The sequence below is a fragment of the Sporosarcina gallistercoris genome, from assembly GCF_014836415.1.
GTDB lineage: Bacteria > Bacillota > Bacilli > Bacillales_A > Planococcaceae > Sporosarcina > Sporosarcina gallistercoris.
This window is the reverse complement of record NZ_JACSQY010000001.1, coordinates 1-115,343: the sequence shown is the minus strand read 5'-3', so window position 1 is coordinate 115,343 and position 115,343 is coordinate 1. Positions and strand designations below refer to the sequence as shown.

Genomic DNA, 115,343 nt, shown 5'->3' with positions numbered 1-115,343 from the left:
AGCTTGGTATCCTGGAAGAAACCGATTTGAACGGGGAACGTCAATATCGGATGCACTGTGATCCAGGCGTTCATCATCATCACTTTATATGTACAGTTTGCGGGAAAACCAAACACATCCCTTCTTGCCCGATGGATCATATCGCAGTTAACCTTCCGGGTGTGGAAATACAGGGACACAAGTTCGAAGTATACGGAAAATGTCCTCAATGCCAATGAAAAAAGGAAAGGCTCCTACTATATCAGGAGCCTTTCCTTTTTCTATTTCACTGAAGTTGTAAAGAAGTTGTGTTGGATCCACTCATTGGCCTCGTTCCAGTTATTGACCCGGATAACCCCTTTAGGAATGGGATCCCGATTATATGGAGTATCAAAAAGAATAACAGGAATGTCGAGCTCTTCATGGAGATCGACTGCGTTATCGTGTTTGTCTTCAAAAAACACGTCTGTACCGAATTTACGTGCAGTTTCAATTTTTCGATGACTGCCGATCAGCTCGACATGGTCATAAGGGAGTTGCTCACGTTCAAACCATTCCATTGTGGCATCCATCACTTCAGATCCACGGGCAGAGATGTAGTAAAGCTCTGCTTGCTGTTTCTGCCAGTCCATCAAAAATTGTTTGGCTTGCTCTTGTGTAGCGGATGTCAGACAAATCTCTGCTTCGGCCTCTTTGTACCACTTGTAAAACTCTGCAGGATCCACATCGAATGCGGTTGTCAAATCATACTCTTTAATATCCTCTAAAACGAGCTCGCATCCGAACTTCTTATTAATATGCGGAAGAAGAGAAGAAGGGGTCGTTACCGTTCCGTCGATATCGATGCCGAAACGATATTTTTTCACTTGGAGGCGCCACTTTCTTCAAGCAGTTCTTCTTGTCTCTTCTTCTCGAAATACTCTTCCGCAAGTTTATCGATTTCCATCTTCAATTCCTCGACCATTGTTTCTTCAGGTACTTTCCGCACCGTTTTTCCGTGCATGAAGAGAAGACCTTCTCCACGAGCTCCTGCGATCCCTATATCCGCTTCTCGTGCTTCACCTGGACCGTTAACCGCACAGCCGAGTACCGCGACTTTAAGCGGTGCTTTGATGTGTGAAATGTATTCTTCCACTTCATTTGCAATCGATATCAAGTCAATTTCGATACGACCACACGTCGGGCATGAAATGAGGGTAGCAGCGTTCGATGAAAGGCCGAATACTTTCAATAACTCACGCGCCACTTTCACTTCTTGTACAGGGTCCGCACTCAACGAGACACGCATCGTGTTCCCGATCCCTGCTGATAGTAACGCACCGAGACCTGCAGAACTCTTGATTGAACCTGTAAAGAGGGTACCGGACTCAGTAATACCGAGGTGAAGAGGGTAATCGAATGCAGCTGCCGCTTTTTTGTAGGCTTCGATTGCCAAGTTCACATCGGATGCTTTCAATGACACGATGATATCATGGAAATCAAGATCTTCAAGGATCTTAATGTGATGCAGTGCACTTTCGACCATACCATCTGCTGTAGGATATCCATACTTCTCAAGGATTTTCTTCTCAAGAGATCCAGCGTTAACGCCGATCCGGATAGGAATCCCTTTTGCTTTGGCAGCATTGACAACAGCTTCCACTTTTGATTGTTTCCCGATGTTGCCTGGGTTAATACGGATCTTGTCTGCACCTTGTTCGATTGCGATGAGTGCCAATTTATAGTTAAAGTGAATATCGACAACGAGTGGTATGTTAATCTGTGCTTTAATCGCGCCGATCGAATAGGCTGCGCGCTCATCCGGACAAGCGACACGGACAATCTGTACCCCGGCTTCTTCCAAACGCTTAATCTCCGCAACAGTCGCTTCCACGTCATGCGTTTTAGTGGTCGTCATACTTTGGATGAATAATTCGTTGCTTCCTCCAATTGTAAGATTCCCGACTTTAACAGGACGAGTGTTGGATCGATGTATCATTTCAGTCATTATTTTCTCTCCTTACTTCGAATTACTACTGTTTACTATTGTACATTTTATCAATCATTGTGCTAAAAAGACAAGGAACTGCCCTCCGCACCTTATTGTTTTGAGCAAAATGTGACGGTTTCACTGCTAAGTGGAATTTCAATCTGCTCACCACCTACGATGTCCTGAAGTTGCAAATGAGGGTTTAGTTCATAAAAGACAGTCAAGCGGTCAATGAAAGGGATACTGGGATCCGGATAGAGTGCGAAAAGTGATTCGATTGTATCGCCTTGTACCGTTGTGACGACAATCGACACAGGCTTGTCCACGTTTTGGCACGCGGGCGCATCTGAAGCGAAGGCTGCAAGTTGGATCGTGCCTTCTGTCAAATCACTTTTCAGCATATGAATAAGTGCGAATACGGCGAGTGCGGTGATTAGTAGTCTCATGAGAAAGCCTCCCTTCGCTCACAATATGCGGGAAGAGAGACAATTATGCACGACTGATTTTAGCTTGTGGTTGTTTCGGATAGTAGTTTGCAGCTAAGAGTAAATAGACAATGTGGAGAGCGGCAGTTATCGGGAAGTTGAAAGAATTTCCGACATGGACGATATCAAGAATTAAAGAAACTAAAATAGGCACAGTAATCGAGATTGCTGATGTACGCCACATATGTCTGTATTCTCCGCGGCGCTTGAAAAGTTTAAGTATCCCAAGCCCGATTAGTCCGAAGAAACTGACCCGGATGAATAAATAGAACGTACTGATGACAAGCTGAAGGATAAAGGCCATTGGGTAAAGCAAGCCGCCGACAGTCTCCGCGTATTCGATCAGTTCCTGTGAGGATCCGAACAAATCGATGTCTCCCACCAGGAAACGAATAAAGGATACCAGTGTCGAAAAAATTACAAATAGAAATACGTATTGAAACACTTTCCCTATTGGGAGCAATCGGAAAGCTGCGAGTTTTTTGGGCTCGTGAATGGATGCAAGGAACAATTGAGAGTATTTCAAGCTGACGACTCCTTTCTAGTTATACCGCTAGTTTATCATCGGTAGCATGCAATTGGGTAGGAATTGTCACAACTGCATGCAGTTTAGCGTATCAAATGTTAAGGGATTGTAAAGATTGACCGTTGTCTATTTACATATGGGATCTCGGCGACAATAATAGGAGGGTATACATATCGTTATTGGAGGTTGCGCATTACATGGAGATTAATTGGCAGGAAGTGGCGTTTCAATTTCTTGGCGGGCTCGGTATTTTTCTTTTCGCCATTAAATACATGGGGGACGGTCTTCAGAAAGTAGCTGGAGATAGACTGCGTTCCATTCTGGATCGTTTTACAACGAACCCGTTCATGGGTGTGCTAGTCGGTATTATAGTAACGGTTCTCATACAGTCCAGTTCAGGTACGACAGTTATTACGGTTGGACTCGTGAGTGCAGGCTTCATGAAACTGAGGCAAGCGATCGGTGTTATTATGGGTGCCAATATCGGTACAACCGTTACCGCATTCATCATAGGTCTGGATGTTGGGGCTTATGCGTTACCGATCATGGCAGTTGGTGCATTCATGATTTTCTTCATTCAGAAAATGACTGTGAAACATATCGGTGAGGTCGTTTTCGGGTTTGGTGGGTTGTTCCTAGGGCTCGAGCTCATGAGTGACGGGATGAAACCTTTACGGTCACTTGAGTCGTTTACCGATTTGACCGTTTCCATGGCGGACCACCCGATGCTCGGAGTGGTTGCGGGTACAGTGTTCACCTTAATCGTTCAGAGCTCCAGTGCAACTGTAGGGATTCTGCAAGGATTGTATGCAGAAAATCTGATCGATTTGAAGGCTGCATTGCCTGTTTTGTTTGGTGATAATATCGGAACTACGATTACAGCCATTTTAGCGGCAATCGGTGCATCTGTTGCTGCCCGCAGAGCGGCTGCCACTCATGTTTTGTTCAATATTGTCGGAGCTGTAATATTCATGATTCTACTCGTTCCTTTTACCGCCTATGTGGAATGGATTACGAATGCACTTTCACTAGATAAGAAAATGCAGATTGCGTTCGCGCATGGTTCATTTAATGTTGTCAACACGATTATTCAATTTCCGCTGATTGGTGCATGGGCGTATTTTGTGACGAAACTGATTCCTGGAGAAGATGTGACGATTGAATATAAACCGAAACATCTGGACCCACATTTCATCACTCAGTCTCCAGCGGTTGCAATCGGACAAGCAAAAGAAGAAATCATTCGTATGGGTTCGTTTGCTGTCCAAGGATTGGAACAAACATTCGAATACTTGAAGAGCAGCAAGAAAAACCATGCAGAGACTGCGTACCAAATAGAAGATGCCATCAACAATCTGGACCGTAAAATCACGGATTACCTAGTTGAGATTTCTGCTGTTAATATTTCGCCAGTTGAATCCGTACGTCACGTCATGTTGATGGATACAGTCCGGGACATCGAGCGAATCGGCGATCACTTCGAAAACATCATTGAACTTATTGACTTCAGAGAAGTGAACAAAGTCAAGCTTTCCGAAGATGCGATGGAAGAATTATCGGAAATGTTTGCATTGACTATTGGAACCGTACAAAAAGCAGTGGATTCTCTGGATACGAATGATTGGGAACTGGCACGCACAGTCGCTAAACAAGAAGAATTGATCGACAAAATGGAGCGCAAATGCAGGAAAAGCCATATAATCCGGTTGAATGAAGGCAGCTGTACTGCTCAAGCGGGGATTGTTTTTGTCGATATCGTATCTAACTTGGAGCGTATCGGAGACCATGCTGTAAATATTGCAGAAGCTGTGTTAGGAAAACGGGCATAAGAGAGGAGGGGACCGGATGGAATGGGTTGCATGGATTGTAGCGATTATGTTTTTTGTTGTTGCTTTTATAGGGCTGATCTATCCGGTAATCCCTTCAGTCCTTTTTATAAACGGAGGCTTTTTGCTTTATGGTCTAATCGATACATTCAGTTCGATGGGATGGCTGTTTTGGATCATCCAGCTTCTTTTCACCATTTTACTGTTCGGAGCCGATACCCTGGCGAATCTTTTCGGCATTAAACGGTTCGGAGGCTCGAATGCAGGAGGGTGGGGAAGTACTATCGGTCTGATTTTCGGCCCTTTTGTCATTCCTGTCGCAGGTATTTTGATCGGGCCTTTCCTCGGCGCTGTCATAGCTGAGCTGCTCGTTACGCGCGCCGGGTTTAAACAAGCCCTGCGTTCTGGTGTAGGTTCGTTGATAGGCTTTCTCACCTCAGTGGTTGTCAAAGCTGTCGTAATGATCATCATGATTGGCATTTTCATCTTCTTTGTCACCTAAAAGACAAGATAATTGAATGCTTATAGGAAGTTTGATACCCTTTAAGAGTAGGAAAGAATTCAATCATTCAAGGAGGAATTGGAAATGGCTTATAAATTACCTGAATTGCCTTATGCATATGATGCACTAGAACCGCACATCGACAAAGAAACGATGGAGATCCACCATACAAAGCATCATAATACGTACGTGACTAATGTGAATAATGCGTTGGAAGGACATGCTGATCTCGCTGCGAAATCTGTAGAAGAACTGATTTCGGATTTAAATGCAGTTCCTGAAAATATCCGTACTGCAGTTCGCAATAATGGTGGAGGCCATGCGAACCATTCCCTATTCTGGACACTTCTTTCGCCTAATGGTGGCGGAGCTCCAACTGGTACTCTAGCTGAAGCGATTGACAAGAAGTTCGGAAGCTTGGACAATTTCAAAGAAGAGTTTGCGAATGCTGCAAAAACTCGCTTTGGTTCTGGATGGGCTTGGCTCGTTCTTGATAACGGCGAACTTTCAGTCATGTCTACACCGAACCAGGACAGCCCATTGATGGAAGGCAAGACTCCACTTCTTGGACTAGACGTTTGGGAGCATGCGTATTACTTGAATTACCAGAACCGTCGTCCTGATTACATTTCCGCATTCTGGAATGTAGTGAACTGGGATGAAGTACAAAAGCATTACACAGAAAATAAGTAAGTGATTGATGCAACCAAGCACACATCTTGTTCGTCAAGATGTGTGCTTTTTATTTTTTTAATGCTATAATTCATTTGATATGCACCTAATGAAAGAGGGGGAAGACGTGAGGAAAAACCAGCGTAAAGTCGATCAAGCAAAAGTACGCCAACGCAAATTGACTTCCTTCAGAATGAACTTTTTATTCTTTTCTATATTCGTATTGTTTTCGATGCTAATTTTCCGATTAGGTTATTTGCAAATTGTTAAAGGGGAAGAATATAAACGTGAGTTAGAACGTACTGAAGAAATCGCAGTGAACACAAGTGTACCAAGAGGTAGGATTTTTGACCGCAGTGGGCATCTTCTTGTAGATAACGAACCGCGAAATGCCATTACATACACGAAAACGACTTCTACAACTTCCGAAGAAATGCTGAAAACAGCTAAAAAGCTTGCGAAGTTAATAGAGAAACCGACGACACGTATCACGCTAGGCGACAAAAAAGATTTTTGGATTCTACTGCATCCTGAAGAGGCACTGGAGAAAGTGACGAAGAAGGAATTGCTGGCGCTTCAGAACGACGAATCCCTGACAAAAAAAGAAGTGCAACAGCGAATCACAAAATTGACGCGTGACCGGATAACAGACGAAGAGCTGGACTCATTTACAGAGAGTGAGCTCGAAGTTCTCGCAATCTATCGGGAAATGATGTCTGGATATGCATACACACCTCAAATTGTTAAAAGTGAAGATGTAACCGATAGTGAATTTGCTACGGTGTCAGAACAGTTGTCGTCACTCCCTGGTGTCAATACGACAACGGACTGGGAACGCGTCAAGATGTCAGACAGCGCGATACTGGGAACGACAACTAGTCCGCTTGAAGGAATACCTAAATCGGATCTCGATTACTTCTTAGCACGTGGTTATTCACGCAATGACCGTGTAGGAAAGAGTTATATTGAGCAATATTATGAGGATTTACTAAAGGGCCAGAAGACGGTCGTGAAAAATATTAAGGATAGAACGGGCAAAGTCGTAGAAACCAAAACGGTACGGGAGGGTGAACCTGGAAAAGATCTGATGTTGACATTGGATACGGAACTGCAATCACACTTGGAGAAAATCGTGGAAGACAATTTGTTGAAAGCGAAGCGTATGGATGGATCCCAGTTTTTGGATCGTGCATTTCTAGTAATGATGGACCCTAATACAGGCGAAGTCCTTTCCATGGTCGGCAAGCGGATTGTCAAAGACAAAGACACAGGCAAACTAACGGTCCAAGACTATACATTCGGCGCATTCAGCACGTCATACGAAGTTGGATCGACGGTTAAATTAGCAACGATGCTGACGGGTTATAAGTATAATGCAATTCGATTAGGTGAAACAAAAATAGACGAACCTATCTTTGTTGGTAAGCAACGCAAAGCTTCACTCTTCAACCAAAATTCACGAGTTGCCATTAATGACGTGGAAGCATTAGGTCGTTCGTCTAACGTATATATGTTCAAGATTGCGATGAGCATTGCCAACTACAATTATGTCAAGGGAGGAAACCTGAAAATCGACTTTGACGCGTTTACGAAAATGAGGGATGGATATGCTTCATTCGGACTTGGTACTAAAACAGGCATTGACTTGCCGGGAGAAGTGTCAGGATCTTCACCGGAGCCGAACCGTAAAGAACCGGGTAAATTACTCGATTTAGCAATTGGACAGTACGACACGTATACGCCGTTGCAACTTGCTCAATATGTATCTGCTGTGGCAAATGGCGGGTATAGAATCGCACCTCATGTCTTGAAGGCTGTGTATGAACCATCCCCGGATGGAAAGGAATTTGGAGCTCTTCTGGAACAAAAAGATCCATTGGTGCTTAATCGTATCGACAATACGGAAGAGGAAATCGAGAGGGTCAAAAAAGGAATGTATTATACGTACTATCAACCGAAGGGAACAGCTTATAACTTGTTCAAAGGTGAAGAGTTCGATGCGGCCGGTAAAACTGGTACGGCTCAAGCTGGTTATTACGAAGGGGACGATCGATCTCTTTGGGGAACTCAAACAGTTTCCGTCACCCATGTAGGCTTTGCGCCTTATGAGAATCCGGAGATTGCCTATTCAGTCATTGTGCCGCACGTGTCAACATATAATAATCCACCCCACCCGAACAACGACATTGCCCAAGCGGCAGTGAAAGAATACTTTGCGCTGAAGAAAAAACGGGCTGAGGCTGAAATCTTCTCTACTGAAACACCGACTATTCAGCCGCCTGTAGATGAAAAAGCTGGCGCTAAAAAAGAGAATTGAGAACAAAAAAAGACAAGCTCAAGGTATCCGAGCTTGTCTTTTTTGTTATTGCTTTACGGTTGTCAGCTCTTTGGCGAGAGCTGCGAAATCCATGGAAGAGTCTACTTCATGCTTCCCGATCTGTATTTTACCGGAAAGATTGTTCTTTGTTAGATAACCTTCAAATTCTTTGGCGCTTTGAATGATTCCTGATTTTTCTAGGGAATCGGATGCATCTTTAGAAGTGTCGCCAGAAGAGAGGATAAGGATCATTTTAATAACCTTTTCTGATTTATCCGGGTCTTTAGGAGTTTCTTCAGCAACTTGAGAGGGTTGCTGTGCATCCGCTAACACTTCTTTTACCTCCGCTAATTGCTGCTTAAGCTCTGAGATTTGAGCGTCTTTAGAAGCATTGCCTGCGTTCTCATTTGATGAGGGTTCATTAGCGAAATGTAACACAGCGCCTGCTGTTAAGAATGCAACACCGATTAGTTGGAGCAGTTGACGAATCATATGTGTACACCTTTCGAGCGCAGCACAGAACGTACCTGATCTGTCGGAAGGGAAGAGCGAGTGGAAATTTCCTCAACTGAATATCCTTGTCCGTGAAGCGCAGTAATCTGACTTACAATAATCGAATGTACCGGTTTGGCTGTCTCTGTTGCTCGAATGGACTGATTCATTGGCGCAGGCTCCAACATCAATTCCTCTTCAAGTGCTTTTAAACGTTGTTTCAAATGACTAGTTTCTTGATGTAAGCTGATTGAAACTTGTTCAATCTCATTAGCATTGGTTTGTTTAGATCCGACAAAGATAGAAACGATCAATGCAGCAATCCCTATAATCATAAGGGTAATAGGCAGTGACACAATTGCCCCCTCCTTGGTTAGTAAGTTTATTTAATCGTACCATATCAAAAACGAATTAGGGAATTTAGATTTCCCGCTAGACAATCATTGGATTTATGATACAATAGAACAGTCGTATAAATCATGCTCATAAATACTCTACTATCGCTGATGAGTGGGAGGGACAACAATGCGCGTAAATATTACACTTGCTTGCACAGATTGTGGTGAGCGTAACTATATCACAAAGAAAAACAAGCGTAACAATCCAGAACGTCTTGAAATGAAAAAATATTGCTCACGTGAAATGAAGCAAACGCTTCACCGTGAAACGAAATAATTGCTCATGCCAAAACCTTTGTGGTTTTGGTTTTTTCTTTCAAAAAGAAGGGAAGAAAGTAAATGAGGAAAGATTTGTTGAGAAAAGATCATTTAATGAAATTAAAAAAAATGTCTACGAATGAATATATAGAGAAGTCGGATCGTATCCATAAGCGGTTACTTGGAACTGCAGAGTTCAAAGAAGCAGAAACCTTGGCGATTACAGTCGCGCGTTCGACAGAAGTTGAAACAAGAAAGATTATTGAAGCTTGCTGGGCGGCAGGAAAAAACGTTGTCGTCCCGAAATGTAATACGAAAGATAAAACCATGGTATTTAGAAAGATCACTTCGTACGAACAATTGGAGACCGTTTACTTGGATCTACAAGAACCGGATCCCTTGACTACAGAGCCTGTTTGGAAAAAAGATATAGATTTAGTCATCGTCCCGGGTGTTGTATTCACTATGGATGGATATCGCATAGGTTATGGAGGCGGCTATTACGATCGTTATCTTGAGGATTTTTCCGGAACGACACTATCTCTTGCTTTTGAACTGCAGCTTGCCGACGAAGTACCGATTGAAAACCATGATTTACCTGTCGGAAAAATAATTACAGAAGAGCGTGAATATCAATGCAACAATCAGGATTAACTGAATTTTGGGATGTCATAAGACTGATGAAGCGTTTTGGAGCATATATCTATACGGGTGACAGAAGAGCGGATTTACTGCTCATGCAGTCCGAACTGAAGGATTTATATGATGATAGGCTTATTATGAAAGAAGATTATATCAGTGCATCATTACTCATACGGAATGAGCTTTCGAAGTGTGTGTAAACTGCTGGAAGTCGGTCGATTATTCCGATGAAATCAGGTAAAAGTGAAACTTATGTAAGTCCTGATACGTTATAATAAGTTAGATGCCTGTTTACGATTTAGAAAGGAAGAGATGATATGACCAGATTTAACTGGCCGAAACACTCGATACTATTGATTGCAGTACTTGCAACCTGGCTAACGACCTACTTCGGCTATTTGACAAGCTTCAATATGAGTATCGACAATATGATTCAACAACTGATCCTCTTCATAAACCCCCTCAGTTTCTTATTATTAGTTTATGGAGTGGCGCTATTTATCAAAACAACGAAGCGCCGTAATGCCTACCTGATTACTGTGAGCGTGTTGACATCTATTGTAATGTTTGCGAATGCGGTTTTCTATCGTTTCTTCAGTGACTTCATCACAATTCCGACTCTCTTCCAAACTAATAACTTTGGAGACTTATCTTCATCTGTGATGGCAAACATTCACGGAACTGATATTTTCTTCTTCACTGATGTAATTATTGTGGTTCTTGCTGTGAAATTCATTCCTCAGTCAACTGAGACGGTACGTCAATTTAAAATGGGTCGTCGAATTTACTTCATCGCAACTGCGGCCTTGTTCATGGTGAACTTAGGTCTTGCTGAAGCGGAACGCCCACAATTATTGACACGAAGCTTTGACCGTGAATTACTTGTGAAAAACATTGGCACTTATAACTATCACATTTATGATTTGATCATTCAGTCGAAGTCCCATGCCCAGCGAGTACTTGCTGATGGAAGTGAGCTTTCGGAAGTAGAGAACTATGTACATGCGAATCATAAAGAACCGAGTATAGATATGTTTGAAGATGCCAAAGGTCGTAACATAATTACGATTTCGCTTGAATCCCTTCAAAGTTTTGTTATTAATCAGGAAATGGATGGTCATGTCATTACACCATTCCTGAACGAGTTGACAAAAGACAAGGATACATTCTACTTCGATAATTTCTATCATCAGACGGGGCTTGGAAAAACGTCCGATGCTGAGTTCATCGTAGAAAACTCGATCTATCCTCGGAATGGCAGTGCTGTGTTCTTTACACATAGTGGAAACACGTTCGATTCGATGTCAGAGAAACTTGCTGATAATGGTTATTTCACTAACGTCATGCATGCGAATAATCGAAGCTTCTGGAACCGGGACATTATGTACAAAGCGCTCGGTATTGAAAAGTTCTATGATGTGGAGAGCTATTCCATTGGAGAAGGTCAGGCTGTAAACTGGGGAATGAAAGATATCCCATATTTTGAACAGTCTGTACAGATGATGAAAGAGATGCCTCAACCATTCTCTTCACGTCTGTTGACATTGACAAACCACCACCCATTCGATTTGGATGATGAGGATATGCTGATTCCTGCATATACTTCAAATTCGAAAACATTGAATAAGTATTTCCAGACATCTCGTTACTTGGATGAATCGATCAAAGTATTTTTCGAAGAATTGAAAAAGAATGGTCTCTATGATAATTCCATTATTGTGATGTATGGGGATCACTATGGTATTTCAGAAAATCACAATAAAGCAATGAGCATGTATTTAAACAAAGAGCTTACTCCTTTTGATAATACTGAGCTTCAAAAAGTTCCGTTCTTCATTCACATTCCTGGTAACGGGAAAGGGAAAGTGATGCATGAACTTGGAGGTCAAATGGATATCCGACCAACGGTATTGAACTTAGCAGGAATCGATACGAAAGAAGATATGCAGTTCGGTTCTGATTTGTTTTCGAAGGAACATGAAGATTTTGTCATCTTTAGAGACGGCAGATTCGTAACTGATAAATATGTCTACGCACATGAAGTCTGTTATGATGCTGAAACTGGAGAACCGACTGATGGAGAGCTTTGTGCGCCTTATATAGAACGGGCTAATAAGGAACTTGAGTACTCCGATACGATTATCAATGGAGACTTATTGCGATTTAAAGATGGACAAAGCGATCATCAAGAAGCGGATACAGAAATCAAAGGTAAACAATAAAGGAAAACCCGATCGTGTCTGAGCACGATCGGGTTTTTCTTACTTTTACCGAAAGAAAAAACGTCTTTTGCACTTAGGCAAAAGACGTTTTTTTGATATTAATGCAGTGAAGGTGGATAGCCTTGGAAAACAATTGTTGCAATTGTAAAGCCACCAAAAATTACGGCTGCCAATAGGTTGAAGACGATACTGAGCAAGTTACGCTCTTTGAATCCTTGCACGGTTCCAACTACAGCTAAAATTGCAATAAGACCAAAAATAACCATTAAAAGATTCATAAATGATGACACTCCTTTCAAAAAAGAACAGATGAATGCCTAGTTAGCAATACTCACCTTCTATTGTACTGTTTCAATGACGGTTTGTCGAGCAGTAAACGTGACGATTGTTTGAAATCTTTTCGAAGATTCCGTACTATAAAGAGGAGGAGGCGATTCCTATGAAAATTAAAACATTGCCGCTAGGACCTATACAAGCAAATTGTTATTTAATAAGCGATAACAACCGTAATTGCCTGATAGTCGATCCAGGAGAACAGCCTGAAAAAATTGAAGAAGTAATCGAATCAGCGGATCTGAAGCCGCTAGCGATCTTGTTGACCCATGCGCACTTTGACCATATTGGTGCGCTTGAGCCGATTCGTAAGCAATATGGCATTCCAGTCTACATACACAAAGACGAGAATCTTTGGTTACGCAACCCGGAGTTGAATGGATCTGCGAAATACCCAATGTTAACGCCAGTCGTATGCGGACTTGCTGATCACGTCATTGAACGTGATGGTGTGATGCGGCTCGGCCCCTTTGAATTTGAAGTCCGTCACACGCCAGGTCATTCTCCAGGAAGCGTAAGCTACGTCTTTCATGAGAATCGCTTCGTTGTTGTCGGAGACACGTTATTCCGTCAAGGCATTGGACGTACAGACCTGCCAGGAGGGAATACGCATCAGCTGCTGACAGTGATTGAACAACAGCTGCTGTCTTTGGACGATGACTACAAAGTCTATCCAGGTCACGGACCAAAAACAACTCCTAAAGATGAGATGGATTCGAATCCGTTTCTAAATGGATTTTAAAAAAACAGCCGAAATTCGGCTGTTTTACTTTTAGTGTCCTGCTCCTGGTACGTGAATGAATGTAGCATAGTACGTGAATCCGACTGTAAATATCATTAAGTACGCGCCGAACATATACAAGTACATTCTTTCAGTAAGTTTCATGTAGCCGAGCAACATGAAGAAAATAGTACTAGCAACAAATAGAAGTGCGACTTGGTCCATGTGACCAACAAAAAACATAACTGCGAAAATCCCTGTCCAGAAACCACACAGCTTGAACATATTATCCATAAGTGCGTCCCTCCTTACAACAATACAATAAACTCCTCTCTATTATATAGGATAGTGATGACAAAAGTAAACTCAAAGTAAAGGACTCGTTGTGACAGATCAGTGATGATTAAGGAATTTACAAAAATCCGAATTCGAATTCACATACGGCTACAGGTATCCAAAATGCTATTTTCCAGCAAAGCATTCCCTTTTGTTGAAGGTGGCATTATACTATGGGCAAGACATAAAGCGGTCTTATGTTTCTAGAGAGAGGGGTGTGCATTGGAAACTCAAGAAAACGTAATTGAACAGAAATGTTTTCAACTATTGCAGAAAGCCATTGACGTGGATGCCACAGACGTTCATCTTGTCCCTGCAGAAGAGGGCTATGCCCTGTTTCACAAAAAAAGTACAAAGCTGGAACGGATCGGTAAACTTCCCCCACAGTTGGCGACCCGAATGATTTCTTTCTTTAAATTCTTATCTTCCCTCGATATCAGTGACCGCCGAAAACCTCAAAGCGGTTCTTTCCACAAAGAATTCAACAATAAGAATTACTCATTTCGAATTTCAACCATTCCATCCATACATCTGCATGAGAGTGCAGTCATCCGTATTCAACAACATGATCGAGTTGTTCCGCTGGATCAGTTATGCCTGGAACCTTCCTGGGCGGACATGCTTAAACACGCTATTACTCAGCGTCAAGGGCTTTTTATGATCACTGGCCCCACTGGCTCCGGAAAAACCACGACGATCTATTCATTAACGGCACACTGCGTCAATGAGTTAGATCGTCATGTAATTACGTTAGAGGACCCAGTTGAAAACCCACACAATCATCTATTGCAAATACAAGTGAATGAACGCGCTGGAATGTCGTATGCGGCAGGACTCAAAGCGATTCTGCGGCATTCCCCTGATGTTATCATGATCGGTGAAATCCGGGATGCGGAAACAGCGAAAATCGCTGTACAGGCATCATTGACTGGACATTTAGTGTTAACTACCGTCCATGCAAAAGACCCTCTAGGATGCTTATATAGAATGATGGATTTCGGTATATCTACAGAGGAACTCCGTCAAACGGCTGTTTGTATTTCCGCCCAGCGGCTCATTCGTAAATCGGATGGGGAACTGGCTGCTGTTTTTGAAATCTATCAGGATGAAGAATTGGAACGTCTTAAAACTTCGCTTAGCAATAATGAACCTATCTCCCTAAGTGAAGAAGGGAGAGTGGAGACACTTGCGAGAAAATACAGCAGCTCCAGTTACTCTCCGTAAACGTTTGTATTCAACTAAGAAGGATCGGTTATTCGTCTTGACTGACAAACCGATGTTTTTAATGCGAGCATCTGAATTACTGAAGGAAGGTTATACGATCCATGAATGTTTTTCGTTATTACTCCCACATCACAGTGCAAATAGTTTGAGTTTAATAACGAAAGTGGAAGATATTTTCAGGGAGGGAGCAAACGTTTCTGAAGTATTGAGAGCTTTAGGTTTTCCGGATCGGATTTTACTGTCCATCGAGTTATCTGAGAATGATGGAAGGTTAGCTGAAGCATTGAATGGTGCTTCCATTCGTCTGAAAGCTGCAGAAGAACGAAAGCAGAAATTCATCCAAGCTGCGACTTATCCAGTCGTCCTCATGTTTGCTATGGGTTTGTTGCTCATCGCCTTTAAAATCTATTTTTTACCGAATTTCGAAACGCTGGCTACTTCTCGTTCCACGACGACCCAAGGGGTTGAAAAGTATTTGCCGCGTATCGTAGCAAAAGCCCCGGATTTTCTTTTAGCAGTTTTTGGAGCAGGAGGATTATTATTCGTAATTGGGAAATTCTGTTTGAGGCGATTACACCCAGAAGCGAAAATAAAGAAACTATTGAAGATACCGATTGTTGGCGATATGTATAGCAATGTTTGGACCCGCCTTTTTGCTTCAGAGACTGGGAATTTACTTGGAGCGGGAAATTCAATACAAGAAGCTATGCTCATTTTGATGAAACAAAAAACGGATCCTATTTTAGCTCAAGTCGCGCTTTCGATTCATGAGGAAGCGAGTAAAGGAGAACCTTTTCATATAGCGATCGATTTCACAGACGGACTGACGAGAGATTTGTCCTTCTTTGCTAAACATGGTTCAGACAGTGGTCATTTAGCTAAGGAGCTGCTGCTTTATAGTGAACAGCTAGGAAATGAAATCGATCGAAAAGTGAACAGGATGATGGCCATGTTGCAACCCATTTTATTCGTCATTCTTGCGGTCTGTATAATTGCAGCTTATTTAGCGCTTTTACTGCCGGTCTACGGAATGATAAAAAACATGTAAAAGGAGCAGAAACCATGAAATTTATACGCAATGAGAAAGCGTTCACTTTGATAGAAATGATGATTGTGCTGTTAATCATATCTGTGCTTATTTTAGTGGCGATACCGAATGTGACCAAACACTCGAAGTCCATAGATGCAAAGGGATGCGATGCCTATTTAAAAATGGTTGAGGGACAAGTTCAAGCATACAAGATGGATACGAAAGGGATTCCAACTAGTTTGGCAGACTTAACTGCGAAAGGGTATTTACCTGCGGAAGCGAAGTGTCCTGATGGAACCGAACTGACAATCAATGCAGAAGGAAAGGTGATTAATCCGAAATTAGCTGCAGGAAGTGAATGAACGGTATGAGTGAAAGAGGAATGACTTTCCTGGAACTGCTTTTAGTGCTTACGATAATGGGAGTACTCACCGCTATAGTCGTGCCGGTAAGCAGCGGCTGGACTGCTGTACAAACGGAACGGGACGGATTCGAAGCATTCAAAGCGACGATTCAACAGATGCAAGCCTATTCCATTGCCCACCAAACCACGACGTGGCTAAGTTTCACGAATGATGGAAAGACGTATGCTGTGACGTATTCGGATGTTTTCGAAAAAAGCAAGACCGATTTCCCTCCGACGATAAAATTCGACAATACGAGTACATTGAAAACTATCAGTTTTATGGAAAATGGAAACATGTATAAAACGGGAACTATGAATTTTGAAACTTCAAGCGGACCGAAAAAGATTAGGTTCCAATTCCAGAGGGGGAGAATGCTGATCTATGAATGAATCTGGTTACTCCTGGCCTGAAGCGATTTTAACGTTAACGATCATGATGGTCATATTTAGTACATTATTACCAATATCATTTCGGATGCTATCGGGATTAGAAAATAAGAAACATGAGATGAGAGCAAAAGAAACCATGTATCAAGGAGCGTTGCTATATACGACTTATGGGATAAGTGGAGGAGTGCGAACGGAAGAAGGAACACAGTATTCGTGGTCTGCGGAAAATGGTCAGCTGTGTGTTACGTATCCATCGTCTGGCAAGACAGAAACGATTTGTATTCCATGAACTCAGTGCGTCAAGAGTCGGGCTATACTTTGCTTGAAAGTTTGTTGCAATTAGTCATCGCGGCCGCGTTCCTGCATCTCCTAGTCCTATTTCTGCTCTTTAAAGAGTCAGCACATCATCAATTGGCAGATAGTCAAAGTGCTGAATGGGAATTGTTCATGGTCGATTTGCAAGCTGATCTCTCAGCAGTGACCAGAATCGGCGTCAATGCTGACGGAACGGTTTTGACCGCTTACAAGGTGAATGCATTACAGGACATCGAATTCAGCAGCGTCGGTGGAGTCATACGGAGGAGGATCGGCAGTCAAGGGCATGTTCCATTGCTCACAAACGTGCAAAAAGTGAAATTCATCGATGAAGGTCCATTACTAGTAGTCGCTGTAACGCATCAAGATGGTACTGAACGTCAAAGGAGGGTTGCTGTTGGACTGCGTGAAAGATGAACGTGGAGTAGCTCTTGTAATGGCGCTTGCACTATTATTTTTCGTCTCCCTCTTTCTTTTTACATTCGTTTCGTGGCATAGTAGTTTATATGGAAGTTATGATTCGCTGGGAACGATTTACGAGAAGGCAGCGATAACTATTATGCAGAGCGGATGATTTTTATGAACAAAGTATACCTAGTTGGCTTCATGGGATGTGGGAAAAGTGCAATCGGCAAAAGGCTGAGTTTTTATACCAAACTCCCTTTTTATGACATGGATCATGAAATCGTACAGAAAACGGGTATGACAATCCCGCAAATATTTGAAACCTACGGAGAAGAACGATTCCGTGATATGGAGACTGAATTTCTTCAGACGTTTCGAGACGAAATGTGTATCATTGCAACGGGGGGCGGAGTTGCCATGCGTAAGGAGAATCGCAAGCTTATGCGTGAAAGTGGACTCGTCTTTTTCCTGGATGCCCCTTTTCGTGACATATGGCGCCGGATAGCGACCGATAAGAACCGACCGATTGTTCAGCGGTCGACTCGTTCTGAAGTGGAGAAACTTTATCAAAAACGGTACAATGCGTACAAAGAATCTGCGCATTTTGTTGTTCTGACACGGCAACGGTCGCTCAGTAAAGTCACAGAGTATATTGCGTTTCAAATGGAACGCTTGTCCGGTAAGCCGGATTTCCAGCCTGGCCCTCGATCCATGCCAAGAAGCACTCAAAAGTAATTGCACTTAATTCGACAAACTGGTAAGATAGATTCGATAGATATTAGTTTTCCGAATCTTAAACTATTTTGAAGCGAATTGAATAATGCGGATGAATGCATGAGGAGAGAGCGCACAAAGCGCCGCCGAAGGAGCAAGTGATCACGTCATGAATCTCTCAGGCAAAAAGACTCTTGTTGGACGCATCTCTGAACAGTGTTGGCCAATGCCAACCTCTGAAACTAGCTACCGCAATGCGGAGCGTTCAGTAGAATGGACAGAGGCTCTCTTTTAATAAAAAGGGGGTCTCTTTCTTTTTTTTAGATGAATGGGGGAGATTATGTTGTCAGTATCTTTGAAACGAACACCACTTTTTGAAAGCTACGTGCCTTATAACGGAAAAACCATCGATTTCGGCGGTTGGGAACTACCCGTTCAATTCTCAAGCATTAAAGCGGAACATGAAGCTGTCCGAACAGCTGCAGGACTGTTCGATGTATCCCACATGGGAGAAGTCGTTGTCAGCGGAGAAGGTGCACTTTCTTTCTTGCAAAAACTCGTGACGAATGACGTTTCGAAATTGGTCGACGGGCAAGCTCAGTATACCGCTATGTGCTACGAAGACGGAGGCACAATCGATGATTTGTTAATCTATAAACGGAGCGACACAGACTTTCTCTTAGTCGTGAACGCATCCAATATCGAAAAAGATGTCAGCTGGATGAAACAGCAAGCTGGCGATGATGTTGAAATTGACAATCAGTCCGATAGCTGGGCATTACTAGCGTTACAAGGTCCGAAAGCAGAAATGATTTTACAGCGCTTGACAGATGAACCACTTGCAGAAATCAGATTCTTCCGTTTTAAAGAAAATGTGAAGGTGGCTGGAGAGAACACGCTTCTATCCCGAACAGGCTATACTGGAGAAAATGGATTTGAAATATACTGTACACCGGAAGCGGCTGTGAGACTATGGGATGCGATTTTAAGCGAGGGAAAAGAAGATGGCCTGTTGCCTTCAGGTTTAGGAGCGCGTGACACGCTGCGCTTTGAAGCAGGACTGCCGCTGTATGGGCAGGAATTGTCGAAAGACATCTCCCCGCTTGAAGCAGGACTTGGTTTTGTAGTGAAATTGAAAAAAGAAGAGGACTTCCTTGGCAAATCCGCGTTGGCTGCTCAAAAAAATGACGGAGTTCCCCGTAAATTGGTCGGAATTGAGATGATCGATAAAGGGATTCCACGGACAGGCTACCCGGTTTACCATAACGGCGAGTTGGTTGGTGAAGTAACTACAGGGACCCAATCTCCTACACTGAAAAAGAATATTGGCTTTGCGTTAGTGAAACAGGATATTTCTGAAGTTGGGACTGAACTTCAAGTGGAAGTTCGCAACAAAAGACTGAAAGCCGGAATTATTGAAACGCCATTCTATAAACGCTCATGAAGTGAAGCGGATACAATTTCCGTACAAAGGGAAAGAGGGGAACTAATGATGATGCATCGTTATATGCCAATGACAGAAGCCGATCGTGAAGAAATGTTGAACGTGATCGGGATTTCATCCGTTGATGAGCTTTTCGCAGACATACCTGAAAGTGTTCGTTTCACAAGGGATTTAGCAATTAAGGAAGCGAAGTCCGAATCAGCTTTACTAAAAGAACTTTCACGGGCAGCTGCAAAAAATGCCGATTCCAAACAATATGCATCCTTCCTTGGAGCAGGAGTATACGATCACTACAAACCGGTCATTGTCGATCATGTAATTTCCAGATCTGAATTTTACACAGCATATACACCTTACCAGCCTGAAATTTCCCAAGGTGAACTTCAAGCGATCTTTGAATTCCAGACGATGATTTGTGAACTGACAGGAATGGATCTTGCAAACTCCTCTATGTATGACGGGGGGACTGCGCTTGCAGAAGCAGGAACACTTGCTGCGGGACATACGAAACGTAAGAAGTTACTCGTTTCGGAGACAGTACATCCGGAATCCCGCGATGTCGTACGCTCATACGCGGATGGTCAGCAGATTGAAGTGGTCACGATACCACAGAAAGATGGCGTGACTGACATCAAAGAATTAAAGAATTTGCTGGCTGATGATACGGCTGCTGTTCTTGTGCAATATCCGAACTTCCTTGGTCAAGTTGAAGAGTTGCAAACAATCGGTGAGTTAGCACACGACAACGGAGCATTGTTCGTCGTATCGTCCAATCCATTGGCACTAGGCATTTTAACTCCTCCTGGAGAACTCGGCGCAGATATTACAGTTGGGGATGCACAACCTTTCGGCATTCCTGAACAGTTCGGCGGTCCTCACTGTGGATACTTTGCTGTGACGAAGAAACTTATGCGTAAAGTTCCAGGGCGTCTTGTCGGTGAAACGACAGATGATCAAGGACGACGCGGATATGTACTCACATTGCAAGCACGTGAACAGCATATCCGTCGTGATAAAGCGACATCCAACATTTGTTCAAACCAAGCGTTGAATGCTCTTGCGGCTTCTGTTGCAATGACTGCTCTCGGAAAAACCGGCGCTCGTGAAATTGCCTATCAAAACTATGCAAAAACACATTACGCTAAGCAAGCATTCGAAAACGCCGGATTCAAAGTTCTTGGTGGAAACGCGCACTTTAATGAAATCGTTGTCGATTGTAAGCGTCCAGTTCAAGAGTTGAACAAACAGTTGCTTAAGCAAGGGATTATCGGTGGATATGACCTCGGTAAAACATTCGAAGGAATGGAAAATCACGCATTGTTTGCAGTGACTGAGCAGCGTACAAAAGAAGAGATTGATGCACTCGTGCAGGAAATGGAGGCCGTCCATGCATAACGAAAACCAACCACTCATTTTTGAAGTCTCGAAACCTGGCCGTATCGGATACAGCCTAACAGATTTGGATGTTCCGGAAGTGGATTTGTCAGAACTGCTGCCTGATACGATGATCCGTAAGCAGGACGCTGAACTACCTGAAGTTTCCGAGCTCGACATCATGCGTCATTACACGGCATTGTCAAACCGGAATCACGGTGTGGACACAGGATTTTATCCGCTTGGATCATGTACGATGAAGTACAATCCGAAAATTAACGAAGCGGTTGCGCGGATTCCAGGTTTCGCAAACATTCACCCTTTGCAAGATGAGTCCACTGTTCAAGGTGCGATGGAAGTCGCCTACGACTTGCAGGAACATCTGTGTGAAATAACAGGTATGGATGAGGTCACGCTTCAACCTGCAGCTGGAGCGCATGGGGAATGGACTGCTTTGATGATGATCCGTGCATTCCACGAAGCCAATGGGGATACGGGGCGTACTAAAGTTCTTGTTCCTGACTCCGCGCATGGAACGAATCCTGCATCTGCAACAGTCGCAGGATTCGATACCATTACGGTGAATTCCGATGAAAACGGGCTTGTGGATATCGAAGACTTGAAAGCGAAGGTCGGAGATGATACGGCAGCTCTCATGCTGACGAACCCGAATACTCTCGGCCTCTTTGAAGAGCATATTATGGAAATGGCCAAGATCGTCCATGGAGCTGGCGGGAAGTTATACTACGATGGTGCCAATTTGAATGCAGTCATGTCAAAAGCTCGACCTGGCGACATGGGCTTTGATGCGGTTCACTTGAACTTGCACAAAACATTCACTGGGCCACACGGAGGTGGCGGCCCTGGATCAGGTCCAGTAGGTGTGAAAAAGGAACTTGCTGCCTTCTTGCCGAAACCTGTATTGGAAAAGAACGGTGACGTCTACACGTTCAACTATGACGTTCCACAATCCATTGGTCGTGTGAAGCCGTTCTACGGGAACTTTGGAATTTACCTGCGTGCTTATACGTATATCCGCTCGATGGGCCCAGATGGTTTGAAAGCAGTTACGGAGAATGCAGTTCTCAATGCGAACTACATGATGCGTCGTTTGGAACCGTATTTCGATCTCCCATACCCGCAGCATTGTAAGCATGAGTTTGTGTTATCGGGTCGCCGACAGAAGAAACTCGGTGTTCGCACGCTCGATATGGCGAAACGCCTGCTCGATTTCGGCTTCCATCCGCCTACGGTCTACTTCCCGCTTAATGTCGAAGAAGGCATGATGATCGAGCCGACTGAAACGGAGTCCAAAGAAACACTCGATTCCTTTATCGATGCGATGATCCAAATCGCTAAAGAAGTGGAAGAAAATCCTGAGATCGTTCAGGAAGCACCACATACGACAGTCATTAGCCGTTTGGATGAAACGAAAGCAGCACGTAAGCCGGTGCTTCGTTACACCCCTCAGACTGAAGAAGAATTAGTGAAAGCATAAGAAAAGGACCGAAGCCTAGGCGCTTCGGTCCTTTTCATTCAATTACTTTTTACTTTTCACTTTTCCTGACCACGTACGGAATCCGCCTTGTAAATGGTAAAGGTCCGTATAGTCTTTCTTTTTCAAGAACAGAGCTGTACGCGCGCTTTTACCTCCATTTTGGTCGTACAAGTAAACGGGTTTGTCAGCACGTATTTCTTTATACCGCTGTCGCAGTTGAGTGTAAGGGATGTTACGGGCACCAAGTATATGACCTGCATCAAAATCTTTTGGTTCGCGAACATCGATCAGCTGCGCTTTCCGGTAACCTTCAATGAATTGCTCTTGCGTCAAATTCGTAACCGCTTTGCGGAGACGAAGAGCTGTAATGACGAAATAAGCGATCATTACAACTAACAGTCCTATTAATACATACCAATTAGCATTCAAAACATCTTTCCCCTTTCTATCTCATCCTTCATTATAAAGATTAAGTGGCACATGTTCAATTGCAATGATAAAATTGAGTTCGTTATGAAGGGAAAGGCGGGGTGTAATGGAAAAAATGAAATGGAACTATATTCAGTCAGGGAAGTGTTCACCATCCTTTAACATGGCATTGGACGAAGCGCTCCTCGATTGGCATAGCAAAGGCGAGATCGGCCCGGTTCTTCGTTTTTACGAATGGGATCCTGCAACCCTCTCCATTGGTTATTTCCAAAGTGTAGCTAAGGAAATCGATATGGAGGCTGTGGAGAGGTATGGACTCGGATTCGTGCGGCGACCTACGGGGGGAAGAGGTGTTTTGCATGAACATGAACTTACATATAGTGTAATCGTTTCAGAAGACTATCCGGACATGCCTGAGACAGTGACTGAAGCTTATCGGGTCATTTCGGGTGGATTGCTTGAAGGGTTCCGGAACCTCGGATTGGAAGCCTCTTTTTCGGTTCCATCTGAACAAGTATCGGAACAGCTGAAACGTCCTAAAAGTGGAGTGTGTTTTGACACTTCCAGCTGGTATGAGCTTGTCGTGGAAGGGAAGAAAGTGGCGGGCAGTGCTCAAACGCGTCAAAAAGGCGTGATTTTACAGCATGGAGCGATTTTACTCAGTTTGGATGAAGACAAACTGGTGTCTCTCTTTAAATTCGCTTCAGAAGAAATCAGAGAACAAGTACGAAAAGGACTCCCGGAAAAAGCTGTCGCGATTGACCGGTTGACTGCTCGTGACATCTCAGTAGCAGATTGTTTAGAAGCCTTTTCAAAAGGGTTTGAAAAAGCACTCAATCTCGAACTTGTGCCCTATGTTCTCAGTCCAGAACAACTTAAGGTTGTCAAAGAAATTGAAAATCGGAAATACGCGAATGATGAATGGACATACCGAAAATGAAAAAGGAAGGCTCCCTGAAGAGGAAGCCTTCCTTTTTCATTATAAGTTCACAGTGCTCATTTCACTTTCAGGAGATAGAGGAGATGGATTAGTTAGGACTGCTTCGCCATGTACTTCAATCTCACGCAATTTGTTGAATGAAGCAATCGCAACTTCCACCTGATCGTCATCAGGCTCTTTTGTTGTTAACAACTGGAGCCATAACCCTGGATAACCTAAAAAACGCAGTACTGGAACGTTACGTACAGCATTCGTAAGTTGAAGCACTTCAAACGAGACTCCGAGAACAACAGGGATCAGTAAAATCCGATTCACAATACGCAGCCAGAATGGATCTGTTGGCACTAGGAAATAGATGAACATCCCTACAATGACCGTAAATAATAAGAAACTGCTGCCGCAACGATAATGCAGTCGTGATTGAGCCTGTACATTCTCAACAGTCAAAGGCAGATTATTTTCATAGGCATTGATAACTTTATGCTCCGCTCCATGATATTTGAATACCCGCTTAATGAGTGGGGTCATCGAGATAAGGGACACGTAACTCAATAAGAGGGATAGTTTAAAGAAGGTCTCTAAAAGAATTTGAATAGTCTTTCCTGGGAAGATCGGATGAAAAAGCCCTGCAAGGAAAACTGGGAATAAAGTAAAGACGAACTTGCCGAAGACGAAAGAGAGTACACCAACTGCAGCTACTCCTAAAATCATGGTCAACTTAGAGGATTCTTCCTCTGATTTTTCGACTTCTTCACCAGGCATCACATCATAATGATCACTTGCGAACGTCAGATGTTTTGAGCCGAGCCCTGCAGATTCAATGAGAGCCACAATTCCTCTGACTAAAGGAATCTTTTTCAACTTTTGACGCATCGGACTGCTCTCTTTCAGTACGTGAAAATAATCGATCGTGCCGTCTTTACGACGTATAGCGGTTACTGTATGTTGTTTCCCTCCGAACATGACGCCCTCAATGAGAGCCTGACCGCCATAGGCAGGGGATTGCTGATTCTTTTCCATCTACAGCCCACGCTTTCTGTATGAAATCTCAATTTTGTATCAATGTTGTTATTGTACAGGAAAATAAGTGATTGCTCCACCATCACGTTTAAAAACGTGAGAACGGTCGACACTTGGAGCAGGAGGGACAGATATGCATACACCTACACTTTTATGGACAGCATTAGTTGCTGGGTTACTAACTGCACTGAGTCTGAAATTTCTAAAGGTCTTTCATTTTGTTAAATGGTCACCACTTGGATGGTCTCAGAAATGGAATGTTCTCGCTATGGAATCACCAATTGTGAAATGGCTAGTTTTAATTACCGTTTTAGTCCTATTATTCATCGCACTTTATAGTATTTTACATGTCACTTCAAAAATACCGTCATCGATCACATCGATTGTGCTAGCTGTTATTTTTGTCTGTGCAGTGGAATGGACGATTTCACGACCGGATTCTATCGGGTCTGCTTTTAAGTCGGTTTCGATTCCATTTCTTTGTCTCATTGCCATGATTACTAGGTTCGTGGTAGGGACTTCAGTTTTCATGAAAAATGAACTGCCAAAGAATGCGAAATAGGTTACCTCGTCTAAATGTTATGATAAAATAGAAAGGAAAATAGCTAGGGGTTGATGGACAATGGATTTATTGCTGCTGAATGGTCCGAATTTGAATCGATTAGGAAAACGGGAACCTGATGTTTATGGTCATGAAACGCTTGAGGATATTGAGGATCGTATCCGTAAGTTATGCATGAACCATAATGTCGGGTTATCGTCTTTTCAATCCAACCATGAAGGAGCTTTAATTGATCGTATTCATCAAGCTGCAGATGAAGGCGTCTATGGAATCGTTTTCAATCCGGGTGCCTACACACATACAAGCATTGCTATTCGAGATGCCATTGCATCTGTGCACATTCCAGTTGTGGAAGTGCACATTTCGAATATACATAACCGTGAGTCATTCAGACAGAACTCTATGCTTGCTCCTGTATGTGCCGGACAGATTTCAGGATTAGGAACCGATGGGTATGAGTTGGGCGCACTTGCATTGATTCGTAAAATGGAGAGGGAATGAGAACAGTGAAACTTACAAAACTAAGAGAATTATTGGCAGAAAAAGAATTGGATGCATTATTAGTGACAAGTGGTTATAATCGCCGATATATGACTGGCTTCACTGGGACTGCCGGTGTTGCAATCATATCTAAGGACGATGCGGTGTTCATCACCGACTTTAGATATATGGAGCAGGCAGCGGACCAGATTAAAGAATTCCGAATCGTCCAGCATGAAAAGACAATTATTGAAGAGGTTGCTCAACAAGTCGCTCAGATGAAGGTAGAACGTCTAGGGTTTGAAAAAGAAGATTTAACATTCGGTATGTACGAACTGTATAAAAGTAAAGTGACAGCTGAACTGATTCCGACTTCGGGTCTTGTTGAAAAACTACGGATCATCAAGACGCCTGAAGAGTTGGATGTGCTAAAGCAGGCAGCTAAAATAGCAGATGATGCGTTCGCGCACATTTGTGGATTCATCAAAGCAGGCATGACGGAACTTGAAGTATCGAACGAATTGGAGTTCTTCATGCGTAAACAAGGTGCCACTTCCTCGTCATTCGATACAATTGTCGCTTCTGGAGTTCGCGGGGCACTACCACACGGTGTAGCGACCGATAAAAAAATTCAATCCGGAGAACTCGTGACATTGGATTATGGTGCGTTGTATAATGGATACATCTCTGACATAACGCGAACAGTGGCTGTCGGTGAACCTTCGGAAAAAATGCGGGAAATCTATGAGATTACCCTTGCTGCACAGAAACTAGCAGTAGAAGGCATTAAACCAGGGATGACCGGTATCCAAGCAGATGCGATTGCACGGGATTACATTGCTTCAAAAGGGTATGGAGACGCGTTCGGTCATTCCACAGGTCACGGGATCGGTCTGGAAGTCCATGAAGCTCCTGGGCTGTCTTTCCGTTCGGAAACGGTTCTCGAACCGAACATGACAGTTACGGCTGAACCAGGTATCTACTTGCCAGGCATCGGAGGCGTAAGGATTGAAGACGATCTCGTAATTACGGAAAATGGATGTGAACGGTTGACTCACTCTACAAAAGAACTGCAAATTTTATAAGAGCTATTGGAGGAAACGGAATGATTTCAGTAAACGATTTTAAAACAGGTTTGACAATTGAAGTGGACGGCGACATTTGGCGCGTAATGGAATTCCAACACGTTAAACCGGGTAAAGGTGCGGCATTTGTGCGGTCGAAATTGCGTAACTTGCGTTCAGGTAACGTGAACGAAAAGACTTTCCGTGCTGGAGAGAAAGTAGCGAAAGCTCAAATTGATAACAAACGCATGCAGTATCTATACGCTAATGGAGACGATCATGTCTTCATGGACAATGAAAGTTTCGAACAAATCGAACTGCCTACAAAGCAGATTGAAGAAGAATTGAACTACTTGAAAGAAAATATGGAAGTGCACGTGATTCAATACAAAGAAGAAGTTCTTGGTGTTGAGGTGCCGTCAACGGTTGTTCTGGAAGTAGCAGAAACTGAACCAGGTATTAAAGGTGACACTGCGAGTGGCGGATCAAAACCAGCAAAACTTGAAACAGGTCTTACTGTACAAGTGCCATTTTTCATTAACATCGGTGACAAACTCATCATCAATACTGAAGAAGGGGAATATGTGTCACGCGCATAATCCCTCAAGTGTTGAAATTCAATAACAGTGACCAACTGAACGCTTGCCTATTCGCACAGAATAGGCAAGCGTTTTTCATATTGTCTGAAGCACTTGCGTATAGTGAAACAGGAGGAGGATCGCCGGATGGAATTGAATGACTTACTGCGAATTGCCGGCATTGGACTGGTTATCGGTTGTTTGCATATTTTCTTCGAACAGACAGGTAAGAAAGAATTCTCTTTTTTCTTATTTTTCATTGCGTATTTGTACATCGCAGTCGAAATGATCCGTTTTTTAAAGATTTTTTTCACTGAGATTTCCGAGTTCTTCCAATGGCTTTCTTTGGCGATGTAATGGCGCTCCTTTTTCAATTATTGGCCGTTTTCCTATTGCTGCTCATTATCCGTTATGCTGTCCCGCAGTTACATCCGATCTTGTATAGTGCCTTATTTCTTTTCGTTCTTGCGTACGTCATGATGACCGTTCTGATTCCTTTCATTAAAAAGTTGAGTGATATTTTTCATGGCGTCCCCGAGCCATATGGGCGACTTCTGTTAATTAGCGCGTTCTTGTTTTTTATTTCTGAATCGATTACGCAACATTTGTCTGAATCCGGATATCCGTCGTTTGCAAATTTAGCTCAATTTGTAGTCAAAATTGCCATCCTGTCCTTCTGGCTGCCTGAGCTTGTCAATCTCATACAGACACTCACTGCGCTTATTACGCCGTGAATGGGGGATGATCACCATACTCGATTTTCTGCACTCACTCATAAGTGGCCTGCTATATAGCTTCATAGTCGTAATTATCATTGCGCTAATGGCAACTGTATTGAACTATCTTTTCCCCTCATTCTCGGACTGGACGAAGCAATTGCTTTACATTGTGATTGTTCTTGTCGTGTTACGGCCTGCGTTTGAGCAGCTCTTACTGATCCAAAAACTCATGAAGTCAATCGCTATGTTATTTGTTACGAGCTACCCGATTCTGACTGCGGGAATGGCGATTTCAGGTAATGCACTAAGCTTGCTCAACTTCCAACCTGCTTTACTATTGTTTGCAAATGGCGCTGTGTTTTTTGCGGACAGATTGTTGTTGCCTTTAGTCACCACTGCTTTGCTATTCGATATCGTAACTCGTTTAAATCCTCTTATATCGTATTCAAAGCTTTCGGACATGCTGCGGACAACATTATTAGCGGTTGTGTCTTCCATCGTGGCTGCCTATTCAATCTTCATCACAGCAGGAGGCGCGGTTTCTTGGGGGATTTCAGAGGCAGCGAGTGAACCGCTGAAAGAATTGATTCGACAGAACATACCGTTCGTCGGGTCATTCGTAACGGACAGCATGGGTGCCCTTGGTCGTTATTCTTCTGGTGCCGGACTCATGGTGGGGGGATGGCTGTTAGTAACGTTGTGGGGGATCGCCATCCTTCCTGTTGTGCAAACCTTACTCTTGGCGTTTTTATATCGTTGGTGCGCAGCTCTTATAGAACCGTTCACTTCATCGGAGCTTTCAGATGTATTGGATGATATAGGCCGTTCTCTATTCGTATTATGCGCGATTACATTTCTCATGATTTTTGCTTTTGTTTATACAGTTTTATTTTTTATCGTTTTCGTGAAACTTTCAATGAGATGACTGGAAAAGGGGGATTTGGAATGACAAGTTTCTAATCGGTGTTGTCCTGATTTCGGTTCTCTCCGGGGTTCTGTCTATGATGCTTCCAGAAACCAGAAAAGAAGAATTTGGACAGTTGGCTAAACTTGCTGCTGGTATGTGGCTGTTGCTGAATATCTTTTCCTTTCTTAGGTTATAGGAAGAGAAAAACGTGCATACATTGTTTCATAGATGAACAGGCCCCCGGTCCAAACAGACAGATGGAATGGTGATGTCATGCAAAAACCGACTGGGAAAATGCAAGTGATCCTATTTATGGGAATCACGGTTCTCGTATTCATCTTACTCAATCCACCCTGGAATTCAGATGGAACGACGTCCGGGAAGTCTACCGAAAAGGAGGGGAACGCTGAAGCTGCAGCACTTGAATCAGCATTGAAAAAGATTGACGGAGTAGGGGAGGTTTCCATATACCTCCATCCTCCGAAGGGAGCAAAAGAACAATCACCGCTCACTGATTATTTCACAAAGTCAGCGGACTCCAACACAAACGAAGCGACGGGTGTACTTGTTGTGGCGGAAGGAGCCGGAAAGCCGGGTCTCAAATCTGAACTCACAAGGATATTGTCTGCTGTCCTTCAAGTACCAGAACATCGAATTGTTATCGTGGAAATGACCAAAAGGGGGAACTATGATGAGAACAAATAAACGCACAGTTTGGTTTTTAACACTAATGAGTCTTGTTGCTGTCATCTCGATTTACTATATTAAAGAGAAAGCACCTATGCCATTCGACGGAATCTCCATATTCTCAAGTGATATGACAGAAACGGCTGACGTCCCGAAAAAGGGTTCATCCGATAAGCAGACGCCCGTGTTTGCAACGTCGTATCTATTTGAAGAGATGAGGATGGAAGTCCGTGAAGCGCGTAGCAAACAATCAGAGCAACTGAATGCTAAGATGACATCCCCTGACTACACAGCTGAAGAGAAAAACGAAGCATTCGAAGAAATGTCTGAGCTTAATAAACGAGATTCCGCGGAAGCGTTATTAGAATTACAAATCAAGGCGCTCGGATATCCAGAAGCCTTTGTCCGAACGGAAAACGGAGAAGTGAAAGTAACTGTTCTTTCAACTGAAGGACATTCTGCTAAATTGGCTGATGAAATCACCCAATACGTTCTAGCAAGTTGGGATGATGCTAAAAAAGTACAAGTCGATTTTACAGGGAATCAGTAATCCGTTAAAGGCCCAAAATCCGGGTCTTTTTTTCTATTTACAGTTTTTTTAGAAGTGAAATGGGGGTTAACTATTTCAAAATCCTTTAAAAACGTCTACTATAGAGTGTGAGGGTGTAAAAAAACTTTATGGAGTCAGGAGAATCATTCATGTTAAAGATTCAAGAAATTAGAGAAATCATTAAACTTATCGATCAGTCTTCTATCGACAAATTTTCGTACGAAGCGGATGGAGCAAAAATTAAAATCGTAAAGAGCAATGCAAGCGGAACTACTATGGCACCGGTCCAAGTTCAAATGCCAGTACCGGATGTTCAAGATTCCACTTCAGGAGCACAGGTTGTTCAGCAAGCAGCACCTGAAAAAATGACGCCGCCTAAACAGGAGGCAGCCCCGATTGCAGAACCTGCACCTGTAGACAACGTTGCAGATGCATCATTGAAAAGTATCGTATCTCCAATGGTCGGTACGTTCTATAAATCCTCATCGCCTGAAGCAGCTCCATTTGTTCAAGTTGGACAAAAAGTTGGAACTGAAGATGTTGTTTGCATCGTAGAAGCTATGAAGCTATTCAATGAAATTGAAGCTGAAGTAGCTGGCGAGATTGTTGAAATTCTTGTTAAAGATGGACAGCTCGTTGAATATGGACAGCCTCTTTTCCTTGTAAAAGAAAATTGAAGGGGGAATGGACGATGAAAAAAATTCTAATCGCAAATCGCGGCGAGATTGCCGTACGCATTATCCGTGCGTGTAAAGAGCTCGGTCTTGAGACAGTAGCTGTATATTCCGAAGCCGATCGCGATGCATTGCATGTCAAAATTGCCGATGAAGCATTTTGCATCGGACCCAAACTTTCAAAGGACAGTTACCTGAACTTTTCAAATATCATAAGTGTCGCAAAGATGACGGATTGCGATGGAATCCATCCAGGATATGGGTTCCTTGCAGAAAACGCAAGCTTTGCTGAAATGTGTGAAGAAGTGAACATTGAATTTGTCGGCCCTACTTCTGATGCGATTGCACGCATGGGGACGAAAGACGTCGCGCGTGAAACGATGCGTCTAGCTGGGGTTCCGATTGTACCTGGATCTGATGGTCTCGTTGCGGATGAAGAGGAAGCGCTTACGGTCGCACAGGAAATCGGATATCCGGTCATTATTAAAGCAACTGCTGGCGGCGGAGGTAAAGGGATTCGCGTAGCACGTGATCCGGAGGAACTCAAGAAAGGGATTAAGGTTACTCAAAAAGAGGCTGCGGCTGCATTTGGGAATCCTGGCGTCTATCTAGAAAAGTTCATCGAAGTGTTCCGTCACGTTGAAATCCAAGTATTGGCGGACAAGCATGGCAACACAGTTCACCTTGGTGAACGCGATTGCTCCATTCAGCGCCGTATGCAGAAATTAGTGGAGGAAGCGCCATCTCCGGCACTGACTCCAGAGTTGCGCAAAGAGATGGGACAAGCGGCTGTGAAAGCTGCTGAAGCCGTAAATTACAGAGGTGCAGGCACGGTTGAATTCATCTTCGATCATATTAACAAGAAATTCTATTTCATGGAGATGAATACAAGAATCCAAGTAGAACATCCGGTAACTGAAATGATTACAGGGATTGACCTGATTCAGCAGCAGTTGAAAGTTGCAGCTGGTGAAAAACTGCCTTTTAAACAAAAAGACATCAAAATCAATGGCTGGTCAATCGAATGCCGCATCAACGCAGAAAATCCCGAGAAAAACTTCATGCCATCACCAGGTACGGTTGACATGTATCTTCCGCCAGGCGGTAATGGAGTCCGTGTCGACTCAGCCGTCTATCCCGGATATAAAATCCCGCCGTTTTATGACTCGATGGTGGCTAAACTGATTGTTCATGCGGATACGCGTGAAGAAGCAGTAGCCCGTATGAAACGTGCACTCGATGAATTTGTAGTGGAAGGGGTTAAGACAACAATTCCTTTCCACTACAATCTAATGAAACATGATGTATTTAAATCAGGGGATTTCGACACGAAGTTTCTGGAAAAATACGATGTCATGAATTCAAACTAAGGAAGGAGGCGCGCGGATATGGCTGAAAAAGCGAATTCGTTTATTAAAGCAAACTCCTCTGCGGGAGAGAGTCTTGGCAAGATTGAGCTCGCTCCTGAAGTTTTGGAAGTGATTATTGGAATCGCAACTTCTGAAGTTCAAGGAATTGCGATGACTTCAGGGAACTTTGCAACCGGTGTTGCAGAGCGACTGGGAAAAGTGATGCATGGTAAGGGAGTAAAAACCGAATGGGTAGACAACAAACTCATTATTGACGTCTTTTGTATAGCGGAAGATGGCCAACTTATTCCACAAGTAGCTGCAAATGTTCAAAAAAAGATCAAAGAAGCTGTTTATCATATGACTTCAATTGAAACAGGGGAAGTCAATGTTCACGTAACTGGAATCCGTTCTGAAATGACTTCAGTGACAGAATGACGAAAAGCATCATCTTCGGATGATGCTTTTGCCTGTTGTGACTGTATCTTCATACAGCATTTGTGCTATGATAAAGCCTAAACGAACCAGTGACGAAGGAGACAAATTGTATGAAACGAAGAGAAGCGAGAGAAAAAGCGGTCCAGACCCTTTTCCAGCTTGATGGAACGACCCTGCCTGTAGAAGAGGCAATTAGCTATATTACTGAAGGACCGATCGATTCTTTTTACGAAATGCTTGTAAAAGGGACGCGTGAAAAGCAGGAAGCGATTGACAAAATACTCATTGAAAAACTGGAAAACTGGTCATTGGACAGACTTCCGAAGATTGAGCGGACTGTTCTTCGACTTGCAGTATTTGAGTTACTGTATAACGAAGACGTTCCTCACAAAGTTGCAGTGAACGAAGCCATCGAACTTTGTAAAACATTTGGAGACGAAAAATCAGGACGATTTGTGAATGGTGTACTGTCGAAATTTGAACAACAAAGGATGTGACGGATTTGCCAAGTGTACTCATAGATGGAAAAGCAATCGGTGCAAAGATTCGTGAAGAGATTAAAAGGGACGTGGAACGACTCATCGAGAGAGGATGTCGTCCAGGTCTTGCTGTTGTCCTCGTAGGTGAAGACCAAGCATCTCGTACATATGTGAAAAATAAGGAAAAATCGAGTACAGCAGTTGGCATGAAGTCTGAACTGATCGAGTTGCCGATCAGTGTGAGTCAGAAAGACGTACTGGAAACTGTGGACAGGTTGAACAACGACCCTACCATTCACGGCATTCTTGTCCAATTGCCATTACCGCCTCATATCGATGAAAGCAAAGTGATCCGAGCCATCTCACCTAAAAAAGATGTGGATGGTTTTCATCCGGAAAACGTCGGGAAGATGATTATTGGACAAACATCCTATGTTTCATGCACTCCTGCCGGTATTTTGGAGTTACTTAAGCATACGGGTACTGAAATATCAGGAAAGCATGCAGTTATCGTAGGGCGCAGCAATATCGTAGGCAAACCGATGGGGCAATTGCTTCTTCAAAAAGATGCAACGGTGACCTATTGCCATTCCAAAACAGAAAACTTGGAAGCTTTCACCCGTCAAGCGGATATCCTGATTGTCGCGATTGGGCAAGCTAAATACATTACGGCAGAGCATATTAAAGAAGGTGCAACCGTGATAGACGTAGGCATGAATCGGGATGAAAATGGAAAACTATGTGGGGATGTCGATTTCGCGAGTGTGAAAGAAAAAGCAGGCGCACTCACCCCTGTCCCTGGCGGAGTCGGACCGATGACTGTCACCATGTTGCTGAAAAACACCTTACAAAGTGCTCAATTGATGTGCAGTAAATATATTTAAGAAAACGGCCCAGGCCGTTACATAGAATTCAACAGCGCTGTTTCTTGTTAGAGAGAGACAGCTTTTTATTCGCAGGAGGGGAATCCGTTGTCTGGTAATCCATACTTAACCGTACAAGCTGTCACAAAATACATTAAGCGGAAATTCGATGCCGATCCACACTTGCGGAATGTCTATATCAAAGGTGAATTGTCCAATGTGAAAATTCACCCAAGCGGTCACATTTACTTCACGTTAAAAGACGACAAAAGCAGAATTCAAGCGGCTATGTTCCGGGGGAATGCCTCCAGTTTGAAGTTCAGACCAGAAAGCGGCATGAACGTACTGATAACAGGAGATATTAATGTATATGAAAGCAGTGGACAGTATCAGCTTTATGTGCAATCCATGGAACCGGATGGTATCGGGGCTCTTTTTCTTGCCTTTGAGCAGTTAAAAGAGCAGCTAGGCAAGGAAGGCTTGTTCGACGTACGCTGGAAACAGCCATTGCCCTGGATTCCTAAGAAGGTCGGGGTGATTACCGCAAAATCAGGTGCAGCGTTCCAAGATATCTGTTCAACGATAGCTCGCAGATTTCCAATAGCTGAAATTGTATTATTTCCAGCTGCTGTTCAAGGTAAACAAGCGGTTCCATCCATTGTCGAAGCAATTGGACAAGCGGATCGTCAAGGTGATATTGACGTCCTCATCGTCGGCAGAGGAGGGGGCTCGATAGAGGATTTATGGGCTTTTAACGAAGAAGCGGTAGCTCGTGCCATTTTCTCTTGTCGAATTCCTACAATCAGCGCAGTAGGTCACGAAACAGATACAACAATAGCGGATTTCGTTGCAGATCATCGTGCACCTACTCCGACTGCAGCTGCTGAACTTGCGGTCCCTGCAAAGGAAGAATTGGCAGGTCGCATTTTGGATCGCAAACGAGTGATTTATCGTTTTCTTGCAACGCGTCTATCTCAGGAACAAAAGCGGTTGGACCGTCTTAAGAGTGCGTACCCTTTTCTTTACCCGGAACGATTGTATCGACCGTTTATTGAAAAACAGTCATCTCTTGAAGAACGTCTCGTTCGGGGGAACAGTGAATTGCTCTATCGGAAATCCCAGCAACTCACTCAAAGCACCTCCCGGTTACAGGGCGTTTCACCTGCGATCCAGCTGCAGCAACGCGCTAAGGATTCGGTTATCGCTGAAGAAAGGCTCCTGCGGGCAATGAGTCAATCCGTGGGACGCAAGCAAGACCGTTTCTTAACTGGTATCCGTATGCTGCAAGCACTTAACCCGCTAAGTGTCATGGAAAGAGGATTCACAATCGTATACAAAGAAGGCGAGCTGGTGAAGAAAACCGAGTCACTAACGCCTGGGGACTCTGTGAAGATGAATATGCAGGACGGTACTGTCATTGCGGAAGTCCTATCGATTGAACCCCTTAAGGAGGAATCATGAATGGAAACTGATTCGATGAAATTTGAAGAAGCGATGCTGGAATTGGAAAAAATCGTTCAACAACTTGAAACTGGAGATGTTCAACTCGAAGATTCCATCACATTATATAAAAAAGGTATGGAGCTTTCTACATTTTGTCAGCAAAAACTGCAACATGCTGAGAAGCAACTCGTCTCAATTGTAGACAAAGATGGAGAGACCACATCAGTGGAACCTTCGAAGGGAGAGGACACAAGTGAGTGAGCAGCTGAAAAAATTCATGGATGAAAAAATTCCGCTTTTAGACAACCACTTTTCTGAGCTTTTTAACGGAAAGAACTATCCGGAAATCTTGCATGAAGCGATGGCTTATTCTGTAAATGCAGGTGGGAAGCGAATCCGTCCTCTCCTTGTCCTGGCAGTGCTGCAAGATTTAGAGGTTGCCTCTGAGGATGCAATTCAAGTAGCGGGAGCGATTGAATTGATCCACACTTATTCTTTGATCCATGATGATCTTCCGTGCATGGATGACGATGATTTCAGAAGAGGGAATCCAACGAATCATATTGTATTTGGAGAAGCGACAGCTGTTTTAGCCGCAGATGCCTTGCAAACACTTGCATTCGAACAACTTGCGACACTTCAGCATACAGATCCAGCGACGATGCTTGCCATTTTGAAAGCCGTGAGCATCGCTTCAGGTGCATCAGGAATGGTAGGTGGTCAAATTTTGGACATGCAAGGCGAAGGTAAACAACTGTCCTTGACGGAACTGGAAGAAATCCATATCCATAAAACGGGTGCCTTGCTTGCTTGCTGTATTGAATCAGGTGCGCTCCTTGCCAAAGTATCCGAATCCAAGATGGAAATTCTCCGGACATTTTCGAGACATATCGGACTTGCTTTCCAGATCAAAGATGACATACTAGATGTCACTGCTTCTACCGAACAACTTGGAAAAACAGCAAACAAGGATACGGCGAGTGAGAAGAGTACATACCCTGCACTATTAGGGCTTGAAGGTGCTCAGGCAAAACTTGAGGACCATCACAAACAGGCGCTTGATGCTTTAGAAGAAATTGGTTTAGGTAGTTCGTTGTTAGCTCGAATTGGGGACTACATTATCAATCGAAACGCATAAAGCAAGGCGTCTAAATGGTACTGTTTGTTTGATTGTTGATATAATAAGGAAAAAGAACGGAAACAGTAGTATTAACTTATGAAGGTGTGTGATAGAGATGGATCTTACAAAGATCAGCAGTCCATCGGATATTAAAAATTTGAACCTAGAAGAGATGAAAGAACTCGCCTCAGACATTCGGAAGTTCCTGATAAACAAATGTTCTGTAACAGGCGGTCATATCGGACCAAATCTAGGTGTAGTGGAGCTGACAATCGCGCTTCATAAATTTTTCAATAGTCCACAGGACAAATTCATTTGGGACGTAGGACACCAAGCGTACGTCCATAAAATTTTAACCGGCCGTGCAGGTGATTTCGACACGCTTCGTAAATACAAAGGCTTAAGCGGTTTCCCGAAGATGGCAGAAAGTGAACACGACGTCTGGGAGACAGGGCACAGTTCAACTTCCTTATCTGCAGCGATGGGTATGGCGGCAGCACGCGATATCAAAGGGGATGACAACTACGTCATTCCAATTATTGGCGATGGGGCACTGACAGGCGGTATGGCCCTTGAAGCACTAAACCATATCGGCAGCCAGCAGACAAACATGATTGTCATACTGAATGATAACGAAATGTCCATTGCTCCGAACGTAGGAGCTCTGCATTCGGTTTTAGGTAAATTACGTACGGCCGGAAAGTATAATAGCGTAAAAGACGATGTTGAAGAATTGATCAAACGAATCCCTGCTGTCGGTGGGAAAATGGCATCTTTAGCTGAACGTCTTAAAGATAGCCTGAAATATTTAGTTGTCTCCGGTGTCTTTTTTGAAGAACTCGGTTTTACGTATTTAGGTCCAATTGACGGCCATGATTTTAACGAACTCGAGCGAAACCTGCTATACGCTAAAAAAATGGAAGGACCTGTCCTTCTTCATGTTGTTACGAAAAAAGGAAAAGGGTACCATCCTGCTGAAAATGATAAAATCGGGACTTGGCATGGGACAGGACCTTATAAAATCGAAACAGGAGATTTCGTGAAATCACCTGCTATTGGCCCTTCATGGAGCGGCTTAGTTTCAGCGACAGTAGCAAGGATTGCTCGGGATGATCGACGTGTTGCTACAATTACGCCAGCGATGCCTGTAGGTTCGAAATTGGAAGCTTTCTCAGCGGAATTCCCAGACCGGTTTTATGATGTCGGAATTGCTGAACAACATGCTGCGACAATGGCAGCAGGTATGGCGACACAAGGGATGAAACCGTTCTTGTCGATATACTCCACATTCCTCCAACGAGCTTATGATCAGCTAGTACATGATATCGCCCGCCAAAAGCTGAACGTATTCATCGGAATTGACAGGGCAGGACTAGTTGGCGCAGATGGGGAAACGCATCAAGGTGTATTTGACATCGCATTTTTGCGTCACTTGCCGAATATGGTCATCATGATGCCGAAAGATGAAAACGAAGGTCAACATATGGTGAAAACTGCATTGGCTTATGATGATGGCCCGATTGCCATGCGTTACCCGCGTGGAAACGGATTCGGAATCCCGATGGACGAAGAATTGAAAGTGCTGCCCATCGGAAAATGGGAACAGTTAACCGAGGGACAAGATGCGACAATATTGACATTCGGGACAACGATTCCGATGGCGTATGAAGCTGCAGAGCTACTTGCAGAGCGAGGGATTTCAGTGAGCATCGTCAATGCCCGATTCATTAAACCATTGGATGAAGAGATGTTGGATGAGCTCTTTGCAGCAGGAAAACCGATTATTACTGTGGAAGAAGCTGTTCTTGCAGGTGGTTTCGGAAGCGCAGTGCTTGAATATGCTCATGATACCGGCGTCAATGCACCGATCCATAGAATGGGTATTCCTGACCAATTTATTGAGCATGGAGATGTAGATGCTCTTTTAGCTGAAATCGGGATGACTCCAGGTGCACTTGCAGATTTGACTGCAGATGCCATCTCCTCTCAGGAACGCAAGAAGGAAATGCAATGACGAATACGGATCCTAAAGAACGAGTAGATGTCTTGCTCGTACAGCGTGGTCTTGTTGACACAAGGGAACAAGCAAAGCGTTCGATCATGGCAGGAATCGTCTATTCAAATGAGACACGGATGGATAAACCGGGTGAAAAAATTAAAACCTCCATGCCTTTGCAAGTTAAAGGTTCCACGTTGAAATACGTAAGTCGTGGTGGACTAAAATTAGAAAAAGCGTTAGAAGAGTTCGATGTTACAGTGGGTGAGCGAATTATGCTGGACATCGGTTCTTCAACGGGCGGATTTACAGACTGTGCCCTTCAGAATGGAGCGAAACATTGTTATGCGCTGGATGTTGGCACAAACCAGCTTGCATGGAAAATCCGGTCAGATGATCGGGTCACCGTAATGGAGAAATGCAACTTCCGTTATGCAACTCCTGACATGTTTACGGAAGGGCTGCCTGATTTCGCGACGATTGATGTTTCCTTCATTTCCTTAGGACTGATACTCCCTCCTTTGAAACAAATTCTGATTCCAGGCGGAGATGTGTTGGCATTAGTTAAACCTCAGTTTGAAGCAGGGAAAGAGAATGTCGGTAAAAAAGGGATTGTCCGCGACGTTGCTGTGCATAAAGAAGTTTTGCGTAAAGTTGCGGAGATTGCTTCCAAAGAAGGATTCAGCCTTCGGGATATGACATATTCTCCAGTTACAGGCGGAGAAGGGAATATTGAGTTTCTATTCCATTTAGTCGCTGAGGATCAGCCTGCAACACCGTTTACGGAGAAAGACTTCTCGGAATTAGTGAAGAGAGCCCACTCGGAATTAGCGTAACAAGAAACGGGATTCCTCTGTATTAAATGATGGAATCCCTTTCTGTTTTCATACAAATGATGTGCAGGGAGTGATTGATATGAACAAAGGGCAGCGCCATCTTCGCATCCGCGAGATTATTACGTCGCACGCGATTGAAACACAAGATCAGCTCGTAGACACCTTGAAAAATTCAGGTGTCGATGTGACGCAAGCAACCGTTTCCAGGGACATTAAAGAGTTGCACTTATTCAAAACGCCTATGCCTGATGGACGTTACAAATATAGTTTACCTGCGAATCCGCAATTCAATATTGAGGACAAACTGCACAGGATGCTGACAGATGCTTTCGTAAGCATCGATGGCGCCAGTCATTTTCTCATATTGAAAACGCTACCAGGTAACGCACATGCAGTTGGATCGCTGATTGACCATCTGGAATGGATTGAAATGCTTGGTACCATTTGCGGGGACGACACGTGTATGATAATTTGCCGTGATGAAGCAGGGGCAGGTTCTGTGAGAGATCGCTTGCTTGCAATGCTGTAAGGAAGGGGGAGAATCCCTTGTTAAGTGAACTATCCATTAAGAATTTCGCGATTATAGAAGACCTTGATGTTTCGTTTGAAGAGGGACTTACCGTTCTAACAGGTGAAACCGGAGCTGGCAAGTCAATAATTATTGACGCTGTCCAGCTCGTAGCTGGTGGGCGGGGTTCTGTCGAGTTCATCCGCCATGGGACCAAAAAAGCGGAGCTTGAAGCAATGTTTGCCATCAGTGATTCCAATCACCCTGTTTTTAAAAAATTAAACGAATTCGGTATAGAAGCAGAAGACGGCACGATCATTTTGCGCAGGGAGCTGAACCAAAGTGGAAAAACGACTTGCCGAGTCAACGGGAAAATGGTCACGATCGCAATTTTGCGTGAATTGGGAAGTCAACTGATCGATATTCATGGTCAACACGAGAATCAGGAATTGATGCACCAGAAACGGCATATCCACTTACTGGATTCCTTTGCCGGAGCACCCTTTAAATTAGCGATGAAGAGTTATACGGACTTGTATGAAGACTATGTTAAATTGTACAAAAAACTAAGCCTTGCTTCTGAAAATGAGCAACAAATCGCACAACGTATCGATTTGTATACGTTTCAGTTAACGGAAATAGATGAAGCCGCTCTCCAAGTCGGAGAAGAAGAAACGTTGGAATCTGAACGAATGAAACTTCAGCATTTCCATCGTCTTTTTGATCGATTGAATAGTGCATATGAAGCCATTCAAGGCGATTCCCGTACGTTGGATTTCCTTGGATCAGCGATGAGCGACCTTGAAGACGCAGCCTCAGTGGATGGAGACTTGAAAATGTTTGCTGAAACAGCCGGTGAAAGTTTTTATTCACTACAAGATGTCGCCCATGACATCAAAGTCATGATTGATGAGATGGAATATGATCCGAATCGATTGGAAATCGTGGAGGATCGATTAGCGTTGATTACAACTCTCAAGCGGAAATACGGCACTTCAATTGAAGAGATTTTGTTGTACAGAGACAAAATTGCTGACCGATTGGATGAGCTGATTCATCGGGATGACCGTCTTGAGAAAGAACAGGAGAAGTTACAGCATTTACGGGCGGACTTGGAAATTGAAGCGGAGGAACTTTCCGCCATCCGCAAAAAGTCCTCATCGATGTTAGAAGAAGCCATAATGGAACAACTTCTTCAACTACATATGGGGAAAGCGGAATTCCAAGTCAAGATTGACCGGAAGGAAGCGGGCTCTTTCGACTATAATGGATTCGATGATGTCGCTTTTTACATTTCAACCAATGTTGGTGAGCCTATGAAGCCGCTTGTCAAAGTGGCCTCAGGTGGTGAATTATCGCGAGTGATGCTGGCATTGAAAACAATCTTCTCTAAACACCAAGGAATTACATCGATTATTTTTGACGAAGTCGATACCGGAGTGAGTGGCCGTGTCGCACAAGCGATTGCAGAAAAGATAGCAATGGTTGCCATGAATTCTCAGGTTTTATGTATTTCCCATCTGCCTCAAGTCGCTGCAATGGCAGATCATCATTACCTCATCCGCAAAGAGGTGACGAACGAACGTACACGGACTTCGATTCAGGATGTATTGGACGAAGATCGCACCAGAGAGTTGTCGAGAATGCTATCCGGTGCTGAAGTGACGCCATTGACATTGCGACATGCAGATGAACTACTTCAACTTGCTGAAGCTCGAAAAAGTACACTATGAAAAGTAAAAGAATATCGGGATGTCCATTCCGATAATCTTTTACTTTTTTCAATTCCACCTTTGCATGTTTTACCCTTTCATAACAACCTTCAGAACGCACACTCTATAGATAATCTACAGAAGAAGGAGGTGACTTATGGAATGGAGTAGACAGCTGAAATTTTTCATGTCGTCTGTTGTGATGATGGTTGTCATATCCTCTAGTTCGATTGCTGCGTTCGCTGCGAGCGGTTCGTTAATTCCTATGGGTAATTCCATTGGAATTCAGCTGGAGCTTGCGGGAGTCTTTGTGACAAGTGATGTACCACTTAGTAAAAAAAACAGTTCTCTTCAAGCAGGCGATCAGTTAGTGAGTATAGATGGGGTGTCCGTAAAATCGCTGCAGATTCTCCATGATAAAGTGGGAGAGGTGGAAGATGAGTCAGCGGTCAAACTCCTTCTCCGTCGTGAAGAAACCGACGTTGAAGTGGAGGCTGATGGATTGTCTTTCAAACGGGCACTTCCTTTCTTAAAGGAAACGACTGAAGGAACCGGCACGCTCACGTATGTCGATTTGAACGATGGCACGTACGGGGCGCTCGGACACCAAATCATTGACAGTTCCCTGAACAGTGCACCGGATTTTGATAGCGGCTCCATTTACTTGTCGGAAATCGAACAGATTAAGAAAAGTTCCCCAGGAAATCCAGGTTATAAGATTTCTTCAATCATCGATCAGGAAAAAACACTCGGTTCAATATTAACCAATAGTGTTTATGGAATTTTTGGCGATTGGAATACTTCTTATAAGCAAGTCTTGCCGGAACCATTGGAAGTTATGCAACCATCAGAGTTAACTGTTGGAAAGGCTGAAATTTTAACAACGATTCAAGGAACGGAAGTGGAATCGTTCGAAATCGAAATCTCCAAGGTGGCAAATGATTCGTTTCAGTTTAAATTGACGGACAAACGTCTCCTGGAAAAAACAGGAGGAATTTTGCAGGGAATGAGCGGAAGTCCTGTCATCCAAAAAGGAAAGTTTGTCGGTGCAGTCACACATATGTTTGTGGACGAGCCTGAAAAAGGAGCCGGTCTATTCCTTGGAAAAATGACTGATGTGGGTGCCAAGTAAGAGGACAGCCAACTCGATTCCAGAGTTGGCTGTTTTTGTTTTATAAAAGTGTTAAATTTTAAAGGATCCTGTCGAAATAAAGAGAAACCGTACGCCATTGGATTCATTTTAATTTTTATTAAAGGAAATACAGAACCTTTGTCGAAAATTTTACCAAGCAAGGAATCGACAGGGAGATGCAGCAACAGACGTGCTGCGCGTCAATCAAGGGGGAAATGAGAATGGGTAAAATTAAAATTGCAATAGCTGATGATAACAAAGAGCTTGTGAAAACAATGACTGCATATTTTGAGAAGCATCCTGAAATTGATATATTATGGACAGCTCAAAATGGGAAGCAGTGTTTAGCGAACATAGAACAATCAGTTCCAGACGTATTACTATTGGACATTATTATGCCTTATCTTGACGGGATCGCTGTACTTGAACATCTCCGACATAATGAACTTACTTCAGATCTGAAAATTATTATGCTGACAGCCTTTGGACAAGAAGACGTAATGACACAAGCCGCTGGATTAGGTGCGTCTTACTTTATGTTAAAACCATTTGAGTTTGAGCAGCTTGTCAACCAGGTATTCCAAGCTGCGAGCGTACAGAAACCCTCATCCACTCAACAACCTGCCCAACAGAGTGTTAAAGTTGAGGAAGGCGTTTCACTAAAAGTACTGGACACAGCCATCACGACAACTATCAAGGAAATAGGCGTACCTGCCCACATTAAAGGCTACTCCTATCTAAGGGAAGCCATACAAATGGTGTACAATGATAATGACCTGCTCGGTGCTGTAACAAAAATTTTATATCCGGACATCGCTGAAAAATACAAAACGACTCCTTCCCGTGTGGAACGCGCAATCCGCCATGCGATCGAAGTGGCATGGAATCGCGGGAATTATGAAGTCATTTCAAAAACGTTTGGCTATACAGTCCATCACTTAAAGAGTAAGCCTACGAATAGCGAGTTCATCGCCATGATCGCTGACAAGATCCGCTTGGAGCATATGGCGAGCTGAAATCTGAATAGTGAAGTGGATTGGTAGGGGTCAGCAATCCTATAAAATCATGGGCAGGGAAAATTCATCCTGCCTTTTCGTGTGTCCTTATTTCCTATAGCGTGCAAGGAGTCGATAAGAAGTAATTTTGCCTATACAGCAAGTGCAAAGTGAAAGTCATCCTAACATCTCGGATTTCCATATGATGATGCAGCAGCTAAATGAGTGAAAAGTTTCAAAACTGATAGGCTTCTTGTAATGAAAGTAGACGAACTATAGACGAAACACCTATTTCTTATAATGGGCAAAGTTCTATAATGGAAATAAGGAGAGGTGAACGGCATGTTGTTTGAAAACGATTACATTACACTCACACGAATTGAGAATACTATATCAATGTATACTAAAAAGAGTGGCTTCCACATCAAGTCTTTTGATAAAATCACTCAAGAATTACCCAGGCTGAAAATTACATCATTTCCTGAGCTTCGTCGAGCACTCGCAACTGAAGGGAATGAGAGTGAAATCGCTAGTTACGCTCCCGCAATTGAAATTATCGTGTCTCCTGATAAGATGAGGGCGGAAGCTGAGGTTTATTTAACAGTTAAGGAAATTGAGGAAAAGAAACATGAGCTTCCTGCACTAGTGGCCGATGCGTTGAGATCTAAAGGAATCCGACCGGGTCAAACCGATATCAATTGGAATGCTGTCAAGCCGCGTCAATCCATCATCGTAGCTGAAGGGAATCCTCCCATCAAAGGGGATGATGCGATGATTACATACATAGAAGTGCCAGAAAGACGTCCAGTCATCCGTGAAGATGGATCAGCAGATTACTACGAAATGAATTTCGTCACCCCCATTAGAAAAGGGGACTGGTTGGGTGAGAAAATACCCGCACAAGAAGGTACAAATGGTTTGGATATTTTCGGGAATGAAATAATGAGCAAAAAAGGGCTGGATAGCAAACTCCACTATGACCGGAAATCCGTTGAGGAAGTACAGGAGAACGGCAAAACGGTACTTCGTGCACTCCATGGCGGGGTATTGGAATTTAAAAATGGAGTTGTTGGTATCGGTCAACAACTTATCATCAATGGGGATGTAGGGCCGGAAACAGGTTCTATTACTTTCGATGGAACTGTTGTGATCTCAGGTACCGTACTTGCAGGATATAGTGTAAACGCTACAGGGGATATTTCCGTTGGAGCAAAAGAAGGGGTAACGAACGCCAAAGAAGTACGATCCGAACAAGCTGATGTGTATATTCAAGGAGGAGTGTTTGGCGGGGGAAATACCGTGATTGAAGCAAAAGGTAGTATCTTCATTAAACATGCGAATGAGTGTAGCCTATTTGCACATACGGTTCAAGTCGGTTTGTATTTGTTAGGCTCCAAAGTCATCGCGGATTATGTATATGTGGATCGTAACAAGGGGCGGATCATTGGAGGGAATATTGAAGCGAAATATCGAATAGAATGTGCAGTTGCAGGAAATCGCCATGAGCGCGTAACCATGCTTTTTGCTAAAGGTGTCGATAAAGAAGCGCTTCATATAGAAGTTCAAAAAATGGCCCAGTCGATAAAGAATTTACAAAAACAGATTGAACAGTTAGAGAAGCATATAGAACCTCTAGAAAAGATTGTGAAGACATTAGAAGGTCCAAAGCGGGAAGCATACGATAAAATATATGATACTCTCACCAAAAGTCGTGAAGAAGTTTTTGGATTCGATCGAGCTATTCAAGCCAACTTGCATACTATGAAAACAGCGATTTCTCCACAAATAGAAATTACACGGGAAGCGAATCCAGGAGTGACGATACAAATCGGTGCTAGAGCTTCTACTTTGGAATCCCCTACAAAGGGAGTTTTCGAAATGTTGGATGGGGTATTGAACATCTAAGATAACTCGGTTACACAGGAGGCTGCTATATGTCTGTAGAGAACGAGGTAATTCCGCGACGTGAAGTTTATGCCCATCGGGGCGCTTCGGGGAAATATTTTGAGAATACTATGAAAGCATTTTATGGAGCTGTTGAAGAAGGAGCAGATGGAATTGAATTAGATGTTCAATTATCTAAAGATGGTGTCTTTTTCGTAATACACGATTCAGATCTGTATCGTCTATCAGGTGTCCGCAAAACAATATCACAAATGGATGCAGCCGAGATCCAACAAATTCATATAGGAAAACGATTTATAAGAGGGATAAAAGGAAGCTCAATTCCGACACTGTCCTCCGTTATTTCTTTTGCCGCGATGGAATCCATAGGGCTGAATATTGAGCTGAAAGAGACGATCTCGAATAATCCGGAGTCGTTATCTGAATTACTGGACCAAATCTCAGTGCTCGACCAAGTTCATGTCTCTTCATTCGATTACAATTTAATCGAGAAAGTTAAACAATTAGATCCTTCAATGGAAGCTGGATTACTTTTGAAAAAAGCGATGCTGACAGATCATCAGCTGACAGATTATCCAGCTGCAGATGCATTTCACTTCCATAAAAGAATGATGAAAGAACCGTACTTAAGTCAGTGGCAGCAAACCGAAAAAAAAATCCGCGTCTACGGCGTAGTAGGAGATGAACCATTTGTTAAAAATCCTCCAGATTTCATACATGGGTGGATTACTGACTATCCAGGGCGGTTCGTCACCTGAAGTTCGTTTTGACTGTATCATAAAAAAACAGAAGACTTGGCACATCCGCCACGTCTTCTGTTTTTATTTTTTCTTTTGTATTCTGCCTGTTCTCTGATCACGTCGAAACAAAAATCCAGCGAAAAAACCGATGCTTATCGCAAGTAAAAGAAACCCTGCAATAAATTGCATCCATATGTACGGGAATGGGCTGAATAGGATACCAAACAATGCATCACGCATCAACTTTATGCCAAGAGCGGCGGCAATACCGGGTATTACGAGCACTATGAACGCTGCCAAACGAGCCATACGAACGCCTCCAATCCTTTTCAATTTTACCTGCTGTCGAAAGATTGTCAAGACGCGATGGATGTTGTATGATTAAGTTGGAAATGCAAAAGGTTGCACAAGGGTGAGAGGGGGATTGAACATCTTTGCAAAATGTAATTATTATTGATGCAGACAAAGAAAGCATCCGAGTATTACAACACCTTGAAAGAATCGAATCCTTTCGAATCGTCGGGATTGTAGATCGTAGTGAGCAAGGAGACAGCAAAAAGTTTGCGATTCAAAACGGAATCCCTCATAGGCCTGATCCCGAAAGTTTTCTTTCAGAAAATGTGCAGTTCGTGCTAGACTTTTCAGGGGAATCCCAATTTACATACAATCTAAAACATTCACAAATAACGGTCCTTACGAAACCTATTAGTCAGCTCATAGTGAAACTATTAGCGTCTCGCTGTGTGGACCTGGATCCATTACAATCAGATATCGCTACTTATACTTCGATTTTCAACTCTGTCGGCGAGGGAATGATCGGAATTGACAAAACGGGTTATATTAACCTGTTTAATGATAGCGCTTCCAAAATGCTTGGTTTTTCAGCAGAAGAAGTAATTGGGAAACCGATTTTATCGATAATCCCCGAGTCAGGTTTACCAGACGTTCTTCACACGGGTCAACCTGAGTCTAATGTAGAACTTCAACTAAACAATGGGTTGGATATATTAAGTTCCAGATATCCACTCTTCTCGCCAGATGGAACTGCGAATGGAGCATTTGCTGTTTTTAAAGATGTGTCGGGTGTGATTCGCACTGCAGAAGAGATTACCGACTTGAAGCGCGTGAAAACGATGCTTGAAGCCATTATCCATTCAAGTGATGATGCCATCTCAGTCGTCGATTCAGACGGTTTGGGGATTCTGGTCAATCCGGCATACACTCGGTTAACCGGACTAACGGAACAGGAAGTGATTGGTCAGCCAGCTACCGTGGATATTAGTTCTGGTGAAAGTATACACATGAAGGTGCTTGAAACAAAACGGCCAGTACGTGGTGTCAATATGCGAATCGGTGAAAACAATCGAGATGTCATAGTGAATGTTGCACCAATTATTGTTGACCAGGAAGTAAAAGGAAGCGTTGGTGTCATTCACGACATTACAGAAATGCGAAGTCTTATGAAACAGCTCGACCATGCAAAAGCTTTGATCCGTGAACTGGAATCGACGTATACGTTCGATGATATTATCGGGACCAATGACGATCTCCTTGTGGCGGTCAGTCAAGCAAGAATTGCAGCAGGATCTGATATTCCCGTTATGCTACGGGGCGAACCTGGAAGTGGTAAAGAACTTTTCGCACATGCCATCCATACAGGAAGCAAAAGAAGTGAAGGAGATTTCATACGTGTTTCTTGTGCATCATTAGATGTCGAAGCAATAGAAGCTGCATTAGAACATACAGAAATTCACCATGAAAAGAGTTCAGGGACATTGTTTTTGGATGAAATCACAGAATTGAAACCAGATGTACAGAAAACACTCCTAGAATATCTCGGTTCAGGAAGTATAACGGCTGCGGGGCACCCTATCCAACTATCAGTGCGGATTATTACGTCTTCAGCAGCCAATCTGGAACGCGCAGTTCACGAGGGAGTTCTTTGCGAAGACTTATACTATCAGCTCACCCGAATGTCGATCAGAATTCCCCCGTTACGTACTCGTACAGAGGATATCTTGTTACTGACAGACGATCTCATCGCGATGCTTAACCAGGAATTCGGAATGACCATTCAGCATGTGACGCTCAAGGCGATGCAGCGCCTTCAGTCGTATGAGTGGCCAGGAAATGTCCGGGAGTTGGAAAATGTTCTCAGTCGGGCGATGATTTTGACGGAAGCGGGTTCTACTCAACTTGATGAAGAGGATATCGTACGAGCATTGTCTTCACGCAGCGAACAGTACACTGACTCTGCTCTTCCTGAAAAGCGGACGTTGGCTTCACTAATGGAAGATCATGAAAGATCAGTCTTAGAGGCGTCGATGAAGGAAAATAACGGCCATAAAGTTTTGACAGCTGATCGACTGGGGATTTCCCTTCGATCCTTGTATTACAAATTAGAGAAATACAAATTGATTTAACTAAGGTGAGGTGACGGGATGGAGACACTTTCAGAAATTGTGCAGCAAGCAGCTCATTTAACGGACAGGCCATGCACCGCTGTTGCCTGTGCAGCTGATCCGGACGTGTTGGACTCTGTTGAACTTGCAGTTTCGCGGGGGCTGGCCACTTTCAAGCTCTATGACGATAAACAACTATTAGTTAAAACACTGCAAGCGAAGTACCCACAGCTCGTCGATCACCCCGATATCGAGCTAGTGGATTGTAATGGAATACAGCACGCAGCGCAATTGGCAGTGGATGCAGTGGCCACAGGGGATGCCCAAGTACTTATGAAAGGTAATCTCCCTACTGCGGCACTGATGAAAGCGGCGCTGCGAAAAGAAGCAGGGTTGAGAACTGGAAACGTACTCTCTCATGTCGCTGTATTCGAAATCCCAGGGTTTGACAAGCTATACTTCGTAACCGATTCAGCGATGAGCTTATTACCGGATCTGCAGGTGAAAGCACAAATTGTTCAAAATGCTGTTATCGTAGCTAGAGCTTGTGGTGTAGAAGTTCCCGTAGTCGTGCCGATTGCTGCGGTAGAGTCAGTTAATCCTGCGATGCAAGCAACGTTGGATGCAGCTTCCTTGACGATGATGAATCAGCGAGGGCAGTTGCAAAATTGTATTGTTGAAGGTCCAATGGCTTTGGATAATGCTATTTCACTCGAAGCCGCTCAACATAAAGGACTTTCCGGTCCAGCGGCAGGTAAAGCGGATATCCTAGTGGCACCAAACCTGGAAGCAGGTAACATTCTCTATAAATCGCTAACCTACTTCGCTCGGGCGAAAGTTGGCGGAATCATCCAAGGTGCGTCTGCTCCGATCGTTGTTACGTCACGTTCGGACAGCGCCGAAACGAAACTTCATTCACTAGCACTTGCACTATTAGTAAGTAAAAACTGATTGAATAATTGGAGGAATTACAAATGGAAATTATCAAATACATGGAAACTTATGACTACGAGCAATTGGTGATCTGCCAAGACAAAACAACTGGCTTAAAAGCATTCATCGCAATTCATGACACTACACTTGGACCTGCTCTTGGTGGCACTCGCATGTGGACATACGCTAGTGAAGAAGAAGCGATCGAGGACGCACTTCGCCTTGCACGCGGAATGACTTATAAAAATGCAGCAGCAGGGCTGAACCTGGGCGGCGGTAAAGCGGTTATTATGGGGAATCCTAAAACTGACAAAAATGATGAGATGTTCCGTGCGTTCGGCCGTTTCATCGAAGGCTTGAATGGCCGCTATATTACAGCTGAAGATGTAGGGACAACTGAACAGGATATGGACTTGATCCACCTGGAAACAGATTATGTAACAGGTGTTTCTGCAGAATTCGGTTCTTCAGGTAACCCATCTCCTGTAACAGCACTTGGTGTCTATGTAGGGATGAAAGCTGCTGCTAAAGAAGCATTTGGCGATGATTCCCTTAAAGGAAAGACAATCGCAGTGCAAGGTGTCGGAAACGTGGCTTACACAATGTGCGAATACCTTCATGAAGAAGGCGCTAAACTGATTGTTACCGATATTAATGAAGAAGCAGTTCAACGTGCAGTTGACAACTTCGGAGCAACAGCAGTAGGCATCAACGAAATCTATGGCGTAGAAGCAGACATCTTCTCACCTTGTGCACTTGGAGCGGTCATTAACGATGATACGATTCCACAATTGAAAGCAAAAGTCATTGCAGGATCAGCAAACAACCAATTGAAGAATCCAGAGCACGGTGACAAGATCCATGAAATGGGATTTGTTTACGCACCCGACTATGTCATTAACTCAGGTGGAGTGATAAACGTAGCTGATGAATTGGATGGCTACAACCGAGAGCGTGCCTTGAAAAAGGTCAACACGATCTACGATACAATTGAAAAGATTTTTGCGATTTCTAAGCGTGATAATATCCCTTCATACGTTGCAGCAGACCGTTTGGCTGAAGAACGTATTGCACGTGTTGCAAAAGCACGTAACTCATTTTTACAAAAAGAAAAAAGCGTACTCTCAAATCGTCGATAAAGGCTTTTGAGCTGTGCTGTGAAAGGGGAGGATACTTGTGCACCTTGAAGCTACTAGAATTTTGACGATCAACCCTGGCTCTACCTCTACGAAAATCGGCGTGTTTGATAATGATCAGCTCGTCATGGAAGAGACATTGCGTCATTCCACTGAACAACTTGCTCAGTTTGCTTCCATCACCGCACAGTACGAATTTCGTAAGTCGATGATTTTAGATGAGCTCAAACAACATGAAATTGAACTATCCTCTTTATCGGCAGTTTGTGGACGCGGCGGCTTGCTGCGTCCGATTGCTGGAGGTACGTATACAGTGAATGAATCGATGCTTGAAGACCTCCGAAAAGGATATTCAGGACAGCATGCGTCGAACCTGGGCGGGATACTTGCCAATGAAATTGCAACGGAAGCTAAGATTCCTGCATTCATCGTGGATCCGGTTGTAGTGGATGAACTACAGCCTATTGCAAGGATTTCCGGTTTTAACTTACTGGAACGTCATTCGATTTTCCATGCATTGAACCAAAAAGCCGTTGCTCGAAGATATGCCGTCCATACTAGTAAAAAGTATGAGGAATTGAGGCTGATCGTGACACATATGGGAGGCGGGATTACCGTTGGTGCCCATCGTTATGGAGAAGTCATTGACGTCAATAACGGCCTTCACGGTGATGGGCCTTTCAGTCCGGAACGTGCCGGTACAGTTCCTGCAGGGGATTTAGTGGATATCTGTTTTTCAGGTAAGTATTATCGGCAGGAAATTATGGAAATGCTCGTCGGTAAAGGTGGTTTGACTGGATACCTTGGTACGAATAATGCGGTTGAAGTCGAAAAAAGAATTGCAGCTGGGGACGGACATGCAAAAGAAGTTTACAGCGCAATGGCTTACCAAGTCGCTAAGGAAATCGGAAGCGCAGCGGCAGTACTTCAAGGTGAAGTGGATGCAATTATTCTGACTGGCGGACTCGCATACGGCAAAGACTTCACAGCAGAGATACAATCATACGTAGACTGGATTGCAGAGGTCGTTATCTACCCGGGGGAAGACGAATTGCAAGCCCTTGCGGAAGGGGCAATCCGTGTTCTTACCGGGGAAGAAGAAGCAAAAATGTACCCATCACGACAGACAAACAAGGAAATGGAGGCTGATCACATTGGCTCAAGAGTATGATGTAGTCATTCTTGGAGGCGGAACAGGCGGATATGTAGCTGCCATCCGTTCTGCACAACTTGGACTTAAAACAGCGCTCGTTGAAAAAGGCAAATTAGGTGGTACATGCTTACATAAAGGATGTATTCCTAGTAAAGCGTTATTGAAAAGTGCTGAAGTTTACCAATTGACGAAAGAAAAAGCTCTAAGTTTCGGTGTTGAAACAGAAGGCGTCACTCTGAACTTCTCAGCTGTCCAAGAAAGAAAGAAATCCATAGTCGACCAGCTCTATAAAGGTGTTCAAGGTCTTATGAAAAAGGGCAAGATCGATGTCTATGAAGGGACAGGCAGGATGCTTGGACCTTCGATTTTCTCGCCTATGCCTGGAACCATTTCAGTGGAGATGAATAACGGTGAGGAAAACGAAATGCTCATCTTGAAAAACTTGGTGCTCGCAACAGGATCACGTCCAAGAACGTTGCCAGGTCTCGAGCTGGATGAGGAACAGATCCTTTCTTCAGACGGAGCACTTGCTCTTGAGTCCTTACCTGCATCGATGCTGATCATCGGTGGAGGAGTCATCGGAATCGAATGGGCTTCAATGCTCAACGATTTTGGTGTCGATATTACAGTTGTGGAATACGCAGATCGGATTCTTCCTACTGAAGATGAAGATATTTCTAAAGAGATGAAAAAACTTCTCGAGAAAAAAGGCATCAAATTTGTCACAGGTGCAAAAGTGCTTCCTGAAACCGTTGAAAAGACGAGTGAACAAGTAACCATTTCAGCAGAAATTGGCGATTCCACTCAAAGCTTCACTGCAGAGAAAGTTCTCGTTTCAGTTGGCCGTCAAGCGAATACTGAAGGAATCGGTATTGAAAACACGGAAATTGAAATCGAAAAAGGTTACATCAAAACCCGTCCGACATTCCAGACAAAAGAAAGCCATATTTATGCAATCGGTGATTGTATCGGTGGACTGCAACTTGCGCACGTAGCTTCTCATGAAGGAATTGCTGCAATAGAACATATCGCGAACCAAACGCCGGAGCCGATGGATTATGAAAAAATCTCGCGTTGTATCTATTCAAGTCCTGAAGCAGCTAGCGTAGGAATTACTGAAAAGCAGGCAAAGGAACGCGGATTCACTGTAAAAATCGGTAAATTCCCATTCCAAGCAGTCGGTAAAGCACTTGTGAATGGAAAAGCGGATGGCTTTGTGAAAATTGTTGCGGATGAAAAGACAGACGATATCCTCGGAGTACACATGATTGGCGCAGGTGTTACTGACATGATCTCCGAAGCCGGACTTGCCATGGTATTGGACGCAACACCTTGGGAAATCGCAGATACGATTCATCCTCATCCATCGCTATCTGAAGTGATTGGTGAAGCGGCACTTGCTGTAGACGGAAAAGCAATTCACATGTAAAAAGGGGGAAACACTCATGGCAGCAAATCGCCACGAAGAGCTAGGACTCACGAACGATGATGTATTACAAATCTATGAAACAATGTTAATGGCACGGAAAATAGATGAGCGTATGTGGCTCCTCAACCGAGCAGGTAAAGTTCCATTCGTTATTTCTTGTCAAGGACAAGAAGCAGCTCAAGTAGGAGCAGCGTATGCACTCGATAAGGAAAAAGACTGGACCGCTCCCTATTATCGGGACATGGGAGTTGTCTTGCACTTCGGGATGACACCAAAAGACTTGATGCTTTCTGCATTTGCGAAAGCGGAGGATCCGAACTCCGGCGGCCGTCAGATGCCAGGTCACTTCGGTCAACGTAAAAATCGTATTTTGACAGGTTCATCTCCTGTTACGACACAACTTCCACACGCAGTAGGAGTTGCACTTGCAGCGAAGATTAAGGGCGAGGACTTCATCACATTCACAACACTTGGTGAGGGGTCTTCCAACCAAGGGGACTTCCATGAAGGTATGAACTTTGCCGGCGTTCACAAATTGCCGACTGTCGTCATGGTAGAAAACAATAAGTATGCAATCTCAGTACCTGTTGAAAAGCAGCTTGCTTGCGAAAACGTTGCGGATCGTGCAGTCGGATACGGCATGCCTGGTACAACAGTGGATGGAACAGATCCACTTGAAGTCTATAAAGTTGTAAAAGAAGCGGCAGACCGTGCGCGTCGAGGGGACGGACCGAGTCTTGTTGAGGCCGTTTGTTACCGATTGACAGCTCACTCTTCTGATGATGATCATCGCTTGTATCGTGATGCTGAGGAGTTGGAAGCTGAGCGCAAACTCGATCCGATTCCGAAGTTTGCTAGTTACTTGAAAGAAACAGGCGTGCTGACAGATGAGTTGAACAGCGAAATCGAAGAACGGATCATGCAGCAAGTGAACGAAGCGACAGACTATGCAGAAGCAGCTCCTTACGCAGATGCAGAGTATGCACTTCGTCATGTCTATGCTGAACAAGGAGGGAACGACTGATGGCGGTCATTTCATATATCGATGCAATTACAAGTGCTATGGCAGAAGAAATGGAACGTGACGAAAATGTTTTCGTAATGGGAGAAGATGTAGGTCGTAAAGGCGGCGTTTTCAAAGCGACAACAGGTCTTTACGACAAATACGGCGAATACCGTGCGCTCGATACACCACTTGCAGAATCTGCAATCGCTGGAGTCGCAATCGGCGCAGCTATGTATGGTATGCGTCCAATCGCTGAAATGCAGTTTGCTGATTTCATCATGCCGGCTGTCAATCAGATCGTGTCGGAAGCAGCTAAAATCCGTTACCGTTCGAATAACGACTGGTCATGCCCACTCGTTGTACGTGCACCATTCGGCGGTGGCGTTCATGGAGCCCTTTATCACTCGCAGTCCGTGGAATCGATGTTTGCAGGAACTCCTGGCCTTAAAATTGTCATTCCATCCACTCCTTATGATGCGAAGGGTCTGTTAAAAGCAGCTATCCGTGATGATGACCCAGTGCTTTTCTTTGAACATAAGCGTGCGTATCGGCTTATCAAAGGCGAAGTACCTGAGGAAGAATATGTGATTGAAATCGGGAAAGCGGATGTAAAACGCGAAGGGGAAGACATTACGATCATCACGTATGGCCTATGTGTCCACTTTGCGTTACAAGCAGCAGAACGTCTTGCTGAAGACGGGATTTCCGCGCACATTCTCGATCTGAGAACAATTTATCCGTTAGACAAAGAAGCAATCATTGAAGCGGCTAAAAAAACAGGAAAAGTTCTTCTTGTTACAGAAGATAACAAAGAAGGCAGCATCATGAGTGAAGTTGCTGCAATTATTTCCGAAAACTGCTTATTCGATCTGGATGCTCCAATCCAACGTCTGGCTGGACCGGATATTCCGGCAATGCCGTACGCGCCGACAATGGAGAAATTCTTTATGGTGAATCCGGACAAAGTGGAAAAAGCAGCACGTGATTTAGCTGAATTTTAATAACGAACGGAGGGAAATCCTGTGGCAATTGAATCTATAAAAATGCCTCAACTCGGTGAGAGTGTAACTGAAGGTACGATTGAAAAATGGCTTGTGAAGCCAGGTGACCATGTAGAGAAGTACGACTCACTTGCAGAAGTGAATACGGATAAAGTGACAGCTGAGGTCCCTTCATCATTTACAGGGACGATCAAAGAAATCCTTGTTCAAGAAGGACAGACAGTCGCTGTTGGTGAAATTGTTTGTACAATGGAAACTGAAGGTGGAAGCAGTGATCCTGAAGCGGCACCAGCTAAAGAGGAACCGGCGAACGAAATGCCGGCAGAAGGTTCACAAAAACCGAAAAGTGCTGTGAAGAAAGACAGGGGAGCTGCTGCGGGTCGTTACTCACCAGCTGTTCTTCGTCTTTCACAAGATCACGATATCAATCTATCGGATGTGGACGGTACAGGTCGCGATGGTCGTATTACTCGTAAAGACATTCAAGCGATCATTGACAGTGGTGAAAAGCCGCAACCTAAACAAGCTACAACTGAAAGCTCAGCACAACCTGAAGTTCAACAGTCTGCACCTGCAGCAGCACCGGCTCCTACCACACCTGCGCAAAGCACTGCCAATGTACCTGTTTCGCCTGGAGACATTGAAATTCCGGTTACTGGCGTCCGACGCGCAATCGCTAACAACATGCTGAAGTCTAAACACGAAGCGCCACATGCATGGACGATGATTGAAGTCGATGTTACGGAAATGGTGAAATACCGGGATTCACTTAAAAAGGAATTCAAGCAAAAAGAAGGATTCAACTTGACGTACTTCGCATTTTTCGTCAAAGCCGTTTCTCAAGCACTGAAAGAGTTCCCGATGATGAATTCAATGTGGGCTGGCGACAAAATCGTTCAGAAAAAAGATATTAATATTTCGATTGCTGTTGCAACTGACGAAGCATTGTATGTGCCGGTTATTCAGCAAGCGGATGAAAAGACGATTAAAGGCATTGGCCGCGAGATTACAGAGCTTGCTGGAAAAGTACGTTCCGGCAAACTGAAATCTCAGGAGATGCAGGGCGGTACGTTTACTGTCAACAACACAGGATCATTCGGTTCTGTTCAGTCAATGGGCATCATTAACCATCCACAAGCTGCAATTCTGCAAGTGGAATCGATTGTGAAGCGTCCTGTCGTCATGGACAACGGTATGATTGGCGTTCGGGATATGGTGAACCTTTGTCTATCGTTGGACCACCGTGTATTAGACGGTCTTGTAGCTGGTCATTTCTTGGCTCGCGTAAAAGAAATACTTGAAAACGTATCATCTGAAACAACATCCGTCTACTAAGTTAGGAACAGCAACCCCCTCGGCCATAGAAAGAATGGACGTGGGGGTTGTCTTTTCAAGCAGGATCCATTTCAGGTACACTATGTGATAGACAGTTATACAGGGAGGAATTTCAAATGAGTAATTCTGACATACATAACATGAGGCAACAACGCTTTGAACTTCCGGATTGCAGCGAATGGGAAAAAGTAGCGGAGCATTCTTTGAAAGGGAAACCAGTGGCTTCGCTGAGAACGAAAACGGTGGAAGGAATTACACTAGAACCGCTCTATTCTGCTTTGAATAAGCAAACGGGCACGATCCGTCCGAGTCACAGGAAATGGATTTGTGCGCAGCCGACCGATGGTAAGACTGGTTGCGAATGGCTTGCTTCGATGACTGACAGTTTTGAAAAGGGGAATGAAGCAATCTATATTGATGGGAGAACATCGATTGAATGGGACGAGGTGTCTTTGGACCAACTAGCAGATCTCATGAAGAAGCATCCGATTGCTTTCATTCACATCGATTCTCAAGACCGATTGGTAGATGTCTTTGATAGGATTCCTTCTGAAGAAAGAGAAGCTGTTACAGGATTATTACTTTCCAACGGAATCCAATTACCATCAGGATATCAACATATCCGAACACTAGGAATCGATTTGGAACCACTTCATATGGACGGCGCGGATAGTGTCACTGAACTTGCAGTTGCGTTAGCGGAAGCTTCGGAACTTGCGATCGAATCGGATTCGTTCGCTCGATTCAGTAGTCAAGTCTTTTTTAGGTTCCCGGCAGACACCCATTTCTTTATGGAAATCGCAAAATTTAGAGCGTTCCGTACTTTATGGCAACTGTTTTGCAGCGCCTATGATGTGAAAGATGTAACTCCGGTGCCTGTGATTGGTGTAACTTCCCTGCGTTCGTTTTCTAAAATCGATCCATATGTCAACTTGTTGCGTGCGGGAAATAGCGCATTCTCAGCGGTTTTAGGGGGAGCAGACTGGCTGACGGTTTACCCTTACAACGAATTGACAGGAGAAACTGCACAGTCGTTGCGATACGCAAGGAATGCACAACTGATCATCCGGGAGGAAACACATGCAGACAAAGTGATTGACCCAGGCGGCGGGTCATACTTCATCGAACATTTGACAGATGCATTGGTCCATAAATCGTGGCGGCGATTTCTTGAGATTGAAGAGAATGGCGGATTAGACGCTTTTCTGCAATCCGGACAGCTGCAACAGCTCGCGGACGAACGGCATGAACATGCTGCAACTGGATCAGCTTCTTTGATAGGAACAAATGTATATGCAGATGCCGAAAATCATGAGCTAGTCGAGAATTCAATTAGGATTGAAATGTCTCGACCAGCCTACGCATTTGAGGAGTTACGTAAAAAAAGTGCTGAACAGCAGATCGATATTCGACTGCTCGTATTCGGAAGTTTGAAATCCTATAAACCCCGTGCGGATTTTGCAACCGAGTTTTTGGCCACAGGCGGACTTACGGCAAAACATAGTCCAGCGTTCGAGGATGCCTCGTCAGCAATTGACTGGCTGAAGACTGAGGCACCGGATTATGTGATCTTGTGTGCAGATCCGGATAGGACAGAGCAGGTTGCTCCAGATCTTATTTCAAATAAGCCGGCCGGTGTACTTATGGATGTCGCGGGTCTTGTGAGTGAAGAGCTGACGGGGAATTGGTTGGCAAGTGGACTTGACGGATTTATATTCAAAGGTCAAAATCGCATAGAAAAACTCACTCAAATTCTCAAACGTTGCAAGGGAGGCGAAGATTCATGAAGAAGCCTGATTTCACCAAAGTGGAAATTGACCGAGTACTGCAGAAACGAAAGACTGTTCAAAACGAACATAAAGAATCGTTTCTAACGAATGAAGGAATTCCGGTTAAACCAATTTATACTCACGAAGATAGCGAAGGACTCGCTCACTTAGGCGATTTCCCTGGAATTGCACCTAATACACGTGGCCCTTATCCAACAATGTACGTTGCACGACCATGGACCGTTCGTCAATATGCGGGCTTTTCAACAGCTGAAGAAAGTAACGCGTTTTACCGAAGGAACCTTGCGATGGGGCAAAAAGGGTTATCCGTCGCGTTTGATTTGGCGACTCATCGTGGCTATGATTCAGATCATCCACGGGTAACAGGTGACGTTGGTAAAGCGGGTGTTGCAATTGACTCAGTTGAAGATATGAAAATCTTATTCGACGGAATTCCGCTTGATCAGATGTCGGTATCGATGACGATGAATGGTGCGGTCCTGCCGATTATGGCGTTTTATATTGTCGCTGCAGAAGAACAAGGGGTTGCACCTGAAAAACTAGCGGGGACGATTCAAAATGACATTCTAAAAGAATACATGGTTCGGAATACGTACATCTTCCCTCCCGAGATGTCGATGCGGATCATCGCGGATATCTTTGACTATACGTCAAAAAATATGCCAAAATTCAACTCCATTTCTATTTCTGGTTATCATATGCAAGAAGCGGGAGCGACCGCGGATATTGAATTGGCCTATACGCTTGCTGACGGTCTTGAGTATGTCCGTACAGGCTTGAAAGCTGGAATTGACATTGACTCTTTTGCTCCCCGACTATCATTCTTCTGGGCTATTGGCATGAACTATTTTATGGAAATTGCAAAAATGAGAGCAGCACGGATCATCTGGGCAAAGATGATGAAAACATTCGAACCGAAGAACCCGAAGTCTTTGGCACTGAGAACCCACTCACAAACTTCAGGGTGGAGCTTGACTGAACAAGATCCATTCAACAATGTGACACGCACCTTAATAGAAGCAAATGCTGCAGCTATGGGTCATACACAATCTTTACACACCAATGCATTGGATGAAGCAATTGCATTACCAACTGATTTCTCGGCACGAATCGCGAGGAATACTCAGCTCTTCTTGCAAGAAGAAACGATGATGACCAAGACGATCGATCCTTGGGGAGGTTCTTATTATGTAGAGTCTCTTACAAATGAGCTCGTTGAAAAAGCTTGGGAGTTAATCGAAGAAATCGAAGATCTTGGAGGGATGGCGAAAGCGATAGAAACAGGTCTTCCTAAGATGAAGATCGAAGAGGCAGCCGCCAAACGCCAAGCGAAAATCGACTCGAAAAGTGAAACGATTGTCGGAGTGAACAAGTATCGATTAGACGAGGAAGAACCGATCGATATTTTAGATATTGATAATACGGTAGTACGTCAAAAGCAGATTGACCGCATCGTCCGCATGAAAGCGGAACGTGATGAACAGCTGGTCGCCCAAGCCCTTAGACAACTCACTGAAAGTGCGAAAGAGGGAACTGGTAACTTGCTTGAACTTGCAGTGAATGCGGCGAGAGTACGTGCGACAATCGGAGAAATTTCAGATGCGATAGAAGAGGTGTCAGGCAGACACAAAGCAGTGATCCGTTCAGTGAGCGGCGTGTACAGTCAAAACTTCTCCAACTCTGAAGAAATCGATGATGTGAAAGAGATGACGGATGAGTTTCTGGAAAACGAAGGTCGGCGTCCGAGGATTCTGGTGGCAAAAATGGGGCAAGATGGACATGACCGCGGTGCTAAAGTGATCGCTTCTTCCTTCGCGGATCTAGGATTCGATGTGGACATCGGACCTCTATTTCAAACTCCAGAAGAAACAGCATTGCAAGCAGCTGAGAACGATGTCCATGTCATCGGCGTAAGTTCACTTGCAGCGGGTCACAAAACGCTCGTTCCGGCATTACGTGCGGAATTAGCGAAAATAGGGAGACCTGATATTTTGGTTATTGTAGGTGGCGTCATTCCTGCGCAGGATTATGCATTCCTTAGAGAAAATGGGGCAGCTGCTATTTTCGGACCAGGAACAGTAATTCCGGTAGCCGCCCAAAAAGTGATTGAAGAGATCTATCGCCAACTAGGATATGAGGAAGTGATGGAGTGAGCCGGCGTGATGAGGACGTGCGGGAAGAAACCGCGCTCAATGTGATGGAGGGTCTGCATTCGTCCCATGATGGCATGAAGCCTGTACAAAGGAGAAAGTTCATACGCAACAAAGCACCGATTGATATAGATGAGCTGGAGCGGGGAATAACTGAGGGATCTCGGTTAAGCCTCGCAAAAGGGATTACTCTTCTTGAAAGTGTCGCCATTCATGACAAACCGCCTGGTCAGGAACTGCTGCGCAGAGTGTTATCCAAAACGGGAAATAGCATCCGTATCGGTATTACAGGCGTGCCAGGAGCGGGGAAAAGTACATTTATCGAAGCGTTCGGTCTCATGCTGACAAAAGCCGGTCATAAAGTGGCGGTTCTAGCAGTCGATCCGAGTTCTTCCATTACGGGTGGAAGTATTCTTGGAGATAAGACACGGATGGAACTTTTGGCACGGGATCCGCAAGCATTCATCCGACCATCGCCTACTGCTGGAACTCTTGGCGGGGTTCATCGGAAAACGCGTGAAACGATGCTATTATGCGAAGCGGCGGGATATGATGTCATCCTTATCGAAACCGTAGGCGTCGGACAGTCCGAAACAGCAGTGCGCGAAATGACCGACTTTTTTCTCCTGCTTGCATTAACAGGAGCAGGCGATGAACTTCAAGGGATGAAAAAAGGAATCATGGAGCTTGCAGATGGCATCATCGTCCATAAAGCGGATGGTGAAAACGAAAGACTCGCAAAGAAAACGGTTCGTGATTACCGTCAGCTTGCTCATTTCCTTCAGCCTGCTTCTCCCGGTTGGACAACTCGCGCGTTACCGGTTTCCTCCATAAAAGGGACAGGATTGTCGGAAGCGTGGGAAATGATCCAAGAGTTTAAAACAGTGATGAAACAGTCGGATTATTGGACAGAAAGACGGCAATCCCAAACACGGAGCTGGTTCTATTCGATGATCAATGATCACTTGGTAGATTCATTCTACGGTGAACCGGGCCGTAAGCAGCAAGTTGCCGAGTTGGAAGCAAAATTGTTGAGCGATCAGATAACTGTTGCCGGTGCCGTTAAGCAATTATTTGATGAGCAATACCAATGAGTGATAAGGCTGTCGTATGTAGGAAAGGTCTCTTACGCATAACTGATGAGTAGTCAAAAATTGTACGTATCTTTCGATATGTATACTCTCTATACTTTTACGATTTGCACAAAGAAGTATCCGTTGCATGGAGTGGAAGCCGGCGACTCCGCAGGGATTAGCGAAGGCTGAAGACCCCGCAGGAACGCTAGCGACGAGGCAACCTAAGTGCACGACGTCCTGTCGCAACGGTTGCATGACCTACGTCCTGTAGGCCCGAGGCTGAAATCGAGACCCTCGGAAAGCGTCCGGCTGCAGCGGAAAGCAACTTCCGAACGAATACTTTTTTTGGTTTAATAAACTGGCATTCACTATTCATGCGCAAAAACCTAAAAGAGTACGAGAAATTGCTGAACAGTTTTCATCCCACTCGTAAACTGGTATGATAGGTATATCATGCACCAAAGGGGGATGACACAATGTCGATGGATTTTAATTTTTATATGGACGATATAACTAGCCAGGCTCGCGGAGAATTGGAAGCGGGTGGCTATGAGCAATTGAAAACAGCGGATGATGTTGAAAATGCATTTAAACGCGAAGGAACAACTCTTGTGATGGTGAATTCGGTATGTGGCTGCGCAGGAGGTATTGCACGCCCTGCAGCACTTCATGCAATCCATTACGATAAACGTCCGGATCACTTGGTGACGGTATTTGCGGGACAAGACAAAGAAGCGACTGCACAAGCACGTATGCACTTCGGAGATTACCACTTACCTTCGTCTCCATCATTTGTCTTGATGAAAGACGGACAAATGGTTGCTGAAGTAGGACGTCATGAAATTGAAGGCCATGATCCAATGTCTGTTGTAACAAACTTGCAAGATCAGTTTGAACAGTATTGCGAAGAACTATAAAAAACAGGCCGGCATCAGTGTGACTGATGCCGGCCTGCATTTTCGTGTCTTCTATTAAAATAGTGTACTGAGACCGAACAATACAGTGGAAGCGACCATAGCGACGATCATGATGATGACAATCGTTTTTTGAACTTTTTTATTGCTCATGTGCAAAAACCCCTTAATTGGTTTGATACAATTAGTTTAACAGAATCCGCAAAATTCTCAACTGGTGGCACAATATTTTAGGAGCAGGTACAATAGAAAAGGGGTGGAATCGTGGAAAAAGTTGACCATATCGGAATTGCGGTTAAAAGTCTGGACGATTCAATGGATTATTATATACATACACTTGGATTGAAACTGTTGGGCGTGGAGCAAGTTCCTCAGCAGCATGTGACAGTAGCATTTCTAGATGCCGGAAATATCAAGCTTGAGTTGCTGGAGCCGATTGGTAACGAAGGCGCCATTGCAAGCTTCCTGGAAAAACGCGGCGAAGGTGTCCATCACATTGCGTTCGGTGTGAGTGATATCCGCCAGCGAATGGAAGACTTGAAGAAGAACGGCGTCCGATTACTTCAAGAGGAACCGAAAATAGGTGCAGGCGGAGCGGAAGTTGCATTCCTGCATCCAAAATCTTCGTTTGGCGTTCTTTATGAACTATGTGCCAAACGCTCATTGGGGGATGAGTAAGGTGGATATTTACGAAAAAATCAACGAACTTTACGATAAGAAGCGGAAAATCGAACTAGGTGGCGGCGATGAACGTATTGCGCGCCAGCATGAAAAAGGAAAACTGACAGCACGGGAACGGATCGACCTTCTCGTCGACAAAGGCACTTTTGTGGAATTGAGCCCATTTGTAGCTCATCGGACACGCGATTTTGGCATGGACAAGATGGAGGGTCCTGGAGATGGTGTCGTCACCGGGTATGGAAAGGTGAATGGCCGTCCAATTTACTTATTCTCACAAGACTTTACTGTTTTTGGCGGTGCACTTGGTGAAATGCATGCTATGAAAATTGCGAACGTAATGGATCTTGCGGCAAAGAATGGAGCTCCTTTCATCGGATTGAATGATTCAGGTGGTGCGCGTATTCAAGAGGGGGTCGTCTCTCTGGATGGCTATGGTGAAATTTTTTATCGCAACTCCATCTACTCAGGAGTGATTCCTCAAATTTCCGTCATTTTAGGTCCATGTGCCGGCGGAGCCGTCTATTCACCAGCGATTACAGACTTCGTATTCATGACGGATGAGACGAGCCAAATGTTCATCACAGGACCGAAAGTCATAGAAACCGTCACGGGAGAAAAGATTTCATCCGAAGACTTGGGTGGCTCAAAAGTGCATAACGCTATTAGCGGAAATGCCCACTTCCGAGGAGCGGATGAGCAGACAGTGCTTCAAGATGTCCGCCGTTTACTGACGTATTTGCCTCAGAATAATGAAGAAAAAACACCTGTTCAACCGATATCCGAACAAGACGATTATCGTCCTGACTTAGCGGATGTCGTCCCTTATGAAACAATCAGACCATACGATGTCCGGAAAGTGATTGAGCAAATTGCGGATCAGGACTCGTTCATGGAAGTACAGAAAGAATTTGCGCGTAATGCAGTCGTAGGCTTTGCGAGAATCAAAGGAGAAGCCGTTGGGTTTGTTTGTAATCAGCCGAAAGTGATGGCGGGTGGTTTGGATATCGATTCATCTGATAAGATTTCAAGGTTCATACGCACGTGTGATTCCTTTAACATTCCTCTGATTACGTTTGAAGACGTGACGGGATTCTTCCCTGGAGTAAAACAGGAGCATGGCGGCATTATCCGTCATGGGGCGAAAATCTTGTATTCCTATTCTGAAGCGACAGTTCCAAAAATTACCGTAATATTGCGTAAAGCATTCGGAGGAGCGTATGTTGCCCTGAATTCCAAAGCGATCGGTGCAGACCTTGTTTTCGCGTGGCCGAATGCAGAAATTGCTGTGATGGGGGCAGAAGGTGCTGCGAACATCATTTTCGCTCGCGACATCGCTGGCAGTGAAGATCCGGAAGCGACCCGAGCTGCAAAAATTGCGGAATATCGGGATAAGTTCTCCAATCCATATGCCGCTGCGGCAAACGGAATGGTCGATGATGTCATTGACCCGCGAGAAACGCGTATGAAACTTGTGCAAGCGCTTGACATGATGAGAAATAAAAAAGAACAACGTCCTAAAAAGAAACACGGCAATATGCCATTATAAGAGGAGAGATTCCATGAATTACGAACGTATGCTGGAAGAATTTTTTGAATTGGTGAAGATCGACTCTGAAACGAAACACGAAGAACAGATTGTTGGTGTTTTGAAAGAGAAAATGGAGCAGATGGGCTTCGATGTCTTCGAAGATGACTCAAAAGAACGTACTGGCCACGGTGCAGGGAACTTAATTGCGACGATGAAAGGATCTGTAACAGAAGCAGATCCAATTTACTTCACATGTCACATGGATACAGTTACGCCTGGCGTCGGGATTGAACCTGTCTTAAAAGAAGATGGTTATATCTACTCAGCGGGAGAAACGATTCTTGGTTCAGACGACAAAGCAGGACTTGCTGCCTTGTTCGAGATGATGCGGACACTGAAAGAGAGTGGAGAAGCTCATGGGGATCTTCAATTCATCATAACTGCAGGGGAAGAAAGCGGCTTGGTAGGTGCACGTGAAATCGATAGAACTCTTATGAAGGCGAAATACGGATATGCTGTTGACAGCGACGGTAAAGTTGGCGGAATCGTTACAGCAGCTCCCTATAATGCGAAGTTGAAGACGGTCATTCATGGTCGCACTGCTCATGCAGGTGTGGAACCTGAAAAAGGTGTTTCTGCAATCACGATTGCTGCAAAATCAGTCGCTGCTATGAAACTCGGAAGAATTGACTCTGAGACTACAGCTAACATCGGGATGTTTACAGGCGGCCAAGCGACGAATATTGTTTGTGATGAAGTCAACATCGTCTCTGAAGCACGTTCGATCAATTACGAAAAGTTACAGGCTCAGACCGAGCATATGGTAAAAGCCTTTGCCGAAACGGCAGAAAAAATGGGCGGCTCTGCTGAAACCGAAGTTCAGCTCATGTCTCCAGGATTCCATTTTGACGAGCATGATGAAGTGGTCCAAGTAGCTTCCGATGCCATCCGTGCGATTGGACGTACACCGGAACTGAAGACGAGTGGCGGCGGCAGTGATGGAAACATTTTTAATGGGCATGGATTCCCTACAGTGACTCTTTCGGTAGGCTATGAAGAAATCCATACGAAAAACGAACGGATGCCTGTAGAAGAGCTCAACAAACTAGCGGATTTACTGCTTGAGATTGTACGTACGGTGACGAACCGAAGAAAGCAGGTTCTATAATATGGAAAATACGAAAGCGATTGTCGTTCGGTGTGGGAACGAAGAATACGCCATACCAGTTGAGCAAACAGTTTCCATCGAGGAACTCGAAAAAGTGAATCCAATTCCGCATTTACCTGAATACCTTCTCGGATTAATGAAAATTCGGGGCGAGCTCGTCCCTATTTTGGATTTCCAACAAATTCTCTATGGCAACTCAGCGAAAGATGACCCGAATGCTAAAGTTGTTGTTGTCCAAACGGAAGGTGTATACTTCGGTTTACTGGTGCTGGAAGCTAAAGAAATTCTTGATATTGCAACGGATACATTGACTTCGAAAGGGTTAATGGCGTATTCTAAGACACCCTATTTCTCTTCTGTCGCTAATTTGGAAAACCGAATCATTACGATGATTGATCCTACCATTCTTTCAGATACGCTTGCAGGAATGGACGACATTACGAACTTTGTGGAGCAACAAGTTTCAGAGAACGTGTAACTGATGAAACCGGGGAGTACGCTTCCCGGTTTTTCTTGAAGTTAGAGAGGTGAGTACATGGATCGCAAAGAACACATCAATCGTCGAGTCATTTTGCATTTGGATATGAATTGTTTCTTTGCATCTGTTGAACAAGCTCATAATCCGGAATTGAAAGGTCTGGCACTAGCCGTCGCAGGAAATCCGAAGGCACGACGGGGAATTCTTGTGACATGTTCATACGAAGCGCGTGCATTTGGTGTTTATACGACAATGACTGTCGGAGAAGCGAAACGGGTGTGCCCAGAGCTTGTCCTGGTACCTCCAGACTTTGAAAAGTACCGACAAGCCTCCCAGGCGGTGTTCGCTATCCTGAGGACGTATACAGACTTAGTGGAACCGGTCTCGATTGATGAAGCATACATCGATATAACTGAGATTGGCGGTCTAGAGGATGCGATAGGCATCGCGCTGAATATGCAAGAGAGAATACTGCGTGAATTGGATCTGCCCTGTTCAATCGGGATTGCACCGAACAAATTTTTAGCGAAAACTGCGTCTGATATGAAAAAACCGATGGGGATTACTATTCTAAGGAAACGTGAAGTTTCCGATCTTTTATGGCCACTTTCTGTGCTAGAGATGCATGGAATCGGTATAAGCAGTGCAGAAAAGCTTGCCCAATCGGACATTCATACAATCGGTGATCTTGCGACAGCAGATGATTTGAAAGTGAAATTGACACTTGGTAAAAGAGGACTGAAATTGAAGCAACGTGCAAATGGAGTAGATGACCGAATTGTCGATCCGGATGCTTCAGCAGAACGAAAAAGTGTTGGAAGTTCTACCACGTTAGCGATAGATGAAACCGAATTGGATCCGTGTCTATCCGTCTTTCAAAAACTTGCGGAAAAAGTGGCGAATCGATTGGAAGCAAAGCAGCTAGCGGGCACCGTCATCTCTATCCAAATTCGTACGGCAGCCTGGCGCAACCAATCCAGAAGTAAAACCTTGTTGAATCCTTTGTACCGAGAGCAAGAGATTTACAAAGAAGCTGAACAATTGTTTCGTTTGCATTGGGATGGAGAACCAATCCGGCTGCTCGGAATTACTATAACCAATGTCATCCCGTTTGAAGAGTTACATGAACAGCTATCTTTCGATAATTTTGAACGTCATGATAAAGAAGTGTCCATGCAACAACTGGTCGCACGTATGAACGAACAATTTGGTCCAGGTACAATTCACAAAGGAAAACAATAGAGAGGAGGAACTTGTTATGGATTTGCAGTTTTTAGGTACGGGGGCAGGGATGCCATCAAAATTGCGGAATACAACTTCAATTGTGTTGAATTTGTCTTCCGAAGAACGCGGCTATTGGATGTTTGACTGTGGAGAAGCAACCCAGCACCAAATGCTGCATACTACGTTAAAGCCCCGTAAAGTGACAAAGATGTTCATCACCCATCTCCACGGGGATCACCTCTTCGGAATCCCTGGATTTATCGGATCCCGCTCATTTTTGGGCGGAGACAGCCCTCTTGATATTTATGGACCTATTGGAATTGAAGAGTGGATCCTTACGACTTTGCGCCTAACGAAAACCCACCTTACATACCCGTTAAGGATTCATGAAATTGACGAAGGAGTCGTATTTGAGGATGACGAATACGTGATAACTGCACGTGAGTTGTCGCATGTCATCCCATGTTACGGGTATAGGATTGTTCAAAAGCCATTACCCGGAAAGTTGTTGGTCGACAAAGCGACTGAATCCGGAGTGCCAAAAGGTCCGCTTCTTCACCAACTCAAACATGGAAATGATGTGACATTGGAGGACGGAACGATTGTGACAAGCGCTTCCGTCATCGGTGAGCCAAAAGCAGGATTTGTTGTTACGATCCTAGGGGATACCAGTGTTTGCGAAGCATCAGTGGAACTCTCTCAGAATGCAGATATAGTCGTTCATGAAGCAACTTTTAATGAAGAAACTGGACAACTGGCAAAAGACTTTGGACATTCCACTATTCAGCAAGCAGCAGAAATTGTGAAAGAGGCCAGTGCCAAAGCGCTTATTGCAACACATATTAGTTCACGCTTTCTTCCGAGTGATATCGACGCATTTAAAAGAGAAGGACAAGAAATTTTTACAAACGTCTTTGTAGCAAGCGACTTTTCTCAGTATTCTCTTGTGAATGGGGAAGTTGTAGAGAGCAATTTTAAAAAGTGACGGTTCAATAAATACGTAAGCAAAAAACCACTAATCCTTCTTAGTATTAGTGGTTTTTTGCTTACTAGAAAAGTGGAAATCAAAATGTCCAGGCTCTCCCATATTGTGTCGGAGCCTCTATTTCTGTATGAAGTTCACGGGCAGCTGAATATGGCCAATAGGCGTCTCGCAACAATTCTCTGCCAATTAAAATAAGATCAGCACGATCATTTCTCAAGATTTCTTCAGCTTGTAATCCGGAGGTGATCAACCCTACAGCGCCAGTTGCGATTTCCGCACCTGTTCGGATTGTCTCTGCAAAAGGTACTTGGTAACCAGGGAATACCTCGATTTTTGCCGGAACCACTGCCCCAGAACTCACATCTATCAAATCCACGCCTTGATCCTTCATCCACTTCGCCATTTCAACGTATTGCTCAGAAGTCATGCCACCTTCTGTGTAGTCTTCTGCGGATATCCGTACAAATAACGGACCTTCCCATGTCTTTCTGACAGCATCGATGATTTCACGCAGGAACCGATATCGATTTTCTGCGCTTCCGCCATATTCATCAGTACGATGATTGGAGAGGGGGGAGAGAAATTCATTTATGAGATACCCATGCGCCCCGTGAAGTTCGAGTAAGTCGAATCCTGCGTCGGCAGCTCGTTTAGCAGCGAGCTCAAATGCGTGAACGGTCTCTGAAATTTCATCTTTGCTCATTGCGACAGGTGTTTTATATTCATCACTAAATGCTAGGGCACTCGGTGCTTGAATCTCACCGTCTACAGTTGCTTTCCTTCCAGCGTGAGCAAGCTGGATCCCCGCAGCTGCACCGTGTTGTTTAATAAGGCGTGTCAGTTCAGTCAAGCCTTCAATATGGGCATCATCCCAGATACCAAGGTCTTGAGCACTAATGCGTCCTTGCGGCTGAACGGCTGTAGCTTCCAGGATGATCAATCCCGATTGTCCGACAGCGCGTGATCCATAATGCACGCGATGCCAATCTTCGACTTTCCCGTCTTCGTTATGAGAAGAATACATGCACATCGGTGACATCGCAATTCTATTTTTCAATGTGAGATTTCGAATCGTGTACGGTTCAAATAATTTGGCCATTTACAAGTCACTCCTTTTCATGAATGACTATACTATAGCAAAAAGATGAAAGAAATCCTTTATGAAGAACTCGTACTCTCTTTAACTGTATCTGAACCGAGTTCTCGGGAGCGCTTTTCAGCATGTTGGATGCAACTGAAAACCGCTTCGTGGAATCCTCCAGAAGTAAGTGCCTGAAGGCCTGCTTCCGTCGTCCCCCCTGGACTTGTAACATTCTCTCGAAGAAGTGAAGGTTCCTCTTGAGTTTGGCGCAACATGCATGCAGCGCCCTCAATCGTTTGAATGATGAGATCACGCGCAATCGGTTGTTCAATACCTGCGCGTATGGCAGCCGTCTCTAACGCTTCGGCTAAATAGTAAACGTAGGCTGGTCCACTGCCTGAAAGAGCTGTAACCGCATGCAAGTCATCCTCCTCAACTTCCGCTACGATACCAATCGAACTTAACAGATTGAGGATTTCTTGTTTCTCTTCGGAACTAATCGAAGAATTCCAGCTCACACCGGTTGCTGATTTACCAATAGCTGCAGATGTATTTGGCATGGAACGTGCGATAGGGTGTTTACCTAGACCTGATTCAATCGTGGCAATTGATATGCCTGCGAGTACCGAAAGGATAACTGCATGTTTGTTCACTAAAGAAGAAATCTGTTCCATAGCGGTATTGATATCTTTAGGTTTAGTTGCCAATACAACTAAATCCGCGCTTCTGAGTTCGTTTTTGTCTGAGCTGACAATCGATATGCCGTACGTATTTTGTAAAAATTCAAGTCGTGCTTCGTCGGCACGATTCATAACAAAGACATTCTCAGTTTTCACGGTTCCTTGTTTGCAAATTCCAGCAATTACTGCTTCCGCCATTGAACCGGCGCCTACAAATACAATTTTCTCCATAGAATTTCCTCTTTTCTGAGATATGTGTATTCAATCAGTGTATGCGATTATTGGAATAAGTCAACTGACGATTCAGTCATCGATACATGACGAATCTATAAAAAGCATGTACAATGGACTGAATAGCGATTCAATATTGGAGGCAAAACCATGATTCAACAACTTACGATACCGACACCATATGCGGTGGGGGATGTGAATGCATTTTTAGTGAAAGGCGATGCACTGAGTCTATTCGATGCCGGTCCTAGGACGCCCGAAGCGCTCGAAGCGATCAAGACCGGTCTTAAAGAGTTTGGATATTCGGTGAAGGATATCGAGCAAGTCATACTTACCCACCATCATCCGGATCATTCGGGCTGGGCTGATGGATTTCCGAATGCTGAACTTTATGGTCATGAGTACAACAACCTTTGGCTCACGAGAGATCCGGAATTTATAAAATTTCACGATCAATTTTATATGGAGCGGTTTAAAGAGCAAGGGGTTCCTGAAAAAGCGTTAGGAATTGTTGGGAAGATGAAACGCGCTGCTGATTTCATGGCAGAACGGCCACTTGATCATCTTTTAAGAGAAGGAGACGCTCTGCCAGGGCATCCGGGATGGACGGTTCTTGAAACACTGGGGCATGCGCAAAGTCATTTGTCATTTTGGAATCCAGAACGGCACGAACTCATCGGTGGTGATTTGCTGCTGGAGAAGGTTTCTTCCAATCCGCTTGTAGAACCTCCGAAAAGCCCTGAATATCCACGACCTAAAACAATGTTGCAGTACAATGCTTCTTTAAAACGTCTGTTAGAACTCCCTGTTGCGAAGGTGTTCAGTGGACATGGCATGCCAGTTACCGATGTCCACAAACTGATTGAGAAACGTCTGCAGAAACAGCATGAGCGTGCGATGAAAGTCTACGAGATGCTGAATGATGGCCCTCATTCGGTCTTTGAACTGACAGTGCAACTATTTCCAGCAGCCTATAAGAGAGAGCTCGGACTGACGCTTTCAGAGACACTCGGTCAAATGGATTACTTAATGGATCTTAGCCTCATTGTTCGACAAACTGATAATCAAGGAATCCATCGGTATGAGCAAGCGTAAAACGATATTAATAACCGGTGGGACTAGTGGAGTGGGATATGAAACTGCAGTGAGACTCCTTGCAGAAGGTCATCGTGTCCAAGTGACTGGGCGTTCAGAGATGATTCTGGCTAAGCTCAAGGAGTTTGGAGCTGAAACGATTCGTCTGGATCTATCCAGTGAAGGTGCGGCTGATCGTCTTATACGCGAAATCGCTTTACCGGACGTGATCATTTTTTCTGCAGGAGTGGCTAAATTTGCACTCGCTCACGAGACTGAAGACAGCGATGCAGAGCAAATGTTTTCTGTGAATGTAACAGCACCAATTCAGCTGACACAGCGAATCTTGCCGATATGGATGAAACGTAAAAAGGGTCATTTTATCTACATAGGATCACAGGCAGGAAAAGTGGCAACACCCAAAGCAGCGGTCTATGCAGCGACGAAACATGCACTGATTGGATATACGGATGCGTTGCGTATGGAAGTTGCACCATTCGGTATCGACGTCTCTGTTATTCATCCAGGCCCAATCGATACTCCCTTTTTAGACAATGCGGATGACAGTGGAACCTACAGAGGGGCAGTCGGTAAACACTTGCTTTCTGTAGAGGAAGTAGCGGAGACGGTTGTTAAGATGGTACATCAGCCTAGACGGCAAGTAGATGTGCCTCGCGTGATGGGAGTGACGAGCAAAATCCACTCGCTCGCTCCAAGTCTAGTGGAACGGGTAGGTAAAAAGTTTTTCATGAAAAAAATGGAGTGATTTAAAATTCCAGCTTATTAAACAGTGAAGAAGAGGCGTCCAAAAAACGGACGCCTCTTCATTCGCGGAAAATTAAATTTTACTAGTTGCATGTTGCTGACGGGTAAATCGAAAGCATACTGCACACTCTTCATACACGCATCCCTCTTCATGAAGTTCAGTGACTCAAAGAGAAATGGTTGTTCATATTGCACTTGCACAAAAAACCTACTTCTTTACTGGTGTTACAAACACGCGTAACTCTAATTACGGGGTTGCTTCGTCAGTACAGCAAATTTTCCGCCAAGGCTGTGCATTTCTCCATTTATGCGTCGAGCGCAATTATGGATTTCGCCTTGTAATGATCTTTACCCGAAGAAACGGCTATTAAACCTACAATTCAAAATTCTTTTTCAAGGTTTTTTAAGTGTCATGAACTTGTATTCTGGATATTATAACATCGCACTGCATTTGCAAATTGTTTATGATAAACTGAAACTAAATAACCCGTTCAGGAAAGGTGTTCCTTCATGAAACAGCTAACCGTACAAGACATTGTACACCAATTTTCATTTGAAATTCTATCCGGAAACGATCATTTGGAGCGGCCGTTGAAAAAAACAAAAGTCCGTCGCCCGGGATTGGAGTTCATGGATACGTTTGACTTCATAGCAAGAGGGCATATCCAAATACTGGGTAAAAACGAAGTCAACTATTTACATACGCTTACTGACGATGAATGCAAATGCAGGATTTCGAATCTCGTAGAATACGATCCACCTTGTATTCTCATTACGTCCAATCAGGAACAGCCTTATGGTTTGCATACTTATTGTACGGAAAATGGAATTCCTGTCTTAAGGACTCCAGACACGATGGGGGTGGCGAGTGCAAAACTGGATGCGTTCGTCATTAGCTCGATGGCAGAAGAAATCGCAATCCATGGAGTGGTCGTCAATGTTTCGGGGATTGGAGTTTTACTGCGTGGTAAATCCGGCGTAGGCAAGAGTGAAACTGCACATACGCTGATTGGCAGAGGGCACCGGCTCGTAGCCGATGATATCGTTGTACTCCGAAAATTGAGTCCGCAAACGTTACTTGGTACACATAACCAAACGAACCGAGAGTTTTTAGCACTTAGGAGTATCGGTTTGATGAATGTTGTCCGTTTATATGGCCGTGCTGCGTTTCAAGAAGAGACGAGGATCGCGCTGGATATCGAGTTGACGGAGTGGAAAGACAACTCACTGAATAATGAGCTCGAATTGGACGAGAAGTTTACAGAATATATGGGAGTACCTGTTCCGTATATTCAAATCCAGTTGCAGCCTGGTCGAGATGTCGCGGGACTTATAGAAGCAGCCGCAAATAACTGGTATTTGAAACAGCAAGGATACAGTGCTCTTGAGGAATTCATGGAACGTCTGGAACCCGAATTCAAACAGGAATAATCCGAAATGCATAGATCCTCACCACCTGGGAAAACTAACTGTATATTAGTTTTTGAAGGAGGATTTCAAATGTTGGAAAAGAAAGAGCCGTATCAAATGATGTCTGAGGAAAACAACAACCTTTCCTCAGCTCAAGAAGTCGAGTACGCGAACGAATTCAAGAAAGCGGACAACGCAGCTAACAATAAAGATAAGCATAAAAAGAAATAACATCAAACAGTCCGGAGACCATTATGGTCTCCGGACTGTTTTTATTCGATTTCCTTCAATAGCTCCAATACTTCATTCGACCGTATGAACATCCCGACCTTTCCATAGGAATCCAGCTCGGTTATCGCAAATACAACCCCGATGACTTCATTATCCTGGAATACTGGACTGCCGCTATTCCCTCTGTAGACCGGTGCATCCAACAGAATAATTGGCACATCACGTCCCGCCCAATCACTTTCTCCAATCAGTTCACCTTCATTTGCAATTCCGAAAAAGTTCAGAGGATTTCCAATGAACCGGACTTTGCTATCCCGGGTATAAGTGGGAGATTCCGCTAGTTTTAGAGCAGGAACGTCTGGTGGATCTTTTATTTGTAAAATAGCTAGATCGTTCACGGAATCTTGTGCAACGAGAGATGCGGAAAAGCGCCCTTGTTCTTCAAAAGAGACTGTAATTTGCTTTGTGTTTTCGACCACATGATTATTTGTGACGATCAAGCCATCAGGTGAGACAGAAAAGCCTGTCCCCTTTCCATCTTCCGTTAAAACGACAGCAACGGATTGTTTCCATTGTGCAATATCCTCGCGTTTAGATAGCTTTGCAGAAGTTTTTAAGAATTCGATTGCTGGTAACGAGTATATGTCGAAAAGGAAAGCAACAGGTTGAAATAGTAAAACCACTGCCATGAGCCATACGATCCATCTCGGAACTCTGCGTTTTCTAGGTTGCGGATTGTCACGAAGGGCAGCTTCTTTTGCAAGTGCTTCCCGTTGTGCTTCCAAAACAAGCTGACGAAACTCTTCTTGCTCTATTTCTTCTTGCGTAAGTTCCTGCTCTTCCAAAGTGTCTGTGCCATTGGCGTCTTCAGCTAAGGAATCATCACCTTCAATTGCCGGTGAATGATTAACATGGTTGGTCTCCTCATCATCCTTATGTTCTTCATGATTCATATGCCCACACCTTTCAAAGACGTTCATGCTTTTGCGGTAAAATGGTTAAACAAAAGTGTATCATAGATTGTCACAGCAAAAATGAAATGCTATTGACGAAATACTGTATCTACTTATCAGTATACTTGATATACTTTCATTAAGTGTAATGTTGTCTATCTGAAGGGAGATGTGGTACGGTGGAAGAAAATTCATTGCTGAAGACGGAATCGGAACGTTTTCCGAGTGTAGTAGCTGAAGAGGTGCGTTCTCTCACAACTAAAGTGAGAACGCTTGAAGAGGAAATCAGTGAACTGAAAAAGGACATACACGCAATTGACTTCTTACAAAAGAAGCCGATTATTTCAGGTGATACGATTGCTGTCGGAGGCTTCTGGATTGTAGCAGCACTCGCGGTGATCGGGATATTTTTTTAATGGAGGAGGAATTACGTTATGATGAAAAGCCCAGGGCTAGCAGCTGTACTCAGCTTTTTTTGGACGGGTGTAGGACAGATTTATAATGGTCAGATTCTAAAAGGTCTCATTTTAATTGGAGTCCAAATCATCAACTCACTACTTATGTTCATACTAATTGGGTTTATCACATATCCGATTGTTTGGATATGGGGAATGTATGATGCTTACAAAACCGCGGAAAGACACAATGCCCGTCAAGTTTATTAAAAGTTCGTTTGACTGATCGCAGAAAATGATGTCATTTTTTTTATCGAGGTCATTCAAAAAGTCTGTTTAGTGGTGAGTGGTGACCAAGTAGAATATCTAACATGTTTATTGGACAATGAGCTCATCGGCCGTTAAATGGCTGATGAGCTCTTCCATTTTCCGAAGGAGAACTCTCTTTCCAGTTGAGTACATTATTTTACCCCAAGTAATACGGTGTACACATGAGAAATTTGATTTTTTAAAAATTCACAGTGAATTCGAACTCAAGTGTAATGAAATGCAATTGGGGAATAATGAAGCACGAGTGTTTATTAACTGATATTTTAGTGTTAAACTAGTAAGGAAGAAAAGGAGTGATATATATGGGTAAATTAGATGGTAAAGTAGCTGTAATTACTGGCGGTGCTGGCGGTATAGGAAGTGGTATGGCAAAAGCGTATGTTAAAGAGGGAGCAAGGGTTGCAATCGTTGACTTGAACGCTGAAACGGGTGAAGCAATGGTGAAAGAACTTCAGGAATTCCAACCTGAAAGCATGTTTATCCAAGCTGACCTGACAGACCGCGACAAGCTGAAAGATATTATCGAGACAGTTGTCGACAAATATGGCAAACTTGACATCCTTGTCAATAATGCACACGCGTCACGTCAAGTATTGCTTGCAGACGCAACTCAAGCGGACATGGATTTCTCATTTAACACAGGATTCTATCCAACATTCTATCTTATGCAAGCTGCATATCCACACTTGAAGAAGACTGAAGGGGCAATTATCAACTTCTCATCAGGTGCCGGCATTAACGGAGATGTCATGCAAGCAACATACGCGGCTGCAAAAGAAGCGATTCGCGCAATTACTCGTGTAGCTGCAAACGAATGGGGTCAATTCGGCATCAACGTGAACTTGATTTCACCGATTGCCAATTCACCAGGTATTCAGCAATGGGCACAAGATCAGCCGGAAGCATATAACAAAATGCTTAATAATATCCCAATGCGTCGTCTTGGCGAATTGGAAGGCGATATCGGTCGCGTAGCAGTCTTCCTAGCGAGTGAAGATGCATCGTACATTACTGGACAAACGATCATGGTAGACGGCGGCGCAACTAAATTACGCTAACTAAAAAACACGATCCTCTGAAAAATCGGGATCGTGTTTTTCTCATTTCCGTAACAACAAATAGACGAAGTATGGAGCGCCGATTAAGGATACGATTAATCCTGCTGGAATAATTCCTGCGCTGGATATGTTTCTGCCAATCGTATCTGAGAGCAATAACAACCAGCCGCCAAGAAGAATAGCAATTGGAAGATAGAGTTGACTGCGTGGACCGACCAATGATTTCGCGATATGAGGTGCCATCAATCCGACAAAAGCAATTCCTCCCGTAACGGAAACTGCTGAGGCTGCGAGCGCAACTGCAGTGATGAGAAGAATAATACGCTCCCTCTCGACAGAAACTCCAATCCCTATGGCGACAGATTCGCTTAGACCTAATACATTCAACTTGTTCGCTTTGTATAACGCAAACGGTACGAGAATGAGTAACCAAGGCAATAACGCAATGACAAACGGCCAATCAGACCCCCAAATATTCCCTGCTAGCCACTTCGCGATGAAATCCACCTTGTCACGGTCCGCTGAAGAAGTGAGAACTATCATGACTCCCGAGAGAGCTAGGGAGAAACCTACGCCTGTTAATACCAATCGTACAGGCTGCATCCCTGTTTTTTTATCATAAGCGAAGAGATAAATGAGGAATGCGGTCACAAATGCCCCAACCAACCCGACAATCGGCATCACATACACAAACGCCCCTGCTTCAACAGGTACAAACAGAAAGAACAATGCAATGGAAGTACCTGCTCCTGCATTGATGCCGATAATTCCAGGATCCGCTAAGTCATTTCGTGTGATTCCTTGAAGAATCGATCCCGAAAGCGCAAGTGCTGCTCCTGCTAAAAATGTGATGACGATACGAGGGAGGCGAATTGAAAATAATACAAACTCCTCTTTAAATGTACCGTTTCCGAAAAGTGCAGGGAAGATGCGTACAGGATCTACGGAAGCAGGTCCAAGTGCAATTGCGGCAATTGCGGTTCCTATAGTAAGAAAGCTGAAAACAATTAATAAGAGACGTTGTTTCCTTAACATTTGAGAGTGGATCATGAGAAAGATCGCCCTCCTTTACGGACGATAATGAGAAAGAACGGCAAGCCCATCACTGCAACAAGAGCGGCAACAGGTGTTTCGTATGGTGCATTCAACGTCCGGCCTAATGTATCTGCAAGCAACATGAATGCACCGCCAATAACTGCAGACATTGGCAATATGAATCGATAATCAGTGCCGACAAGTGCGCGAACGATATGAGGGATCATCAGACCCACGAACGCCAAATTTCCGACTAAAGCCACAGCAGAACCAGCTAAAATGATGATGAGCACGAATAGGAACATTTTAATCTTGAATGTGTTCTGCCCTAAACCTACAGCTACTTCTTCGCTTAAACTTAATAAGGTCAATTGTTTGGACAACAAAAGTGCGATTCCTATTCCTATACCAATCATTGGAGCAATAATTTGAAGTTGAGACCAAGTAGTCCCAATCACACCACCGGCTGTCCACATGGAAATGTCTTTAGATACTTTGAAGTAGATGCCGACACCTTCGGCAACCGCAAAAAAGAACGTCGAGACTGCAGCTCCTGCCAATACAAGACGGAAGGGGGAGAAGCCACCGCGTTTTGCAGAAGCGATGCCGAAGACAACTATGGCGCCAACAGCTGCCCCTAAAAAACAAGCAGTCATAATCCCGAAATAATTGAGTGAAGGAGCGAGTGCGATTGCAATCGCGAGAGCTGCATTGGCTCCTGCAGTTAAGCCAAGCAAACCGGGATCAGCTAGAGGATTTCTAGTCATCCCTTGCATGATGGCACCTGAAACGGCTAATGCAGAACCGACTAGTAATGCAGCAAGTTCGCGAGGAAAACGGATTTCGCGTAAAATCAAGCTGTTTTTACTTGTATCACCGATAATTGCAAGCAAAATATCAGAAACGGATATATTCGCTGCACCTAGTTTCATTGCCACAAGCAGTGAGGCGATCAACCCGATACAAGCAATACTGAACTTGATTGAAAATGGCATGTTCCGCAGATTCATGAACCAGGACTCCTTTCGCAAAAGAAAAGGATTCTTTCAAGGTGAAAGAATCCTTCTTGAATAATGATTACTTTAAAAAGTGTTCTTTGAAAAATTCAAGCTGATACTCCAGTGTTAGAGGATCGTTGAAATAGAATTCACTTGCTTCAGCTTCAAATACATGACCATCTTTCACAGCTTGAGTATTCTTATATGTTTCAGTCTCCATAAAGGAATTATCGCCATCACTGTTCCGACTTAAAATTACATAGTCACCCATATATTCAGGAAGCACTTCGGCAGAAAGAGCGAAATAACCATCTTTCAATGCATCCGCCTTCACTTTTTCAGGCATCGGAAGTTTCATTTCTTGGTAAAGGATTTCAGTTCCTCGTGCCCAGTTATCGCCGTATACATAGAGCTGCTTGTCAAAGTTTTCAATAACTGAAACGGTCTTATCCTCGCCGATTTTCGCTTTGATTTCTTCCCCTGCATCCATTGCGCGTGCTTTGAAATCCGTGACCCACTCTTGAGCTTCATCCCCTCTGTTCAGTAACTTACCGATTTCGACTTGCTGAGTCAAATAATCCACTTTCCCGTAAGTGAACGTGACTACTGGAGCAATCTCTTTCAACCGATCAATATTATTCATAGTCGATAACCCGATGATCAGATCCGGTTCCAATTCAATGATTTTTTCTAAGTCTTCGTCAGTTACTTCTTCAGCATCTTTTAAATACTTGTCAAACCGAGGATTCGTCTTTGACCAAGAGTCCACCCCAACAATTGGAACATCGAGTGCGGCGACATGTCCTGCATATGTCGATAAGACGATAACACGCTCTGGATTTGCGGGAACTTCGATTGGTCCATTTTCAGATTCGTATGTAATAGTTCCTGCTTCTTTTGATGGTTCGTCTTTCGCCTGTTCCTTTGAAGCATCGTCATTTTTCGAAGAACAAGCTCCGAGTATAAGTACTAGTCCAAGTGTTAACAATAAAAGTGCCTTTTTCATATCAGTAATCTCCTTTTAATAGATCGTATGTAATACACATCGGTTTTCCGCTTCTCGGATCCATCCCGATTTCTGCGTCAATCCTAAAAACATCACGCAAAATTGCCGGCTCTATCACTTCTTCTGAAGTACCTGCTTTAATGATCTTCCCATCTTTCATCGCAATCAAATAATCGGCGAATCGGGCTGCCTGATTTAAATCGTGTAACACCATGATGATGGTACGTTCCTGTTCAATATTCAATTTCTGTAGCAGTTCAAGAACTTCCAACTGATGTGCCATATCCAGATACGTGGTCGGTTCATCAAGAAAAATGATATCCGTTTCTTGAGCAAGTGCCATTGCGATCCACACACGCTGACGCTGACCTCCGGAAAGGGCATCCACTTGGCGATCGCGGAAAGAATTGGTATTTGTTACCATCATTGCCCAATTCATGACATCGAAATCGTTTGCAGACAACCGTCCTAGTCCTGATTGATAGGGGAACCTACCATATGAAACAAGTTCCGCCACCGTCAGACCATTTGCGGCTTCTTGCGTTTGAGGTAGAATCGCCATTTCACGAGCAAGTGCTTTTGTCTTATGATTTGCAATATCCTCTCCATCCAACAAGATCTTCCCTGAATGGCGGGGAATCAGTCGAGTCATCCCTTTCAAAAAAGTCGACTTGCCACATCCATTCGCCCCGATAATCGCGGTGATTTTTTTATGCGGAATCGTAACGGATAAGTCGTCCACAATGAGCTGTTCACCATAAGCAATCTGTAAGTTTTCAGTCGCCAAGCGTACCATTTCAAGCACTCCAATCTTTAATACGCGATAATCGTTGATAATGATTCTCATTATCGGTATAATGCTACTATAAAGAGTGATTCCAAGGAAGTCAAATATAAATTTAGGGGGATGAAGGATGTCTGAAGCAACACTTGTAGATGTCACAATTATCGGTGGAGGACCAGCAGGGCTATATGCTGCTTTTTATAGTGGATTACGTGGAATGTCCACTAAAATCATCGAGTTTCAACCGGAACTTGGCGGCAAACTGCATGTTTATCAAGAAAAAATGATTTGGGACATTGGTGGTGTCACTCCAGCACCTGCAGCTCATATGATTGATAAGTTAGTGGAACAAGGCATGACATTCAACCCCGAAGTAGTCTTAAATGAGAAAGTGACAGGCATTGAAAAAAATGAAGATGGACATTTTGTTCTGACTGGCTCTTCCGGTACGGAACATTATAGTCGAACAGTCATTCTTGCAGTAGGCAGTGGGATCCTGAAGCCACAAAAGGTGGAAATAGAAGGTGCAGAGCGGTTCGAAGTCTCAAATTTACACTACACAGTGAAATCACTTCAATATTTCAAAGGGAAACGTGTTCTGATTTCAGGAGGTGGGAATGCTGCAATCGACTGGGCGAACGAACTGGAGCCAATTGCTGAACAAGTGATATTAACGTATCGTAAATGTGACTTGAACGGACATGAAGCTCAAGTTCAGCAATTGCTTCAAAGTAAAGTGATGTGTCACTTCAATACAAGAATTGACAAACTGATTGCATCAAATGATCATCATTCCATAGAAAAAGTGGAATTGAAACATTGCCTAGAAGAATCCGGACTGACGTTAGAAGTTGACGACGTGGTCATTAATCATGGGTACGAAGTGGATACATCCTTAATAGGAGGCAGTGATGCGGAACTTGAACTCACAAATGATCACCGAATTGCCGGAACACCTATGAGCGGGACTTCAGTTCCTGGAATCTTTGCTGCCGGGGACGTTCTTTTCCATGAGAGCAAAGTCAATCTTATCGCTGGCGCATTCCAAGATGCAGCAAACGCCGTCAATAGTGCAAAAATGTATTTAGATCCAAAAGCATCCCAAGCGGGTATGGTAAGTTCACACAACGAAGTTTTTAAACAACGCAATAAGAAACTCGTCGAACAGTTGATAAAATAATATGATCTATCATTAAATCCCGTCAAAAAAAGAAGCAGATGAACTATACTGCTTCTTTTTTTCGTACTTACCCCCATATGTGTGCAATGAGGGCAAGTACGATTATATGGAAAATTTGATCAGCTATAATCAGTAACCAAGCAGGCTCTTCATCTTTTAGCCCCATGATTGTCTTTGCCCACCAAGCGACAAAACGGCGGCGATCCAAAATGACATGACTTACAAAAATAAGAACGACCGCACTTATAGGAATCATGCCAGAATTCATTAAAAATGCAACACTAACAACCGATGTATAAATGAAGCAATGCGTGATGAGGGGTGCCCATTTTGTTGCTTTCCCAGCAGCCATCCATCTTGTTTGCAGTAAATAGTCGCCAATCAGATGGCCCACGATTAAATATGAGAATAATGTCACGCTGTTACCTCCGATTTACTGATTTTATGAGAAATCTAATGACTTTAGTTGTGTATTCATAACTGATTCATGCTACTATTATTACAAACAGTGAGTATCGTGACAACAGTTTTAAACAGAAAGGATTATTAAATGGAAAAAATACTTATAGGATCATCTCCTGACTCCTCTGACTTTTCTCAATCAGATCTATTGTTATCTACGATTTTTGAATATATGGGAAAAATGTCTACTGAAACGGACATTACTAAGATGTTATTGTTATTAGCAGATTTAGGTACAAAGTTAGTCCAAGCAGATCGGTGTACGGTTTGGCTCCATGAACCTGCTACCCGGAATGTTTGGACGGTAGCAGGCCACGGAGTAGAACGGATTACAATAACTGATACGAGCGGATTTGTGGGAAGAAGCATACAAACCGGGAAGTTAATTAATGTAGAAGATGCTTATATGGACGAGCGATTTAATACAGCTGTAGATCAGGAAACTGGGTATAGGACTCGATCCATATTGTGCATTCCTTTCAATAACCGAGAAGGAAAAATAATTGGCGCTTTCCAGGCTATCAATAAGCTCGGAAATTCCCGCTTTTCCAAAAAAGATGAAGAGTTGTTAACATTCGCTTCAACGTATGCAGGAAAATCGTTGGATGCCTTTATCTTACATAACGAATTGTTGGACACACAAAAAGAGATTATAGAAACAATGGGGGAAATAGGGGAGAGCCGATCACAAGAAACCGGCAATCATGTAAAACGTGTGGCAACCTATTCATATAAGCTGGCTCAACTTGCAGGTATCTCAGAGCCGCAAGCACTACTTCTCCGTTACGCCTCTCCCATGCACGACATCGGCAAAGTTGCCACACCTGATAGAATACTGTTGAAGCCTGGAAAGTTGACGCCTAAAGAATTTGAAGAAATGAAGTTGCATACGGTGATCGGATATCATGTTTTCCGGAAATCAGAACGTGAATTGTTGAAAACGGCTGCAATTATCGCTTACGAACATCATGAAAGATGGGAAGGCGGCGGATATCCCAGAGGTTTAAAGGAAGAAGAGATTCATATATTCGGAAGGATTACAGCAGTCGCAGATGTATTTGATGCACTCGGCAGTGACCGGGTGTATAAAAAGGCTTGGCCGCTTGAAGAAATCGTCACGTATATGTCTCAGCAAAGAGGCAAACAATTCGATCCTGCGCTAATTGATATATTCCTTGAACATTTAGATGAATTTGTTGCAATTCGTGATCGTTATACCGACAGGATGTGAAGGAACATTGGCAAAAAATATATCAATGAAAGAAACTCGTCTAGTAAACTTGCCACTTGAAATCGTGTGGGAACTTGTTTCTGACACCAATCGCTTGAACCGATACATTGGATTATTTCCAGTCAGCTTTTCACCGTTTACGACTGGAACCCGTCAGCTCATTCGAAAAGCTAAAGGAAAAGCTTTCGGATTTGTAGAGGTTGAGTGGGAAGAACACGTTTTTGAATGGGTACGCGGATCCTTCTACTCGGTTGAACGTAAATACACGAAGGGGCCTGTAGAGCGTGTCATTTGGAAAGTGTCACTTGAGAAAGTGGACGAGCGAGTAACGAATATGACGTTGACTGGAGTGTTTGAATACCGTTCTCTCATAGGCAAAATAGCATTAAAGAAAGGGATCATTCCTCAACTCTATCAGACATTTAGTTATGTCGAAGACGCTGCAGCAACAAAGAGCCAGGTGCCGACATTAAAAGAACAGAAATCCATCCAGGTGAATGAACGCCTTTTACAAGATGCAGAGCACCACTTGAAGGAGTTATCTCTTGAACGGAACCTTGTCGACTCATTCATCAGGACCATTCGGATGGAATCGGATGAAGCTGTGACATCTATTCAGCCCTACCGTTGGGCATTTGAGCATGGATTTACGAAACAACAAGCAGTCCGTCTCTTTTTGTTTGCGAGTGAAACGGGAGTGTTGGATTATGAATGGAGTTTGATGTGTCCGAACTGCCGTGTTGCTAAAGACCATGCTTCTGTCTTAAAAGACGTGAAAAAAACAGTACATTGTGATTTATGTGGTGTTGACTTTGACCTTGATTTTGAAAACTATGTAGAAATGACCTTTCACGTGAACGGAGCGATTCGGAAAACTAACGAGGAAACGTTTTGCATAAACGGACCAACCAATTCACCTCATACTGTTGGACAGTTTAGAATTCCCCCTCATGCGATAACACATATACCTTGGTCTAGTATTCCAAAGGATATGCAAGTTAGGTTAGTGAAGTATAATTTTAAAATCCCATTTATCTTTCAACCTAATATGGAATCTTCCCAGATTCATCTACAGCCGGATGGTATTACCGAACCATTTCTCATCCAAAGTAGAAATATTTCAATAGTCAACGAAAGTGATGAAGAATTAGTTGTGGCATTCGAAGAGACACGTTGGGACGAATTTGCCCTTACAGCACGGGAAGTTACTTCACTTCAGTTGTTCCGTGATTTGCTGCCAGCTGAAGTCCTTGCACCGGGTATGCAAATAGGTGTAGGTAAGTTGACCATTCTGTTTACAGATTTGAAGGATTCGACTCAATTATATGAACGGGTTGGAGATGCTAGGGCATATAGCGATGTCCAAAAACATTTTACGTCGCTAGGTAGTATAATCCGAGCTCATGAAGGGACGATTGTAAAAACCATAGGGGATTCAATCATGGCGGCTTTCGCTTCCAATATTCAAGCGTTGTATGCAGCACTTGAAATACAATCATCAGTCTCATCCCTCAATAATTTATTGAATAACCCAGTCACGATAAAGGTGGGTCTGCACGAGGGGCCTGTTATAGCGGTCAATGCAAATGGAGTGTTAGATTACTTTGGCAGAACTGTTAATATGGCTGCGCGTGTTCAACAACAGAGCACGGGAGGAGACATCGTGTTGAAGAAGAACCTTTTTGATGAGTTGGATATGGAAGAAAGTCTAGGAACTGCCAAGGAGTTCTCGACAACGCTTCACGGAATGGATTCCCCCATTCAATTAGTTAGATTGACTCCTATATTAGACGCCTTAGATTAAAAAGAAATCTTTTTAATCTTTATTGCATCTCCTAATAATTATAAGGATAAAAGAGGAAACTAAGAATCGTACTTAGAATATGTTGATGATTTCCTGAAAAGCCATGCGATGGATTGCATGGCTTTTAAAATTAATTTAGATTTTCAACCGGTTAATGATCTCCGACACATAGACCATAGTCCGACTCGCAGCTTCCTCGGGTGTTGCTTCAATCCGATTGTTTAGGAAGTTCATAAGCATTCCTTGCCAGATTAAAATGGTGACTTCATTGAGTGATTCGATTTTATCCGGATCTAGATTGCCTTGTTCTGCAGCTCTTTTTAAGATGGGATTGCCTCTATTTACAACATTTTGTTCAAGTAAGCTCATTCTGATCTCTGCAGGAACGTCTACTATATCAGAGGGATAGAATTCATAGTATTTCTCCAATAGATTGTCTGGATTATCCCCTAAATCCCGGATGAAAACGGAGTAGAAAATGTCTGGCTGTTTGAACGAATATTCACAAAAACATTCCCATGCAATCTCATATTGTTCTATGGCGCATGAGCTCTCGTTCATGCGTCTCGTCACTTCAACTGTATATTCCTGCATCAATCTCATCGACGCGAAAAACAGCAAGTGTGAAAACTCGTCAAAGTAATTGTAAATGGTTGCGCTATTGTAACCTGCACGATCAGCGACTTTACGGATTGTAACCGCTCTCGCACCTTCTTCTTCAATAATATCTGTTGTGGCCTCGACAAAGTATTTCCACATTCTGCTCTTTTGAAGCTTTTTTTTATCCAAATGGAGCGCCTCGCTTTTCTCTTATATCCTTAATTGTACAATACTACCAGTCTATCTTAAACTGCTTGTACTAGCGAGTTTATTCTGATAGTATAAACACGTTCACGATATAATCATGATTATATAACGGAAATGAAGATACCGCAATTCAATTACCATTGAATTGTGATATTTGAAAGCGTTATCAAATTCAAGTTGTGAAACAAAAAAGGGGGTTGAAGGATGCAGAAAACAAAGTTAGATCCGTTCGTGTTTTGGACTTCGATAGGGTTCATTTTACTCGCAACTGTGTTGCTTGTAGTCTTTAGGGAGAGTGCTGAACCCGTACTAGATGATGTCATGACATTCATAACGTTTAAAATGGATTGGGCTTTTCAATTTTTGACTTTCGGACTGTTCGTATTTTTAATATGGCTGGCATTCAGTAAGTTTGGCCGTATTAAATTGGGAGAAGGGAAACCTGAGTTCTCCAGTTTCAGTTGGGGTGCGATGCTGTTTACAGCAGGAATGGGAACCAGCATCATGTATTGGTCCATGATTGAACCGATTTCCTACTTTACAGGTCCTCCATTTGGAATTGAATCAGGTACAAATGAAGCAGCTGAATGGTCGCTTACATATGGTTTGTTCCACTGGGGAATCTCTGCATGGTCTCTTTATGCATTTCCTACTGTAGTAATCGCATATTCCTATTACGTGAGGAAACGTCCCTCTCTTAAAATCAGTACAGCACTAAGTGGAGCGCTTGGTAAATATTCAGATGGCTGGGTGGCAAAGCTTATTGATGTGCTAGTGATTTGGAGTTTAGTCGGAGGGCTTGGAACTTCTTTAGGACTTGGTGTTCCCATGGTATCCGCAGTTGTCGGATCGATACTTTCCATTGAACCGTCGCTAGGAATGGATGCAGTTATCGTTATTCTTATAACAATTATCTACTCTGCCAGTGCCTTTTTAGGCTTGCAAAAAGGGATTCGAAGACTAAGTGATATTAATATTTACTTAGCGGTCGCCCTTGCTATCTTTGTTTTCATCGCAGGACCTACTTCGTTTATACTCACGTATTTTTCGAACAGTTTTGGAATGATGCTTCAAAACTTTACATTCATGAGTTTCCATACAGATCCAATTGCCAAAGGGGGATTCCCTCAAGGTTGGACAGTGTTCTACTGGGCTTGGTTTGCGGCAACCGCGATGTTCATGGGATTATTCGTCGCCCGGATTTCCAAAGGGCGTACGTTGCGTGAGCTCATCACCCACATGCTTCTATGGGGGTCTATCGGCGGTTGGATCTATTTCATGGTATTCGGTGGTTACTCCATGAACTTGCAGTTACAAGGCGTTGCGGATGTTGCCAAAACATTATCCGAACAAAGTGGACCGGCAGCTGTTGTGGAAATTCTCCGTTCTTTACCGCTCGACGTACTTGTGTTGCCATTCTTTGTAATCGTTGGTGTCGTATTTTTATCGACATCGATGGACTCTGCAACGTACATTTTAGCAGCTGTTGCAACAAAAGAATTACAACCTGGTGAAGATCCTGCACGGTGGCATCGTATGATCTGGGGAGCAATACTTGCCGTACTTTCCATATCACTGCTTCTAGTTGGAGGGCTTCGCGTCATACAGACTTCTGCAGTAATTGTAGCTGTACCGATATTCATTATCTACTTGTTGCTGCTCGTCTCGTTTATTAGATGGTTGCGAGAAGATTTCCCGAACGAAAACTTAAACAAATGATTGGAGGCAATTCTTATGGTATTTAACGTAAGAGAAACAAATCGATCTATCCGCACGACATTCCCTAAGAAGACGATAGAATTAGCGAACGTCATGATCCCGCTTTCTGACGGGACACAATTGGCTGCACACATTTGGTTGCCGGAAGATGCAGAAAAAAACCCTGTACCAGCAATCCTTGAGTACTTGCCGTATCGTAAAAACGAATTCACAGCATTGCGTGATTCCCTGCGTCATCCTTACTTTGCAGGACATGGTTATGCAAGCATTCGTGTCGATATCCGTGGAACCGGCGATTCGGACGGCATTTTGTATGATGAATACTTGAAGCAAGAGCAAGATGATGCACTGGAAATATTGGACTGGATATCAAAACAGCCATGGTCAACTGGGAGTGTCGGGATGATCGGCAAATCGTGGGGAGGCTTCAATGGACTCCAAGTTGCTGCGCGCCAACATCCGGCGCTGAAAGCAATCATCACATTGTGTTCGACAGATGATCGGTATTCAGATGATGTCCATTATAAGGGAGGTGCGATGCTAGCTTCAGATATGCTTTGGTGGGCGAGTACGATGTTTGCCTACAATGCACGTCCGCAATTTCCGGAAGTCCGAGGAGAATCTTGGAAAGAAAACTGGTTGGAGCGTATGGAATTGACTCCTCCTTATGTAGAAGAATGGGTCAGACATCAGCGCAGAGATGCATACTGGAAACACGGCTCTGTCATTGAAAACTACCAGGATATAACGATTCCCGTCTTTGCAGTAGGCGGTTGGGCAGATGGCTACACGAACGCCATTCCAAGATTATTAACAGGTTTAAAAGGACCTAAAAAAGGATTGATCGGTCCTTGGGCGCATGAGTATCCTGAAATGGCGGTTCCAGGTCCGCAAATCGGATTCCTGCAAGAAGCAGTCCGCTGGTGGGATGAATGGCTGAAAAACGAACGCACTGGCATCATGGACGAGCCAATGGTTCGTGTCTACATGCAAGATAGCGTTCCTCCACAGACAGAGTATTCATATCGCCCTGGCCACTGGGTTGCTGAAGACCAATGGCCTCCTGCACATATAAAGGAAAAGCATCTTTTCTTGAACGGCAAGAACTTATTTGAAACTCCTGAAAACAAACAAGTGATTGTATCGTCCGTCCAACAACACGGACTGTATGCAGGCGTCTTCTGTCCATTTGGTCAGCCAGGGGACCTTCCTGCCGATCAGCGAATTGAGAATGGGATGGCGGTTGTATTCGATGCGGCTCCTGTCGAAGAAGACCAACCTATTCTTGGAGAACCCGAATTCCGCTGCAGAATAGCTTCGGATAAAAAAGCTGCACATTTAGTGGTGAGACTCAATGACGTCGCACCCGATGGTTCTGCAACTCGCATCACTTGGGGCGTGCTGAATCTAACGCACCGCGAGAGCGACGAGACACCAAGTTACTTGGAGCCAGGAAAGTATTACGACATAACTGTGAAGATGGACGTTATCGGTCATACGCTGCAAAAAGGCCACCATTGGCAGCTCGCCGTTTCACCAAACTATTGGCCGCATATTTGGCCCTTCCCGGAACCGGTTACCTTTACAATAGAAACGGGAGAAGAAACAGCACTAGTCTTGCCGCTTAGAAATCCTAAAGATCTCGACAAGGCGTTAAAACCTTTTGCTCAAGCGGAAACAGCTCCCGTATTAGAGAAAGACATTATGCGTGAAGCGGGCCGTACACGTGAAGTGAAGCATGATGCAGCAACCGGCGTCTGGATTTTGGATGACTTTTCAGATGAAGGAAAGCGTAAACTGCATGTCAATGGGATCGAATATGGAAGTACCAATCGAAATGTCTATACCATAAGAGAAAATGATCCGCTCAGTGCCCGTGTAGAATGCGATTGGACATTGAGCGTTGGGAAAGATGGATGGCAAACGTATTTAGAGACAAAGAGTACGATGACTGCAGATGAAACCCATTATTATCTCATGAATGAATTGAAAGCATGGGAAAACGAGAAACAAGTGTTCCACAAGAAGTGGGAAGAAAAAATCGAACGCGATTACACTTGATGTAACGGAGATTACTACCAAGGAAGCTGTTGAAGGATTCAGTGAAAACTGTCTCCCTCAGCAGCTTTTTGCGATATAAGATTGTTATCGCTTACTCTATGGCCAACTTTTGAAAATGACCGTCTTATAACGCTGCCGTGTGATCATAAAACGAGGAAAACGCTCATAAACTTAGAAAATCGCTCATAATTTAAAAATTATGATCATAACTCAAGGAAAGTGCTCATAAACTAAAACAAACCGCTCATAAAATCCATGCGACCGCAACTCCAACCGCACTCCACTCCCAATTACATGACAAAAACTAACTTCAAACAAATATTAAGAAATAATCGCTCCTCATGAAACCCATCTTGTTTACAACACCCACCTAAAAGGGAAGACTCATAAGAGTACATAAAGGAGGTGGCGTTATGAACCAACCAACATCCCTGGAAGAGTTTGTGCAACAAGCGTCTCACATTCAAGGAGATCAGAAGACATTGTATGTGAACCAAACGGACTACACACCAGAAGAGGTACTTGTTTCCGATGAGGATACCGCTGGTGGAGTCAACATGCAGATGATCCGTTTACTCGCTGCATCTAATACGAATGCTACCTATTGGGGAGAACCGTTTTATGACAGCGGCGAATTGGAACAACTCAATATTCAGCTCGAGTCACTGGAGTCATTCACCCGGAAAGTCATCACCATGCAAGAGATGGAAGAAACTAAATCCCGCTTTGGAATGGAACGAGATTCTATCCATGATGAAAACGAACCTTCATAACATGTCTTTTCGCACTCGCAGCAACACCCATTTTCGTTTATAATGGATAACAGATGATGAATAAGAACAGGTTCAGCCATTTTCGAATGGCTGACCTTTTTTTACGGACCGAAAGAAGTGAAGGCAATGAACCGACATACGTTTGAAGAGACGGTTAAATGCGAATTGACGATGACAACGAGTGCTCGGAATGGGATTGAAAAAATCGCCAAAGACGAACACACTTTTTTTGCTATGCAAAAATCATTCCATGTACATATTGAAAAGAGGCCGGAAAATCAGCAAGGGAACCAAGCATTTTCGTTTTTCTTTGATCCAGAAGAGAATTTGAAGCTGAAGGATCTGTTGGACGGTCGTGTACCAGTTCTGGAATGCATTGTGAAAAATGATGGATTTCTTGCGACAGGATTTCATCTGCGCGGCAAGCGGGAACCTGTAGCGACGAATCGACGGCTGCGGGCAATTGTCAAATTCAAGTTAGGGAAGAGCTCGGGAATTCCATTGCCTATCGATTTCGCAACACTTTTACGCGAGCTTCCGATTGCGGAAGAACGTTCCGAGTATGTGAAAAAAAGAATTGGTGGCTGGGAAGGCTACTTGCGAATTATGGAAAAGAACGCGGATGTTGAAGATCTTCACGCCCGTGTAAAATCAGTCACGTTAAGTGAAGAGTTCAGGCAAGCGTCTATTTGGATCGATGGCCTGCCAAGTAAGGCTTGGAGAACGATCACAGGATTTTCAGCAAAGTTCGCTAATGTGTCTTATGACCTTGGGAATGTCGTCAATGTGGACAAAAAAACAAATCGAATTGACGTGGAACTGAAGAAAAACGCCATCCAAAGTGCCCGTAAATCCGGCTTTCAAGGAAAAGATTACGAATCGATCGTTTTCAGCAACTTTGCAGAACTGAGCCAAGTAAGAAGGCTTAGAAGAGGATTCAAAGATCTTCAAGACGGACTGGCAGCGAATGCTAACTTAGAAAAGATCTTATTTGAAGAACGCCCTGTTGTGAAAATAACAAAACGTAGGGAACCCCTGCATTTTGAAACCTCTTTGAACGAGTTCCAACAGGAAGCAGTCACTGGAGCGATGAATGCAAGTGACTTGTATGTCATCCAAGGGCCGCCTGGTACAGGTAAGACCACAGTCATATCGGAAATTTGCAATCAGGCTGTTAAAGCTGGTTTACGGACGCTCGTCGCCTCTCAAGCGAATCTCGCAGTAGACAATGCATTAGGAAGACTACTTCACAATCCAGACATCCGGATTTTACGGTACGGCAGGACGGAAAGCATCGAAGAAGAAGGTCGTAAATTCATAGAAGAGAACGTAGCGGAACACTGGCGCACTCAAACGTTAGAAGCGATGGAAGCCGAACTTGCCCAGCACAGTCAGCTTGAAGCAACTCTTCGGTCACAAGAAGAAGAATTCAGTGAAAAAAACCGAACGCTTCTTCTGCAGAGAGCTGAGTTACTAGAACAACAGCAGCTATGGAATGACGACAAAGAAAAACTCCTTTCAGTTCAAGAGGAAATAAAAGGATTCCATCGCAAAAAACAAGAACTGCAACTCGCAATCGAAAAAAATGAGGCTGCGAAGAAATTATTTGAGCAAAAACTAACGGAAACAATCAGTGAAATCAAACGCTTAGAGAACGTATTGACCGGATTTTCCACTGTAAATCTGAGTGAACTGGAACGTGAACGCACAAACCTGAAAGAGCGAATCGACTTGCTGAAAACGAGCCAGTCGCTCACTAAAATGGTCGCTCAAGTGAATAAGTTGCAGACGTCGATTGAGCATACTTCCGCTCAGATAGAAGCTTATCAAACAGCCCTCACTAAGTTGACAAGTGTAGGGAAGCTAAATGATTTGAAAGATCTTTTAGACGAAGTTGAGTTTGTGCCTCCTCCTGAACTGGATAACAAGATGACGGAGCTGATCCGTCAAATTGACCGCATTCAAGAAGTAGGCGGAGAAGAGAGCTTTACAGCTTGGTCTGATACGGTTGCTAGAGTCGATAAGGCAATTACTACCGTTACAAAAATCTTGGAAGAGCATCAGTTCCATAATCGTATTCGGATACCAAAGGGATTCCGGAACCGCCACTCCCTTCAGTCAATCCAGGAAACGGTAAGCCGGGTCGGACGTTATTTAGTCCAGCCGAATGTGAAAAAGATATTAAGCACAACGTCCTTTTCGGTGGAATCCTATGATTGTCTGGAAAATTTAACGAAAGCTGTGGCGCTTCTGCATGATCGGAAAAACTTCATTTCTGCGTTTCTTTTAGAAGCACAATCTACGACGTTGTTATTTGAAGACATAAAAAAGAGAGTCCGAGAAGTTTTCAATGAAAACCTTTCAACATTAACGGCTCACAAGAAAGATATACAGATCCGTTTTAATCAGTTAAACGGGCATCTGTCAGAAGTTCAGCACTTGAGTGATGAATCGTCGTCACCTGAAACCTTGGCTGTCGTTCTTAGCGAGGCTGAAGTGTCACTTGAAGCCATATCCAAAGCTATACAAGAAGCACTTGAAACAGAGAAATCCATGAAAGAAACAGAGCAACACCTTAAAAAAGCCTGTGAACAAAAGGATACTATTCAAGCTTCCATCTACTCCAACTCCAAAGTGGAAAGTGAACAAAGTCAACAACTGAATGGACTAGACAAGATGTTAACAGAGAGACGGACCCAGGAAGAGACACTCCAACAATCTTTGTTGAACGACCCAGCACTACTGATAAAAGAAAATAACCGAGAGCAAATAGAAGTGGAACGACAGTTAGAGCTTGTGACGAAGCAACTAGGAAACGTTCCGGTCATCCAATCTGTTCAAAATACATGGCATCAGATGCTGTCTGAAGCAAGCCCTTATGACTTGGATGAGATTCGAAAACTATACGTCAAACACGCAAACGTAATCGGTACTACGTGTGTCGCTTCCGCACGTAAAGAATTTGTGGAAGAATATCCTGTCTTCGATTTAGTCATTATCGATGAAGTTTCGAAAGCAACCCCGCCGGAATTATTGCTCCCGATGCTAAAAGGGAAAAAGATTGTGCTTGTGGGTGACCATCATCAGCTGCCACCATTGGTTGGTCAAGAAACGATGGAAGAGTTTTTGGAGGAAATGCCTGATGATGAACAGAAAAAAGATATGGAGCGTCTCTTGAAAGAGTCACTCTTTGAACGATTGTTCAGGACATTGCCAAAACAAAATAAGACGATGTTAGGTATTCAATACAGAATGCACGAGCGCATCATGAAGTCCATAACTCCTTTCTATAACGAAAATGGCTATGAGCTCCTATGTGGGCTGCCTGATTCGGATGTAGCACGAGCCCATCATCTTGAAACCGACCTCGTAGGATCAGGGGATCATTTGCTGTGGGTGGATCAACCGAATACTCCCGATTTCTATGAAGCGAAGCCAAAAGGTGGAACAAGCCGATACAACGAAAGTGAACTAGACACGATTCGTAACTTGATACAAGACTTGGACCAAGCTACAAGAAAGGTCATTGAACAAGGGAAACTGCCAGCGGATACAAAAAAACAAGTTGGCGTGATCAGCTTCTATGGAGAGCAAGTCAAACGCATTAACCAGATGATTCAAGAGGATCTTCAGACGGAACACCTGGACTTCAGAACTGGTTCCGTCGATAAATTCCAAGGAATGGAAATGGAGTTCATTATCGTAAGTTTTGTTCGGAATCACGGAGATGCAAGCGGTGAAATCGGGTTTGCGAAAGATTACAGACGCCTCAATGTCGCGCTATCCCGGGCAAAAGAATTGCTGATCATTGTAGGAAGTTCGGAGATGTTCATCAACAGACCTAAGTCGAAAACAACTCGTGACATGTACCAGCATCTTTACGATGAAATCAGCAGGCAAGGGGGTATCCGATCCCTTTCCGCACCAGTTATATAATGAAAGGAGGGGGGCCACGCCGTGGATGAGCTAAAACAACGATTGCATAAGGAATTACAACAGTCATTGGATAATAAAGTTCTCTCGGATTTGTCTTGGGCACTTACAGCTCAAAAAGTCCGCGTTTCATACAAGACCGTTACGAAAACCAAAATGGATGTCCTGATGAAAATGATGTTGATAACCTTGCAGCAACTAAGCATCGAGCACCCAGAGGAACTTGCCCAAGTGCTCGGAGTCGAATTATTATTTGTTGAAGATCTCCTTTCGATCATGAAAGGGGCAGGACTCATAGTGAACAAAGACGTCTGGTCTGTTACGGAGCTAGGAGTTTCCCAATTGACAACGGGGATGCTTCTTCATGAATCGGAAGTTGAAGAGACGGTGCTTATAGTCAGTCCACTTCACAACGAATTCCTGGATGTACAGAACTCTCAGCCTCTTCAAGAAAGTCAGGATCGTTTCCGTTACGAAGAGGACCCAAGTAACTGGTCAACAAATAACTTGCCTACTGATTTAGTTCGAACTCATCTTTCTGCATTCGTGGAACAGGAAAATACGTCAGAACGACAGCGAGTCGTCGAACAAGTATTGAAAGTTGAGAAGGTTGAACAGATTCCAATCCCCTGTTTCGAGTTTCACGTCCATAATACAACTCAAGATACCTTATTTGCGAGAATTTGGAACAGCTATACAGAGCAGTGGGATGAAACATTGGAACAAATGGTCATGACGAAAGAACGCTCAAGCTGGCGTAACCGTTACATAAACAAAAAGGAGGAAAAAGTACATGAAACGTAATGCCGCATATTGGAGAAGACAATTACAGCTCGAACCACATCCGGAAGGTGGCAGCTTTGCCAGCTCATTTTCAGCTGGAAGCACAATCGACACTTCTTCCGGAACAAGACCACTCTATACGAGTATTTACTTCATGTTAGCGGATGGTGAAATTTCTCATTTTCATCAGCTCCAATCAGACGAAATTTGGTATTACCATGATGGGAATGCACTAACTGTCCACATGATTTCAACCGATGGAGCGTATTCAGCGGTGAAATTAGGACTGGATATTGAGAAAGGGGAAAGGCCGCAAATACTTGTTCCTGCGGGGACCATTTTCGGTTCATCCATGATTGAAAAGGGAGATTATGCGCTAGTCGGCTGTATGGTAGCTCCTGGATTCGACTTTAAGGATTTTAAATTGTTCACTGAAGAAGAGCTGATGGCACGGTTCCCTCAACATACTGCAATTATTAAAACGATGACACCTTGAAAAGACGTTCAGCCGGAAATGGCTGAACGTCTTTTTAAGTATTGGCTTATTCAGTGTCGTTGTTGGTCTCGCTGTTTTTATCCGTCGAAGTGGAAGTTGAAGATTCTGAAGACAAAAAGTCATTGAGAGCCTTTGAATTCTCTTCGAAATCGATCGTCAACACCTGACCGACACCTGGAATCCTTTGGTTTTCGTCGAAAGATCCATCAATTGGTAAACGCATAGACTCAATCCCTGAGTCTTTATTACTCAACAACCCTTTCCCAATTGAAAGCATCGTTTTCTTATCGAGATTTGTTTTTACATAACTATCAGCCATACCCAATAATTTAGGGAGGCTCATTAAGCTGTGCAGACTAGTTGCTTCTGATTTTAACTTAGCTAGGGCTTCCTGTTGACGCTCGACGCGCCCAAAATCACTCTTGCTGTCATGACGGAATCGTACATACCCTAGCAGTTCTTCCCCGTGAAGCCTTTGAACACCAGGTTCTAGCGTCATATTAATACCATGTGACATGCGGTATGGGATGTCCACTTCGATGCCGTCGGGCGCTACTACATCGACCATCTTAGGAAATCCGTCAAAATTGACTTCTGCATAATAATGAATATCTAATCCGAAGTTTTCTTTGATGGTTTGTCGCACAAGTTCCGGACCCCCTAAGGAGTAGGCAGCATTCATCTTATGTTTTCCGTGTCCTGGAATATCTACGTAAATATCGCGCATGACCGAGACGGTTTTCAATTCTTTTGTATCTTGATTGTAATGGCCGATCATTAATGAGTCAGACCGTCCTTCATTTTCGTCTGGACGTGCGTCAGATCCTAAAAGCAAAATATTGATTTCTCCATATTGAGGTTCTGGAGCGTTAAAAATGTCTTCTTCGCCATTTCCAGGTTTTTCACCTGCTAAGGATTGTCCAGCTTTGAACTGGTCAAACCAAAAATAAGATGCACCACCGATAAGGAGGAATAATATGAGCAGGATTATCCAGATTTTTTTCTTTTTTTTACGAGTTCGACGTTCCGAACGGTTCATAGTGCCACCACCTGTAGTTGGTTCCGCAAAAGTGCGGTTTATTGCTTTGTAAGTAGGACGCATTTCTACAAGAAATGTTTTCTCATATCATTTATTCGTCTCTAACTAATGAAGCATACGATGGAATTCGATTTTTTGCAATACTTATATGGAGGGGAATCGGAATGTGATTGCATACAGAGGGTATGCTAGTTATAATAGCAAATGAATAGATGCATAACTCACCTTTCAAATGAGGGTGTGACGGACTGTCCTTGTCTTCTCCGTCAGACAGGACTTTTTTTGTTTTCTCTAATTCAATTTTAAAAAAAGGTACGAAAGGAGATGTACGATGTTTTTTATTGAAGCAAAACGAATCGTGACTGTTATTTTAGGTGCGTTATTGCTAGCTGTATCTCTGAACTTGTTTCTTATTAACGCAAATGTGTATGCAAGTGGTTTCGCGGGGATTGCGCAGCTATTATCCAGTGTGCTCACAGACTTTGCAGGAATTACAGTTTCAACAGGGATTCTGCTCTTAGCATTGAACGTTCCAGTCTTCATACTAGGATGGTTTAAAGTGGGGAAAGGCTTTACCATCTACAGTATCGTGTCTGTTATCTTCACAACGATTTTCATGGGAATACTTCCAGTCATGTCGTTGTCAGATGACATTATCCTCAACGCTGTTTTTGGAGGGGTTATCGGTGGAGTGGGTGTCGGAATTTCGCTGAAACTCGGTGCATCCACAGGTGGAATGGATATCGTAGCGATGGTATTATCACGATTGCAGGATAAGCCGATAGGAACGTATTTTTTGCTGCTGAACGGAATCATCATTGTGGCGGCAGGATTTTTATTCGAACCGGAAAACGCACTATATACGATGGTTGCGCTATATGTCTCAACTGCAGTCATTGACGCGATCCATACCCGTCATGAGAAAGTGACAGCCATGATTGTTACCCGTAAAGCAGACGAGCTGCAAGAGGCCATTCACAATCAGATGGTGCGGGGAATTACGATCTTGCCTGCAAAAGGTGGCTATACGAAAGAAGAAAAGAATATGATGTACTTGGTCATAACACGATATGAACTGTACGATTTGGAAAAAATAATCAATGAAGTCGATCCGAATGCATTCGCGAATATCGTTCAAACCGTTGGCATTTTCGGCTTTTTCCGTCGGGAAGGTCAATCGATTACTTAATGTGGAATCACCCTGCTATGGAACGTCCAAGCAGGGTGATTTTCACTTTTTCTTTTCACGCTCAGACTTTCTGTAAAGTTCTTTAAGTGCTTCCCGTTTTTCGCCGTATGAAGAATAATCAGCAGAAAATTCTTCTCGACCCGGCATCTGAGGGGGCTTTGACTTCTTTTCACCATCAATATTACGTTTTGCCATTTGTCATCCTCCTTTTTAAAAGTATGGGTATCGCTGACTGATTTTAGTCACGGCTTGAGGTCGGGCGCCATACTTATAAAGGGAAAGGGGAGGATGGGATGGTTACGGTTACTACAGTTCAAATTGAAGGTCACAGTTTTACAGCTGTATCAGTTTCACTTCCTAAAACTACATTACTGACAGTTTCAAACGAAAACGGCTATATTATGTGTGGAGCACTTGATGTAGGGCTTTTGAATCGACTGTTGTCAGATCGCCGCATTGTTGCGGGGCGCGCGACAGGTGTGAAAACGATTGAAGAATTATTGGCGGCGCCGCTGGAATCCGTGACTCTTGAAGCAGAAGAATGGGGAATAATGGCTGGGATGACAGGGGAACAAGCATTGGCGAAAATGATTTAATGAATAACAGAAAACAAAACAAGAATTCTGGGGATTCATCGGGATTCTTGTTTTTGACACATAACCTCAATAAGTTTGCTTTGAATCAGGGATTATTGTTGCGATTCCCTACCTGATGTTTTATGATGAAATTGAGAAACAATCTCAATAACTACATAATCGCCATGCGGTCAACTGCGAGATGTCTATGCGCATGGGAAAGGTGAGTGCTATGAAAAAAATCATTATTGCTGCGATTGTTTGTGGCATTGCATCAGCAGCTCTTATAGCAAGTAACTTCTCTGGAGTTTTCACGGACGGGTTAATTTCGGGCGCGTTGGTAATTTCTATTTTAGCGGGCTCATCGGCCTTCATCGCAGTCAAAGAACGCAGAAAACATGCATGGCATTGAACAAATGATCTGAATGTGGCCGGCAGGTGATTTCTGCCGGTTTTGCTCTTTCTAAACGCAACGATTCATTCAGCCAGATAGGGGACAGCATATGAATATTCATGTAACATACGGAGATGTAACAGAGTTAAAAGCAATTAAAGAAAGTTTAACAACAGAGCAACTTGTTCTTATGGAGCTTGGAAACGAAGCTGTGCTTATCCAGGAAAACGATGGTTCTGCAGGTTTTGCTGAAGCGGATTCCTATACAGTTCTTGATGCTTCAGGTGAGATTATTAATGGAAACTATGCAGTTTTCAATAATATCCCTGTCACGGCAGAGGGAAGAGAAGTTTTTGAACAGCGGTTCATGGGACGTGCACGACAGATTGAAGATACTGAAGGGTTTTCTGCAATCCGGGTACTTCGTCCATTAGAAAGCGATACGTATGTCATTTTGACAATGTGGCAAGATGAGGAATCTTTCAAAGCATGGCAAAATTCTCAAGCTTACGCGAACGCACACAAAAAGCGTGGAACAGACGAAGGAATAGACAAAAAGCCGAATATCTTCTCAAGGCCATCATTTGTAACAAGTTACAAAAAAGTAGACTGAATGAACAGCTACTGCCGGTTTCCTATTTCACAATGGGGGATCGGTTTTTTAGTTTGCAAGGAGTCTATGTTTAAAAACAGGGATGCAAGTGAAAGAGAACATTATAGGGTGATCTAAGGAGGGCTGAAATTGATCAAGGACATCGCAATTTTACCATCATTAGCTTTTGTACTTGCCTTGGCGTCATGTGGAGCTGCAGATGATTCTGAACAGATGACGCCAAGTCAGGAAGTTGAAAAAAACAATGCCGTAACAAGAGCGGATGATGACATGCAGACGGCACCTTTCATCGTATTAGTGGATTTAAAAGATGCAGAAGGTCAAACTACTGGAACAGCAGAACTGGAAGAAATGGATGAAGGGGTCAAAGTGCATCTGAAGGCTGAAGGACTTCCTGCAGGCAGCCATGGATTCCACTTCCACGAGGCTGGTGTTTGTGAAGCTCCAGATTTTAAAACAGCAGGCGATCACTTTAATCCCGATGGAAAGCAGCATGGACTAGAATCGGAAGAGGGTCCTCATGCGGGTGATTTGCCTAATTTAGAAGTGGGCGAAGACGGTAAAGTGGACGACGAGTTCACAGCTAATAATGTAACATTGGAAACAGATCAATCCAATTCATTGCTACAAGATTCTGGCACAGCACTCGTCATCCATGCACTGAAAGATGACGGAAGGACTCAGCCATCCGGGAATTCCGGTGACCGAATTGCATGTGGCATTATTAAGTAACAAAAAATGGACAACCTTGAAATCAGGTTGTCCATTTCTAGAGAGTTACATGAGCGAGGCGATAATACCCCGGTCATCATCCAATAGGAATTTTATGCCGGTCGCGTAAGGATCTTGGTGAAGTTGTTCTTCGATCCACATCCGAAGTGCTTGGGTCATGTCAAAAGTATTCATAGTGACCGTCATGCCATTTACGAAAGCTTCTGCATAGAATCCTTCGACATCATCATAAAACAGTTCAACTTCCACTTGCTCAGCTGGGACGAATTTGTGTTTCGCCTGATACAAGCAAATGGCGTTAATAATATCTTGTTCTTCAATCATCAGTTCTGCCACCGATGCATGTCATCTTTATCCTGTTTCTTTTTCTTGAAATAGTTATAAGCCATCCGGATAATTCCGATCACAGCAATGATCGCAAAGACATTTACGAGTAATCCTAAGATGGAACCAAGAATGCCCATGTTAGCAAACAGACTACCAAAAAGAAGTCCAGCTAGTCCACCGAGCATTAACCCTTTCATGAGCCCACCTGATTTTGGCTTTGCTGTTTGTGAACCATTGTTTTTAGTAAAAGAAGCATTGTCCTTCTTTTTATCGACTGCTGGTTTGTTGAAATTGTTCTGGTTAGGTGTAAATCCTTTTTTACCGGATTTGTAGCCCTTCGCTTCGGCCGATGGGGCATGGTCGTTAAATACGAATGTTCCCATAGGCGAAAGAATAAGCGTGAGTGCTAAAAACGCTGCCGCAATTTTTTTCATGTACTAGTCAAACCTCCGATGAAGTGATGAATCTCATTACGATTCTCTTCATCATTGTACAATAGAATGATTAAAAGTTAAAACAGTTCACTTTTTACAATTGTGGAATGAACGTTTTACAGTCTGTTTCGCTGCTCGACTTCGCATGGTTGCCTTTTTTACTGACAACGTAAATTTCATCCGCTTCACATTTGTTCCCTTCAGCCCAAAACTTACAATTATTCACTTCACATCGGATCCTCTGTCCCATTTATAAGCACCTCCTTTTCAATATAGGATGTGCAAGGCATACGTCACTATGCAGGTAAAAAAATTATAATTAAATGCCAAACTAAAAAACTTGAAGTATGTCAAAAAGAGGCGTATAGTGACTTGATGGTAATCTGATTAGGAAATTATGACATGCGGATTTGTAAAAAAATTACGAAGTCTTCAGCTCACATAGTTTACCTAGTTTCAGAACAAAATACATTAAACTAAAAAAGGGGATTTGCATATGACTACGCCGCTCAATCCTGAAGAAGCAGCAAATGTTGCTACAGAAGGCACACAACTACCTTCCGACCAAAAACAAGACATTCTGGACCAGTTGCTAAAACCGGAAGTTCAAGAATCCTTAACGGCTCTTGTTGAAAAACTTCCACAGTTAACCGAGCTTGTTGACTTAATGACAAAATCGTATGATGTTGCAAAAGCAGTTGCGACAGACGAAGTATTGTTGAATGATACATCTGAATTCATAAAAGAAATTGCGGGCCCTGTAAAAGACTCTGCAAAAAGTATGGCAGCGACTGTCATCGAAGCAAAAGATCTTGCAGCGAAAAATACAGAAACAATCGGCTTGTTCGGACTTATGAAGATGATCAAAGACCCTGAAGCACAACGTATCTTCCGTTTCTTAAACGCTTATCTGGAAATTGCAGGACAAAAAAACCATACAAAATAATTTGAAATAACTATTAGTAGAAGGGGACTAGACAATGACCAAACACATCGTTATTTTAGGAGCAGGTTATGGCGGTCTTTTGACAGCGCTAAATGCTCGTAACTTCCTGTCAGAAAGTGATGCAACTATCACACTTGTCAACCAAACACCGACTCACCAAATTATTACTGAGCTTCACCGTTTAGCAGGAGGCACAACGAGCGAAGGCGCGGTTGCACTTTCTCTTGAGAAACTTCTTGCTGGTAAAAGGGTGGACTTGAAAATTGCAACAGTTGAAAACTTTGACGTGAACACGAAAAAAGTGAATTTGGCTGGTGGAGAAACGCTTACTTATGACGCACTTGTAGTGGGACTTGGCAGTAAGACAGCATACTTCGGAATTCCTGGGCTTGAAGAACATAGTATGGTCCTTAAATCCGCTAGTGAAGCAAAAGCAATCTACAAGCACATTGTCGATCGCATTAAAGCGTATGCGATTTCCCATGACGAAGCAGACGCAACAATCCTGATCGGTGGCGGCGGTTTGACAGGCGTTGAGCTTGTTGGTGAAATCGTGGACAACATGCCGAAAGTTGCACGGGAGCACGGTGTGAATCCTGCTGACTTGAAGATCATGTTAGTTGAAGCAGGTCCGAAAATCCTTCCAGTACTGCCTGATCATTTGATCGAGCGTGCAACTGAAAGTCTTGCAAAGCGCGGCGTCGAGTTCTTGATCGGACTTCCTGTCACAAATGTTGAAGGCAATGAGATTTCACTGAAAGACGGCCGTATTATCAAAGCGAACACATTCGTTTGGACAGGTGGCGTTACAGGAAATCCGCTCGTTGGAGAATCTGGTATTGAAGTCGATCGTGGCCGTGCCACAGTAAATGAATTCCTTCAATCCAAATCTCATCCCGATGTATTTGTTGTAGGAGATAGCGCGGTCGCGTTCCCTGCAGAAGAGGGAGCACGTCCATACGCACCAACTGCACAAAACGCTTGGCAGATGGGTGAACTTGTTGGATACAATGTGTACGCAATGCTTACAGGCAAGTCAATGGAAGTGTTCAATCCAGTGAATTCCGGTACACTTGCTAGCCTTGGCCGTAAAGACGCAGTTGCCTCTGTAGGCGGAAACAATACATCCCTTAAGGGAATGCCTGCTTCATTGATGAAAGAAGCAAGTAATATCCGCTACTTGACTCACATCAAGGGACTATTCGGTCTCGCATACTAATTAGAACGATGGAGCTGTCCAGAAACTCAGTGCAAACTGAATTCTGCGGCAGCTTTTTCTTATGTATTTTGCAGACTTACGACATCGTGAGAATCTATTTTTCTATATTCAGAACGATTCGTCATTTGACAGAGGAAAAGTACATTCGCTATAGTTAACAATGACGGCAATTTAGTCCGTGCAAAAAAGGAGAGTTGTAAGCACGTAAAGTATTGGAAACCAATTAAAGCGCCAGCGCCGAGGAAATCGCACAGATTCTCGGCAGACGAGGTGGAGGTTCATCGAACATTCGGCGGATGCCTCCTGATCGCAGATACCCGATCACATGCAATTCCTAAAACACTGAGGTAACTCGGTGATACAAGAGGAATTTAGCAGGTATCATACAAATTTTATGGCCAGTCCGGGCAAGAACTGACTGACCGACCTAATCAGTTCTGCATCCGGACTGCCTGATGCGGAGGAACAATTATGTGCGGAATTGTAGGATATAACGGAAAGAACCAAGCAGAAGAGATCTTACTGAAAGGGCTGGAGAAGCTTGAATACAGAGGATATGACTCTGCAGGTATTGCATTCCAGACATCAGTTGGCGTCCAAATGTTCAAGGAAAAAGGACGTATTGCAGATTTAAGAAACGCAGTACCCGAAGAAATCGATGCACACGTCGGGATCGGCCATACGCGCTGGGCGACACATGGTGTACCTGATCAAAAAAACTCACATCCACATAAGAGTGCATCTGGACGTTTTACACTTGTCCATAATGGTGTCATTGAAAACTATGAAAAACTGACACGTGAATACTTGCAAGATGTCCAGTTCGCTTCAGAAACGGATACGGAGGTCATTGTCCAACTGATTGAGCACTTTGCTAACTCAGGAATGACAACAGATGAATCGTTCCGTAAAGCGTTATCCTTATTGCATGGTTCTTACGCGATTGCAATGCTGGATGAACAAGATCCAGATACGATCTTTGTTGCGAAAAACCGGAGTCCATTACTAGTTGGAGTAAGCGATGAGTGCAATGTTGTCGCATCTGACGCTATGGCGATGCTTCAAGTAACCGATCAATTCATTGAACTGCATGATGGCGAAGTTGTTTTGCTTGGTAAAGATGGCATTATTATCGAAACACTTGATGGTGACAAAATCGAGCGGGCACCTTATAAAGCTGAGCTCGATATGAGTGATATTGAAAAAGGGACGTACCCTCATTATATGTTGAAAGAAATTGATGAGCAGCCAGGTGTGATGCGTAAGATTATCGATGCTTACAGCACTGACGAAGGTATGTTGGATATCGACCCCGCTATTAAGCAAGCATTTCAACATGCTGACCGTCTTTATATTATTGCGGCAGGAACAAGCTACCATGCGGGCTTAATAGGAAAAGAATATTTTGAGAAACTAGCTGGTTTACCGGTTGAAGTCCATATTTCCAGTGAGTTCGGCTATAATATGCCCCTTCTTTCGAAAAAACCATTGTTCTTGTTTATTACACAATCTGGCGAAACGGCAGATAGCCGACAAGTGCTTGTAAAAGTGAAAGCACTTGGATATCCAACAATCACAATGACCAATGTGCCAGGATCTACGCTGTCCCGTGAAGCGGACCATACGTTATTATTGCATGCAGGACCAGAAATCGCTGTTGCATCGACTAAAGCGTATACTGCTCAACTCGCAGTGCTTGCAGTCACTGCTTATTCATTAGGCGAAGGTTTGCGGAAGCTAGACTTGAAAAAAGAGTTAGCAATTGCAGCGAATGCGATCCAAACGTTGACGGATGCTAAAGAAGAGGTTGAAAAAATCGCTATAGAGCTATTAACCGACAAGCGTAATGCCTTTTTCATCGGCCGTAATCTCGATTATTACGTGAGCTTAGAAGGCGCTTTAAAACTGAAAGAGATTTCCTATATCCAAGCAGAAGGTTTTGCAGGAGGAGAACTCAAACATGGTACGATTGCTCTGATTGAAGAAGGTACACCTGTTATCGCGCTCGCGACCCAACCAAGTGTCAGCCCGAATCTGAGAGGCAATGTTAAAGAAGTCACGGCACGTGGCGCGCACGCCTGTATCATATCAATGGAAGGCGATAACGAACCGGATGATCGACTCGTATTGCCTCACGTCCATGAACTGTTAACGCCGCTTGTAACAGTTATTCCGCTTCAGTTGTTGAGCTATTATGCATCGTTGCAACGAGGCTGTGACGTGGATAAACCAAGAAATTTGGCGAAGAGTGTTACAGTAGAGTAAGATAATTTGAATTTAATAGAATTGCTAAAATTAACCTCTTTGGATAGAATTGTCTAAAGAGGTTTTTGTCTGTTTTGGATTTTCAGAAGTACGATTAAAAGAGATATTTTGAAGTTTAGAAAGAGGAGGAAGCAACCACGAGATGTTGAATTATTCGATGAACGTTTTTGGGGGACGAGCTTAATGAAAATTACAAGTTAAGGAGTCTTATTTTAGCAATGGACGAAATAAGAGGGATAGTATTAATTGCAGAAAATTAAAACCGATTATCCCTTGATACTAAAAGGAATAATCGGTTTCGTTTTAGTTTAATTTAAATCGTTCAACCACACTTTGTAGTTCGTTGGCTATATTTTTCATGCGTGATGTGGAATCCGCAACCTGTTCTAACTCGTGTTGCTGCGATACGGATGATGCACTTACTTGCTCAGCGGAAGCAGCAGTTTCTTCAGATACAGCGGAAACGCTTTGAATTGAAAGGAGTACTTGATCTTTATGAGTGAGCATTTCTGATAGTTCTGAAGTAAGCTCTTTAATGGATTGGCTCATCTGATCTGTGAACTGTGCGTTTTCCAGAAAACTGGATTCTGTGCTCATAACGGAATGGTTCTGACCATCCATCAATTGCATATTGGATTGAACTGCGCTAGCCGTCTGTTTCGATTCCTCAATGATTTCCTGGACAGTGTTTTGTATCTTTTCTGTTTCTATAATCGATTGCGCAGCTAGCTTTCGGACTTCCTCTGCAACCACGGCAAAACCTTTTCCATGCTCACCTGCACGTGCTGCTTCAATACTTGCATTCAATGCGAGCAAGTTCGTTTGCGCAGTAATATCTTGGATTGATGTGATTACTTGGTTAATGGCATCGATTTTGTTGGATAAGGTGTTCATTTGCTGCTGAACTTTAAGATTCATCTCATTCGCGGAATGATTATGTTCTTTTAGGTTCTTAACTTCTGTCATCCCTTTATTTGTAGAGTGAACAGTTTGTAGAGACAAATGATCCATGCTCTCCGCTAATTGAGACAGAATATTGATTTGTTCAGCAAGGAGGATCATGCTAGTGCTTGTCTCTTCGGTATCTTCGGATTGCTTAGATGCGCCTTGAGCGATTTCGTTTGTCGCTAATGATACTTCTTCACTGGAAGCAACGACCTCCTCGAAAGCTTGGTGGACATGTGTCGCTGAGTCACTTAATTCTACAGAAGAAGCACGGACAGCATTCATAGCATCATTTGTTTGGTGCAGCATGTTATTATATGCACTGGAAACAGCACCAATCTCATCATTTTTAATATACTTTTCATCGATATGATGGGTGATGTCCCCGGAAGCAGCAATTTCAATAGATCGTTGTAAGTACTTGAGCGGTTTCAACTGTTTAAATATGAATCCAGCTGTGAGCAAGGACATAATGGCCACCATAACAATTGCAGCAATGATGGTGATCCACAGGATTGCATTGAAAGTAACCAATATTTTGGATTTTGGTAAGACTGTTTGTACTGACCAGACTTCATCGATATTGTCCATCATAACCGGGGCGAATGTATTGAATGCTTGCTCGCCAAGACTTTCGGATTCCACGTATAAGGTTCCAACTTCGCTTTTGTTGAGAGTTGCTTTCATGGAGTTCCAGTCGATCGAATCACTCATGTTTGATCCATTCATTTCTTCTTTTAAACTATTGGCAGTAAGGTTCCCGGCATCCGTAATGACGGAAGCATACCCTCCATCGGGGCTAATTGACGTCACAAGCTCATTTAAAAAATCAATTGAGATGTCTGCTGTCAACACTCCGAAAAACTCACCGGAATTCGTCATTAAAGGAACCGCAATGGTGGTCATTAAAATGGATTGTCCTCCTGCGCTGTACGTATACGGCTCTGTTAGAACTGCTCGTTTCTCGTTTTTAGGAACTAAGTACCAGTCTCCGTTTCCTTCCTCATCATAGCCGCTTAAAGGTTCTACAACAATATCAGATCCATCCTTATACAAATAGGGGATGAAACGTTTCGCAGAATCCACAAGAGTGTTATCAGACTTTTCCATTGGGATATATCCGCTCTCCACGATAGCAGCCATACCCGTGGCATCGGAATTTTTCTTCAAGTTATTTTCTATAATGCCTGTCATTTGTTCAGTTGTTAAATTACCCTGAGCTTGAAGAGTTTCGACTACATGCTTTGTCGTATGCAACATCTCATTTGTTTTGTTGAATCGTTCACTTAAAACCGTGGCATTAAGTTGTGTGTTTTCAACAGCCAATTTTTCTCCGTCTGTCATACTCTTATCGTGCAATATAAAACTTGTAATAAGTGTATAAGCCAAAAATAGAACAATAAAAACTCCTATTATCAGCCCGGAAAGTTTCCAGGCGATACTTTTCTTTTTCAACAGTGAATACCTCCTAATAATGTCTAATCAACAAAGTATAACAGAAGTATTTGTGGATATAAAGACTTATATATATAGATTATTAGTAACTTTAGTCATGTTATATAGTTTTTTGCCTTTTCTTATACATTTTATAATTCTATTCTTGGGTAATTTGTTACTGAGAAACGTTGGAAAGTGAAAACTCTCAGAGATAGAAAAACAACTATTACAGTCAATCAAAAGGAGTTTGATAAGTTTTTAGCGAATTGTTGTTAAAAAGAACTATTCATAGAGGAGCTGGATGACAAATGAATCGTATCAATCTTATCGCATTAGGTGTCAGGGACATTCGAAAGTCATTGGAATTCTATAAGAATATTGGTTTTGAAGCTTCTGTAACTGGTGATGAAGAACAACCGGTCATTGTTTTCTTTAAAAATGAAGGATCTAAACTCGAGTTGTTTCCACTGGAAAAACTAGCAAAAGATATAAATGAGGAGAATCCACCTGCAATTTCATCAGGAGGATTTCCAGGTTTTACACTTGCTTATAATGGAAAATCTGTAGAGGAAGTCGAAGCCATATTTAAGAAGGTGAAGAATGTCGGAGCACAAGTTGTTAAACCTCCACAAACCCTTTCATGGGGAGGGTACGGAGGGTATTTTATTGATCCGGATGGCTACTATTGGGAAGTTGCATATGGAGCTGACTGGGAATTCGATGAGAATAATATGCTAATGATTTAGTAAGACAGGAGGTGAAACTGTTGTGAAAGGATGCAGAACAGGTAAAGCAATCATTTAATTATATCGATAACCAAAAGAACTTCCTGAGGATATGCCAGGAAGTTCTTTTTTGTATGTCATTATTTTGTTTTCGAAATCCACCTTTTAATTCCTCCTAACATAAGTACCGCCGACAAAATCGTGTATTCCTCGTTTGTCCTCCCGGAACACGATCATTCCTGCGCTTATAAGGATGGAAACACCAAATGTGAGCGTACCTAGCAAAACGTTACCGACGATTTCTCTCATGAACATATTGAAAAACGTGACATTTCCATCATCCACCCGTTTCACTTGAATGTGACATATGCGTTTTCCAATGACATATCCACTCCAAATAATAGGAAGAATGATCAAATAAAGTGTATAGAAGGTCTGCCATGCAAATCCATTTGCAAAGTTAAAAGAAAATGAGCCCGTGACGAAGTAAAAAATTGTCGCAAAGAGTGTTGCGAGTAGTACAAAATCCAGAAAATTTGCTACCGCTCTGACTCCTAATCCAGCCCGATTTGTATAAATCATCTTATTCAGTCCTTTGTGCGATATATTCTAAAAATAACCAATATTGATTGTGCTATCGAAATACTCTGATAGAATAAAATTAGGAGAATTTTGGTGGATAGCTTCAATTTGTTAGAATTATACCATAACTTTCAGTAGAGACTACTATGTTGAATGAAATTAATAGGAGGATTCTGCCGATTTGAATAGGAATTAGATTGAAAAGTTCGAGTAACTGATTCAAAGGAGAGAATGGTTTTGCAAACTACACTTGTTCTTGTACGACATGCTCATTCTACTTATACTTCGGATGAATTAGGAAGACCCCTATCTAGTAAAGGGTTTTCTGATGCAGTCCAGATGAGCGAACTATTACAGAAGGAATCCATCGATGTTGTCATTTCGAGTCCTTATAAAAGGGCAATACAAACAGTTGAAGGAATTGCAGAGTTTTTCGATTTGGATGTTGTGATTGTCGATGGATTCAAGGAAAGGACACTGTCAGGTCAACCGGTCGAGGACTTCGATGTTGCCATTAGGGCGGTTTGGGAAAATCCCGCCTTTTCTTGGAATGGTGGAGAGTCCAATCTAATTGCGCAACAACGAGGAGTAGAGGCAACACTAAATGTACTCGACCTGTATGAAGGTAAATACATTGTAGTCGGAACTCATGGCAATATCATGGCACTGATTATGAATTATTTTGATGAACATTATGACTTCCGTTTTTGGAACACCCTTGGGATGCCTGATGCTTATAAGCTGACTTTTGAGAATAAGAAGTTGTTAGAAGTAAATCGGCTATGGACTGAGATCTAATGGTGAGATTATCTATTAAGCAAAAGTTCACCATTGGGATGGTCAATATCCTTGTAAGTACAATTGCTTCTGCTATCCTGTTTCCGTTTAAGTTTTCGGAGGAAGCAATAGGTCTGATCGATTTACAATTCATGGCTATTTCGTTTTATATCTACTTATTTTTGATTACACTCATTAATTTAAGCATATTAACTATTTCTGTATTAGTGGATCACTTTCTAAGCGATTTTAAAGTCCGCATTAATCCCGCAGCGGTCATTGTGGTGAGACTATGCATCTATAGTATATCTGGATATGTATTTACATATTTCTTACTAAAGGAACCTAGTGCATTTAGATTCATCTTGTGCTCGACAATCATCATTTATAGTTTGATGGAAACGGTATTCTCGATTAATGTTGCAAATTTTAATAAAGATAAAGTCTTTAAAGAGATATTTTACTACGGGATGATAGCATTCTGTTCATTAATCATTATCTCAACTCTCATGATGGGTTTTCTAGCATAGGTAACTAAATGACTTAGCAGTCGGAAATGAATACTTCAAAGGTGAAGTTCGAGGACCTGTTTAAAATCTTACAATTCCAGGAGGTGAGTATGTGAAAATTATCGTTCAAGCAATCGCGGCTTCTCTTTTAATCCATGTCATTTATATGTTTGGAACGCTGCTATTAGGCTTTATCCAAACGCTTATCTATCGACCGGATATTGAAACAGCTTGGAAGCAAATAGATAATCTTCAAAGTCAAGCTGTATTCGGTGTAACTTTTTCTCCTTACATAATGATAGTGTCTCTTGCAAGTATTGCTTTTGTTTGTTGGTTCGTTCTCCTATTCGTCCAGAAAAAAAGCGGTCGTTTCGTGGGGTAGAAAAAGCTTGATAGATATCAAAAGAAGAATTGGAATGGTGTTTAAAGTGATCGGATGTGGCATTCCGGGGTAGGAGAGGTGAGTATGGATCATTTCTATTTAAAGTTAATTCTATTACTATTGGGATTTTACTTCGTTTTGTATTTGACGGAATTCATCGCAAGAAAAATGCTGAAAACAGAAAAGAAAAAGTTTTGGTCCAATCAATACGTTAATAAGAAACACCTGAAAATTGAATGGATTCTAAAAGGTGTTTTAACATCGGGATTAGTGGTCGTGACCTATTTCTTCCTTTCAAGTAAGACAGCCATGTCAACTTGGTTTACGTACTTCCTTTTATATCAGCTATTTACTACAGTGGTACTCGAGTCGTTTACAGCCTATATGGAAAAAAAGTACGCACCAAGAAGAAATCAATACATTGTGACTCTTATCATCATGTTGGTTCTCTCAGGTTTCATTCTCTCGATCATTACTGCACATTCATATGGACTGATTGCATAATGAGTGACTAATCATTCAAAGACAAAAAAAGAAATGGAGAATAATATATGAATACACTTCACGTAGAATTAGAACGTTTTCGAGTAATCCCAGGTAAAGAGGAGAAAGCAAGGGAGTGGATGGAATTCTTGCAAACCCATCTTGAAGAGGTGAAGAAAACGCTGCCCGACGAAAAAATGTATGTAGAGTCCATTTTTGAAGAAACGATAGAAGGAGTTCTCTATTTATACTGGGCCTCCTATCAAGGCATCCGCGCCGAAGAGGTTGTTTTCTCTGATGGTTTCATCGACACGAAGCATTTGGAGTATTGGAACGAGTGTATCGATCGTGACTACCCAGAAAGTATATTGAAGACAAATGTCGTCATGATCCAGGATACAATTTTGGAAAAGATGAAGTGATTCATAAGCAACATAGTGTAGGAATTTAAGACCGTGGAGCATCATCTATCCGCCTAGATTGCCGAGAGCGTAGTGGAAAAACAATTGCCTGCATCAAAGAGAATGATGTCCATAAATGAGTTATAACGAAGGAGTGATTCGAATGATTTTTGTACCGGTAGCGATAGGTTTGCTGTTGGGATATTTTCTATTTTCAATGATCTATATCTTTACTAAAAGAAGTGACAAGCGTTATATGGCCCCAGGGATTACTGGACTTGCTGGTGTTGCTATTATAGTAGCCAGTATTCTGCTCATTGGAGGATTTGAAGGAATGGGCTTTGGCATAATTGGAATCGGTTTTGTTGTAATTGCGGTTGCGGGATTATTCGTTTTCTTATTTAAACCTGTAGAAAATGGGGGTTCCAATGCATAGAGCCTATAAGTTAGACGAAGTTTTGTAGTATTACCTATAGGCTCCATCATTACCTCGGTACTTTTATTTTCATAAATGAAATATGCGGTTTACACAGATTAATCTCGAATTAAGTTATGTCTACGAGTAGATTATCACGCTCTCCAAGCTGGAAGGTCCATCAGGAGGATTGTTAACTTTGAGGAGGTATTTCATGGAAAGTGATAGGAACTTCGTGAGAATCAGCTGGTCGATTTATTTTAGTTTGCTAGCATTTGGAATTATCACCGCTTGGATCACGTTCTATGAGTTGTCGCTTCCTGTTACTGAAGTTATGGGGGATGAAGGCCAGTCTCGTATAGAGATTCGTTGGGGATTATTTCATGTTTATTGGGGTGTAGGCATCTTAGTGCTTGTAGGGCTTTTAGTGATTAGTTACCAACGAGTCAAACCCTTTCATGTTGCTCTTATCCTTATACTCACTGGCGCTGCCTATTTTCTCTTTTTCATGACCTTCACGGTAGGCTGGGTGGCCGCACAAGGAATGTTTGGATTTGCAGTTGCGGTAATTGTCGGCGCACTAATGATCGTTTCAAGATTGATTTACATGTGGGTAGGTCATATTAAACGGACCAAAAGTTGAACAAGTTTTAAGATCGTGGGGGCCATTCATGGATTATGAACAAAAACTTAAGGAAATCGTCATGAATGATGTTCGATTCATTTCTTTATTAAAAGCGGTGGAGGAATTACATCTACCTGATTCCTGGATCTGCGCAGGTTGTCTCCGAAACAAGATCTGGGATGAGCTGGATAGTATTTCAACGCCAATGAATGATATTGATGTGATTTACTTTGACGAAGCAAATACAAGCAAAGCGAGAGAGAAAAGATTGGAATCACAATTACAAGTATTCATACCAAGTGAGCCCTGGTCTGTAAAGAACCAAGCGAGGATGCATGAGAAAAACGGTTCAACTCCCTATCAGTCATCTTTTGACGGTGTCGCAAACTTCCCTGAAACAGCGACAGCAGTTGCGATCCGGATTACGAACAATGAGTTAGAAGTCATGGCACCATACGGGTTACAGGATTTGTTCAGCAAGTCTGTAAGACCAACACCTCATTATGACAAAACCAGTGATCTCCATTCTGTGTATCTTGAGAGAGTAAGTCAGAAAAAGTGGGATGAGTTATGGAGTCATGTATTTGTAGAAAGGTGAAGTTGTGGATAGGGAGAGGGTACGCGTGATCGCTACAGTAAAAATTGTAAAAGATTATCCAGATACTAAGATAGTTGAAGATTTTATTGGGGAAGTGTATTCGAATCATTTCGACTTAAAGCAAGAAATACTACATGCTAAACGCGGCAATTCAAAGACTTTTGGTGCCCGTGTTGGAGCTATGTTAAAAGTACTAGCGATTACTTATAATTCTACATGGCATCCAAATTGTACGTATGTTCGATTTGCGTATAATTTCAATCTAATGAAGGAAGATGTTCTAATGCAGTTTGTTATGTTCCTAAAGCAAGAATACTCAAAACCGATATTTTTCTTATTGGATAATCGATACAGTTTGCTTATCAAAGTGCTTCAAAAACATGAATTCTCACTTATAAGAGAAACTGAAATACTACATATCTATCCTTTGAAATCGCTTATGGAAATAGACTTCTTACCAAACAAACGAACGGTTCATGAGATTAAAGGAGATCCCAAGATTCTATCGTCACTTATAGAGTTAACAAAAAAAATTTACACCGACACTCATCGAGCAAACCCGGTTGCGGATCTTTCACGTACTTCTTGGGAGTTGGCGATTATGGAAGGGATGCTGGAGAAGAATAGTTATGTCATCGTTCAAGGTTTCATCGTTCTCGCTTATAGCTTCTTGTATAAGGTGAATGATGAAAGCTGGGAACTCGGATGGATAGGGGTCCGTGATATGAAGAATATTACGGAGTTAGATAAACTTCTTCAATTTCAATTGAAAGATGCAGTGAAGCATGGTATCCGATTTATTGAAAAAGAAGCCGATACGACATGTCCTTATTCCCAGCATGTAAAAAATTCTTTGGTGTATTCAGTTGATGAGCGCTTTTATTCTTATCTCGGTTGAGTTTTAACAATGCTGATTGCGCTTGCTAATGGTGAAATATGCACTATCAACTAACAACAAATTAAGACGAGACGAACAACGGATATCATACCTAAGAAATTTTTAGAAGGTGGAAAATTATTGGATAGATTGAAAAAATATTTCGGAGTAGATTTTGCTGCAGGACAACCCGCTTATTTTCAAGTAGGCGAAAAAAGAAGAATGGTCATTCCTTTTAGATTTTTTTCACACAATCCATGCCTCTTGAAATATGTGGTTTCTGAGCTATTGAAAACAGATTCCCAAATCGATTCCACGTTTCTGTATTCATACCGACCTCGTTGTCAAACTAAATCTTTTCGGTTCTCAAAAGGATCTATCCGCCGCTCATTCACCATTAAAAATTGGAAGGAAGACTCAAAAATCAGTGATGAGTTTGAAGACATATCGACGTATGTAACGATTACGGATGTAACCGTCGAAGAAATCATTCACTACGCGAACTGAATAGGCTACACTTACTTAGACAATAAAGATAGGGTCTTGTAGAATACAACCAAAGAGATGAGGAGAATCTACAT

The 115,343-nt window shown here is 43.3% G+C and carries 127 protein-coding genes and 1 riboswitch (1 of these 128 running past the window's edge); of the genes, 99 read left to right on the top strand and 28 right to left on the bottom strand.

The features are described 5' to 3' along the window. Positions 1–218, top strand: partial view of a Fur family transcriptional regulator gene (locus H9659_RS00635; RefSeq protein WP_191687996.1) — the 3' portion only. It extends 193 nt beyond the left edge of the window; the window shows 218 of its 411 coding nt (coding positions 194–411); its start codon lies beyond the left edge, outside the window; it ends in the stop codon at positions 216–218. A 42-nt stretch (positions 219–260) separates the two neighbouring features. On the opposite strand, the gene H9659_RS00630 is transcribed toward H9659_RS00635, so the two are convergent. The 4 genes from H9659_RS00630 to H9659_RS00615 form a co-directional block, all read right to left on the bottom strand. Then, the gene (locus H9659_RS00630; protein WP_191687995.1) at positions 261–845 is read right to left on the bottom strand and encodes a 5' nucleotidase, NT5C type; all 585 of its coding nucleotides are present in this window, start codon (positions 843–845) and stop codon (positions 261–263) included. Further along, the gene (gene ispG, locus H9659_RS00625; protein ID WP_318240667.1) at positions 842–1,966 is read right to left on the bottom strand and encodes a flavodoxin-dependent (E)-4-hydroxy-3-methylbut-2-enyl-diphosphate synthase; all 1,125 of its coding nucleotides are present in this window, start codon (positions 1,964–1,966) and stop codon (positions 842–844) included. Before ispG ends, H9659_RS00630 begins: the two co-directional genes overlap by 4 nt. A 92-nt stretch (positions 1,967–2,058) precedes the next feature. Further along, complete coding sequence (locus H9659_RS00620; protein ID WP_191687994.1) at positions 2,059–2,394, bottom strand: hypothetical protein; 336 nt, start codon at positions 2,392–2,394, stop codon at positions 2,059–2,061. A 43-nt stretch (positions 2,395–2,437) separates the two neighbouring features. Next, on the bottom strand, positions 2,438–2,959 hold the full coding sequence (locus tag H9659_RS00615) for a DUF1189 family protein (RefSeq protein ID WP_191687993.1): 522 nt from the start codon (positions 2,957–2,959) through the stop codon (positions 2,438–2,440). Positions 2,960–3,156: 197 nt separating this feature from the next. On the opposite strand from H9659_RS00615, the gene H9659_RS00610 reads away from it, so the two are divergent. The 4 genes from H9659_RS00610 to H9659_RS00595 all read left to right on the top strand — a co-directional run bounded on the left by H9659_RS00610 (position 3,157) and on the right by H9659_RS00595 (position 8,276). Continuing rightward, a complete protein-coding gene (locus H9659_RS00610) occupies positions 3,157–4,788 on the top strand; it encodes a Na/Pi cotransporter family protein (protein WP_191687992.1) in 1,632 nt (543 codons plus the stop codon). A 16-nt stretch (positions 4,789–4,804) separates the two neighbouring features. Next, positions 4,805–5,287, top strand: a complete 483-nt coding sequence (locus H9659_RS00605; RefSeq protein ID WP_191687991.1) for a DUF456 domain-containing protein — start codon at positions 4,805–4,807, stop codon at positions 5,285–5,287. A gap of 84 nt (positions 5,288–5,371) precedes the next feature. Beyond that, the gene (gene sodA, locus H9659_RS00600; protein WP_191687990.1) at positions 5,372–5,980 is read left to right on the top strand and encodes a superoxide dismutase SodA; all 609 of its coding nucleotides are present in this window, start codon (positions 5,372–5,374) and stop codon (positions 5,978–5,980) included. A 106-nt stretch (positions 5,981–6,086) separates the two neighbouring features. After that, positions 6,087–8,276 carry a peptidoglycan D,D-transpeptidase FtsI family protein gene (locus H9659_RS00595; protein WP_318240666.1) on the top strand — a complete coding sequence of 730 codons (2,190 nt, stop codon included), beginning with the start codon at positions 6,087–6,089 and terminating at the stop codon, positions 8,274–8,276. Between the two features lie 45 nt (positions 8,277–8,321). On the opposite strand, the gene H9659_RS00590 is transcribed toward H9659_RS00595, so the two are convergent. Continuing rightward, a complete protein-coding gene (locus tag H9659_RS00590) occupies positions 8,322–8,768 on the bottom strand; it encodes an MltG/YceG/YrrL family protein (protein WP_191687988.1) in 447 nt (148 codons plus the stop codon). Further along, positions 8,765–9,124 carry a hypothetical protein gene (locus H9659_RS00585; RefSeq protein WP_191687987.1) on the bottom strand — a complete coding sequence of 120 codons (360 nt, stop codon included), beginning with the start codon at positions 9,122–9,124 and terminating at the stop codon, positions 8,765–8,767. Before H9659_RS00585 ends, H9659_RS00590 begins: the two co-directional genes overlap by 4 nt. Positions 9,125–9,293: 169 nt before the next feature. Between H9659_RS00585 and rpmG the strand changes: the two genes are divergently transcribed. From rpmG to H9659_RS00565, 4 genes are all read left to right on the top strand, one after another. Further along, positions 9,294–9,443 carry a 50S ribosomal protein L33 gene (rpmG, locus tag H9659_RS00580; RefSeq protein WP_191687986.1) on the top strand — a complete coding sequence of 50 codons (150 nt, stop codon included), beginning with the start codon at positions 9,294–9,296 and terminating at the stop codon, positions 9,441–9,443. 62 nt (positions 9,444–9,505) lie between these two features. After that, positions 9,506–10,078, top strand: coding sequence for a 5-formyltetrahydrofolate cyclo-ligase (locus H9659_RS00575; RefSeq protein ID WP_191687985.1), 573 nt, complete (start codon positions 9,506–9,508; stop codon positions 10,076–10,078). Next, the gene (locus tag H9659_RS00570) at positions 10,060–10,266 is read left to right on the top strand and encodes a YqgQ family protein (RefSeq protein WP_191687984.1); all 207 of its coding nucleotides are present in this window, start codon (positions 10,060–10,062) and stop codon (positions 10,264–10,266) included. Before H9659_RS00575 ends, H9659_RS00570 begins: the two co-directional genes overlap by 19 nt. Positions 10,267–10,383: 117 nt before the next feature. Beyond that, entirely contained in the window at positions 10,384–12,288 is a 1,905-nt protein-coding gene (locus H9659_RS00565; protein ID WP_191687983.1) for an LTA synthase family protein, read from the top strand. 98 nt (positions 12,289–12,386) lie between these two features. Here the strand turns inward: H9659_RS00565 and H9659_RS00560 are convergent, their stop codons facing one another. After that, positions 12,387–12,566, bottom strand: a complete 180-nt coding sequence (locus tag H9659_RS00560; RefSeq protein ID WP_025784750.1) for a DUF2759 domain-containing protein — start codon at positions 12,564–12,566, stop codon at positions 12,387–12,389. Positions 12,567–12,727: 161 nt separating this feature from the next. Between H9659_RS00560 and H9659_RS00555 the strand changes: the two genes are divergently transcribed. Next, a complete protein-coding gene (locus tag H9659_RS00555) occupies positions 12,728–13,363 on the top strand; it encodes an MBL fold metallo-hydrolase (RefSeq protein ID WP_191687982.1) in 636 nt (211 codons plus the stop codon). A gap of 30 nt (positions 13,364–13,393) precedes the next feature. Here the strand turns inward: H9659_RS00555 and H9659_RS00550 are convergent, their stop codons facing one another. Continuing rightward, a complete protein-coding gene (locus H9659_RS00550; protein ID WP_040286609.1) occupies positions 13,394–13,636 on the bottom strand; it encodes a DUF2626 domain-containing protein in 243 nt (80 codons plus the stop codon). A 264-nt stretch (positions 13,637–13,900) separates the two neighbouring features. Between H9659_RS00550 and comGA the strand changes: the two genes are divergently transcribed. The 11 genes from comGA (at position 13,901) to gcvPB (ending at position 22,478) form a co-directional block, all read left to right on the top strand. After that, positions 13,901–14,902, top strand: a complete 1,002-nt coding sequence (gene comGA, locus H9659_RS00545; protein WP_191687981.1) for a competence type IV pilus ATPase ComGA — start codon at positions 13,901–13,903, stop codon at positions 14,900–14,902. Next, a complete protein-coding gene (gene comGB / locus H9659_RS00540) occupies positions 14,865–15,950 on the top strand; it encodes a competence type IV pilus assembly protein ComGB (protein ID WP_191687980.1) in 1,086 nt (361 codons plus the stop codon). Before comGA ends, comGB begins: the two co-directional genes overlap by 38 nt. 14 nt (positions 15,951–15,964) lie before the next feature. Next, positions 15,965–16,294: a competence type IV pilus major pilin ComGC gene (gene comGC, locus H9659_RS00535; protein ID WP_191687979.1), complete on the top strand. Its 330-nt coding sequence runs from the start codon at positions 15,965–15,967 to the stop codon at positions 16,292–16,294. Then, positions 16,291–16,728, top strand: a complete 438-nt coding sequence (comGD, locus tag H9659_RS00530) for a competence type IV pilus minor pilin ComGD (protein WP_191687978.1) — start codon at positions 16,291–16,293, stop codon at positions 16,726–16,728. Before comGC ends, comGD begins: the two co-directional genes overlap by 4 nt. Next, positions 16,721–17,017 (top strand): hypothetical protein, encoded by a 297-nt coding sequence (locus H9659_RS00525; RefSeq protein WP_191687977.1) that lies wholly within the window; start codon positions 16,721–16,723, stop codon positions 17,015–17,017. Before comGD ends, H9659_RS00525 begins: the two co-directional genes overlap by 8 nt. Continuing rightward, positions 17,014–17,460 carry a competence type IV pilus minor pilin ComGF gene (gene comGF / locus H9659_RS00520; protein WP_191687976.1) on the top strand — a complete coding sequence of 149 codons (447 nt, stop codon included), beginning with the start codon at positions 17,014–17,016 and terminating at the stop codon, positions 17,458–17,460. The genes H9659_RS00525 and comGF overlap by 4 nt, the downstream gene beginning before the upstream one ends. Continuing rightward, positions 17,441–17,617 (top strand): hypothetical protein, encoded by a 177-nt coding sequence (locus H9659_RS00515; protein WP_191687975.1) that lies wholly within the window; start codon positions 17,441–17,443, stop codon positions 17,615–17,617. Before comGF ends, H9659_RS00515 begins: the two co-directional genes overlap by 20 nt. A 5-nt stretch (positions 17,618–17,622) precedes the next feature. After that, positions 17,623–18,183 (top strand): shikimate kinase, encoded by a 561-nt coding sequence (locus H9659_RS00510; protein WP_191687974.1) that lies wholly within the window; start codon positions 17,623–17,625, stop codon positions 18,181–18,183. Positions 18,184–18,274: 91 nt separating this feature from the next. Further along, positions 18,275–18,366, top strand: a riboswitch (glycine riboswitch). 136 nt (positions 18,367–18,502) lie between these two features. Next, positions 18,503–19,606, top strand: a complete 1,104-nt coding sequence (gene gcvT / locus H9659_RS00505; RefSeq protein ID WP_191687973.1) for a glycine cleavage system aminomethyltransferase GcvT — start codon at positions 18,503–18,505, stop codon at positions 19,604–19,606. A gap of 48 nt (positions 19,607–19,654) precedes the next feature. Next, on the top strand, positions 19,655–21,001 hold the full coding sequence (gene gcvPA / locus H9659_RS00500) for an aminomethyl-transferring glycine dehydrogenase subunit GcvPA (protein WP_191688499.1): 1,347 nt from the start codon (positions 19,655–19,657) through the stop codon (positions 20,999–21,001). Further along, positions 20,994–22,478 carry an aminomethyl-transferring glycine dehydrogenase subunit GcvPB gene (gcvPB, locus tag H9659_RS00495; protein WP_191687972.1) on the top strand — a complete coding sequence of 495 codons (1,485 nt, stop codon included), beginning with the start codon at positions 20,994–20,996 and terminating at the stop codon, positions 22,476–22,478. The genes gcvPA and gcvPB overlap by 8 nt, the downstream gene beginning before the upstream one ends. 42 nt (positions 22,479–22,520) lie before the next feature. On the opposite strand, the gene H9659_RS00490 is transcribed toward gcvPB, so the two are convergent. After that, positions 22,521–22,865 (bottom strand): rhodanese-like domain-containing protein, encoded by a 345-nt coding sequence (locus H9659_RS00490; protein WP_191688498.1) that lies wholly within the window; start codon positions 22,863–22,865, stop codon positions 22,521–22,523. Positions 22,866–23,013: 148 nt separating this feature from the next. Between H9659_RS00490 and H9659_RS00485 the strand changes: the two genes are divergently transcribed. Beyond that, positions 23,014–23,847 carry a lipoate--protein ligase family protein gene (locus tag H9659_RS00485; protein WP_191687971.1) on the top strand — a complete coding sequence of 278 codons (834 nt, stop codon included), beginning with the start codon at positions 23,014–23,016 and terminating at the stop codon, positions 23,845–23,847. 39 nt (positions 23,848–23,886) lie between these two features. Here the strand turns inward: H9659_RS00485 and H9659_RS00480 are convergent, their stop codons facing one another. Continuing rightward, complete coding sequence (locus tag H9659_RS00480) at positions 23,887–24,867, bottom strand: DUF1385 domain-containing protein (protein WP_191687970.1); 981 nt, start codon at positions 24,865–24,867, stop codon at positions 23,887–23,889. 133 nt (positions 24,868–25,000) lie between these two features. Here H9659_RS00480 and H9659_RS00475 point away from each other — a divergent pair, with 133 nt between their 5' ends. From H9659_RS00475 to H9659_RS00355, 25 genes are all read left to right on the top strand, one after another. Further along, positions 25,001–25,429, top strand: a complete 429-nt coding sequence (locus H9659_RS00475) for a hypothetical protein (RefSeq protein ID WP_191687969.1) — start codon at positions 25,001–25,003, stop codon at positions 25,427–25,429. Positions 25,430–25,489: 60 nt separating this feature from the next. After that, positions 25,490–25,930 (top strand): type II 3-dehydroquinate dehydratase, encoded by a 441-nt coding sequence (gene aroQ / locus H9659_RS00470; protein ID WP_191687968.1) that lies wholly within the window; start codon positions 25,490–25,492, stop codon positions 25,928–25,930. Then, on the top strand, positions 25,927–26,994 hold the full coding sequence (locus tag H9659_RS00465) for a M24 family metallopeptidase (protein ID WP_191687967.1): 1,068 nt from the start codon (positions 25,927–25,929) through the stop codon (positions 26,992–26,994). The genes aroQ and H9659_RS00465 overlap by 4 nt, the downstream gene beginning before the upstream one ends. Positions 26,995–27,014: 20 nt before the next feature. Beyond that, positions 27,015–27,572 (top strand): elongation factor P, encoded by a 558-nt coding sequence (gene efp / locus H9659_RS00460; protein WP_025784731.1) that lies wholly within the window; start codon positions 27,015–27,017, stop codon positions 27,570–27,572. Positions 27,573–27,698: 126 nt separating this feature from the next. Continuing rightward, the gene (locus H9659_RS00455; protein ID WP_025784730.1) at positions 27,699–27,908 is read left to right on the top strand and encodes a hypothetical protein; all 210 of its coding nucleotides are present in this window, start codon (positions 27,699–27,701) and stop codon (positions 27,906–27,908) included. Continuing rightward, positions 27,887–28,285, top strand: a complete 399-nt coding sequence (locus tag H9659_RS00450) for a SpoIIIAC/SpoIIIAD family protein (RefSeq protein WP_191687966.1) — start codon at positions 27,887–27,889, stop codon at positions 28,283–28,285. Before H9659_RS00455 ends, H9659_RS00450 begins: the two co-directional genes overlap by 22 nt. Positions 28,286–28,292: 7 nt before the next feature. Further along, entirely contained in the window at positions 28,293–29,195 is a 903-nt protein-coding gene (locus tag H9659_RS00445; RefSeq protein WP_191687965.1) for a stage III sporulation protein AE, read from the top strand. A gap of 255 nt (positions 29,196–29,450) precedes the next feature. Then, positions 29,451–29,882, top strand: coding sequence for a hypothetical protein (locus H9659_RS00440; RefSeq protein WP_191687964.1), 432 nt, complete (start codon positions 29,451–29,453; stop codon positions 29,880–29,882). Next, entirely contained in the window at positions 29,869–30,414 is a 546-nt protein-coding gene (locus H9659_RS00435; protein WP_191687963.1) for a SpoIIIAH-like family protein, read from the top strand. Before H9659_RS00440 ends, H9659_RS00435 begins: the two co-directional genes overlap by 14 nt. Positions 30,415–30,563: 149 nt before the next feature. Further along, complete coding sequence (gene accB, locus H9659_RS00430; RefSeq protein ID WP_191687962.1) at positions 30,564–31,091, top strand: acetyl-CoA carboxylase biotin carboxyl carrier protein; 528 nt, start codon at positions 30,564–30,566, stop codon at positions 31,089–31,091. Positions 31,092–31,105: 14 nt separating this feature from the next. Beyond that, positions 31,106–32,458 (top strand): acetyl-CoA carboxylase biotin carboxylase subunit, encoded by a 1,353-nt coding sequence (accC, locus tag H9659_RS00425; RefSeq protein ID WP_191687961.1) that lies wholly within the window; start codon positions 31,106–31,108, stop codon positions 32,456–32,458. Between the two features lie 18 nt (positions 32,459–32,476). Further along, a complete protein-coding gene (locus H9659_RS00420; RefSeq protein ID WP_191687960.1) occupies positions 32,477–32,875 on the top strand; it encodes an Asp23/Gls24 family envelope stress response protein in 399 nt (132 codons plus the stop codon). Positions 32,876–32,985: 110 nt separating this feature from the next. After that, on the top strand, positions 32,986–33,372 hold the full coding sequence (gene nusB, locus H9659_RS00415; RefSeq protein WP_191687959.1) for a transcription antitermination factor NusB: 387 nt from the start codon (positions 32,986–32,988) through the stop codon (positions 33,370–33,372). 5 nt (positions 33,373–33,377) lie between these two features. Further along, the gene (gene folD, locus H9659_RS00410; protein ID WP_191687958.1) at positions 33,378–34,238 is read left to right on the top strand and encodes a bifunctional methylenetetrahydrofolate dehydrogenase/methenyltetrahydrofolate cyclohydrolase FolD; all 861 of its coding nucleotides are present in this window, start codon (positions 33,378–33,380) and stop codon (positions 34,236–34,238) included. Positions 34,239–34,325: 87 nt separating this feature from the next. Further along, positions 34,326–35,678 carry an exodeoxyribonuclease VII large subunit gene (xseA, locus tag H9659_RS00405; protein ID WP_191687957.1) on the top strand — a complete coding sequence of 451 codons (1,353 nt, stop codon included), beginning with the start codon at positions 34,326–34,328 and terminating at the stop codon, positions 35,676–35,678. Next, on the top strand, positions 35,679–35,921 hold the full coding sequence (locus H9659_RS00400; protein ID WP_191687956.1) for an exodeoxyribonuclease VII small subunit: 243 nt from the start codon (positions 35,679–35,681) through the stop codon (positions 35,919–35,921). Then, positions 35,914–36,798 (top strand): polyprenyl synthetase family protein, encoded by an 885-nt coding sequence (locus tag H9659_RS00395; RefSeq protein WP_318240665.1) that lies wholly within the window; start codon positions 35,914–35,916, stop codon positions 36,796–36,798. The genes H9659_RS00400 and H9659_RS00395 overlap by 8 nt, the downstream gene beginning before the upstream one ends. Before the next feature lie 97 nt (positions 36,799–36,895). After that, positions 36,896–38,794, top strand: a complete 1,899-nt coding sequence (dxs, locus tag H9659_RS00390) for a 1-deoxy-D-xylulose-5-phosphate synthase (RefSeq protein ID WP_191687954.1) — start codon at positions 36,896–36,898, stop codon at positions 38,792–38,794. Continuing rightward, the gene (locus tag H9659_RS00385; protein WP_191687953.1) at positions 38,791–39,612 is read left to right on the top strand and encodes a TlyA family RNA methyltransferase; all 822 of its coding nucleotides are present in this window, start codon (positions 38,791–38,793) and stop codon (positions 39,610–39,612) included. Before dxs ends, H9659_RS00385 begins: the two co-directional genes overlap by 4 nt. A gap of 79 nt (positions 39,613–39,691) precedes the next feature. Next, positions 39,692–40,141, top strand: coding sequence for a transcriptional regulator AhrC/ArgR (gene ahrC, locus H9659_RS00380; protein WP_191687952.1), 450 nt, complete (start codon positions 39,692–39,694; stop codon positions 40,139–40,141). Between the two features lie 17 nt (positions 40,142–40,158). After that, a complete protein-coding gene (gene recN, locus H9659_RS00375; RefSeq protein WP_191687951.1) occupies positions 40,159–41,853 on the top strand; it encodes a DNA repair protein RecN in 1,695 nt (564 codons plus the stop codon). A gap of 136 nt (positions 41,854–41,989) precedes the next feature. Beyond that, positions 41,990–42,964, top strand: a complete 975-nt coding sequence (locus H9659_RS00370; RefSeq protein WP_191687950.1) for a SpoIVB peptidase S55 domain-containing protein — start codon at positions 41,990–41,992, stop codon at positions 42,962–42,964. 221 nt (positions 42,965–43,185) lie between these two features. After that, positions 43,186–43,980 (top strand): sporulation transcription factor Spo0A, encoded by a 795-nt coding sequence (gene spo0A, locus H9659_RS00365; protein ID WP_191687949.1) that lies wholly within the window; start codon positions 43,186–43,188, stop codon positions 43,978–43,980. Positions 43,981–44,301: 321 nt separating this feature from the next. After that, on the top strand, positions 44,302–45,864 hold the full coding sequence (locus H9659_RS00360; protein WP_191687948.1) for a FapA family protein: 1,563 nt from the start codon (positions 44,302–44,304) through the stop codon (positions 45,862–45,864). 29 nt (positions 45,865–45,893) lie between these two features. Continuing rightward, positions 45,894–46,622, top strand: coding sequence for a glycerophosphodiester phosphodiesterase (locus H9659_RS00355; protein ID WP_191687947.1), 729 nt, complete (start codon positions 45,894–45,896; stop codon positions 46,620–46,622). A gap of 63 nt (positions 46,623–46,685) precedes the next feature. Here the strand turns inward: H9659_RS00355 and H9659_RS00350 are convergent, their stop codons facing one another. Further along, positions 46,686–46,913, bottom strand: a complete 228-nt coding sequence (locus H9659_RS00350) for a DUF2627 domain-containing protein (RefSeq protein WP_191687946.1) — start codon at positions 46,911–46,913, stop codon at positions 46,686–46,688. A gap of 125 nt (positions 46,914–47,038) precedes the next feature. Here H9659_RS00350 and H9659_RS00345 point away from each other — a divergent pair, with 125 nt between their 5' ends. The 12 genes from H9659_RS00345 (at position 47,039) to H9659_RS00290 (ending at position 62,932) form a co-directional block, all read left to right on the top strand. Further along, entirely contained in the window at positions 47,039–49,027 is a 1,989-nt protein-coding gene (locus H9659_RS00345) for a sigma 54-interacting transcriptional regulator (RefSeq protein ID WP_191687945.1), read from the top strand. 18 nt (positions 49,028–49,045) lie between these two features. Continuing rightward, positions 49,046–49,957: a bifunctional enoyl-CoA hydratase/phosphate acetyltransferase gene (locus H9659_RS00340; RefSeq protein WP_191687944.1), complete on the top strand. Its 912-nt coding sequence runs from the start codon at positions 49,046–49,048 to the stop codon at positions 49,955–49,957. 23 nt (positions 49,958–49,980) lie between these two features. Then, on the top strand, positions 49,981–51,078 hold the full coding sequence (locus tag H9659_RS00335; protein ID WP_191687943.1) for a Leu/Phe/Val dehydrogenase: 1,098 nt from the start codon (positions 49,981–49,983) through the stop codon (positions 51,076–51,078). A 37-nt stretch (positions 51,079–51,115) separates the two neighbouring features. Continuing rightward, the gene (gene buk, locus H9659_RS00330) at positions 51,116–52,246 is read left to right on the top strand and encodes a butyrate kinase (protein WP_191687942.1); all 1,131 of its coding nucleotides are present in this window, start codon (positions 51,116–51,118) and stop codon (positions 52,244–52,246) included. After that, complete coding sequence (lpdA, locus tag H9659_RS00325) at positions 52,230–53,657, top strand: dihydrolipoyl dehydrogenase (RefSeq protein WP_191687941.1); 1,428 nt, start codon at positions 52,230–52,232, stop codon at positions 53,655–53,657. Before buk ends, lpdA begins: the two co-directional genes overlap by 17 nt. 16 nt (positions 53,658–53,673) lie before the next feature. Beyond that, positions 53,674–54,681, top strand: a complete 1,008-nt coding sequence (locus tag H9659_RS00320) for a thiamine pyrophosphate-dependent dehydrogenase E1 component subunit alpha (RefSeq protein ID WP_191687940.1) — start codon at positions 53,674–53,676, stop codon at positions 54,679–54,681. Next, positions 54,681–55,664, top strand: coding sequence for an alpha-ketoacid dehydrogenase subunit beta (locus H9659_RS00315; protein WP_191687939.1), 984 nt, complete (start codon positions 54,681–54,683; stop codon positions 55,662–55,664). Before H9659_RS00320 ends, H9659_RS00315 begins: the two co-directional genes overlap by 1 nt. Before the next feature lie 21 nt (positions 55,665–55,685). Next, positions 55,686–56,999 carry a dihydrolipoamide acetyltransferase family protein gene (locus H9659_RS00310; RefSeq protein ID WP_191687938.1) on the top strand — a complete coding sequence of 438 codons (1,314 nt, stop codon included), beginning with the start codon at positions 55,686–55,688 and terminating at the stop codon, positions 56,997–56,999. Positions 57,000–57,115: 116 nt separating this feature from the next. Next, on the top strand, positions 57,116–58,786 hold the full coding sequence (locus tag H9659_RS00305; protein WP_191687937.1) for a methylmalonyl-CoA mutase family protein: 1,671 nt from the start codon (positions 57,116–57,118) through the stop codon (positions 58,784–58,786). After that, complete coding sequence (scpA, locus tag H9659_RS00300) at positions 58,783–60,942, top strand: methylmalonyl-CoA mutase (RefSeq protein ID WP_191687936.1); 2,160 nt, start codon at positions 58,783–58,785, stop codon at positions 60,940–60,942. The genes H9659_RS00305 and scpA overlap by 4 nt, the downstream gene beginning before the upstream one ends. 44 nt (positions 60,943–60,986) lie before the next feature. Next, positions 60,987–62,033 carry a methylmalonyl Co-A mutase-associated GTPase MeaB gene (meaB, locus tag H9659_RS00295; RefSeq protein ID WP_191688497.1) on the top strand — a complete coding sequence of 349 codons (1,047 nt, stop codon included), beginning with the start codon at positions 60,987–60,989 and terminating at the stop codon, positions 62,031–62,033. A gap of 458 nt (positions 62,034–62,491) precedes the next feature. Continuing rightward, positions 62,492–62,932 (top strand): BrxA/BrxB family bacilliredoxin, encoded by a 441-nt coding sequence (locus H9659_RS00290; RefSeq protein ID WP_191687935.1) that lies wholly within the window; start codon positions 62,492–62,494, stop codon positions 62,930–62,932. 54 nt (positions 62,933–62,986) lie between these two features. Here H9659_RS00290 and prli42 read toward each other — a convergent pair whose 3' ends face one another. Continuing rightward, entirely contained in the window at positions 62,987–63,082 is a 96-nt protein-coding gene (gene prli42 / locus H9659_RS00285; RefSeq protein ID WP_191687934.1) for a stressosome-associated protein Prli42, read from the bottom strand. A gap of 111 nt (positions 63,083–63,193) precedes the next feature. On the opposite strand from prli42, the gene mce reads away from it, so the two are divergent. From mce to rnz, 6 genes are read left to right on the top strand one after another with little or no spacing between them, the layout of a single operon-like run. Beyond that, a complete protein-coding gene (mce, locus tag H9659_RS00280; RefSeq protein ID WP_191687933.1) occupies positions 63,194–63,607 on the top strand; it encodes a methylmalonyl-CoA epimerase in 414 nt (137 codons plus the stop codon). Position 63,608: 1 nt separating this feature from the next. Beyond that, positions 63,609–65,156: an acyl-CoA carboxylase subunit beta gene (locus tag H9659_RS00275; RefSeq protein WP_191687932.1), complete on the top strand. Its 1,548-nt coding sequence runs from the start codon at positions 63,609–63,611 to the stop codon at positions 65,154–65,156. Positions 65,157–65,169: 13 nt separating this feature from the next. Further along, the gene (locus tag H9659_RS00270) at positions 65,170–66,306 is read left to right on the top strand and encodes a M20/M25/M40 family metallo-hydrolase (RefSeq protein WP_191687931.1); all 1,137 of its coding nucleotides are present in this window, start codon (positions 65,170–65,172) and stop codon (positions 66,304–66,306) included. A gap of 1 nt (position 66,307) precedes the next feature. Continuing rightward, positions 66,308–66,784, top strand: coding sequence for a chemotaxis protein CheW (locus tag H9659_RS00265; protein WP_191687930.1), 477 nt, complete (start codon positions 66,308–66,310; stop codon positions 66,782–66,784). A 57-nt stretch (positions 66,785–66,841) separates the two neighbouring features. Further along, positions 66,842–68,026 (top strand): DNA polymerase IV, encoded by a 1,185-nt coding sequence (locus H9659_RS00260; RefSeq protein ID WP_191687929.1) that lies wholly within the window; start codon positions 66,842–66,844, stop codon positions 68,024–68,026. A gap of 16 nt (positions 68,027–68,042) precedes the next feature. Beyond that, the gene (gene rnz, locus H9659_RS00255; RefSeq protein ID WP_191687928.1) at positions 68,043–68,993 is read left to right on the top strand and encodes a ribonuclease Z; all 951 of its coding nucleotides are present in this window, start codon (positions 68,043–68,045) and stop codon (positions 68,991–68,993) included. Between the two features lie 79 nt (positions 68,994–69,072). On the opposite strand, the gene namA is transcribed toward rnz, so the two are convergent. Next, positions 69,073–70,092 (bottom strand): NADPH dehydrogenase NamA, encoded by a 1,020-nt coding sequence (gene namA / locus H9659_RS00250; RefSeq protein ID WP_191687927.1) that lies wholly within the window; start codon positions 70,090–70,092, stop codon positions 69,073–69,075. Between the two features lie 59 nt (positions 70,093–70,151). Beyond that, positions 70,152–70,985 carry a pyrroline-5-carboxylate reductase gene (gene proC, locus H9659_RS00245; protein WP_191687926.1) on the bottom strand — a complete coding sequence of 278 codons (834 nt, stop codon included), beginning with the start codon at positions 70,983–70,985 and terminating at the stop codon, positions 70,152–70,154. Between the two features lie 150 nt (positions 70,986–71,135). On the opposite strand from proC, the gene H9659_RS00240 reads away from it, so the two are divergent. From H9659_RS00240 to H9659_RS00225, 4 genes are all read left to right on the top strand, one after another. Further along, positions 71,136–72,080, top strand: a complete 945-nt coding sequence (locus tag H9659_RS00240; RefSeq protein WP_191687925.1) for an MBL fold metallo-hydrolase — start codon at positions 71,136–71,138, stop codon at positions 72,078–72,080. Beyond that, positions 72,067–72,825 carry an SDR family NAD(P)-dependent oxidoreductase gene (locus tag H9659_RS00235; RefSeq protein ID WP_191687924.1) on the top strand — a complete coding sequence of 253 codons (759 nt, stop codon included), beginning with the start codon at positions 72,067–72,069 and terminating at the stop codon, positions 72,823–72,825. Before H9659_RS00240 ends, H9659_RS00235 begins: the two co-directional genes overlap by 14 nt. 509 nt (positions 72,826–73,334) lie before the next feature. Continuing rightward, positions 73,335–74,255 carry an HPr(Ser) kinase/phosphatase gene (hprK, locus tag H9659_RS00230; RefSeq protein ID WP_191687923.1) on the top strand — a complete coding sequence of 307 codons (921 nt, stop codon included), beginning with the start codon at positions 73,335–73,337 and terminating at the stop codon, positions 74,253–74,255. A 69-nt stretch (positions 74,256–74,324) separates the two neighbouring features. Further along, positions 74,325–74,465 (top strand): YfhE family protein, encoded by a 141-nt coding sequence (locus H9659_RS00225; RefSeq protein WP_191687922.1) that lies wholly within the window; start codon positions 74,325–74,327, stop codon positions 74,463–74,465. 41 nt (positions 74,466–74,506) lie between these two features. Here H9659_RS00225 and H9659_RS00220 read toward each other — a convergent pair whose 3' ends face one another. Further along, complete coding sequence (locus H9659_RS00220) at positions 74,507–75,418, bottom strand: S1C family serine protease (RefSeq protein ID WP_191687921.1); 912 nt, start codon at positions 75,416–75,418, stop codon at positions 74,507–74,509. Between the two features lie 179 nt (positions 75,419–75,597). Between H9659_RS00220 and H9659_RS00215 the strand changes: the two genes are divergently transcribed. The 3 genes from H9659_RS00215 to H9659_RS00205 all read left to right on the top strand — a co-directional run bounded on the left by H9659_RS00215 (position 75,598) and on the right by H9659_RS00205 (position 77,201). Further along, positions 75,598–75,834 carry a hypothetical protein gene (locus tag H9659_RS00215; RefSeq protein ID WP_191687920.1) on the top strand — a complete coding sequence of 79 codons (237 nt, stop codon included), beginning with the start codon at positions 75,598–75,600 and terminating at the stop codon, positions 75,832–75,834. Between the two features lie 18 nt (positions 75,835–75,852). Continuing rightward, on the top strand, positions 75,853–76,083 hold the full coding sequence (locus tag H9659_RS00210; protein WP_191687919.1) for a hypothetical protein: 231 nt from the start codon (positions 75,853–75,855) through the stop codon (positions 76,081–76,083). Positions 76,084–76,445: 362 nt separating this feature from the next. Continuing rightward, positions 76,446–77,201, top strand: coding sequence for an SDR family NAD(P)-dependent oxidoreductase (locus H9659_RS00205; RefSeq protein ID WP_191687918.1), 756 nt, complete (start codon positions 76,446–76,448; stop codon positions 77,199–77,201). A gap of 42 nt (positions 77,202–77,243) precedes the next feature. Here H9659_RS00205 and H9659_RS00200 read toward each other — a convergent pair whose 3' ends face one another. From H9659_RS00200 to H9659_RS00185, 4 genes are all read right to left on the bottom strand, one after another. Further along, a complete protein-coding gene (locus tag H9659_RS00200; RefSeq protein WP_191687917.1) occupies positions 77,244–78,251 on the bottom strand; it encodes a FecCD family ABC transporter permease in 1,008 nt (335 codons plus the stop codon). Continuing rightward, positions 78,248–79,246, bottom strand: a complete 999-nt coding sequence (locus H9659_RS00195) for a FecCD family ABC transporter permease (protein ID WP_191687916.1) — start codon at positions 79,244–79,246, stop codon at positions 78,248–78,250. Before H9659_RS00195 ends, H9659_RS00200 begins: the two co-directional genes overlap by 4 nt. Before the next feature lie 67 nt (positions 79,247–79,313). After that, positions 79,314–80,240 carry an iron-hydroxamate ABC transporter substrate-binding protein gene (locus H9659_RS00190; RefSeq protein ID WP_191687915.1) on the bottom strand — a complete coding sequence of 309 codons (927 nt, stop codon included), beginning with the start codon at positions 80,238–80,240 and terminating at the stop codon, positions 79,314–79,316. Position 80,241: 1 nt separating this feature from the next. Further along, complete coding sequence (locus H9659_RS00185; protein ID WP_191687914.1) at positions 80,242–81,036, bottom strand: ABC transporter ATP-binding protein; 795 nt, start codon at positions 81,034–81,036, stop codon at positions 80,242–80,244. A 118-nt stretch (positions 81,037–81,154) separates the two neighbouring features. Here H9659_RS00185 and H9659_RS00180 point away from each other — a divergent pair, with 118 nt between their 5' ends. Further along, positions 81,155–82,204 carry an NAD(P)/FAD-dependent oxidoreductase gene (locus H9659_RS00180; RefSeq protein ID WP_191687913.1) on the top strand — a complete coding sequence of 350 codons (1,050 nt, stop codon included), beginning with the start codon at positions 81,155–81,157 and terminating at the stop codon, positions 82,202–82,204. Positions 82,205–82,271: 67 nt separating this feature from the next. On the opposite strand, the gene H9659_RS00175 is transcribed toward H9659_RS00180, so the two are convergent. After that, positions 82,272–82,622, bottom strand: a complete 351-nt coding sequence (locus tag H9659_RS00175; RefSeq protein ID WP_191687912.1) for a DUF3307 domain-containing protein — start codon at positions 82,620–82,622, stop codon at positions 82,272–82,274. A 132-nt stretch (positions 82,623–82,754) separates the two neighbouring features. Here H9659_RS00175 and H9659_RS00170 point away from each other — a divergent pair, with 132 nt between their 5' ends. Both H9659_RS00170 and H9659_RS00165 read left to right on the top strand, forming a co-directional pair. Beyond that, complete coding sequence (locus H9659_RS00170; protein WP_191687911.1) at positions 82,755–83,897, top strand: HD domain-containing phosphohydrolase; 1,143 nt, start codon at positions 82,755–82,757, stop codon at positions 83,895–83,897. A 7-nt stretch (positions 83,898–83,904) separates the two neighbouring features. Then, positions 83,905–85,701 (top strand): adenylate/guanylate cyclase domain-containing protein, encoded by a 1,797-nt coding sequence (locus H9659_RS00165; protein WP_191687910.1) that lies wholly within the window; start codon positions 83,905–83,907, stop codon positions 85,699–85,701. A 135-nt stretch (positions 85,702–85,836) separates the two neighbouring features. Here H9659_RS00165 and H9659_RS00160 read toward each other — a convergent pair whose 3' ends face one another. Continuing rightward, a complete protein-coding gene (locus H9659_RS00160) occupies positions 85,837–86,490 on the bottom strand; it encodes a TetR/AcrR family transcriptional regulator (RefSeq protein ID WP_225217572.1) in 654 nt (217 codons plus the stop codon). 222 nt (positions 86,491–86,712) lie between these two features. On the opposite strand from H9659_RS00160, the gene H9659_RS00155 reads away from it, so the two are divergent. The 6 genes from H9659_RS00155 (at position 86,713) to H9659_RS00130 (ending at position 96,273) form a co-directional block, all read left to right on the top strand. Further along, positions 86,713–88,227: a BCCT family transporter gene (locus H9659_RS00155; protein WP_191687909.1), complete on the top strand. Its 1,515-nt coding sequence runs from the start codon at positions 86,713–86,715 to the stop codon at positions 88,225–88,227. 15 nt (positions 88,228–88,242) lie between these two features. After that, a complete protein-coding gene (locus H9659_RS00150) occupies positions 88,243–90,288 on the top strand; it encodes a CocE/NonD family hydrolase (RefSeq protein WP_191687908.1) in 2,046 nt (681 codons plus the stop codon). Between the two features lie 413 nt (positions 90,289–90,701). Next, positions 90,702–91,061 (top strand): hypothetical protein, encoded by a 360-nt coding sequence (locus H9659_RS00145; protein WP_191687907.1) that lies wholly within the window; start codon positions 90,702–90,704, stop codon positions 91,059–91,061. A gap of 126 nt (positions 91,062–91,187) precedes the next feature. Further along, positions 91,188–94,997 (top strand): AAA domain-containing protein, encoded by a 3,810-nt coding sequence (locus H9659_RS00140; RefSeq protein WP_191687906.1) that lies wholly within the window; start codon positions 91,188–91,190, stop codon positions 94,995–94,997. A 21-nt stretch (positions 94,998–95,018) separates the two neighbouring features. Continuing rightward, positions 95,019–95,798, top strand: a complete 780-nt coding sequence (locus H9659_RS00135) for a hypothetical protein (RefSeq protein ID WP_191687905.1) — start codon at positions 95,019–95,021, stop codon at positions 95,796–95,798. Continuing rightward, positions 95,788–96,273 carry a cupin domain-containing protein gene (locus H9659_RS00130; protein WP_191687904.1) on the top strand — a complete coding sequence of 162 codons (486 nt, stop codon included), beginning with the start codon at positions 95,788–95,790 and terminating at the stop codon, positions 96,271–96,273. Before H9659_RS00135 ends, H9659_RS00130 begins: the two co-directional genes overlap by 11 nt. A 46-nt stretch (positions 96,274–96,319) precedes the next feature. Here H9659_RS00130 and H9659_RS00125 read toward each other — a convergent pair whose 3' ends face one another. Then, positions 96,320–97,312: an LCP family protein gene (locus H9659_RS00125; RefSeq protein ID WP_191687903.1), complete on the bottom strand. Its 993-nt coding sequence runs from the start codon at positions 97,310–97,312 to the stop codon at positions 96,320–96,322. Positions 97,313–97,643: 331 nt separating this feature from the next. Here H9659_RS00125 and H9659_RS00120 point away from each other — a divergent pair, with 331 nt between their 5' ends. After that, positions 97,644–98,501, top strand: a complete 858-nt coding sequence (locus H9659_RS00120) for a YitT family protein (protein WP_191687902.1) — start codon at positions 97,644–97,646, stop codon at positions 98,499–98,501. Between the two features lie 42 nt (positions 98,502–98,543). On the opposite strand, the gene H9659_RS00115 is transcribed toward H9659_RS00120, so the two are convergent. Continuing rightward, positions 98,544–98,696 (bottom strand): hypothetical protein, encoded by a 153-nt coding sequence (locus H9659_RS00115; protein ID WP_191687901.1) that lies wholly within the window; start codon positions 98,694–98,696, stop codon positions 98,544–98,546. 98 nt (positions 98,697–98,794) lie between these two features. On the opposite strand from H9659_RS00115, the gene H9659_RS00110 reads away from it, so the two are divergent. From H9659_RS00110 to H9659_RS00095, 4 genes are all read left to right on the top strand, one after another. Then, the gene (locus H9659_RS00110) at positions 98,795–99,097 is read left to right on the top strand and encodes a YunC family protein (protein ID WP_191687900.1); all 303 of its coding nucleotides are present in this window, start codon (positions 98,795–98,797) and stop codon (positions 99,095–99,097) included. 211 nt (positions 99,098–99,308) lie between these two features. Next, positions 99,309–99,488 (top strand): hypothetical protein, encoded by a 180-nt coding sequence (locus tag H9659_RS00105; RefSeq protein ID WP_191687899.1) that lies wholly within the window; start codon positions 99,309–99,311, stop codon positions 99,486–99,488. A gap of 91 nt (positions 99,489–99,579) precedes the next feature. After that, positions 99,580–100,083, top strand: coding sequence for an antibiotic biosynthesis monooxygenase family protein (locus H9659_RS00100; protein ID WP_191687898.1), 504 nt, complete (start codon positions 99,580–99,582; stop codon positions 100,081–100,083). A 129-nt stretch (positions 100,084–100,212) separates the two neighbouring features. Continuing rightward, positions 100,213–100,815, top strand: coding sequence for a superoxide dismutase family protein (locus H9659_RS00095; protein ID WP_225217571.1), 603 nt, complete (start codon positions 100,213–100,215; stop codon positions 100,813–100,815). A gap of 45 nt (positions 100,816–100,860) precedes the next feature. Here H9659_RS00095 and H9659_RS00090 read toward each other — a convergent pair whose 3' ends face one another. From H9659_RS00090 to H9659_RS00080, 3 genes are all read right to left on the bottom strand, one after another. Continuing rightward, positions 100,861–101,139: a DUF2653 family protein gene (locus H9659_RS00090; protein WP_225217570.1), complete on the bottom strand. Its 279-nt coding sequence runs from the start codon at positions 101,137–101,139 to the stop codon at positions 100,861–100,863. After that, positions 101,139–101,576, bottom strand: coding sequence for a hypothetical protein (locus H9659_RS00085; protein WP_191687896.1), 438 nt, complete (start codon positions 101,574–101,576; stop codon positions 101,139–101,141). The genes H9659_RS00090 and H9659_RS00085 overlap by 1 nt, the downstream gene beginning before the upstream one ends. 94 nt (positions 101,577–101,670) lie before the next feature. Next, positions 101,671–101,826 carry a DUF1540 domain-containing protein gene (locus H9659_RS00080; RefSeq protein WP_191687895.1) on the bottom strand — a complete coding sequence of 52 codons (156 nt, stop codon included), beginning with the start codon at positions 101,824–101,826 and terminating at the stop codon, positions 101,671–101,673. A gap of 246 nt (positions 101,827–102,072) precedes the next feature. Here H9659_RS00080 and H9659_RS00075 point away from each other — a divergent pair, with 246 nt between their 5' ends. The 3 genes from H9659_RS00075 (at position 102,073) to glmS (ending at position 106,006) form a co-directional block, all read left to right on the top strand. Further along, positions 102,073–102,522: a DUF1641 domain-containing protein gene (locus tag H9659_RS00075; protein WP_191687894.1), complete on the top strand. Its 450-nt coding sequence runs from the start codon at positions 102,073–102,075 to the stop codon at positions 102,520–102,522. A gap of 34 nt (positions 102,523–102,556) precedes the next feature. After that, positions 102,557–103,741 carry an NAD(P)/FAD-dependent oxidoreductase gene (locus H9659_RS00070; protein WP_191687893.1) on the top strand — a complete coding sequence of 395 codons (1,185 nt, stop codon included), beginning with the start codon at positions 102,557–102,559 and terminating at the stop codon, positions 103,739–103,741. Between the two features lie 471 nt (positions 103,742–104,212). Next, positions 104,213–106,006 (top strand): glutamine--fructose-6-phosphate transaminase (isomerizing), encoded by a 1,794-nt coding sequence (gene glmS, locus H9659_RS00065; RefSeq protein ID WP_191687892.1) that lies wholly within the window; start codon positions 104,213–104,215, stop codon positions 106,004–106,006. A gap of 303 nt (positions 106,007–106,309) precedes the next feature. On the opposite strand, the gene H9659_RS00060 is transcribed toward glmS, so the two are convergent. Beyond that, positions 106,310–108,406, bottom strand: coding sequence for a methyl-accepting chemotaxis protein (locus H9659_RS00060; RefSeq protein ID WP_318240664.1), 2,097 nt, complete (start codon positions 108,404–108,406; stop codon positions 106,310–106,312). Between the two features lie 290 nt (positions 108,407–108,696). Between H9659_RS00060 and H9659_RS00055 the strand changes: the two genes are divergently transcribed. After that, positions 108,697–109,134: a VOC family protein gene (locus H9659_RS00055; protein ID WP_191687891.1), complete on the top strand. Its 438-nt coding sequence runs from the start codon at positions 108,697–108,699 to the stop codon at positions 109,132–109,134. A gap of 144 nt (positions 109,135–109,278) precedes the next feature. Here H9659_RS00055 and H9659_RS00050 read toward each other — a convergent pair whose 3' ends face one another. After that, positions 109,279–109,695, bottom strand: coding sequence for an RDD family protein (locus tag H9659_RS00050; protein ID WP_191687890.1), 417 nt, complete (start codon positions 109,693–109,695; stop codon positions 109,279–109,281). A gap of 231 nt (positions 109,696–109,926) precedes the next feature. Here H9659_RS00050 and H9659_RS00045 point away from each other — a divergent pair, with 231 nt between their 5' ends. The 9 genes from H9659_RS00045 to H9659_RS00005 all read left to right on the top strand — a co-directional run bounded on the left by H9659_RS00045 (position 109,927) and on the right by H9659_RS00005 (position 115,269). Next, the gene (locus H9659_RS00045; RefSeq protein WP_191687889.1) at positions 109,927–110,493 is read left to right on the top strand and encodes a histidine phosphatase family protein; all 567 of its coding nucleotides are present in this window, start codon (positions 109,927–109,929) and stop codon (positions 110,491–110,493) included. 600 nt (positions 110,494–111,093) lie between these two features. Further along, positions 111,094–111,363 carry a hypothetical protein gene (locus H9659_RS00040; RefSeq protein WP_191687888.1) on the top strand — a complete coding sequence of 90 codons (270 nt, stop codon included), beginning with the start codon at positions 111,094–111,096 and terminating at the stop codon, positions 111,361–111,363. An 84-nt stretch (positions 111,364–111,447) separates the two neighbouring features. After that, the gene (locus tag H9659_RS00035) at positions 111,448–111,867 is read left to right on the top strand and encodes a DUF4181 domain-containing protein (protein ID WP_191687887.1); all 420 of its coding nucleotides are present in this window, start codon (positions 111,448–111,450) and stop codon (positions 111,865–111,867) included. 47 nt (positions 111,868–111,914) lie between these two features. Further along, positions 111,915–112,268 carry a DUF6176 family protein gene (locus H9659_RS00030; RefSeq protein WP_191687886.1) on the top strand — a complete coding sequence of 118 codons (354 nt, stop codon included), beginning with the start codon at positions 111,915–111,917 and terminating at the stop codon, positions 112,266–112,268. Positions 112,269–112,383: 115 nt separating this feature from the next. After that, positions 112,384–112,683: a YesK family protein gene (locus tag H9659_RS00025; protein ID WP_191687885.1), complete on the top strand. Its 300-nt coding sequence runs from the start codon at positions 112,384–112,386 to the stop codon at positions 112,681–112,683. A gap of 193 nt (positions 112,684–112,876) precedes the next feature. Continuing rightward, positions 112,877–113,305 carry a hypothetical protein gene (locus H9659_RS00020; protein WP_191687884.1) on the top strand — a complete coding sequence of 143 codons (429 nt, stop codon included), beginning with the start codon at positions 112,877–112,879 and terminating at the stop codon, positions 113,303–113,305. Positions 113,306–113,333: 28 nt separating this feature from the next. Then, positions 113,334–113,885, top strand: coding sequence for a nucleotidyltransferase family protein (locus H9659_RS00015; RefSeq protein ID WP_191687883.1), 552 nt, complete (start codon positions 113,334–113,336; stop codon positions 113,883–113,885). Positions 113,886–113,910: 25 nt separating this feature from the next. Continuing rightward, the gene (locus tag H9659_RS00010; protein WP_191687882.1) at positions 113,911–114,783 is read left to right on the top strand and encodes a hypothetical protein; all 873 of its coding nucleotides are present in this window, start codon (positions 113,911–113,913) and stop codon (positions 114,781–114,783) included. Positions 114,784–114,903: 120 nt separating this feature from the next. Continuing rightward, positions 114,904–115,269, top strand: a complete 366-nt coding sequence (locus tag H9659_RS00005) for a hypothetical protein (RefSeq protein ID WP_191687881.1) — start codon at positions 114,904–114,906, stop codon at positions 115,267–115,269. The last annotated feature ends 74 nt before the right edge of the window (positions 115,270–115,343 follow it).

Coding starts and splice junctions, on each gene's coding strand:
- efp (WP_025784731.1), top strand. CDS start 27,015: ATGATTTCAGTAAACGATTTTAAAACAGGTTTGACAATTGAAGTGGAC.
- H9659_RS00525 (WP_191687977.1), top strand. CDS start 16,721: ATGAATGAATCTGGTTACTCCTGGCCTGAAGCGATTTTAACGTTAACG.
- H9659_RS00480 (WP_191687970.1), bottom strand. CDS start 24,867: ATGGAAAAGAATCAGCAATCCCCTGCCTATGGCGGTCAGGCTCTCATT.
- H9659_RS00125 (WP_191687903.1), bottom strand. CDS start 97,312: ATGAACCGTTCGGAACGTCGAACTCGTAAAAAAAAGAAAAAAATCTGG.
- H9659_RS00305 (WP_191687937.1), top strand. CDS start 57,116: ATGAGTAATTCTGACATACATAACATGAGGCAACAACGCTTTGAACTT.
- H9659_RS00315 (WP_191687939.1), top strand. CDS start 54,681: ATGGCGGTCATTTCATATATCGATGCAATTACAAGTGCTATGGCAGAA.
- H9659_RS00205 (WP_191687918.1), top strand. CDS start 76,446: ATGGGTAAATTAGATGGTAAAGTAGCTGTAATTACTGGCGGTGCTGGC.
- rnz (WP_191687928.1), top strand. CDS start 68,043: ATGGATTTGCAGTTTTTAGGTACGGGGGCAGGGATGCCATCAAAATTG.
- H9659_RS00260 (WP_191687929.1), top strand. CDS start 66,842: ATGGATCGCAAAGAACACATCAATCGTCGAGTCATTTTGCATTTGGAT.
- gcvPB (WP_191687972.1), top strand. CDS start 20,994: ATGCATAACGAAAACCAACCACTCATTTTTGAAGTCTCGAAACCTGGC.
- H9659_RS00240 (WP_191687925.1), top strand. CDS start 71,136: ATGATTCAACAACTTACGATACCGACACCATATGCGGTGGGGGATGTG.
- H9659_RS00015 (WP_191687883.1), top strand. CDS start 113,334: ATGGATTATGAACAAAAACTTAAGGAAATCGTCATGAATGATGTTCGA.
- H9659_RS00220 (WP_191687921.1), bottom strand. CDS start 75,418: ATGAATCATGAAGAACATAAGGATGATGAGGAGACCAACCATGTTAAT.
- glmS (WP_191687892.1), top strand. CDS start 104,213: ATGTGCGGAATTGTAGGATATAACGGAAAGAACCAAGCAGAAGAGATC.
- H9659_RS00210 (WP_191687919.1), top strand. CDS start 75,853: ATGATGAAAAGCCCAGGGCTAGCAGCTGTACTCAGCTTTTTTTGGACG.
- H9659_RS00105 (WP_191687899.1), top strand. CDS start 99,309: ATGAAAAAAATCATTATTGCTGCGATTGTTTGTGGCATTGCATCAGCA.
- H9659_RS00055 (WP_191687891.1), top strand. CDS start 108,697: ATGAATCGTATCAATCTTATCGCATTAGGTGTCAGGGACATTCGAAAG.
- H9659_RS00590 (WP_191687988.1), bottom strand. CDS start 8,768: ATGATTCGTCAACTGCTCCAACTAATCGGTGTTGCATTCTTAACAGCA.
- H9659_RS00610 (WP_191687992.1), top strand. CDS start 3,157: ATGGAGATTAATTGGCAGGAAGTGGCGTTTCAATTTCTTGGCGGGCTC.
- comGD (WP_191687978.1), top strand. CDS start 16,291: ATGAACGGTATGAGTGAAAGAGGAATGACTTTCCTGGAACTGCTTTTA.
- H9659_RS00180 (WP_191687913.1), top strand. CDS start 81,155: ATGTCTGAAGCAACACTTGTAGATGTCACAATTATCGGTGGAGGACCA.
- H9659_RS00035 (WP_191687887.1), top strand. CDS start 111,448: ATGGATCATTTCTATTTAAAGTTAATTCTATTACTATTGGGATTTTAC.
- H9659_RS00225 (WP_191687922.1), top strand. CDS start 74,325: ATGTTGGAAAAGAAAGAGCCGTATCAAATGATGTCTGAGGAAAACAAC.
- H9659_RS00265 (WP_191687930.1), top strand. CDS start 66,308: ATGGAAAATACGAAAGCGATTGTCGTTCGGTGTGGGAACGAAGAATAC.
- rpmG (WP_191687986.1), top strand. CDS start 9,294: ATGCGCGTAAATATTACACTTGCTTGCACAGATTGTGGTGAGCGTAAC.
- H9659_RS00400 (WP_191687956.1), top strand. CDS start 35,679: ATGGAAACTGATTCGATGAAATTTGAAGAAGCGATGCTGGAATTGGAA.
- prli42 (WP_191687934.1), bottom strand. CDS start 63,082: ATGAGCAATAAAAAAGTTCAAAAAACGATTGTCATCATCATGATCGTC.
- H9659_RS00120 (WP_191687902.1), top strand. CDS start 97,644: ATGTTTTTTATTGAAGCAAAACGAATCGTGACTGTTATTTTAGGTGCG.
- H9659_RS00185 (WP_191687914.1), bottom strand. CDS start 81,036: ATGGTACGCTTGGCGACTGAAAACTTACAGATTGCTTATGGTGAACAG.
- H9659_RS00445 (WP_191687965.1), top strand. CDS start 28,293: ATGATCACCATACTCGATTTTCTGCACTCACTCATAAGTGGCCTGCTA.
- H9659_RS00090 (WP_225217570.1), bottom strand. CDS start 101,139: ATGATTGAAGAACAAGATATTATTAACGCCATTTGCTTGTATCAGGCG.
- H9659_RS00100 (WP_191687898.1), top strand. CDS start 99,580: ATGAATATTCATGTAACATACGGAGATGTAACAGAGTTAAAAGCAATT.
- aroQ (WP_191687968.1), top strand. CDS start 25,490: ATGGATTTATTGCTGCTGAATGGTCCGAATTTGAATCGATTAGGAAAA.
- H9659_RS00110 (WP_191687900.1), top strand. CDS start 98,795: ATGGTTACGGTTACTACAGTTCAAATTGAAGGTCACAGTTTTACAGCT.
- H9659_RS00555 (WP_191687982.1), top strand. CDS start 12,728: ATGAAAATTAAAACATTGCCGCTAGGACCTATACAAGCAAATTGTTAT.
- H9659_RS00030 (WP_191687886.1), top strand. CDS start 111,915: ATGAATACACTTCACGTAGAATTAGAACGTTTTCGAGTAATCCCAGGT.
- nusB (WP_191687959.1), top strand. CDS start 32,986: ATGAAACGAAGAGAAGCGAGAGAAAAAGCGGTCCAGACCCTTTTCCAG.
- H9659_RS00080 (WP_191687895.1), bottom strand. CDS start 101,826: ATGGGACAGAGGATCCGATGTGAAGTGAATAATTGTAAGTTTTGGGCT.
- H9659_RS00510 (WP_191687974.1), top strand. CDS start 17,623: ATGAACAAAGTATACCTAGTTGGCTTCATGGGATGTGGGAAAAGTGCA.
- H9659_RS00085 (WP_191687896.1), bottom strand. CDS start 101,576: ATGAAAAAAATTGCGGCAGCGTTTTTAGCACTCACGCTTATTCTTTCG.
- H9659_RS00465 (WP_191687967.1), top strand. CDS start 25,927: ATGAGAACAGTGAAACTTACAAAACTAAGAGAATTATTGGCAGAAAAA.
- H9659_RS00440 (WP_191687964.1), top strand. CDS start 29,451: ATGCAAAAACCGACTGGGAAAATGCAAGTGATCCTATTTATGGGAATC.
- H9659_RS00075 (WP_191687894.1), top strand. CDS start 102,073: ATGACTACGCCGCTCAATCCTGAAGAAGCAGCAAATGTTGCTACAGAA.
- H9659_RS00115 (WP_191687901.1), bottom strand. CDS start 98,696: ATGGCAAAACGTAATATTGATGGTGAAAAGAAGTCAAAGCCCCCTCAG.
- H9659_RS00050 (WP_191687890.1), bottom strand. CDS start 109,695: ATGATTTATACAAATCGGGCTGGATTAGGAGTCAGAGCGGTAGCAAAT.
- proC (WP_191687926.1), bottom strand. CDS start 70,985: ATGGAGAAAATTGTATTTGTAGGCGCCGGTTCAATGGCGGAAGCAGTA.
- H9659_RS00070 (WP_191687893.1), top strand. CDS start 102,557: ATGACCAAACACATCGTTATTTTAGGAGCAGGTTATGGCGGTCTTTTG.
- H9659_RS00455 (WP_025784730.1), top strand. CDS start 27,699: ATGGAATTGAATGACTTACTGCGAATTGCCGGCATTGGACTGGTTATC.
- meaB (WP_191688497.1), top strand. CDS start 60,987: ATGGAGGGTCTGCATTCGTCCCATGATGGCATGAAGCCTGTACAAAGG.
- H9659_RS00020 (WP_191687884.1), top strand. CDS start 112,877: ATGGAAAGTGATAGGAACTTCGTGAGAATCAGCTGGTCGATTTATTTT.
- H9659_RS00490 (WP_191688498.1), bottom strand. CDS start 22,865: ATGATCGCTTATTTCGTCATTACAGCTCTTCGTCTCCGCAAAGCGGTT.
- H9659_RS00145 (WP_191687907.1), top strand. CDS start 90,702: ATGAACCAACCAACATCCCTGGAAGAGTTTGTGCAACAAGCGTCTCAC.
- hprK (WP_191687923.1), top strand. CDS start 73,335: ATGAAACAGCTAACCGTACAAGACATTGTACACCAATTTTCATTTGAA.
- spo0A (WP_191687949.1), top strand. CDS start 43,186: ATGGGTAAAATTAAAATTGCAATAGCTGATGATAACAAAGAGCTTGTG.
- H9659_RS00355 (WP_191687947.1), top strand. CDS start 45,894: ATGTCTGTAGAGAACGAGGTAATTCCGCGACGTGAAGTTTATGCCCAT.
- H9659_RS00045 (WP_191687889.1), top strand. CDS start 109,927: ATGGTTTTGCAAACTACACTTGTTCTTGTACGACATGCTCATTCTACT.
- H9659_RS00130 (WP_191687904.1), top strand. CDS start 95,788: ATGAAACGTAATGCCGCATATTGGAGAAGACAATTACAGCTCGAACCA.
- dxs (WP_191687954.1), top strand. CDS start 36,896: ATGGATCTTACAAAGATCAGCAGTCCATCGGATATTAAAAATTTGAAC.
- H9659_RS00155 (WP_191687909.1), top strand. CDS start 86,713: ATGCAGAAAACAAAGTTAGATCCGTTCGTGTTTTGGACTTCGATAGGG.
- H9659_RS00190 (WP_191687915.1), bottom strand. CDS start 80,240: ATGAAAAAGGCACTTTTATTGTTAACACTTGGACTAGTACTTATACTC.
- H9659_RS00560 (WP_025784750.1), bottom strand. CDS start 12,566: ATGAATCTTTTAATGGTTATTTTTGGTCTTATTGCAATTTTAGCTGTA.
- sodA (WP_191687990.1), top strand. CDS start 5,372: ATGGCTTATAAATTACCTGAATTGCCTTATGCATATGATGCACTAGAA.
- H9659_RS00550 (WP_040286609.1), bottom strand. CDS start 13,636: ATGGATAATATGTTCAAGCTGTGTGGTTTCTGGACAGGGATTTTCGCA.
- H9659_RS00320 (WP_191687940.1), top strand. CDS start 53,674: ATGGCAGCAAATCGCCACGAAGAGCTAGGACTCACGAACGATGATGTA.
- H9659_RS00195 (WP_191687916.1), bottom strand. CDS start 79,246: ATGAATCTGCGGAACATGCCATTTTCAATCAAGTTCAGTATTGCTTGT.
- H9659_RS00270 (WP_191687931.1), top strand. CDS start 65,170: ATGAATTACGAACGTATGCTGGAAGAATTTTTTGAATTGGTGAAGATC.
- H9659_RS00200 (WP_191687917.1), bottom strand. CDS start 78,251: ATGATCCACTCTCAAATGTTAAGGAAACAACGTCTCTTATTAATTGTT.
- H9659_RS00150 (WP_191687908.1), top strand. CDS start 88,243: ATGGTATTTAACGTAAGAGAAACAAATCGATCTATCCGCACGACATTC.
- H9659_RS00340 (WP_191687944.1), top strand. CDS start 49,046: ATGGAGACACTTTCAGAAATTGTGCAGCAAGCAGCTCATTTAACGGAC.
- scpA (WP_191687936.1), top strand. CDS start 58,783: ATGAAGAAGCCTGATTTCACCAAAGTGGAAATTGACCGAGTACTGCAG.
- H9659_RS00485 (WP_191687971.1), top strand. CDS start 23,014: ATGGAAAAAATGAAATGGAACTATATTCAGTCAGGGAAGTGTTCACCA.
- H9659_RS00605 (WP_191687991.1), top strand. CDS start 4,805: ATGGAATGGGTTGCATGGATTGTAGCGATTATGTTTTTTGTTGTTGCT.
- H9659_RS00350 (WP_191687946.1), bottom strand. CDS start 46,913: ATGGCTCGTTTGGCAGCGTTCATAGTGCTCGTAATACCCGGTATTGCC.
- H9659_RS00435 (WP_191687963.1), top strand. CDS start 29,869: ATGAGAACAAATAAACGCACAGTTTGGTTTTTAACACTAATGAGTCTT.
- gcvT (WP_191687973.1), top strand. CDS start 18,503: ATGTTGTCAGTATCTTTGAAACGAACACCACTTTTTGAAAGCTACGTG.
- namA (WP_191687927.1), bottom strand. CDS start 70,092: ATGGCCAAATTATTTGAACCGTACACGATTCGAAATCTCACATTGAAA.
- H9659_RS00335 (WP_191687943.1), top strand. CDS start 49,981: ATGGAAATTATCAAATACATGGAAACTTATGACTACGAGCAATTGGTG.
- H9659_RS00570 (WP_191687984.1), top strand. CDS start 10,060: ATGCAACAATCAGGATTAACTGAATTTTGGGATGTCATAAGACTGATG.
- ahrC (WP_191687952.1), top strand. CDS start 39,692: ATGAACAAAGGGCAGCGCCATCTTCGCATCCGCGAGATTATTACGTCG.
- comGF (WP_191687976.1), top strand. CDS start 17,014: ATGAACTCAGTGCGTCAAGAGTCGGGCTATACTTTGCTTGAAAGTTTG.
- H9659_RS00290 (WP_191687935.1), top strand. CDS start 62,492: ATGTCGATGGATTTTAATTTTTATATGGACGATATAACTAGCCAGGCT.
- accC (WP_191687961.1), top strand. CDS start 31,106: ATGAAAAAAATTCTAATCGCAAATCGCGGCGAGATTGCCGTACGCATT.
- H9659_RS00370 (WP_191687950.1), top strand. CDS start 41,990: ATGGAATGGAGTAGACAGCTGAAATTTTTCATGTCGTCTGTTGTGATG.
- comGC (WP_191687979.1), top strand. CDS start 15,965: ATGAAATTTATACGCAATGAGAAAGCGTTCACTTTGATAGAAATGATG.
- H9659_RS00420 (WP_191687960.1), top strand. CDS start 32,477: ATGGCTGAAAAAGCGAATTCGTTTATTAAAGCAAACTCCTCTGCGGGA.
- H9659_RS00360 (WP_191687948.1), top strand. CDS start 44,302: ATGTTGTTTGAAAACGATTACATTACACTCACACGAATTGAGAATACT.
- H9659_RS00170 (WP_191687911.1), top strand. CDS start 82,755: ATGGAAAAAATACTTATAGGATCATCTCCTGACTCCTCTGACTTTTCT.
- ispG (WP_318240667.1), bottom strand. CDS start 1,966: ATGACTGAAATGATACATCGATCCAACACTCGTCCTGTTAAAGTCGGG.
- H9659_RS00025 (WP_191687885.1), top strand. CDS start 112,384: ATGAGTTATAACGAAGGAGTGATTCGAATGATTTTTGTACCGGTAGCG.
- H9659_RS00140 (WP_191687906.1), top strand. CDS start 91,188: ATGAACCGACATACGTTTGAAGAGACGGTTAAATGCGAATTGACGATG.
- H9659_RS00620 (WP_191687994.1), bottom strand. CDS start 2,394: ATGAGACTACTAATCACCGCACTCGCCGTATTCGCACTTATTCATATG.
- H9659_RS00475 (WP_191687969.1), top strand. CDS start 25,001: ATGCATACACCTACACTTTTATGGACAGCATTAGTTGCTGGGTTACTA.
- H9659_RS00575 (WP_191687985.1), top strand. CDS start 9,506: ATGAGGAAAGATTTGTTGAGAAAAGATCATTTAATGAAATTAAAAAAA.
- H9659_RS00450 (WP_191687966.1), top strand. CDS start 27,887: ATGGCTTTCTTTGGCGATGTAATGGCGCTCCTTTTTCAATTATTGGCC.
- H9659_RS00235 (WP_191687924.1), top strand. CDS start 72,067: ATGAGCAAGCGTAAAACGATATTAATAACCGGTGGGACTAGTGGAGTG.
- gcvPA (WP_191688499.1), top strand. CDS start 19,655: ATGATGCATCGTTATATGCCAATGACAGAAGCCGATCGTGAAGAAATG.
- H9659_RS00385 (WP_191687953.1), top strand. CDS start 38,791: ATGACGAATACGGATCCTAAAGAACGAGTAGATGTCTTGCTCGTACAG.
- H9659_RS00565 (WP_191687983.1), top strand. CDS start 10,384: ATGACCAGATTTAACTGGCCGAAACACTCGATACTATTGATTGCAGTA.
- accB (WP_191687962.1), top strand. CDS start 30,564: ATGTTAAAGATTCAAGAAATTAGAGAAATCATTAAACTTATCGATCAG.